The organism is Flavobacterium sp. CG_23.5 (assembly GCF_017875765.1).
Classification (GTDB): Bacteria; Bacteroidota; Bacteroidia; order Flavobacteriales; family Flavobacteriaceae; genus Flavobacterium.
The window spans coordinates 856,370-971,712 of the sequence record NZ_JAGGNA010000001.1 but is presented as its reverse complement, the minus strand read 5'-3'; the positions used below and the strand labels follow the sequence as shown (position 1 = coordinate 971,712).

At 34.0% G+C, this 115,343-nt stretch carries 98 protein-coding genes, 1 other RNA gene and 2 pseudogenes (2 of these 101 running past the window's edge); 35 read left to right on the top strand and 66 right to left on the bottom strand.

The genetic code is table 11. The features are described from left to right. Positions 1-330 carry the final stretch of a peroxide stress protein YaaA gene (gene yaaA / locus H4V97_RS04035; RefSeq protein WP_196850494.1) on the top strand. 429 nt of this gene lie to the left of the window's left edge, so the window shows 330 of its 759 coding nt (coding positions 430-759); the start codon falls outside the window, past its left edge; the stop codon is at positions 328-330. A gap of 74 nt (positions 331-404) precedes the next feature. Here yaaA and H4V97_RS04030 read toward each other — a convergent pair whose 3' ends face one another. From H4V97_RS04030 to H4V97_RS04015, 4 genes are all read right to left on the bottom strand, one after another. Beyond that, complete coding sequence (locus H4V97_RS04030; RefSeq protein WP_209549004.1) at positions 405-1,985, bottom strand: MDR family MFS transporter; 1,581 nt, start codon at positions 1,983-1,985, stop codon at positions 405-407. A 110-nt stretch (positions 1,986-2,095) separates the two neighbouring features. Beyond that, on the bottom strand, positions 2,096-3,175 hold the full coding sequence (locus H4V97_RS04025; protein WP_209549003.1) for an HlyD family secretion protein: 1,080 nt from the start codon (positions 3,173-3,175) through the stop codon (positions 2,096-2,098). A gap of 9 nt (positions 3,176-3,184) precedes the next feature. Further along, the gene (locus H4V97_RS04020) at positions 3,185-4,510 is read right to left on the bottom strand and encodes a TolC family protein (protein ID WP_209549002.1); all 1,326 of its coding nucleotides are present in this window, start codon (positions 4,508-4,510) and stop codon (positions 3,185-3,187) included. Then, on the bottom strand, positions 4,500-5,132 hold the full coding sequence (locus H4V97_RS04015) for a TetR/AcrR family transcriptional regulator (protein ID WP_209549001.1): 633 nt from the start codon (positions 5,130-5,132) through the stop codon (positions 4,500-4,502). The genes H4V97_RS04020 and H4V97_RS04015 overlap by 11 nt, the downstream gene beginning before the upstream one ends. Positions 5,133-5,478: 346 nt before the next feature. Between H4V97_RS04015 and H4V97_RS04010 the strand changes: the two genes are divergently transcribed. Further along, positions 5,479-7,500 carry a M1 family aminopeptidase gene (locus H4V97_RS04010; protein ID WP_209549000.1) on the top strand — a complete coding sequence of 674 codons (2,022 nt, stop codon included), beginning with the start codon at positions 5,479-5,481 and terminating at the stop codon, positions 7,498-7,500. 179 nt (positions 7,501-7,679) lie between these two features. Here the strand turns inward: H4V97_RS04010 and H4V97_RS04005 are convergent, their stop codons facing one another. Further along, on the bottom strand, positions 7,680-7,823 hold the full coding sequence (locus H4V97_RS04005) for a hypothetical protein (RefSeq protein ID WP_209548999.1): 144 nt from the start codon (positions 7,821-7,823) through the stop codon (positions 7,680-7,682). 79 nt (positions 7,824-7,902) lie between these two features. Here H4V97_RS04005 and H4V97_RS04000 point away from each other — a divergent pair, with 79 nt between their 5' ends. Next, positions 7,903-8,454, top strand: coding sequence for a DUF4494 domain-containing protein (locus tag H4V97_RS04000; protein WP_209548998.1), 552 nt, complete (start codon positions 7,903-7,905; stop codon positions 8,452-8,454). Positions 8,455-8,642: 188 nt separating this feature from the next. On the opposite strand, the gene H4V97_RS03995 is transcribed toward H4V97_RS04000, so the two are convergent. Together H4V97_RS03995 and H4V97_RS15810 are read right to left on the bottom strand one after the other, a co-directional pair. Then, positions 8,643-9,497, bottom strand: coding sequence for a DUF4238 domain-containing protein (locus H4V97_RS03995; RefSeq protein WP_209548997.1), 855 nt, complete (start codon positions 9,495-9,497; stop codon positions 8,643-8,645). Between the two features lie 131 nt (positions 9,498-9,628). Next, positions 9,629-9,748, bottom strand: a pseudogene (locus tag H4V97_RS15810) (tryptophan synthase subunit alpha); the annotation flags it as partial. A gap of 62 nt (positions 9,749-9,810) precedes the next feature. Here H4V97_RS15810 and H4V97_RS03990 point away from each other — a divergent pair. Further along, the gene (locus tag H4V97_RS03990; RefSeq protein WP_209548996.1) at positions 9,811-10,038 is read left to right on the top strand and encodes a UPF0175 family protein; all 228 of its coding nucleotides are present in this window, start codon (positions 9,811-9,813) and stop codon (positions 10,036-10,038) included. Then, a complete protein-coding gene (locus H4V97_RS03985; protein WP_245345186.1) occupies positions 10,019-10,489 on the top strand; it encodes a DUF3368 domain-containing protein in 471 nt (156 codons plus the stop codon). Before H4V97_RS03990 ends, H4V97_RS03985 begins: the two co-directional genes overlap by 20 nt. A gap of 95 nt (positions 10,490-10,584) precedes the next feature. On the opposite strand, the gene trpA is transcribed toward H4V97_RS03985, so the two are convergent. From trpA to H4V97_RS03915, 14 genes are all read right to left on the bottom strand, one after another. Further along, entirely contained in the window at positions 10,585-11,349 is a 765-nt protein-coding gene (gene trpA, locus H4V97_RS03980) for a tryptophan synthase subunit alpha (RefSeq protein WP_209548995.1), read from the bottom strand. A gap of 125 nt (positions 11,350-11,474) precedes the next feature. Then, positions 11,475-11,795, bottom strand: a complete 321-nt coding sequence (locus H4V97_RS03975) for a gamma-glutamylcyclotransferase family protein (protein WP_209548994.1) — start codon at positions 11,793-11,795, stop codon at positions 11,475-11,477. Between the two features lie 203 nt (positions 11,796-11,998). After that, positions 11,999-13,180: a tryptophan synthase subunit beta gene (trpB, locus tag H4V97_RS03970; RefSeq protein WP_209548993.1), complete on the bottom strand. Its 1,182-nt coding sequence runs from the start codon at positions 13,178-13,180 to the stop codon at positions 11,999-12,001. A gap of 19 nt (positions 13,181-13,199) precedes the next feature. Further along, positions 13,200-13,820, bottom strand: coding sequence for a phosphoribosylanthranilate isomerase (locus tag H4V97_RS03965; RefSeq protein WP_209548992.1), 621 nt, complete (start codon positions 13,818-13,820; stop codon positions 13,200-13,202). Between the two features lie 39 nt (positions 13,821-13,859). After that, complete coding sequence (locus H4V97_RS03960) at positions 13,860-14,474, bottom strand: hypothetical protein (RefSeq protein ID WP_209548991.1); 615 nt, start codon at positions 14,472-14,474, stop codon at positions 13,860-13,862. Positions 14,475-14,516: 42 nt separating this feature from the next. Beyond that, positions 14,517-15,299 carry an indole-3-glycerol phosphate synthase TrpC gene (gene trpC / locus H4V97_RS03955; RefSeq protein ID WP_209548990.1) on the bottom strand — a complete coding sequence of 261 codons (783 nt, stop codon included), beginning with the start codon at positions 15,297-15,299 and terminating at the stop codon, positions 14,517-14,519. Positions 15,300-15,358: 59 nt separating this feature from the next. Continuing rightward, positions 15,359-15,727 carry a four helix bundle protein gene (locus H4V97_RS03950; RefSeq protein WP_209548989.1) on the bottom strand — a complete coding sequence of 123 codons (369 nt, stop codon included), beginning with the start codon at positions 15,725-15,727 and terminating at the stop codon, positions 15,359-15,361. A gap of 13 nt (positions 15,728-15,740) precedes the next feature. Beyond that, entirely contained in the window at positions 15,741-16,733 is a 993-nt protein-coding gene (gene trpD / locus H4V97_RS03945) for an anthranilate phosphoribosyltransferase (RefSeq protein ID WP_209548988.1), read from the bottom strand. A 171-nt stretch (positions 16,734-16,904) separates the two neighbouring features. Beyond that, complete coding sequence (locus H4V97_RS03940; protein WP_209548987.1) at positions 16,905-17,471, bottom strand: anthranilate synthase component II; 567 nt, start codon at positions 17,469-17,471, stop codon at positions 16,905-16,907. 93 nt (positions 17,472-17,564) lie between these two features. Then, positions 17,565-18,965, bottom strand: a complete 1,401-nt coding sequence (locus tag H4V97_RS03935) for an anthranilate synthase component I family protein (protein ID WP_209548986.1) — start codon at positions 18,963-18,965, stop codon at positions 17,565-17,567. 269 nt (positions 18,966-19,234) lie between these two features. Further along, positions 19,235-19,801: a YceI family protein gene (locus H4V97_RS03930; RefSeq protein ID WP_209548985.1), complete on the bottom strand. Its 567-nt coding sequence runs from the start codon at positions 19,799-19,801 to the stop codon at positions 19,235-19,237. Between the two features lie 321 nt (positions 19,802-20,122). Further along, positions 20,123-20,689, bottom strand: a complete 567-nt coding sequence (locus tag H4V97_RS03925; protein ID WP_209548984.1) for a YceI family protein — start codon at positions 20,687-20,689, stop codon at positions 20,123-20,125. A gap of 33 nt (positions 20,690-20,722) precedes the next feature. Beyond that, on the bottom strand, positions 20,723-21,355 hold the full coding sequence (locus H4V97_RS03920; RefSeq protein ID WP_209548983.1) for an NAD(P)H-dependent oxidoreductase: 633 nt from the start codon (positions 21,353-21,355) through the stop codon (positions 20,723-20,725). An 8-nt stretch (positions 21,356-21,363) separates the two neighbouring features. Further along, a complete protein-coding gene (locus H4V97_RS03915) occupies positions 21,364-21,819 on the bottom strand; it encodes a MarR family winged helix-turn-helix transcriptional regulator (protein ID WP_209548982.1) in 456 nt (151 codons plus the stop codon). Positions 21,820-22,267: 448 nt separating this feature from the next. On the opposite strand from H4V97_RS03915, the gene H4V97_RS03910 reads away from it, so the two are divergent. The 5 genes from H4V97_RS03910 (at position 22,268) to H4V97_RS03890 (ending at position 34,755) form a co-directional block, all read left to right on the top strand. After that, complete coding sequence (locus H4V97_RS03910) at positions 22,268-22,987, top strand: DUF72 domain-containing protein (protein WP_209548981.1); 720 nt, start codon at positions 22,268-22,270, stop codon at positions 22,985-22,987. 26 nt (positions 22,988-23,013) lie between these two features. Then, on the top strand, positions 23,014-23,298 hold the full coding sequence (locus H4V97_RS03905; protein WP_209548980.1) for a SemiSWEET family sugar transporter: 285 nt from the start codon (positions 23,014-23,016) through the stop codon (positions 23,296-23,298). A gap of 137 nt (positions 23,299-23,435) precedes the next feature. After that, positions 23,436-25,592, top strand: coding sequence for a catalase (locus H4V97_RS03900; protein WP_209548979.1), 2,157 nt, complete (start codon positions 23,436-23,438; stop codon positions 25,590-25,592). 689 nt (positions 25,593-26,281) lie between these two features. Next, a complete protein-coding gene (locus H4V97_RS03895; protein ID WP_209548978.1) occupies positions 26,282-32,296 on the top strand; it encodes a PAS domain S-box protein in 6,015 nt (2,004 codons plus the stop codon). A 323-nt stretch (positions 32,297-32,619) separates the two neighbouring features. After that, positions 32,620-34,755, top strand: coding sequence for a PAS domain-containing hybrid sensor histidine kinase/response regulator (locus tag H4V97_RS03890; RefSeq protein ID WP_209548977.1), 2,136 nt, complete (start codon positions 32,620-32,622; stop codon positions 34,753-34,755). 94 nt (positions 34,756-34,849) lie between these two features. Here H4V97_RS03890 and H4V97_RS03885 read toward each other — a convergent pair whose 3' ends face one another. From H4V97_RS03885 to H4V97_RS03850, 8 genes are all read right to left on the bottom strand, one after another. Then, positions 34,850-35,593, bottom strand: coding sequence for a TIGR00730 family Rossman fold protein (locus H4V97_RS03885; protein WP_209548976.1), 744 nt, complete (start codon positions 35,591-35,593; stop codon positions 34,850-34,852). A 193-nt stretch (positions 35,594-35,786) separates the two neighbouring features. After that, a complete protein-coding gene (trxA, locus tag H4V97_RS03880; RefSeq protein WP_209548975.1) occupies positions 35,787-36,086 on the bottom strand; it encodes a thioredoxin in 300 nt (99 codons plus the stop codon). Positions 36,087-36,093: 7 nt separating this feature from the next. Further along, positions 36,094-36,285, bottom strand: coding sequence for a hypothetical protein (locus tag H4V97_RS03875; RefSeq protein WP_209548974.1), 192 nt, complete (start codon positions 36,283-36,285; stop codon positions 36,094-36,096). 18 nt (positions 36,286-36,303) lie between these two features. Next, positions 36,304-37,146 (bottom strand): methyltransferase domain-containing protein, encoded by an 843-nt coding sequence (locus tag H4V97_RS03870; RefSeq protein WP_209548973.1) that lies wholly within the window; start codon positions 37,144-37,146, stop codon positions 36,304-36,306. A gap of 1 nt (position 37,147) precedes the next feature. Then, a complete protein-coding gene (locus tag H4V97_RS03865) occupies positions 37,148-37,351 on the bottom strand; it encodes a DUF2892 domain-containing protein (RefSeq protein WP_209548972.1) in 204 nt (67 codons plus the stop codon). Positions 37,352-37,449: 98 nt separating this feature from the next. Continuing rightward, a complete protein-coding gene (locus H4V97_RS03860) occupies positions 37,450-38,862 on the bottom strand; it encodes an MBL fold metallo-hydrolase (protein WP_209548971.1) in 1,413 nt (470 codons plus the stop codon). Positions 38,863-38,941: 79 nt separating this feature from the next. Further along, positions 38,942-39,730 carry a sulfite exporter TauE/SafE family protein gene (locus H4V97_RS03855; RefSeq protein WP_209548970.1) on the bottom strand — a complete coding sequence of 263 codons (789 nt, stop codon included), beginning with the start codon at positions 39,728-39,730 and terminating at the stop codon, positions 38,942-38,944. 73 nt (positions 39,731-39,803) lie between these two features. Then, on the bottom strand, positions 39,804-40,436 hold the full coding sequence (locus tag H4V97_RS03850; protein ID WP_209548969.1) for a Crp/Fnr family transcriptional regulator: 633 nt from the start codon (positions 40,434-40,436) through the stop codon (positions 39,804-39,806). A 329-nt stretch (positions 40,437-40,765) separates the two neighbouring features. Between H4V97_RS03850 and H4V97_RS03845 the strand changes: the two genes are divergently transcribed. The 3 genes from H4V97_RS03845 (at position 40,766) to H4V97_RS03835 (ending at position 44,820) form a co-directional block, all read left to right on the top strand. Beyond that, complete coding sequence (locus H4V97_RS03845; RefSeq protein WP_209548968.1) at positions 40,766-41,077, top strand: rhodanese-like domain-containing protein; 312 nt, start codon at positions 40,766-40,768, stop codon at positions 41,075-41,077. A 63-nt stretch (positions 41,078-41,140) separates the two neighbouring features. Then, positions 41,141-42,721 (top strand): NADP-dependent glyceraldehyde-3-phosphate dehydrogenase, encoded by a 1,581-nt coding sequence (locus tag H4V97_RS03840; RefSeq protein WP_209548967.1) that lies wholly within the window; start codon positions 41,141-41,143, stop codon positions 42,719-42,721. A gap of 215 nt (positions 42,722-42,936) precedes the next feature. Then, positions 42,937-44,820, top strand: a complete 1,884-nt coding sequence (locus H4V97_RS03835) for a M1 family metallopeptidase (protein WP_209548966.1) — start codon at positions 42,937-42,939, stop codon at positions 44,818-44,820. 110 nt (positions 44,821-44,930) lie between these two features. Here the strand turns inward: H4V97_RS03835 and H4V97_RS03830 are convergent, their stop codons facing one another. Beyond that, positions 44,931-45,842: a DUF6268 family outer membrane beta-barrel protein gene (locus H4V97_RS03830; RefSeq protein WP_209548965.1), complete on the bottom strand. Its 912-nt coding sequence runs from the start codon at positions 45,840-45,842 to the stop codon at positions 44,931-44,933. A 280-nt stretch (positions 45,843-46,122) separates the two neighbouring features. Between H4V97_RS03830 and H4V97_RS03825 the strand changes: the two genes are divergently transcribed. Continuing rightward, complete coding sequence (locus H4V97_RS03825) at positions 46,123-46,842, top strand: hypothetical protein (protein WP_209548964.1); 720 nt, start codon at positions 46,123-46,125, stop codon at positions 46,840-46,842. A gap of 324 nt (positions 46,843-47,166) precedes the next feature. Here the strand turns inward: H4V97_RS03825 and katG are convergent, their stop codons facing one another. Beyond that, positions 47,167-49,416, bottom strand: coding sequence for a catalase/peroxidase HPI (gene katG, locus H4V97_RS03820; RefSeq protein ID WP_209548963.1), 2,250 nt, complete (start codon positions 49,414-49,416; stop codon positions 47,167-47,169). A gap of 341 nt (positions 49,417-49,757) precedes the next feature. Between katG and H4V97_RS03815 the strand changes: the two genes are divergently transcribed. Both H4V97_RS03815 and H4V97_RS03810 read left to right on the top strand, forming a co-directional pair. Beyond that, positions 49,758-50,204 carry a tellurite resistance TerB family protein gene (locus H4V97_RS03815; RefSeq protein ID WP_209548962.1) on the top strand — a complete coding sequence of 149 codons (447 nt, stop codon included), beginning with the start codon at positions 49,758-49,760 and terminating at the stop codon, positions 50,202-50,204. A 268-nt stretch (positions 50,205-50,472) separates the two neighbouring features. Continuing rightward, complete coding sequence (locus H4V97_RS03810) at positions 50,473-52,050, top strand: GMC oxidoreductase (protein WP_209548961.1); 1,578 nt, start codon at positions 50,473-50,475, stop codon at positions 52,048-52,050. A gap of 532 nt (positions 52,051-52,582) precedes the next feature. Here H4V97_RS03810 and H4V97_RS03805 read toward each other — a convergent pair. Next, entirely contained in the window at positions 52,583-55,633 is a 3,051-nt protein-coding gene (locus tag H4V97_RS03805) for a DNA polymerase III subunit alpha (protein ID WP_209548960.1), read from the bottom strand. A 181-nt stretch (positions 55,634-55,814) separates the two neighbouring features. Next, positions 55,815-56,978: a DNA polymerase IV gene (dinB, locus tag H4V97_RS03800; protein WP_209548959.1), complete on the bottom strand. Its 1,164-nt coding sequence runs from the start codon at positions 56,976-56,978 to the stop codon at positions 55,815-55,817. Positions 56,979-57,111: 133 nt separating this feature from the next. On the opposite strand from dinB, the gene H4V97_RS03795 reads away from it, so the two are divergent. Then, positions 57,112-57,879 carry an XRE family transcriptional regulator gene (locus H4V97_RS03795; RefSeq protein ID WP_209548958.1) on the top strand — a complete coding sequence of 256 codons (768 nt, stop codon included), beginning with the start codon at positions 57,112-57,114 and terminating at the stop codon, positions 57,877-57,879. Positions 57,880-58,011: 132 nt separating this feature from the next. Here the strand turns inward: H4V97_RS03795 and H4V97_RS03790 are convergent, their stop codons facing one another. The 13 genes from H4V97_RS03790 to H4V97_RS03730 form a co-directional block, all read right to left on the bottom strand. Next, entirely contained in the window at positions 58,012-59,442 is a 1,431-nt protein-coding gene (locus tag H4V97_RS03790) for an OprD family outer membrane porin (RefSeq protein ID WP_209548957.1), read from the bottom strand. Positions 59,443-59,581: 139 nt separating this feature from the next. After that, the gene (locus H4V97_RS03785) at positions 59,582-61,276 is read right to left on the bottom strand and encodes a bifunctional metallophosphatase/5'-nucleotidase (protein ID WP_196850447.1); all 1,695 of its coding nucleotides are present in this window, start codon (positions 61,274-61,276) and stop codon (positions 59,582-59,584) included. Between the two features lie 101 nt (positions 61,277-61,377). After that, the gene (locus tag H4V97_RS03780; RefSeq protein WP_196850446.1) at positions 61,378-61,803 is read right to left on the bottom strand and encodes a DsrE family protein; all 426 of its coding nucleotides are present in this window, start codon (positions 61,801-61,803) and stop codon (positions 61,378-61,380) included. A gap of 6 nt (positions 61,804-61,809) precedes the next feature. Further along, positions 61,810-62,820: a c-type cytochrome gene (locus H4V97_RS03775; protein WP_196850445.1), complete on the bottom strand. Its 1,011-nt coding sequence runs from the start codon at positions 62,818-62,820 to the stop codon at positions 61,810-61,812. Positions 62,821-62,913: 93 nt separating this feature from the next. Next, positions 62,914-63,411, bottom strand: coding sequence for a DUF6691 family protein (locus H4V97_RS03770; RefSeq protein ID WP_196850444.1), 498 nt, complete (start codon positions 63,409-63,411; stop codon positions 62,914-62,916). 10 nt (positions 63,412-63,421) lie between these two features. After that, positions 63,422-63,991 carry a YeeE/YedE thiosulfate transporter family protein gene (locus H4V97_RS03765; protein WP_231385455.1) on the bottom strand — a complete coding sequence of 190 codons (570 nt, stop codon included), beginning with the start codon at positions 63,989-63,991 and terminating at the stop codon, positions 63,422-63,424. 311 nt (positions 63,992-64,302) lie between these two features. Next, on the bottom strand, positions 64,303-64,872 hold the full coding sequence (locus tag H4V97_RS03760; protein ID WP_196850443.1) for a TlpA family protein disulfide reductase: 570 nt from the start codon (positions 64,870-64,872) through the stop codon (positions 64,303-64,305). 74 nt (positions 64,873-64,946) lie between these two features. Next, on the bottom strand, positions 64,947-66,155 hold the full coding sequence (locus tag H4V97_RS03755) for an MFS transporter (RefSeq protein WP_209548956.1): 1,209 nt from the start codon (positions 66,153-66,155) through the stop codon (positions 64,947-64,949). Between the two features lie 140 nt (positions 66,156-66,295). Further along, positions 66,296-66,565 (bottom strand): rhodanese-like domain-containing protein, encoded by a 270-nt coding sequence (locus H4V97_RS03750; protein WP_317196489.1) that lies wholly within the window; start codon positions 66,563-66,565, stop codon positions 66,296-66,298. 59 nt (positions 66,566-66,624) lie between these two features. Beyond that, positions 66,625-68,025, bottom strand: coding sequence for an MBL fold metallo-hydrolase (locus tag H4V97_RS03745; protein WP_209548954.1), 1,401 nt, complete (start codon positions 68,023-68,025; stop codon positions 66,625-66,627). A 229-nt stretch (positions 68,026-68,254) separates the two neighbouring features. Continuing rightward, positions 68,255-69,529 carry an FAD/NAD(P)-binding oxidoreductase gene (locus H4V97_RS03740; RefSeq protein ID WP_209548953.1) on the bottom strand — a complete coding sequence of 425 codons (1,275 nt, stop codon included), beginning with the start codon at positions 69,527-69,529 and terminating at the stop codon, positions 68,255-68,257. Between the two features lie 83 nt (positions 69,530-69,612). After that, positions 69,613-70,401: a sulfite exporter TauE/SafE family protein gene (locus H4V97_RS03735; RefSeq protein WP_209548952.1), complete on the bottom strand. Its 789-nt coding sequence runs from the start codon at positions 70,399-70,401 to the stop codon at positions 69,613-69,615. 435 nt (positions 70,402-70,836) lie between these two features. Further along, positions 70,837-71,682, bottom strand: coding sequence for an EamA family transporter (locus H4V97_RS03730; RefSeq protein ID WP_209548951.1), 846 nt, complete (start codon positions 71,680-71,682; stop codon positions 70,837-70,839). A 699-nt stretch (positions 71,683-72,381) separates the two neighbouring features. Here H4V97_RS03730 and H4V97_RS03725 point away from each other — a divergent pair. The 4 genes from H4V97_RS03725 to H4V97_RS03710 all read left to right on the top strand — a co-directional run bounded on the left by H4V97_RS03725 (position 72,382) and on the right by H4V97_RS03710 (position 76,444). Continuing rightward, a complete protein-coding gene (locus tag H4V97_RS03725; protein WP_209548950.1) occupies positions 72,382-72,879 on the top strand; it encodes a pyridoxamine 5'-phosphate oxidase family protein in 498 nt (165 codons plus the stop codon). A 599-nt stretch (positions 72,880-73,478) separates the two neighbouring features. After that, on the top strand, positions 73,479-74,255 hold the full coding sequence (locus H4V97_RS03720) for an XRE family transcriptional regulator (protein ID WP_209548949.1): 777 nt from the start codon (positions 73,479-73,481) through the stop codon (positions 74,253-74,255). A 101-nt stretch (positions 74,256-74,356) separates the two neighbouring features. Next, on the top strand, positions 74,357-75,727 hold the full coding sequence (locus tag H4V97_RS03715; RefSeq protein ID WP_209548948.1) for an exonuclease domain-containing protein: 1,371 nt from the start codon (positions 74,357-74,359) through the stop codon (positions 75,725-75,727). 102 nt (positions 75,728-75,829) lie between these two features. Next, positions 75,830-76,444 (top strand): SOS response-associated peptidase, encoded by a 615-nt coding sequence (locus tag H4V97_RS03710; protein WP_209548947.1) that lies wholly within the window; start codon positions 75,830-75,832, stop codon positions 76,442-76,444. 459 nt (positions 76,445-76,903) lie between these two features. On the opposite strand, the gene ssrA is transcribed toward H4V97_RS03710, so the two are convergent. Next, positions 76,904-77,299, bottom strand: a transfer-messenger RNA (tmRNA) gene (gene ssrA / locus H4V97_RS03705). A 96-nt stretch (positions 77,300-77,395) separates the two neighbouring features. Continuing rightward, a complete protein-coding gene (locus H4V97_RS03700) occupies positions 77,396-78,610 on the bottom strand; it encodes a serine hydrolase domain-containing protein (RefSeq protein WP_196851324.1) in 1,215 nt (404 codons plus the stop codon). Positions 78,611-78,849: 239 nt separating this feature from the next. Between H4V97_RS03700 and H4V97_RS03695 the strand changes: the two genes are divergently transcribed. Continuing rightward, entirely contained in the window at positions 78,850-80,052 is a 1,203-nt protein-coding gene (locus tag H4V97_RS03695) for an NAD(P)-dependent oxidoreductase (RefSeq protein WP_196851314.1), read from the top strand. A gap of 159 nt (positions 80,053-80,211) precedes the next feature. On the opposite strand, the gene fumC is transcribed toward H4V97_RS03695, so the two are convergent. Further along, complete coding sequence (fumC, locus tag H4V97_RS03690) at positions 80,212-81,609, bottom strand: class II fumarate hydratase (RefSeq protein WP_196851313.1); 1,398 nt, start codon at positions 81,607-81,609, stop codon at positions 80,212-80,214. 233 nt (positions 81,610-81,842) lie between these two features. On the opposite strand from fumC, the gene H4V97_RS03685 reads away from it, so the two are divergent. Further along, positions 81,843-82,043 carry a hypothetical protein gene (locus H4V97_RS03685; RefSeq protein ID WP_196851325.1) on the top strand — a complete coding sequence of 67 codons (201 nt, stop codon included), beginning with the start codon at positions 81,843-81,845 and terminating at the stop codon, positions 82,041-82,043. 173 nt (positions 82,044-82,216) lie between these two features. Here H4V97_RS03685 and H4V97_RS03680 read toward each other — a convergent pair whose 3' ends face one another. Further along, on the bottom strand, positions 82,217-84,679 hold the full coding sequence (locus H4V97_RS03680) for a TonB-dependent receptor domain-containing protein (protein WP_196851312.1): 2,463 nt from the start codon (positions 84,677-84,679) through the stop codon (positions 82,217-82,219). A 96-nt stretch (positions 84,680-84,775) separates the two neighbouring features. Further along, the gene (locus H4V97_RS03675; RefSeq protein WP_196851311.1) at positions 84,776-85,117 is read right to left on the bottom strand and encodes an arsenate reductase family protein; all 342 of its coding nucleotides are present in this window, start codon (positions 85,115-85,117) and stop codon (positions 84,776-84,778) included. A gap of 102 nt (positions 85,118-85,219) precedes the next feature. Here H4V97_RS03675 and H4V97_RS03670 point away from each other — a divergent pair, with 102 nt between their 5' ends. Continuing rightward, on the top strand, positions 85,220-86,134 hold the full coding sequence (locus H4V97_RS03670; RefSeq protein ID WP_196851310.1) for a CPBP family intramembrane glutamic endopeptidase: 915 nt from the start codon (positions 85,220-85,222) through the stop codon (positions 86,132-86,134). 33 nt (positions 86,135-86,167) lie between these two features. Beyond that, positions 86,168-87,214 (top strand): AMP-binding protein, encoded by a 1,047-nt coding sequence (locus tag H4V97_RS03665; protein ID WP_209548946.1) that lies wholly within the window; start codon positions 86,168-86,170, stop codon positions 87,212-87,214. A 60-nt stretch (positions 87,215-87,274) separates the two neighbouring features. On the opposite strand, the gene H4V97_RS03660 is transcribed toward H4V97_RS03665, so the two are convergent. The 7 genes from H4V97_RS03660 to lpxD form a co-directional block, all read right to left on the bottom strand. Then, entirely contained in the window at positions 87,275-87,697 is a 423-nt protein-coding gene (locus H4V97_RS03660) for a DoxX family protein (protein ID WP_209548945.1), read from the bottom strand. A gap of 139 nt (positions 87,698-87,836) precedes the next feature. Next, positions 87,837-88,448, bottom strand: a complete 612-nt coding sequence (locus H4V97_RS03655; protein WP_209548944.1) for a hypothetical protein — start codon at positions 88,446-88,448, stop codon at positions 87,837-87,839. A 359-nt stretch (positions 88,449-88,807) separates the two neighbouring features. Then, positions 88,808-90,382 carry a S41 family peptidase gene (locus H4V97_RS03650; RefSeq protein ID WP_209548943.1) on the bottom strand — a complete coding sequence of 525 codons (1,575 nt, stop codon included), beginning with the start codon at positions 90,380-90,382 and terminating at the stop codon, positions 88,808-88,810. A 76-nt stretch (positions 90,383-90,458) separates the two neighbouring features. Continuing rightward, on the bottom strand, positions 90,459-90,980 hold the full coding sequence (locus H4V97_RS03645; protein WP_209548942.1) for a GNAT family N-acetyltransferase: 522 nt from the start codon (positions 90,978-90,980) through the stop codon (positions 90,459-90,461). 97 nt (positions 90,981-91,077) lie between these two features. After that, positions 91,078-91,695 carry a hypothetical protein gene (locus H4V97_RS03640; RefSeq protein WP_196851306.1) on the bottom strand — a complete coding sequence of 206 codons (618 nt, stop codon included), beginning with the start codon at positions 91,693-91,695 and terminating at the stop codon, positions 91,078-91,080. A gap of 381 nt (positions 91,696-92,076) precedes the next feature. Next, entirely contained in the window at positions 92,077-93,705 is a 1,629-nt protein-coding gene (locus H4V97_RS03635; protein WP_209548941.1) for an acyl-CoA carboxylase subunit beta, read from the bottom strand. A 165-nt stretch (positions 93,706-93,870) separates the two neighbouring features. After that, positions 93,871-94,869: a UDP-3-O-(3-hydroxymyristoyl)glucosamine N-acyltransferase gene (lpxD, locus tag H4V97_RS03630; protein ID WP_209548940.1), complete on the bottom strand. Its 999-nt coding sequence runs from the start codon at positions 94,867-94,869 to the stop codon at positions 93,871-93,873. A 308-nt stretch (positions 94,870-95,177) separates the two neighbouring features. On the opposite strand from lpxD, the pseudogene H4V97_RS03625 reads away from it, so the two are divergent. Next, positions 95,178-95,951 (top strand): annotated as a pseudogene (locus tag H4V97_RS03625) (phospholipase A); the annotation flags it as partial. A gap of 149 nt (positions 95,952-96,100) precedes the next feature. Beyond that, positions 96,101-96,817 (top strand): L,D-transpeptidase, encoded by a 717-nt coding sequence (locus H4V97_RS03620; protein WP_209548939.1) that lies wholly within the window; start codon positions 96,101-96,103, stop codon positions 96,815-96,817. A 137-nt stretch (positions 96,818-96,954) separates the two neighbouring features. Here H4V97_RS03620 and prfB read toward each other — a convergent pair. Then, positions 96,955-98,053, bottom strand: a protein-coding gene (prfB, locus tag H4V97_RS03615; RefSeq protein WP_209548938.1) for a peptide chain release factor 2 whose coding sequence is annotated in 2 segments (ribosomal slippage) — positions 96,955-97,989 and positions 97,991-98,053 — 1,098 coding nt in all. Because the reading frame shifts where the segments join, the coding sequence is not laid out codon by codon here. 90 nt (positions 98,054-98,143) lie between these two features. On the opposite strand from prfB, the gene H4V97_RS03610 reads away from it, so the two are divergent. After that, entirely contained in the window at positions 98,144-99,169 is a 1,026-nt protein-coding gene (locus tag H4V97_RS03610) for a threonine aldolase family protein (protein WP_209548937.1), read from the top strand. A gap of 64 nt (positions 99,170-99,233) precedes the next feature. Here the strand turns inward: H4V97_RS03610 and H4V97_RS03605 are convergent, their stop codons facing one another. Continuing rightward, complete coding sequence (locus H4V97_RS03605; protein ID WP_209548936.1) at positions 99,234-99,554, bottom strand: YbaB/EbfC family nucleoid-associated protein; 321 nt, start codon at positions 99,552-99,554, stop codon at positions 99,234-99,236. 140 nt (positions 99,555-99,694) lie between these two features. Here H4V97_RS03605 and H4V97_RS03600 point away from each other — a divergent pair, with 140 nt between their 5' ends. Together H4V97_RS03600 and H4V97_RS03595 are read left to right on the top strand one after the other, a co-directional pair. Beyond that, a complete protein-coding gene (locus tag H4V97_RS03600) occupies positions 99,695-101,755 on the top strand; it encodes a S9 family peptidase (protein ID WP_209548935.1) in 2,061 nt (686 codons plus the stop codon). A 70-nt stretch (positions 101,756-101,825) separates the two neighbouring features. Further along, a complete protein-coding gene (locus H4V97_RS03595; protein WP_209548934.1) occupies positions 101,826-102,866 on the top strand; it encodes a PLP-dependent cysteine synthase family protein in 1,041 nt (346 codons plus the stop codon). 73 nt (positions 102,867-102,939) lie between these two features. Here the strand turns inward: H4V97_RS03595 and H4V97_RS03590 are convergent, their stop codons facing one another. From H4V97_RS03590 to H4V97_RS03565, 6 genes are all read right to left on the bottom strand, one after another. Further along, positions 102,940-105,012, bottom strand: a complete 2,073-nt coding sequence (locus tag H4V97_RS03590; RefSeq protein WP_209548933.1) for a hypothetical protein — start codon at positions 105,010-105,012, stop codon at positions 102,940-102,942. Between the two features lie 377 nt (positions 105,013-105,389). Then, a complete protein-coding gene (locus tag H4V97_RS03585; protein WP_209548932.1) occupies positions 105,390-106,244 on the bottom strand; it encodes an EamA/RhaT family transporter in 855 nt (284 codons plus the stop codon). 81 nt (positions 106,245-106,325) lie between these two features. Then, entirely contained in the window at positions 106,326-107,039 is a 714-nt protein-coding gene (locus tag H4V97_RS03580; RefSeq protein ID WP_196851294.1) for a YebC/PmpR family DNA-binding transcriptional regulator, read from the bottom strand. A gap of 104 nt (positions 107,040-107,143) precedes the next feature. Then, on the bottom strand, positions 107,144-109,174 hold the full coding sequence (locus H4V97_RS03575; RefSeq protein ID WP_196851293.1) for a carboxy terminal-processing peptidase: 2,031 nt from the start codon (positions 109,172-109,174) through the stop codon (positions 107,144-107,146). Between the two features lie 7 nt (positions 109,175-109,181). Further along, positions 109,182-110,264 (bottom strand): glycine cleavage system aminomethyltransferase GcvT, encoded by a 1,083-nt coding sequence (gcvT, locus tag H4V97_RS03570; RefSeq protein ID WP_209548931.1) that lies wholly within the window; start codon positions 110,262-110,264, stop codon positions 109,182-109,184. Positions 110,265-110,594: 330 nt separating this feature from the next. After that, positions 110,595-112,133: a S10 family peptidase gene (locus tag H4V97_RS03565; protein ID WP_196851291.1), complete on the bottom strand. Its 1,539-nt coding sequence runs from the start codon at positions 112,131-112,133 to the stop codon at positions 110,595-110,597. A gap of 227 nt (positions 112,134-112,360) precedes the next feature. Between H4V97_RS03565 and H4V97_RS03560 the strand changes: the two genes are divergently transcribed. The 5 genes from H4V97_RS03560 to H4V97_RS03540 all read left to right on the top strand — a co-directional run. After that, positions 112,361-113,215, top strand: a complete 855-nt coding sequence (locus tag H4V97_RS03560) for an NAD(P)H-hydrate dehydratase (protein WP_196851290.1) — start codon at positions 112,361-112,363, stop codon at positions 113,213-113,215. Between the two features lie 75 nt (positions 113,216-113,290). After that, positions 113,291-114,085, top strand: a complete 795-nt coding sequence (locus H4V97_RS03555; protein WP_196851289.1) for a HipA family kinase — start codon at positions 113,291-113,293, stop codon at positions 114,083-114,085. After that, positions 114,063-114,446 carry a DUF3037 domain-containing protein gene (locus H4V97_RS03550; RefSeq protein ID WP_209548930.1) on the top strand — a complete coding sequence of 128 codons (384 nt, stop codon included), beginning with the start codon at positions 114,063-114,065 and terminating at the stop codon, positions 114,444-114,446. The genes H4V97_RS03555 and H4V97_RS03550 overlap by 23 nt, the downstream gene beginning before the upstream one ends. A 215-nt stretch (positions 114,447-114,661) precedes the next feature. Beyond that, positions 114,662-114,862: a hypothetical protein gene (locus H4V97_RS03545; RefSeq protein WP_209548929.1), complete on the top strand. Its 201-nt coding sequence runs from the start codon at positions 114,662-114,664 to the stop codon at positions 114,860-114,862. A gap of 177 nt (positions 114,863-115,039) precedes the next feature. Then, positions 115,040-115,343, top strand: the 5' portion of a protein-coding gene (locus H4V97_RS03540; RefSeq protein ID WP_209548928.1) for a carboxymuconolactone decarboxylase family protein. The gene runs 227 nt beyond the window's last position; only the first 304 of its 531 coding nucleotides appear in the window; it begins with the start codon at positions 115,040-115,042; its stop codon lies beyond the right edge, outside the window.

Below are 115,343 nucleotides of genomic sequence, written 5' to 3'. Positions count from 1 at the left end.
TACGAATTTTGGAAAACAACCGTTACAAAAGCATTAAATAAAGAACTCAAAAAAGATGAATTGTTCATCAATCTGGCCAGTAATGAGTATTTTTCGGCAATCGATGTCAAAGCTTTGAAAGTCCCGGTAATCACCCCGGATTTTAAAGATTATAAAGATGGAAAATTAAAAATGATTAGCTTTTTTGCCAAGAAGGCAAGGGGAATGATGGTGCGTTACATTATTGATACCAATGCCAAGACTATTGATGACTTGAAAGGTTTCAATTACGACGGATATCAATTTGATGCCAATTTATCAAAAGGAAATCATTTGGTTTTCACGAGATAGTAGCATTAAACTAAAAATAAAAACGCCGAATTCAAAAAGAGTTCGGCGTTTTTTATTTTTTGAAATCAAATCCATTAATGCATGGCATCGGCAGGATTAATTTTGTTTTTTCCTTTTTTAATCAAAAATATAATAGGAATACAACATAGAAACATAATTCCCAGATAAAGGAAAATGTCCATATATGATAAAACGGTACTTTGTTTCATGATAGAATAATCAATGGCCTGATAGGCTTTTTTCAAGGCTGCATTACTGCTAAATCCTTTGGACATGAAACCTTTTTGTAATAGAGCTATACGTTGTTGCACTTCAAATTTACTTCCGTCTAAATGCGCAACTAAGTCAACGCGATGTTTTTGACTAAATCGCGTGATAAAAGTGGTGATAATTGCAATACCAAATGAACCACCTAATTGTCTCATCATTCCAGTAAAAGCAGCACCTTCCCCAATATGTTTTCCCTTTAAAGTAGAAAGCGATAAAGTTGTTATTGGTACAAAAAGTAATCCTAATCCAATTCCTCTCAAGATTAATGGCCAAAATAAATGTTCGGCACCAGTATCAGGTGTCATTCTATTGTGCATCATGAAAGTAAAGAAAAAGAAAACTAAAAATCCAACACCAACCATATAACCCTGAGGAACTCCTCTTTGAATTAATTTTCCAATAATTGGCATCATAAAAGCGGTGGTAATTGACCCTGGAATAAGTAATAAACCAGCATCAGTTGCTGTCCAGCCTAAAATGGATTGTGTATAAATTGGAATAATTAAAGTTGATCCGTAAAGACCAAATCCAAGAATAAAACACATTACGACACCAATTCTAAGATTTCCGTCTTTTAAGACACTTAAGTTTACAATAGGATGTTTGTACGTTAATTCTCGCCATATAAATAATATTAATCCAAATAATGATACGGTACTTAAGGTTACAATTGTTGTGTTGTTGAACCAATCATCTTGCTGTCCGTGTTCCAAAACAAATTGTAATGAACCAATAAAAGCTGCCAAAAGAACAATACCCCACCAATCGACTTGACTGGCTTTAAGTTTCTCACCATATTTTGGACTTCGTACAAAACTGAAAGCTAAAATAGTGGCAATAATACCAAGAGGAATATTGATATAAAAAATATAGGGCCAGGAAAAATGATCTACTAAATAACCTCCTAACGGCGGACCTAAAGTAGGGCCCACAATTACTCCCATACCATAAATTGCCTGCGCCATTCCTCGCTTAGCAAGAGGATAACTCTCGGTTATAATAGTTTGTGCAGTAACAAGTAAAGCACCACCACCAAGTCCCTGAATAAACCGAAAAACAATGAGTTCCCAAATATTATCAGAGTTCCCGCACATGAATGAGGCGACGGTAAAAATGATAATGGAAACTACAAAATAATTACGTCGGCCAAATTGTTGTGAAAGCCAACTCGTCATCGGGATAACAATTACATTTGCTATTGCATAAGCAGTAATTACCCATGCCACATCATTTAATGTTGCGCCTAGGCTTCCTCTCATATTAGTCAAAGCCACATTTACAATAGTTGTATCTACGATTTCCAGCAAAGCACAAAGTACTGCCGTTATCGTAATAATAACTCGTCTATAGCCGTATTCAACTAAATCATCTTCTGATTGTACCATTTAAAAGGATTTTAGATTTTTAATAAACGATTCTAGAATGCAGATGTAATGAAATGATTAACGATTTTCAAATCAAAAATCGTTAATCTTCAATCTGTATTCTTCAATCATTATTTTAAATGTACATCAACATCAACATTCATTCCTGGTCGCAATAATTTAATTTTTTCGACATCATTTGATGCGTTTAAGTTTATTTTTACCGGTAAGCGTTGAATAGTTTTTACAAAGTTACCTGTAGCATTATCTGGAGGTAAAATAGAGAAACGTGACCCAGTCGCTGGTGAAAATGAGGTAACCGTACCTTCAAAATTATAGTCTGGATATGCATCTACATTTACAGTTACTTTCTGACCAATAACCATTCTATTCAATTGAGTTTCCTTGAAATTGGCAATTACCCAAGCAACTTTATTATTAATAATATAGAATAATGATTGCCCCGGTTGTACCAATTGTCCGGGTTGGATATCAACTTTAGAAACCTGACCATCAATGGCTGCTGTAATTACGGTATACGTTAAATTCAATTCTGCAGCGTCAAGCATTGCTTTGGCTCTTTTTATATTAGCTCCGGCAACCTCAGTTTGCTTATTGGAAACTTTAGATTTGGCTACAACAACTGATTTTTGAAACGCACTTGCTCTTTGTTGTTGTTGTAAAATTTGGACTTGATTCTCTGCTTCTTGTTTCGCCGCTAAGGATTGCTCGTATTGTTGCTTAGTAATCGAATGATTTTTATACAAATTATTGTATCGAATGTAATCGCTGTTCGCTCTTCCCAATCTAATTTTTGCAGTTTCAATATTTCCACCTGCAGATAATACATTGGCATCTGAAACAGAAATATTAGCCAAAGCGCTTCCTATATCCGCTTTCGAAACTTCGTAGTTACCTTCGGCAGCAAGTAATCCAGCTTTTGCATCTTCAATCTTCAATTGGTAATCGCGCTGGTCAATAGTAAATAAAGTATCACCTTTCTTTACAAATTCATTATCTTTTACATACACTTTATCCACATATCCGGAAACTTTAGGGATAATAGGGTTCATGTTTTTTTCTATTTGAGCATCGTCAGTTTCTTCATGAACCAGTGAATGCATGTATTTATAAACTCCGTAAGTTCCGCCTAATACTACCAAAACCACTAGGATAATAATAAATTTTGTATTTGTTTTTTTCTTTTCCATGGGTATTGATTATATTTTTGAAAGATTGAAAGATTGAGATAATTGTCCGGTAACTGAAAGCAATTCGTAATATTTTTGAATAATATTTGCCTTAGCTAATGCTTTATTAATTTTGGAACCAAGTTGTTCTACGTCAGCTTCGAGTAAATCATTGGTATCCGAAAGACCGTTGTCATACTTGTCTTTTATGATTCTATAATTTTCTGATGATTGTTCCACCGCTTGTGCATAAACAATATTTTGTTTCAGTGCCAAATCGTAGTCTTCGATTGCATTTTGAACTTCCAGTTTGATATAATCAGTAAGTATAGCTTCAGAATTTTGTACTTCAATTGCTTTGCTTTCCGCTATTTTTACCATAGTTCCATTTTTTAGAATGGAGCTTAAATCATAAGAAACTCCCACACCAATATTCATTGCGTTTTGAACAGTTACCACATTTTTTAGGTCTAGTGCGGTATAGCCTCCAATGATTGCAATAGAGGGATAATAGGCGCTTTTTGCTATTTTAATGTTAGCCTGACTTGCTTTTTCTTGAAAACGGACCGCTTCAAGATCTTTACGATTTTGTAGTGCAGGTGCATCGCTCGTGGGAACATTATCCATCTGAAAGTTGGCAAAATCACTTTCTTTAATTTCAAGTTTTGTGTCAGCTGGTAGTTTTAGCAACGTCACTAAATAAAAGTTTACGATATTTAAATTTTTAGTTGCTTCATCAATGGACAACTGAATTTTAGATACTTGCAATTGTGACTTTAGTAAATCATTTCGGGGAATAATTCCGTTTTTTTCTAAATCACTAAAATCAGTTGCGCGCTGTTGTGCGCTTTTTTGATTTTCTTTTAGCAGCTCAACTGTTTTTTGTGCTTTGTATAATTCAGCATAATGATTGACTACTTTCATCGCTATTTCTTCCTTAGTTTGGGAAGCGGTAGCTGTTTCTGCCTGATACATATTTTCGTAAGCTTTTATGCTGTTTTGGATTTTAAATCCTGCAAAAACTGGTACGCTGGCATTTACTTGTCCTAGTATTAATTGATCTACAACAGGAGGAGGAGTTGATGTCGCACTTTTATTGATTTTCAAATCAATGGAAGCTTTTGTCAATCTTTGATACTGTCCCGAAACTTTCAAATCAGGATATTGACTGTTTTTTGTGGATTGTAATTCGTATTTTTTAGTGGCTACTTTAGCATTGGCTAAACTCACTTCATTACTGTTTTTCCAAGCCATATTGATGGCTTCGTCGAGTGTTAAACTCTTTCTTTCTTGTGCTTCTACAGCCGAAATTCCTATAAAGAAAATCCCGAAGAGCATTAATTGACTAACTTTCATATATCAGAAGTGCTTTAATAATTTGTTGGATGTGATTTGTCAAAATAGTTTTTATGTAATTGTTATATAAATCTTCAGTTTTCAAATTTAATAAATTTTCGAAAAAAGGTCTGTTCATGTGAAAATGAAAAAAAGTCCCAAGAATGGTAGGAGTTATAAGTGGAATAATAATGTCTTTCCTAAAAACGCCTTTGGCTTGACCTTCCAGAATAATGGCTTCTAATGAATTCAGATTTCCCTTTTTTAATTCAGAGAAAGCAAGAAGATCACTATCTCTTTTTTTAGCTGTAAATTCAAAGTGGATGATTCTGTAAATTCCTTTGTTACAATTGATTCGATTGATATATAAATCAATTAGTTTGTTTATTTTCTCCAGAGGTTCAAGATTTTCTTTTATAAGATTGTCCAGTTGAGATTTTAAGTCGGAAGTTCTGTATAATATTAAAGCTTCCAGCAAACGTTCTTTGGAACCAAAATAATACGAAACCATCGCAATATTTATCTTGGCTTCTTTGGCAATATTCCTGATGGAAGTCCCATCAAATCCTTTCTCGGCAAATAGCATTTCTGCTACTTCGAGAATTTGAATCTGTTTGTCGTTAAAATCAGTGTCTAATGCCATGGCTTAATAATGTGAAACAAAATTAAACAACTGTTTAATTTAAACGGTTGTTTAATATTTAATTTAACATAATTTTAACAGAAAAATAGTTGTTATGTTTAGATTTGAATACTTTTTAAACTTAAAATCGCAAGGGCGTTTAGTAATGCGCTGTAATTGTCCTTGTAAATTATTTCTGTTAAAAAGGCATAATCCAGTTATTCTGCCAAAAGGCAAGATTACTTCTATACTTCGTAATTTCAAATAGTTATTAAAATATTGAAATAAATACTTATTTCTCATTTTATTGCTAAAAAAATAAGAAGTATGTTGTTATTTTGTTAGTTTTGAGATAAAAATATAAATTATGATGAAAAATACTTTTAAAAATACAATGCTATTGCTTTTTGGTTTTATGCTTGCCACTACTACATTGTTGGGTCAAACTACGGGGACTAGTGGATCCGGTGCGAATATTGATGTAAAGCGCCATACTATTTACTGGCGGGTTAATCCTGATTCAACCAAGTATATTCGAGGGACGGTTACCACAAAATTCCTCACCAAGGTGGCCAATGTAAGTACAATTACTTTCGATTTGAACAAAACCTCTTTTAACAATACGGGTTTAGTTGTTAATTACCATGGTGTTTCGGTGGCTAAATCTTTTCCAACATCTGGAAATCAAAATTTGCTAACCATTGTTTTACCAAGTCCTTTAGCCATTAATGTATTGGACTCAGTAAGTATATCCTATAAGGGCGTTCCGCCCGCAGAAAGTGGGCAGGCTTTGGGCTACCAAAAAGCTACTTATAGAGGGAAAAGTTATATTTATACTTTGTCAGAATCTTATGAAGATCGGGATTGGTGGCCTTGTAAAGCTGATATGCAAGATAAAATTGAAGGAATGGATATTACCGTAAGTATGCCTTCGACCTATAAAGTAGCAACCCAAGGCAAGCTTTTGAAAACTGTGGTAAGTGGGGAAAACACTTTATATACCTACAGACATTCATATCCTATTGCTTCCTATCTGGTAAGTATATGCGTGGCAAAGTTTAACGAATTCAATCGTCCGGCCATAGTCGTTGGTGATACTAATGTTCCAGTTACCTATCAATTGTTTCCCCGCTCGTCTTATACTTCGATTCTAGCTGCTTTGGATTTTTCTAAACTCGAAGTACAACTTTTTAGCAGCAAGTTTGGGGATTATCCTTTTAAGAATGAAAAATATGGTATTTATGAATTTGGCTTTCCTGGTGGAATGGAACATCAGACCAATATTGGACTTGATGCAGGTAGTCTAACCAGTTGGTCCGTTATAGCGCATGAAACGGCCCACCAATGGTTTGGCGATGGAGTTACTTGCAAAACCTGGAATCATCTCTGGCTCAATGAAGGATTTGCGACCTATATGGAAGTGTTGGCGGCTGAGCAAATTCCCTCTTTAGGGAAATCAGCTTTTGCACGTATCTCCTCTATAAAAACCTCTGCTCGTAGTTGTACCGTTCCAGTTTATATTACCGATGCAAGTAATTCCAACACTGTTTGGACAGGACCCAATACAACGGCTGTCTATGACAAGGGTGGTATGATTGTGTCTATGTTGCGAACATTGGCCGGTGATACCAAGTTCTTTGAAGCTACCAAAAATTATGTCGCTGCGCTTTCCTATGCCTCTGCTGATACCGATAACCTGAGACAGCATTTCCAAACGGCCTTGGCTGGAGCTGATTTGTCTGGCTTTTTTGCGGATTGGGTAAATGGAGTAGGGACGCCATCTTATAATGTAGAATGGAATAATGTTGGTACTAAGGTTACTTTGAAGTTGACACAGACCAGAAGTAGCAATTCTAATGTTACTTATTTTAGAATGCCTGTGGTGATCAAAGTAAAAGATGCAGCAGGTACTGCTCAAAATATTGTTTTATATGATAATGGAGGTGATCTTTCGATTGCCGATAATGGAACTATTAATGCAGGAACAGGATCCAATAAAATCACAATTACTTTGCCTTTTGTACCCACTACTGTACAATTTGACCCTGACAATGTGACGATAGCGACAGGAACTGTTGAATTCAATGGAGCTTTGGCGAAAATAAGTACTCAGAAAGCAGCCATTAAGGTTGGAAGTATAAATGATTTTAAAACCTTGATTTATCCCAATCCAAGTACTAGTGCATTTACTCTCAATGTAAATTCACCGGATCAAAATAGTGCTGTTACTATGGATGTCGTAGATGTATTAGGTAGAATAATCGAACACAGTGAAAATGTGACTTTAGGTCAAAATGTTTCCTTTGGAGGTAACTTGTCGGCGGGAGTCTATATTGTGCATTTGATTCAAGGCGCAGAACAACGCTCCTCTAAGATAGTTAAGCAGTAAGTTAATTTTTATTAGATTAAAAAGAGGCAGTTTCCAATTTGGCGGTTGCCTCTTTTTTGTTTCTAAAATAACACTTGTAGTACATTTGTAATCCTTGGTTGGAAGGTCGAAAACAAACCTTTTTAACTACAATCATAACCATGATCTTTGATATCTGTGAAGTTGCAGAATAATTTGTTTCAGAATTCCTCAATCTTTGCCGTTTCATTTTCTGTCAAATCCGGTATAAAGGTTTTTCCACCAATCGCTTCTTTGAGAAAGTAGGCCACCTGATTGAGCAGTGCCACATTGATGATTCCCAAACCAAAGGATTCGCTATCCAAAATTGTGAATATCTATTTTATGAATTGTGTTATTTTTTTTCTTTAAAATCTATCTTTGACATCCTTAAAAAAAAAACAGATGAGCACAATTTGGTACGAATGCAAAGTAAAATATAGAAAAACAGATGAAACTGGCGGACAAAAGATAACAACCGAACCTTATTTGGTTGACGCTATGTCTTATACAGAAGCCGAAAGCAGAATTACCGAAGAGATGTCGGCTTATATTAGTGAAGAATTTAAAATCACGAATATAAAAATGGCGAATTATGCCGAGATTCATCCTTTTGAAAATGCGGATCGTTGGTTTAAGTCGAAAGTTTCTTTGTTGGCTTATGATGAAGAAAGCGGTAAAGAGCGCAAAACGAGCATGTATTTATTGGTGCAAGCCAATGATGTAAAAGAAGCTTTTGACAATACCACAGGCGTGATGAAAGGCACGATGGGCGACTATACCATTCCCGCTATTATGGAATCTCCTATTATGGATGTTTTTCCTTATTTTTCTGGTGAAGAAGGAGAACTGGAACAAATAGAAAAGTTTAATGCGCTCAAAGCCTCTAAACCGGAAGTCGCAGTAGAGATTGTGGATCACATGGAATTTGCTGCTGAAGAAGAAACGGTTTCCTAAGCATTATAATTAAAAAAAATTACCACAAATTCGCAAATTAAAGATTCCATTTAGGACTTTTTAATTTGCGAATTTGCGGTTTATAATTTAAAAATTAGTTTTTGAATTGCTTTTTTTATGTTGACGGGTACAAGCGAGACGTTTGAACTAGTGCGGGGAACTGTTGTATACTCGATTGGTAGCAGTATCTATTTTCTTAATTCAGTTTCTTCAGTTTCATTACAAAAAATTAAATATTCATAAAAGTTTCGAGCATTGTCAAGACTTATTTTGTTGAACTCATCAAAAGAAAGGATGTTTACTTTGTCAATGCGTAATTTTCTTAATGGATTGGCATGTAATTCTGATTCTGGATGATACATAAATAAGCAAAAATCTTTTGATAACGGTAAGTATATTTCTGCTTCAAGAGGAATAATCCATGGATTAATCCCAAGTCGCTCTACCCGTACAGGATTGTCTGTCGTAAGCCATCCAAGATTTTTATAATCTCGCATGATTACTTTTTTAAAGTGTCTAAAAACATGTACTAAATGATTCATCACTGTGCCAATAACAAGATTTAAATGATGATTTTTTTCAAAATGGTTTAAAATAAATTTATTAGCTTCAGTGTCATCTGAATAAATTGTAACTTCATCAATAAGGAAATTTCTTGATTCAGAATCGTTTAAACATTCACTAATGAAATTTCTGAAAGGTTGCGTTCTGCATAATAAATTTGCAACAAAGTGATTTAATACGTCTTTGTCTTTTGGAGTTAGTCTTTTCTGATTATGAAGATTTGAAATTACTGTTCTATAAAAATTTTCTACTTGTCCACTTAAATTTTCAAAGTGTCTTTTAATTTCAAAATCATCTATCGGCAAATCGAAAATATTTGTTTCAGCAGTAAAATCCTTGATTAGAACATTACCAGTTATTCCTGTTTCCACTTTTAGAACTGAAAGCCAATGTTTATCTTCTTTAATATGTCCGAATTGCTTTAGATATACTTGAGAAATTCTATGTTGTTTTTGATTTATAGGTTGATTTTCTTCCACAATAAAATAATTTATACAAATCTATAAATTATTTTTATCAAAGTAGAAAATGAATTTAATTTCATATACTGCATAAAAAAACGGTGTTTAAATGAACTTTAAACGCCGTTTGCTTTTATATAAAAAAGGATTTATCGAATTGCTTTTACAAAGTCTGCAATTTTTCCTGTTCCATTCTCTGTTAAATCCTGAATGAAGGCACTTCCTATAATGGCGCCTTTGGCGAATTGTGTGACTTGATTAAACGATTTACTTTAAAGAGACAAACAGAATGTAAAATTATGAGTGTCAATATTTTTTGTACATTTGGTATATGAAAACAATAACTCTTACCATACCAGACAATTTAGATATAGACAACAAAGAGCTTGTAATGCTTCTTGCATCTAAATTATATGAACAGGGGAAACTATCTTTGGGGCAAGCCGCCGAGCTAGCGGGATTAACGAAACGTACATTTGCAGAATTGCTAAATCGTTACAATGTTTCGATATTTAATTTTCCTTCAAATGATTTAACTAATGATGTCGCAAACGCATAAAATAATTATTTCAGATACCAGTTGTTTTATCATCTTATCAAAAATTGGCGAACTTGATTTACTAAAAAAAGTTTACGGTCAAATTATAACGACATCAGTTATTGCAGAAGAATTTGGAGAATTGCTTCCAGACTGGATTGTTATAAAAAATGTCACAGATAAATACAGACAGCAAATACTCGAAATGCAAATTGACAAAGGAGAGTCGAGCGCAATTGCATTGGCTCTGGAAGTTTCAAATAGTGTTTTAATTCTTGATGATTTCAAAGCAAGAAAAATAGCTAGCCATCTAGGATTGATTTTTACTGGAACTATCGGAGTTATTATTAGAGCAAAACTGAATGGTGTTATTCCGTCGATCAAGCCCTATATTGAAAAAATTAAAGAAACAAACTTTAGAATTACAGCAGAAATTGAACTTCAGGCACTAAAAGAAGCTAAGGAAATTTAAGGAAGACTATATAGTAAAATAAAAATAAAGAATCCCTCTCACATTCCTCTAAAAAGAATGTCGAAAGGGATTTTTTTATAACCTAAACCGTGTTTTTATTCCCTAATCCCGCCAACAAACTCCCCAATTTTTCCTGTTCCATTTTTGGTTAAATCTTGAATAAAAGCACTTCCTATAATCGCTCCTTTAGCGAATTGTGTGGCTTGGTCAAAGGTTTCTTTGTTGTTGATTCCAAAGCCAATTACCTGTGGGTTTTTTAAATGCATGTCGGCAATGCGTTTGAAATAGTCTTCTTGTACGCTTCCAAAACCAGTTTGTGAACCGGTAACACTCGCAGAGCTCACCATATAAATAAATCCATCAGAGACGGAATCAATAAACTGAATGCGTTCTACGGAGGTTTGTGGCGTAATCAAGAAAATATTTTTCAAGCCGTATTTTTCGAATGTTTCTTTGTATTCATCAGCATAAACATCAACCGGAAGATCTGGAATGATTAATCCATCAATACCAATCTCCGCGCATTTCTTGCAGAAATTTTCCACTCCGTATTGCAACATTGGATTGAAATATCCCATAATTACTAGCGGAATTGAAACTGTTTTCCGAATGTCCTTTAATTGGTCAAACAAAACTTGCGTTGTCATTCCGTTATGTAGGGCTTGGGTTGAACTGGCTTGAATGGTTGGTCCATCAGCCAATGGATCGCTAAACGGCAATCCGATTTCGATCATATCAACGCCGTTTTTTTCTAAATCCTGAATGATTTGTACGGTGTCATTTAAGTTGGGATATCCCGCTGAGAAATAGATAGAAAGTATCTTTTTAGTCTCTTGTAATTTTTGATTTATTCGATTCATTTTAGTTTTTTTATTTCCCTATTCAGAACTCTTCTCCTAATTTTATCGAGAGGTTAGGGGGTATTTTATAATTTTTAGTAGCTTCTGTAAGTTTTAATTCTTACAGGTTTATTTAATGTAACAACTTATATTGAAGCGCTGTAAGCCCAAGCTTTTTGTTCCGATTGCAAATGAACCTCAACACGTTTATAATGTACTCCTTCGTAAAGATCACACTGGCGAAGTTCTTGGGACGAAATGGTGTACACAATTCCGTTTATAGTGTCTTCGGGTTTATGCGTTTCCACGATGATGGGATATTGAACTAATCCAAATTCTTCTTCGATTTGAATTTGTTTTACCACATAACCAATTAACGTTTCAGGCGTTCCTTGTAGTGAGCGCCCAAAAAGGTCTTGTTGTACTTCATCATGTTGCAGACTGCCGTAAGTGAATAATTTTTCCATAGTTTCTATTTTAAAAATGTCAATCTGAATTCATTTAATGTTGTTGGGTTTGCGTTAAGGATTACAGTGAAAATCCTTTTTTATCTTGTTTTTTTAACAAGATAAAAAAGATTGTAACGGAAAGCCTGACCTTGCTGTAACGCTAGTGAAAGCAAGGGAACGCCCCGAAAATATCCCGACACTTCGGGACGAGATAAACCCAGCTATAATTTAAAATAATCGATGTAAGTATTCAAATCTTTGTCGCCACGACCGGAAAGATTGATTACTACAATATCCTCTGGTTTGAATTTCATTTCGTCGAGAACGGCAAAGGCATGCGCACTTTCGATGGCGGGAATAAGACCTTCCATTTGGGATAATTTGATTCCCCATTGCATGGCTTGCTCATCAGTTATCGAGATGAATTGTGCTCTGCCAGTGGTGAATAAATTAGCATGCATAGGACCTACACCTGGGTAATCAAGTCCTGCTGAAATGGAGTACGGTTCGGTGATTTGGCCATCCGTAGTTTGCATTAACAGCGTTTTACTGCCGTGAATGACACCCACTTTTCCTAAAGCTGATGTAGCGGCACTCTCGCCAGAATCAACACCTAAACCGGCTGCTTCTACTGCAATAATTTTCACGTCTTCGTTGTCTAGAAAATGATAATAAGTTCCTGCGGCATTGCTTCCGCCTCCTACGCAAGCGATGACATAATCCGGATTTTCTCGTCCTTCTTTTTCCAGTAATTGTTCTTTGATCTCCTTAGAAATTACACTTTGAAAACGGGCCACCATATCCGGATAAGGATGTGGTCCTACCACAGATCCAATAATGTAATAGGTATCAACTGGGTTGTTAATCCAATCGCGAATGGCTTCATTTGTGGCGTCTTTTAAGGTTTTTGAACCGGAAAGTGCGGGACGAACTTCGGCACCTAACATTTTCATTCGAGCCACATTTGGCGCTTGACGCTTGATGTCGATTTCACCCATGTACACAATACATTCCAATCCCATTAGCGCACAAACGGTGGCCGTTGCCACGCCATGTTGACCGGCACCGGTTTCGGCGATGATTCTGGTTTTGCCCAAACGTTTTGCCAAAAGGATTTGTCCAATAGTATTGTTGACTTTATGCGCACCGGTATGACACAAATCTTCTCTTTTTAAGTAGATTTTGGTGTTGTATTGTTCTGATAAGCGCTTTGCAAAATAAAGTGGAGTAGGGCGACCTACATAATCTTTTAAAAGTGCCTCAAATTCTTCTTGAAACTCAGGTTCAGCTGTAATTTTCAGATATTGCTGACGTAATTCTTCTACATTTGGATATAACATTTCAGGAATGTAGGCTCCTCCAAATTCTCCGTAATAGCCTTTTTCGTTGACGTTGTATGACATGATTTTTATTTTTTATTTTTTACAGGGATAGGTCGCGACCTGTCCGTACAAGGTTTATGTTTTTTAATCCGGGTTCTATTTCAAATTTACTGTTTACATCAATGGCGTAAAGGGGTAAATTGCTTTTTGATATTTCTTTAACTGCTTCCAATTCCTCAATTCCAATTCCACCACTTAAAAAGAATGGTTTGCTTGAAGGGTACTTTTCTAATACTTTCCAGTCGAACGTAGTTCCGTTTCCGCCGGGTAATTTTCCTTTGGTATCAAAAAGGAAATAGTCACAAACCGCTTCAAATGGTTTCAATACTTCAAAATCAAAATCATCATCGACCGAAAAAACTTTAATTATCTCGATTTTAGAATCTAATTCATTTTTTAAATTTAAACAAAATTCAACGGATTCGTGACCGTGTAATTGAATAGCTTGCAAATCATATTTTATGACTTTCGCCAAAATTACTTCGGCAGTTTCGTTTACAAAAACGCCCACTTTTTTAATTGATTTTGGTAAATCTGGAATCACTCCGTCAAAATATCGAGCTGATTTCTTCCAGAATATAAAACCCATATAATCGGGTACGAGCGAGCCTACTTCGAGAATATTATCGGGATATTTCATGCCGCAGATTTTGAGTTTCATCTTTTGAATTTTAGTATATGCATTTCTCAATAATGTTGCTTATTTCCTTTTTTTATTATTATTAATTCTGCAAATGGAAATACCACTAAAATAGTAGTATTTACCCCTTGGTAATTGTTTAATCGCTTTGGAAAAACTTTCTTTTTGGCTGATAAATCTATCCAATGTAGTTATAATATTTTGGGCTTGTTTTCTTATCTCATTAGTTTCTCTATTATCTTTTAAAATTGGATATATTTCACTGAAATAATATTCACGGTCATTTTTTTTAGTTTTAATTTTAAAGGATGTGCTTGAACCATCAAGAAAACCAATATTATTGCAATCTGTATCATCTTTACAATTTTTAATTGTTTCAATTCCGTCTTTTTCTAATTGGTACATTAAATTTTTAACTAGGTCTTCACTTAATGTATCAATAATAGATTTTTTTTTGGTTTCTATTTTCCAAAGCTTTCTCCAAGTTCTATTTAACCAATTAATATCCCAATTGCCCTTATCTAATTCCGTATTTATACTTCCTTTAAATTGGCCATTATCATTTTCTATAAGTTCAATTGATTGGGGTAAATCACCATAATTAATTTTGTAATACCTAATTTGTGAAAATGAGGTAAAACTTATAAAAAAGAGAAATAAAAATAATTTTTGCATTCTATTATTGTGTTCATTAATTAACCTGTAAATAGCTTAATTTCATACTAATTTTGAAATAAATTCGCTTGCTGCTTTACCGGCATTATCCGTTTTCATAAAGTTTTCTCCAATCAAAAATCCTTTGTAACCGCAAGGTTTTAATTCATTAATTGCTTCAATAGATGAAATTCCGCTTTCGGATACTTTTACGAAATCATTTGGGATTTGTGCTGCTAATTGCTTGCTGAAATCCAAACTCACTTCGAAAGTTTTTAGGTTTCTGTTATTTACCCCAATCATGTCTAATGTTGGCATAATCGATTTTTCCAATTCTTCCTGATTGTGGACTTCCAATAAAACTTCTAGTCCAAGACTTTTAGCAAATTCAGATAAGGTTTTGATTTCGTCTCTCGTTAAAACGGCTGCTATTAGTAGAATCAAATCGGCTCCGTGTGCTTTGGCTTCCAGTATTTGGTATTCATCAACAATAAATTCTTTTCGCAATAAAGGAATACTTACTGTGGCTCTTGCCAAAAGTAAATCGTCCAAGGAACCACCGAAATATTTTCCATCCGTTAAAACTGAAATTCCGCAAGCGCCCGCATCTTCATAGCCTTTTGTTACTTCTTCAACCGTAAAACTATAATTTATTTCCGCTTTAGAAGGCGAACGGCGTTTATGCTCGGCAATTATTCCAGAGGTACTGTTTAACAAATTATCACGCAACGAAATCGTCTTTTTTTCGAAGAAAATCGACGCTTCCAATTGTGAAACAGGAATGATTGATTTCTTGAGAATGACTTCTCTTTTTTTATCGACTATTATTTTATCTAGGATGTTCATTTATTTTAATTTAAAGATTGAAAAATTTAAAGATTGAAAAATTCCAATCTGAATAAATATTAGTCTTTGATTTTAGTGATTAAATATTTAATAAAATTGGATAAATTTTGAGATATTTCTATACTTATTTTATAGCCTTCTTCAATTTCTGTTTGAGAACAAAAGCCTAGTTCTCGAGATAAAATTAGCATACTTCTAACTTCTGCACAACTTCCTTTTGAGATTTTCAAATATCTAATGAGTTGTTTGTTATTATTATATTCAGAGCCTTCTGCTATATTGTTTGTAATTGAAATGACAGCTCTTTTTATCTGATCTTTGAAACCAAATTCTTTTTCAAATGTTTTACTATTTAATAATTCAAAAACTAATTTTGCTAATACGATCCCTTTATTATAAACATCAAACTCTTCAAACGATTTTGTCATAATTTTTAAATCTTTAAATACTTAAATCTTTCAATTTGTTCAAAGATAAAAGTCCTTTTCCGGATAATAAACTTTCTTTCGCTATTTGAAATCCTTCTAAAGGAGTGCATTTTGTGACCGTTGCGATTGCCATTCCAGCATTGGCAGAAACGACATTATTTTGTGCTTCGGTTCCTTTACCTGAAATGATATCAGTAAATAGTTGCGCCGATTCATCAATCGTTGTTCCACCTTCAATTTCGCTTTGCAGCAAAAGGCGAACTCCAAAATCTTTTGGATTTAACATTCCTTCCATGCTACTTGTAATAATCTTCGTCGGACCTGTCAATGAAACTTCATCATAACCGTCAAGCGAATGCAGAATAGTAAAATTCACATCGGTATTTTGGTATAAATACGCGTACATTCTGGCTAATTCCAAGTTGAAAACTCCCACTAATTGGTTCTTTGGAAACGATGGATTTACCATCGGACCCAACATATTGAAGAAGGTTTTAACCGCCAGTTCTTTTCTAATTGGACCTACATTTTTCATAGCGGGGTGAAATAGCGGAGCGTGTAATATCGCAATTCCTGCCTTGTCCATACATTTTTCCAAGAAATCGTTGTCATTGCTGAACTTAATTCCCAGTTTTTCCATCACATTACTGGACCCAGAAATTGATGAAACACCATAATTCCCATGCTTTGCGACTTTTATCCCAGCACCGGCAGCCACAAAAGAGGCTAAAGTAGAGATGTTAAAAGTATCTTTTCCATCGCCGCCAGTTCCACACAAATCGATCGTATTATAAGCGGATAAATCTACTCGAATACACAAGTCCAACAAGGCTTCGCGGAATCCGGAAAGTTCATCGATACTAACGCTGCGCATCATATAAACGGTAAGAAATGAAGCAATCTGACTGGTGTTGTAACTTCCATTGGAAATATTTACCAATACATTTTTTGCTTCTTCTTTCGAAAGCATTTCGTGATTGATAAGTCTGTTTAATATGTTTTTCATTTTGTTGTTATTTGCCTCGAAGGCGCTAAGACACAAAGTTTTTTTATTGTTGGATACTTTGATTGTTTTACCGAAATGGTTTTTACACACAAAGAATTACACATTGGCAATGCTTAAAATATAATTTTTGCTGCCTGATTACTACTGAACGCTGAGACTGAACACTGCAAACTATGAGTTCACCCAGTTTTCCAATATCTTTTTCCCGTTAGGTGTCAATACACTTTCCGGATGAAATTGAACGCCACGCACATCGAATGTTTTGTGTCGCAAGGACATTACTTGTCCATTTTCATCGAATGAAGTGGCTTCGAGAACATCAGGTAAATCGGCATCTACAACCCATGAATGATAACGTCCCACTTCAAATTCGTTTCCTAGACCTTCGAATAAAAGTTCATCAACGACTACCGTTTTTACCATTGTTGCTACACCATGATATACTTTGTCAAGATTTGAAAGTGTTCCTCCAAAAACTTCTCCTATCGCTTGTTGACCCAAACACACTCCAAAAATACTTTTGGTAGGCGCATATTTCCGAATCACTTCTTTTAACAATCCCGCTTCATCAGGAATTCCGGGACCTGGAGAAAGTAGTATTTTATCGAAGATTGCTATCTCGTCAATATCAAATTCATCGTTTCTATAAACGGTGACTTCACAATTCAAATCTTCCAGATAATGCACTAAATTATAAGTGAAACTATCGTAATTATCTATAACTAGTATTTTTTTCATTTTTTTTATTGAAAAATTGAAAGATTTAAAGATTGAAAAATTCTAGTGTTTCAGCAATCTTTAAATTCTTAAATTATTGAATCTTTAAATTATTTATATCGTTTCGGCTAAATCCAAAGCAGTATTCAAAGCGCGCAATTTATTATAAACTTCCTGCATTTCGCTTTCTTCATCAGAGCTGGCAACAATTCCTGCACCGGCTTGTGAGTGCAATTGATGGTTTTTGCTCAAGAAAGTCCGAATCATAATTGCATGATTAAAGTTTCCTTGGAAATCCATAAAACCAATTGCGCCGCCATAAAAATTACGGTTTGTTTTCTCGTAATCTTCAATCAATTGCATCGCTCGGTGTTTTGGCGCTCCGCTCAATGTTCCTGCGGGGAATGTATCGGCGACGACTTGCATAGTTGTGGCATTTTCATGCAAATGGCCTGTTACTTTGGAAACCAAATGAATCACATGTGAGAAAAACTGAACTTCTCTATATTTTTCTACGTTTACATTATGACCGTTTCTGCTGAGATCATTTCTGGCCAAATCAACTAGCATCACATGTTCGCTGTTTTCTTTTTTATCTTCCGATAACTGTTTCGCTAGAATGGCGTCTTTTTCGTCATCACCTGTTCGTTTAAAAGTACCTGCGATAGGATGAATTTCGGCTTTACGGTCTTTTACAATTATTTGGGCTTCGGGTGATGAACCAAATATTTTGAAATCGCCATAATCAAAAAAGAACAAATAAGGAGAAGGATTAATGCTTCGTAACGCTCTGTAAACATTAAACTCATCGCCTTTGAAACCTTGGGTAAATCTTCGGGATAAAACTAATTGAAAGACATCACCACGGAAACAATGTTTTTTGGCCAAAGCCACATTATGCTTGAATTCTTCGTCGGTTAAATTTGAAAACCCTTCTCCTTCTTTTGAGAATTTATAGGACGCAATATTTCGGGATTGCAATAATTGCTCAATTTCCGAAATATTATTTTTACCGTCTAAACTGTGACAGAAAATATACGCTTCATTTTTAAAATGATTGATAGCTATTATATTTTGGTACACCGCATAATACACATCAGGAATAGAAATGCTGTTGTCTTTTTTGGCAATAGTTACTTTCTCAAAATAGCGAACAGCATCATAGGAAATATATCCAAATAAACCATTATTTATAAATTTAAAACCGTTTTTCTCCGATTGGAATTGTCCTGAAAATTCTTGAATTACTTCCGGGATGTTGGTGTTTTTATCTATTGTACTATTTTCAAAACTTCCATCAGGATAGGTTTTGTAAATGGTTTCATTTTCTATTTTTATGGATGCTATCGGGTTGCAACAGATATAGGAAAAACTATTGTCACTGCCATGATAATCACTACTTTCCAGCAACAAACTATTAGGGAATTTATCTCTAATTTTAAAATAAACACTTACCGGAGTTATGGTATCTGCGAGTATTTGCTTGTAATTTGTATTTAGTTTAAAATGTTTCAAGTTGTAAATTTTATTATTATTTGATAATGAATAAATAAGGTATAAAAAAAGGCTTGTCGTGATGACAAGCCTTTTATTTTTATAGTTTACTAATACTATACAGGAGCTTTGTTCACGACGACTGACGTAAATTGTTCCACCACCAAGTATTGTTTAGAATTGTTTTCATTTTTATTTCTTGATTACAAATATATAAATGTATTTTGATTTTACAAAACTAAAAAAACTAAAAAAACATTATTTTTTTAGTTTTTTTGTTAAATTTTTTCTCAGAATACCAAATTGACATTCATATCAAAATCATCATAGATAGTCTTGTCTCCCAAATCATCAAAAAAACTGCCTGACCCATATTTAATGTCAAATTTAGTTCGGTCTAGGGTGAAATCCGCTTTTGCTGAATTTTTTTTAACAACAAGATCAAATTTTACAGGATTGGTTTTTCCTTTAATCGTCAAATCGGCGACAATAGAATACACATTGTCACCTTGGTTTCTAATATGTTTAAAAATTAAGTTTGCTATTGGATAATCATCTACCGCAAAAAAATCATTTGATTTTAAATGACCTTCCAATTTCATTTTCGATGTGCCTGATTGATCAGTGTTTGTTAGCGATTTCATATCTGCATTGAAATTTCCTCCAACTAATTTTTTGTTTTTGAAAATTAGATTTCCATCTTTAAATTTTACAATTCCCTCATGTTGTCCGGTTACTTTTTTACCGATCCATGTAATTTTACTTTTAGAAACGTCAATTTTGTAGGTTTGTGCTTCAGTCTGAAGAAAAGATAGCGTAACTATCAGAACAATAATAATCTTTTTTATACTTTTCATGGTCCAAAAATTTAAGTTAATTGCCAATGTTGTACTAAAATTTAAACAAGGATTATGTTTATATATTGATTATCAAAGTTACAAAAAACAAGAGTAATCAATTAGAATTAATCGATAATGTATTAATTAGTAGCCTGATAAATAGATGCATTTAGGACATTTCTTATAGTTGACAAAATATGATTTTTATTTTAAAGGAGTAAAATGGGGAACAACTTATTTTTCGTAAGAATTTCAAGTATGAATTTTTTTATTAAATTGTAATATAAAAAGAAACCCCAACAATTTCTTGTTGGGGCTTAGTATATGTTGTGAAAGAGTTTAGTATTTCAAAGCAACAGCTAATTCAAATTCATCTGAAATGGCTTTATCTCCAATACTGCTGAAGATACTTGCAGAATTATATTTGATATCGTATTTTGTTCTGTCTACCATGAATGTAGTTGCAGCAGTATTTTTTGTCGTTGCAAGATCAAAAGTGATAGGTTTGGTTATTCCTTTGATTGTTAAATCTCCAGTTACAGTATATAAATTAGGCGCTTTTAGAACTACTTTTTTGAAAACTAATGTTGAAGTTGGAAATTTTTCAGTTCCAAAGAAATCTTCTGATTTCAGGTGCCCGTTCAATTTTCCTTGGTATTCTCCAGTAAGATCTGTACATGTTAATGATGTCATGTCAACATTAAAAGCACCACCAATTAACTTTTTTCCTTTGAAAACTAATTTACCATCTTTAAGGTTTACTGTACCATTGTGTTTTCCTGTAACTTTTTTAGCAAGCCAATTGATGCTACTTTTTGAAGCATCTACTTTTTTAGTTTGTGCTGTTACTGATAAAGTAGATAAAACTACTACTAATGCTAATGCAATTGATTTTAAATTTTTCATGTGTAAAGTGTTTAATTTGATTTTGATTAATAATTATAATGTGATAAATAATTCTTCGTTTGATTTTCTAACTTTTTTGTAATGTTGCGACGCATCTTCTGCGTGTCTGTAGCCCAAAGTTGCGATAAGAGAAGCGTTAAGACCTAGTTTGTCTAATCCTAAAATTTCATTTACCTGAGCAGGAACAAAACCTTCCATCGGGGTAACGTCAATTTTTAATTCGGCAGCGGCATTCAATAAATTACCCATCGCAAGATAAGTTTGTTTTGAAGTCCAAATGTTTTTTGCGTCTTCCGTTAACGGTTTGATATATCCTTTCATATAATCACCAAAACCAGCTAAAGCATCGATTGGTAATTCTCTAACAATACTAGTATTTTTTACATAAGCATCAACTTCAGCATCACCTATGTTAATTTGGTTTGCAAAAACAAATAAATGGGATGCATCAATAACTTGCGATTGTCCCCAAGATGCTTGTTGGAGTTTTGCTCTTAATTCTAGATTTTCAACAATAATGACTTTGTAAGGTTGTAAGCCAAAAGAAGAAGTACTTAAACGAATGGCTTCTTTTAATATGTTTAAATCTTCCGTTGAAATTTTTTTTGTAGCATCAAATTTCTTTGTTGCGTATCTCCAGTTTTGGTGTTCTAAAAATGTACTCATAATGATTGTTATTTATTTCTGTATTTTTCTAATAAATGATTTAATTGTTCTAATTCTTCTGGTCTCAAATTTTTTGAAAAAAATTGTTCGTGCTCTGCTACTTTGGGATCTAATTCTTTTAGAATACCTAACCCTTTTTGAGTAATTAATACCTCAATTTTTCTTCTGTTTTCAGGACAAACATTCCTGGTGACAAGATTTTTCAATAATAATTTATCCACTAATCTTGTCGTATTGCTTGTTCGGGCTAACATGCGTTCTTGAATGACGCACATATTCGCTGGAAATCCTTTTTGACCTCTTAATATTCGTAAAACATTATATTGCTCTCCAGAAAGGTCAAAAGGCTTCAAGATTTCATTAAAATTATCTGTAATTACATTTTGAGTGTAAATTACATTCAAAACAGTTCTTGTCGAATTGTTTAATGGAGCTGTACTTTTTATAATTTCTTCAATTTTCATACCAACAAAGTTTTAATTGTTGGTACAAATGTAACACTTTTTTTATTTGTATATACAAGTGTTTCTTTTTTAACACAATAATAACTGTATCTTTTTGCCAATCCTTAACTAATAAATGCAAATGTAAAAAGAGAGTTATTTTGAGATTCAACTATAAAAAAATAAAGCGTTTGCAATTCTTACTTGATGATATATTCATAATAAAAGCACAAATAGCACGGAAATTAAAAACTTGAAACTACCTAGCACAGGACCGTTTATCAAATTTAATAAGTATTGTGCTAAGCACTAAAATCTATTTTAGATTCATAAAAAAGCAGTACTTTTAATAACGGGAATTTATCTAAAATAGGGACAAGAAAATATGGTAAAAGAAGGGAGTTAAACCTTTCAGTTTTAATAAAAAAAACATTATTTTCGAAAAAAAAAATTTTTTATAGTAGTAAAAATGGTAAATAAATATATCGGATGTTCAAGTTTTTACAATACGAAATGGAAAAGTACTTTTTATCCAGAAGATCTCCCGCAAAATAAATGGTTCGAATTTTATTGCGAGAATTTTGATACCTATGAAGTAAATGCGACTTTATATAAATTTCCTATTCTTAAAAGCTTGCAGAAATGGAATGATAGAAGTCCTGACCATTTTTTATTTTCAGTAAAAGCGCCAAAACAAATTACTCATCTCAAAAAATTCATTGACTGTAAAGCAGAGATTAATAATTTTTATTCCATTTGTAAAGAGGGATTTAAGGAGAAGTTGGCTTGCATTTTATTTCAATTGCCTACTGGCATTCCGTATAACTTACAATTACTGGAGATTATCATCAGTTCAATAAATCCAGATTTCAAAAACGAAATTGAATTCCGACATGAAAGTTGGTGGTCACAAAAAGTTTATGATCGCTTATCAGAAAATCAAATCGTTTTTTGTCGTGTAAATCATCCCACATTGCCTAGAAATATTGTCGTCAATAATACTACGGTTTATGTGAGATTGCACGGCAGTCCAACAATGTTTTATTCTAATGATAGTCATGATGACCTGAAAATCTTGTATCACAATATCGTTAAAGAACCGAGATTCAATGAAATTTATATCTATTTTAATAATACAGCAAGTGCTGCAGGAGTGATGAATGCGTTGGAATTGGCACAATTTTTCTAGTTCATTATTTTAAAAAAAATTCATTTATGGAATATATTCAAATACTCGGTTTAGCAGCAGCGGCATTTACAACAGGAGCAAATTTTCCACAGACTTATAAAATTATAAAAACTAAATCAACGAAAGATATCTCGAAAGTCACTTATGGAATGCTATTTCTGGGCGGTATTATGTGGCTGATTTATGGAATTTTGAAATCGGATGTTCCTATTATTATAGCCAATGGCATATCTTCCACGATTTGTGGAATCATTTTTATGCTAAAACTTTCTTCAAGAAAATTATTGGAAGAGTTGGATAAAAAAATATAAACCATTGTAAATCATAATGCTATAATTTTTATATTTAAGAATATTATAAATTTTTATACTATTTTTTGAAAATTTTTACCTTTAAAAATGTAAATTTATAAAACGTAAAAAGTTTTAAAAACCAAAAAGCTAATAAAATGAAAAACGAGAAAAAAAAATTCGACGATTCTGAAAACCAAAAACAGCAGGATTTAAAATTTAACAAATCTGATGCCACCAATCAGTTTATGACGACTGATCAGGGTCTTAAAATAAACGATGATAATAATTCGCTTAAGGTTGGTGAACGTGGACCTTCGTTACTGGAAGATTTTATTTTACGAGAAAAAATTACTCACTTTGACCATGAAAGAATCCCGGAAAGAATCGTGCATGCTCGAGGTTCAGCAGCACACGGCTATTTTCAGGTTTACGAATCTATGGAGAAATATACTAAAGCAGGGTTTCTGCAAGATCCAAGCATTAAAACTCCGGTTTTCACCCGTTTTTCTACGGTTGCGGGATTTAGAGGCTCTACAGATTTAGCAAGAGATATTAGAGGATTTTCGGTAAAATTTTACACAGAGCAAGGCAATTATGATTTAGTTGGAAATAACGTACCGGTATTTTTTATTCAAGATGCCATTAAGTTTCCTGATTTAATCCATGCCGTTAAACCAGAACCTAATAATGAAATGCCACAGGCTGCTTCTGCACACGATACTTTTTGGGATTTCATTTCCCTAATGCCAGAGACGATGCATACCATCATGTGGGTGATGTCAGATAGAGCAATTCCCAGAAGTTTAAGAATGATGGAAGGTTTTGGTGTTCATACTTTCCGGTTTATAAATAAAAAAAACGAATCTCATTTTGTTAAATTCCATTGGAAACCAAAATTAGGAACACATGCTGTGCTTTGGGACGAAGCCCAAAAAATATCAGGAAAAAATTCAGATTTCCATCGTCAGGACCTATGGGAATCCATCGAGAACGGACACTTTCCCGAGTGGGAACTTGGAGTTCAAATCATACCAGATGCCGATGAGCATAAATTTGATTTCGATTTATTAGATCCAACGAAACTTGTTCCCGAGGAATTAGTTCCAGTTACCCTAATTGGAAAAATGGTTCTGAATCGCAATCCTGATAATTTTTTTGCTGAGACGGAGCAAGTCGCTTTTCATCCCGGTCACATTGTCCCGGGGATAGATTTTACAAATGATCCCTTGTTACAAGGACGTTTGTTTTCTTACACGGATACACAATTATCGCGTTTAGGCAGTCCTAATTTTCATGAAATTCCAATTAATAAAACTATAGCCCCGATGCACAATAATCAGCGTGACGGACACATGCGCCAGGAAATTAATGTGGGTCGGGTTAGTTATCACCCAAATTCTCTCGGTGGAGGTTGTCCTTTTCAAGCAAAAATTGAAGAAGGTGGTTTTAGCAGTTTCAACGAAAGAATCGATGCGCAAAAAGTACGCGATCGCAGCGAAAGTTTTTCGGATCATTTCAGTCAGGCTACCTTGTTTTTTAAAAGCCAAACCCAAACAGAAAAAAATCACATTATAAATGCCTTGCGTTTTGAATTAGGTAAACTGGAAACCTTGGCGATACAAAACCGTATGTTAGGATTGTTATCTCAAATTGATGCAGATTTGGCAAATAAAGTAGCGGAAGGTTTGGGACTTAAGGTGCCAAAAAGTCCTGAAAAACCAATGAATCATGGTATAGGTGCAAATGCAGACAAACAAAAATACGAACCTAAAAAAGTTACAAATCACATGAAACCTTCGGATGCATTAAGTATGCTCAAAAACAAAACACTGTCCAAAACTATAGCGACACGACAAGTTGCTGTTATATGTTCGGAAGGGGTTGACAGGGCTGCTATTAATGCCATGAAAGCAGCGTTGGATAAAGAAGGAGCGAGTATGAAAATTGTTGCGCCACATTTAGGAACAATAAAGGCTAACGATGGAAGTGAAATCAAAGTAGATCAAAGTTTTCTCATTGCTGCTTCGGTTTTATTTGATGCGGTATATATTCCTGGAGGGAAAAACATTGGTTTCCTGAGTTCAAAGCCTGAAGTAATCGAATTTATAAATGAAGCTTATAAACACTGTAAAGTTATTGGTGCTGATGCATCTGAGATTTTTAGTGAAACGAATGTTAAAGTTCAATTTGATATCAAAGATGTTACAGATGGAATTGTTTTAAAAGCGAATGAGGCGGATAAGGCCTTCGTAAAATCCTTTATAGAAGCGATGGGTCAGCATCGTTTTTGGAATCGCGAAAAAGCACTTTAGACCATTTATATTTTTTAATATTATGCAGCTGAGTAAACAAATTCCGAAATTCTCATTTCGGAATTTGTTATTAATGAATGATTTTACACCTTAAAAAACTGAACTTTAAAATAAGAGATTTTTGGCAGAAAATTAGAATTAAGTACTAGGAACAATTTGTAACTCTATTAATTTATAGCTCCTCATATTATGATGTTATTGACCTCTTGGATGTAAGTGGCCTTTAACGATTAATTTTCGTCAGTTCGAGTGATTTTCTCCCGAAGCATCGGGAAAAAAATTGTGTCGAGAATAAGAAAATTTATCATCAAAAACGGTCCTCGATCCATTTTTTGCTTCATTTTATTTCACAAAAAAAAACACTCGATCCGACGTTTTTGATATTTAAAACCAGCGGGTTATAATTAAACAGGGTTTAATCATCTTTAGGCAATATCTGATATTTTACTACAACAATATAATTAAAAACTTATATGTCTTATAGGTTTAAAAAACGACATTATTTTATTCTCCATACTTATATTAATTAACGAAGTCTTCGACACTTTTTAAGCAAATTGCTTCAACAGAAGTGAAGCGCGGTTTGAATATTTTATTATAATGAGGAGTCGAATTTTATTTGTTGTTTTTATTTTATTATATTTAGCGGGTACAATAGATTTATTGATAATTATTTGAATTTTATGGGTATGAAAGAAGCCAAACCAACTTACGATGAATTACTCAAAAAAACGCAAGAACAAGAATCAGAAATAATTCAATTGATAAAAAGAGAAGAGTCATTAGCTAGCTTCAAGTTTTTTATTGAAGAGTCTAAGGATTTAGTATGTATTGTAGGAATTGATGCTTTTTTTAAAGAGATCAACCCCACTTTTGTCGATATTTTAGGATATTCAAAAGAAGAATTGCTTAATAATTCTTTAATCCATCTTTTGCACCCCGATGATCTTGAAAGATCGTTAACAGAGATTGAAAGTCTTGCTACAGGAAAACCTTCAATAAATTATGAGAATAGATTTTTGAAAAAAAACGGCGAATTTATCACTATTCAATGGACTGCAAAGAGCATTTCTTCTGGAAATATTTATGCAATTGGAAGAGATATTACTGAAATAAGAAAGGCTCAGGAAAATTTAATATCCAGTGAAAATTTGTTAAATGTTGCGCAAAAGATTGCTAAGATTGGAAGTTGGGAATTCGATTTGATGACAAAAAAAATGATTTGGTCTCACGAATTGTATTCGATTTATGAAATTGAAGAAAAACCAGAGCAAAATTTATTTGAGGGATATTTGAGTCGGTTTGAAAAGGAGGATGTCGCTATATTTCAAAATAAAATCAATCAATGTTTAGTTGATAAAAAACCGTTTGAATGTGAGCAATGTGCCGTTTTTACGGACCAAAGAATAAAATGGCTGCATGTAATTGTTATTCCGGTGTTAGATCCTCATGGAGAAGTTATCGCTTTAAGAGGAAACACTCAAGATATTACCTTAAAAAAGCAACACGAAGAAACTTTAAGAGCCAATGAACAGAGCGAGATCGTTCTTAATTCCAAATTAATTGAAGAAAAAAGTAATGCTAAATTTAGAAATTATATAGAAAATGCACCTGATGGCGTTTTTGTTGTAGATGAAAACGGCAATTATTTAGAAGTCAATCCTGCTGCATGTTTCATAACGGGTTATTCAAAAGAAGAATTATTATCAATGAAATTTGGTGATTTATCAACTTCAGAATCTCTTGAGAATTCTAATCAACAATTCAAAATTCTTTTGGAGACCGGCAGCTTAAAAGGAGAGCTTATAATTTTTCATAAAAATGGAGAAATCGTAACTGTTTTTGTCGATGCAGTGAAACTTTCTGAGAATCGTTTTATTGCGTTTGTAAAAGATATAACAGAAAGGAAAAAAGTAGATTTTATAATAGAACAAAACGAGAAACGTTTTCGCGCATTAGTAGAAAATAATGACAGTATAATCACCTTACTTGATGAAAATTTAAATACTGTTTTTCGCAGCCCTTCTTCTTTGAGAGTTACCGGCTATACAAGCCAAGAATTTAGAAAAATTTCAAATACGGACTATTTCCATCCAGATTATGTCGAATATATGCAGCAGATTATGCAAATAACATTGGATAATCCTGGAAAATCAAATCCAGTTTTGTTTCAGGTAAAACATAAAAATGGTAATTATATTTGGTTGGAAGGAGTATTGAATAATTTGATTGAGCACAATGGCGTGAAAGGTATAATTGCCAATTTAAGAGATGTCACTGAAAGTAAAAAAGCCAATGAAATAATAATAAAAGAAAAAGACAAATTTGCAAAAATTGCGGCTACTTCGCCAGGATTAATTTATTCTATGCGTCAAAATAAAGATGGCTCATTAACTTATCCTTATGCCAGTCATGCAGTTGAAGAAATTTACGGTTTTTCATTTGAAGATATTGAGAATAATGCAGATAAAATCTTCGAATTAATTCATCCAGATGATTTAGGAAAAGTGATTCAAAGCATAAAAGAAACCAAATCGCAGTTAGTTCCTCTTAAAGTGGAATATCGCTATTTTCATCCAATTAAAGGATTGGTTTGGCATGAAGTAAACTCTTTACCGGTACTTGAACCTGAAGGTACGGTAATTTGTCATGGAATTATTACTGATGTTACTAAGAGAATAGAAGCCGAACATAAAATTGAAAAAGCGAATCGACTTTATTTTTTCATCAGTCAAATCAACCAGATGATTGTTCGTACGACTGATGAGCAAACATTGTTCAGAGAGGCTTGCGATATTGCTGTAAACGTAGGTAAGTTTAGAATGGCATGGATTGGAATTATAGATGAAACTTCTAAAAAAGTTATTCCTGCAATGATTGCTGGTGAAGATCGAGGGTATCATTCAATCATTAAAACTATTTCTATAGCTGATGACCTCCCAGAAGGCAGAGGTCCAGGCGGTACTGCTGTAAGGGAACAAAGATATGTTGTTTGCAATGATATTGAAAACGATTTAATGATGAAGCCTTGGAAAGATGAGGCGGTAGATCGGGGCTATCTATCTTTAATGACACTTCCCATAAAAAAATTCGGGAAAGTAATTGGAATTTTTACTTTTTATGCCAGTGAGAAAAACTTTTTTGACGAAGAGGAAATTGCGTTATTAGAAGAAGCGAACGGTGATGTTGGCTTTGCAATGGAAATTTTTGAAAAAGAAGCCTTAAGAAAAAAAGCAGAACAAGGAGTTTTTGAAAGCGAACAACGATATCATACCCTTTCTGAAGTATCTCCGGTGGGTATATTCCGCACCGATGCATCAGGTAGCACCACCTATGTTAATCCTCGATGGTGCCAGATGTCGGGTCTTTCCCCTCAGGAAGCATTAGGAATTGGTTGGCTGGATGCTGTACATTTTGAGGATAAAAATAAACTTTTTGAAGGCTGGGAGAATGCTACCTCACTTCAGGAAATCTCGGAGTCAGAATATCGTTTTGTTCGCCCTGATGGTGCTATCACTTGGGTAATGGGTCAGGCTATTCCGGAGCGAAACTCTGAAAATCAAATTGTGGGTTATATTGGCACAACCACTGATATAACGGAACGCAAGATTGCTGAAGATGCAATCTTAAATGAGAAACAACTATCGGAAATAATAATCAATAACCTTCCGGGTATTTTTTATCTGTATGATGAATCTGGTAAGTTTGTAAAATGGAATAAAAATTTCGAGACCATTACGGGCTACACAACAGAAGAAATAGCTCAAATGGAACCGATTGATTTTTATGACGAAGATTTTAAAGAAAAAATAAGAACAAGAATAAAGACCATATTTGAAAAAAAATCGCAAGGAATAGAAGTAGAATTATTTACAAAAAACAAAGCTAAAATTCCATATTATATTAGTTCTCATGCTTTTGAGTATAAAGAAAATAAATGCCTCTTAGGAATGGGATTTGATCTTTCTAACATTAAAAAAGCGGAGGAAAAAATAAAAATTGCCAATGAGCGATTTGAAATGATTTCGTGCGCCACTAATGATGCGCTATATGAATACAATATATTGACAGAAGAAAGCTGGTACAATGATGCCTTTTTGAGCCTTTTTACTTTAGATAATGAAGATAAAAAATTAAAACTAGACGCAGCACTGTGGAAAGAAAAAGTTCATCCAGATGATTATGAAAGAGTAATTAATACTCTTAATGCATCTTATGAAGAAACCACTTCAACATGGTCTAATGAATTTCGTTTTCAAAAGGCGGATGGAAGTTATGGTATATTTTACGATCGGGTTTTTATAACTAGAGATGAATCTGGGAAAGTGATTCGTTTAAATGGAGCAATGACTGAAATTACCGAATTAATAAATATAAGAGAACAACTTATTAGCAGCGAAGATAAATACCGTAGTCTTATTGAACAGGCTTCAGATGCTATTTTTATTAATGATATTTCAGGTGATTTGCTCGAAGTGAATGAAAGCGCTTGTGCTATGCTTGGCTACACCAAAGAAGAACTTTGCGAAAAAAATATAACAGATCTCTTTACAAATATTGAGCTTGCCGATAGGCCAATTATGCGAGAAGAATTGCTCAATGGAGAACGAACTTCCCTTGAGCGTAATATGTTGCGCAAGGATAAATCTTTAGTAGCAGTTGAAATCAGTGCTAAAATGCTCGCTGATGGACGTGTCGTAGCAATAGTTAGAGACGTAAGTGAACGCAAAAAAGCCGAAGAAGAACTCAAGAAAACCAATAAAAAGATGGAGGCAATAATTGATGCTATTCCAGATTTAATGGTTGAAGTAGGTTTAGATGGCACTATTTACAAGTATCATTCCCATCGGAAAGATCCACTTTTGAGCCCATCAGATCGATTTATTGGCAAGAAAATATCAGAAATATTACCGGCTGATGCGGCTAATTTAGCCTTCTCAGCAATCCGAGAGGCAGCGGAAAAAGGATTTTCAACAGGACGTCAGTATGTTTTGGATAGAGAAAAGGAACTGCGTTGGTACGAACTTTCCATAGCTCCGATGAAAGAAACTGCCGAACATGATACGCATTTTATATGTCTTTCTCGTGATATCACTAAGGTTAAACTTGCAGATGATACGTTGCAGAAAAGCGAAGAAAGATATCGTGGTCTATTACAAAATCTTGATGCTGGGATTATTGTACATAAACCTGATACTTCAATTATTATGAGTAATGTGAAAGCATCAGAATTATTGGGATTAAGTGTGAATCAAATGTTAGGGAGAAATGTGATTGATCCGAAATGGCGGTTTATAAACGAAGATAATTCTGTGATGCGGATAGAAGACTATCCTGTAAATCTAATTATTAGCACTGGCAAATCAATTAAAAACATTACAGTTGGAGTCAATCGACCGTTAACTAATGATATAATTTGGCTTTTAGTCAATGGTTTTCTTGTTCAAGATAACAAAGATGAGGTTACTGAAATTGTGATTAGTTTTATTGATATCACGGAACGAAAATTGATGGAAATTGAATTATTAAAATCCAAGGAACAAGCGGAAGCCGCTAATAAAGCTAAAACAGATTTTCTTGCCAACATGAGTCACGAAATTCGAACTCCCTTAAACGGAATAATTGGGTTTACTCATTTGTTGATGAAATCAGATCTTGAAAAAAATCAGTTGGAGTATATGTCAACTGTAAATGAATCCGCCACAACATTGATGCAACTGGTTAATGATGTTTTGGATTTTTCTAAAATTGAATCAGGAAATTTAGAATTGCTTATTGAAGAAACAGACATCTTTAAATTGACACATCAGGTCATCGATTTATTTAAATACCAAGCCAATCAAAAAAAGATAGCCTTGTCACTAAATATTGACAGTAATGTTCCAAAGTGGATTTTAGCGGATTCAATTAGGTTAAAACAAATATTGGTAAACCTATTGAGTAATGCCGTAAAGTTTACAACTTTTGGCCAAATACAGTTGGATGTTAACGTAATCGATGATTCAGAGAAAAAATGGACAACCCTAAAGTTTTCTGTTAAGGATACTGGTATTGGAATTAAAACAAATAATAATAAAAAAATATTTAATTCTTTCGTGCAGGAAGACAATTCTACCAACCGAAAATATGGAGGAACAGGATTAGGTTTAGCGATTTCGAATCAGCTTTTAGCCTTAATGGACAGCAAACTGCAGTTGATTAGTAAATATGGAGATGGTAGCGATTTTTTCTTTGAGATTAAATTTAGAAAGGCCAAAGCAAAAAAACAGACTCCTTTTGAAGAAATAGTTGGAAATGCAAGTGAAACTCCAATTTCCACGGAAATTCTTACCAATAAAAAAGTTTTAATTGTTGAGGATAATAAAATTAATATGTTGTTGGCTAAAACACTGGTGAAAAAATTAATTTCAAACTGTATTATTTTTGAAGCCAAAGATGGGAATGAAGCTGTAGAAAAATATAAGACAGAGATACCGGATGTTATATTAATGGATATTCAAATGCCAAATAAAAATGGCTACGAAGCCACTCAGGAAATAAGAGAATTAGAAGATGTTGTTAAAACTCCTATTATAGCAATAACAGCGGGAATTATGATTGGCGATAAAGAAAAATGTCTAGAATCAGGAATGGATGATTATTTATCAAAACCAATAATTCAGACTGATTTAGAAAACATCTTACATAAATGGTTGGATAAATAATTTTTTTATAAGCCTATGAAACAAATTTTTACAAAAAATAAATTGATTTAACATTGGTTAATATGTTAGAAATCAGTATCTTCAATTTCCTAAAAAAAACTAATATCGTGAATGTATTTAAAATTACTTTTTGGAGTTTTTAGATTTTTAAAAATTGATTTTGAGATAGATTTTTGAGTTGGAAGGAAATTTTATATTTTGATGTAATATTGGTTTTACGGAGTTTAATTACTTCCAACGATTCATTGAATTAATTAGGTTCAAAGATAATTTTTTAAAGAATGAATTGACAATATCAGCATATTTTTTAATAGTTAGAGCGTATGAAAAATACCAAAAACAAATCGAAAATTATTGCAATTCTTCGCGAAAAAGCCGAAGAATTACAAGCAAATAAAATTCAAGAAAAAGCGGTCGGAAAACTTTCTGAAGCCATGACTTTGAAACTCATTCATGAACTGGAAGTGCATCAGATTGAACTTGAAATGCAGAACGAAGAATTGCTTTTCGCAAAAGGACAAGCTGAAATTGCTAATGAAAAATATACTGAATTATATGATTTTGCCCCTTCAGGATATTTTACCCTTTCTAATGAAGGAAAAATTATTGACGTTAATTTAGCAGGTTCTAACATGCTATTTAGAGAAAGATCCAAACTAATAAGTGGTATGTTTGGCTTTTTTATTTCTAATGACACTAAAACTATTTTCAATCTTTTTTTAGATAAAATCTTTACAAGTAAGGTTAAAGAATCTTGTGAGTTACGTTTTTTGATAAATGACACTACAGTATTTTATGGTTACCTGACTGGGGTTGTTGCAAAAGATCAAGGACAGTGTCTTGTTACATTGATTGATATAACTGAACTTAAGAAAGCTGAGGTCGCATTGTTAGATATCGAAAATAGATATCGGGATTTATTAAATAATCTGGATGTAGGTATTGTCGTTCATTCCCCGAATGGATCCATTATTATGTGTAATCCTAAAGCTTCTGAACTGCTTAGCTTAAGTGAAGATCAGATGAAAGGGAAACAAATAATTGATTCAGAATGGAAATTCTTAGATGAAAATAATGCGCCATTACGACTTGAACACTATCCGGTAAACCAAATTTTAACGAGCCAACAGCCGCTCAAAAATTTCATAGCTGGAGTTAAACGTCCCCATTCCAAAGAAATTATTTCGCTTTTGGTCAATGGTTTCTCAGAGAAAAATACACTGGGAGAATTAACTGAAATAGTAATCAGCTTTGTTGAGATTACTGAGATTAAGCTAATGCAAAAAGAACTTACAAAAGCAAAAGATCTAGCCGAGGCTGCCAATAAGGCTAAATCTAATTTTTTAACGAATATGAGTCATGAAATTAGGACTCCGTTGAATGGAATTATTGGGTTTACGGATTTGCTAATGAAAACGAACTTGGACACCAATCAATTGGAATATATAAATATTGTTAATGAGTCAGCAGTAATATTGATGGATATAATTAATGATGTTTTAGATTTTTCTAAAATTGAAGCAGGGAAATTAGAATTACATATGGAAGAAGTTGATCTTTTTTTGCTAACTCATCAAGTCGTCAGTCTTTTTAAACACCAAGCAAATTTAAAAAATATTGAGTTAATGTTGACTATTGATGAGAATGTACCTCAGTTTGTTTATGCTGACTCCATAAGACTCAAACAGATTATCGTAAACTTAATTGGTAACGCTTTAAAATTCACTTCCGAAGGGACAATAAGTTTAGATATTACTGGATTACCTTCTGTTGATGAAAATATTGCTGCTATTAATTTTTCTGTAAAAGATACCGGCATTGGAATAAAACACAACAATCAAGAAAAAATATTTCATTCTTTTGTACAAGAAGATGCTTCAACCACGCGAAAATTTGGAGGGACAGGCTTAGGACTGGCAATTTCTAATCAACTTCTGGAATTGATGAAGAGTAAGTTACAGCTTAACAGTCATTATGGAAAAGGAAGTGATTTCAATTTTTCTGTCGAATTTAAAAAATCCAAAAGCTTAAAAATACCTTTTCCTTTTCAATTAGAGGAAACAAAAGAACCAGTAAAAGAAAATCTCAATTACACCAAAGTACTTATTGTTGAGGACAATAGGATTAATATGTTACTGGCTAAAAAACTAATAAAAAAAATAATTCCCAATTGTATTATTTTTGAAGCTATAGACGGAAAAGAAGCGATAAAACTGTATAAAAAAGAAAAGCTGGATATTATTTTAATGGACATACAAATGCCTAAAAAAAATGGGTTTGAAACCACTGCTGAAATTCGGAAATTGAGCCATTCTACAAATCCTCCCATCATAGCATTGACCGCTGGAATATTTATCGAAGAGAAAGAAAAATGTTTAAAATCAGGAATGAATGATTATATTTCTAAACCCATAATTCAATCTGATTTAGAAAAAGTATTGTTGAAATGGATAGTTTAATACTATTCTTTATTTCAAAATAGATAGAAATAAATTAGAAGATGAGTTGCTTAATTGGCTAATTTGCCTTTTTTATATAGCTAAAAAAAATATTTTATTTCCTTTTTTCTCTAAACCACCATTTGGATTTATATGGTTCTTTTACTAATCCAAATTTTTTGATAGAGTGTTTTTTAATATGTGCTATTAAATCTTCAACAGAATCCGTAACAAATAACATCTTCATATCTTCCGGAGTTATACTCTCATTTTTTGACATCATTTGAATGTGTTCCCAAAGTTCCTTATGATACTTTGAATCATAAATTACAACTGGAAAACTGTTAATGATTTTATTTTGAATTAGCGTTAGTGCTTCAAATAATTCGTCCAAAGTGCCAATTCCGCCAGGCATTACAACAAAGGCATAGGAATATTTTATCAAAATCACTTTTCTGACAAAAAAGTAAGGAATATAAATCCATTTATGCAAATATGGATTTGGTTTTTGTTCAACAGGGAGAACAATATTGCATCCTACAGAATAACCGCCAATTTCATACGCCCCTTTATTTGCTGCTTCCATGATTCCGGGGCCGCCACCGGTCATGACTGTAAACCCAAGTTTAGCCAATTCGGCTCCAATTCGTTCGGCATCTTGATAATGAATTGTTTCTGGTCCAAATCGGGCAGAACCAAATACAGTCACGCAAGGGCCAATAAAATGCATCTTACGAAATGCTTTAATAAAGTTATATTGTACTTTAAAAGTAAAAATCAAGTTTTTGAATCTTGATAAAGGTTCCCTGATAAATGAAGATTCGGATTTTGAAAGCCTGAATTTTGGTCTATTTTCCATACTGATTTTAAAGATAAAAAAAGTAATCTAACTTTTTTTAAAAAACATATTAAATGTCAATCCCTCCCTTAAACTTCTTGGCAAAGTACTTTCTAAAGGTTTGTAAATTATGGAACAAGTGTTAGAAGAACAAATTTAAAGCTATAAAGGTAATACCCTGCAATAGCATTTATGACTGTTCCTTTTTTAGTAATTAATTACTTTTTTCTAATATCGTTTTAATTAGATCCTCTTTAGTCAGAACACCTGATTGTCTCCATAACTGCTTGCCGTTTTGAAACAGAATCATAGTGGGAACGCCTCGCACTTGGTATTGTGATGCTATTTGTTGGTTTTTATCCACATCAATTTTTATGATAGAAATACGATCTCCCAAACTATCTTTTACATCTTTTAAAATAGGTCCTAACATTTGGCACGGCCCGCACCATGTAGCGAAAAAGTCAACTAATACTGGCTTTTCAGATTTTATAATAGTATCGAAATTACTCATCTTTATTTTATTTTTTGTTTGGAATGGCGCAACCATTTGGTCCGCATCCTAAGTTAAAAATGACCTGAATGAAAAAAAACAAACCAAAAGCGATAAACGTCCATTCTCTAAGGATATATGCTTGCGCAAATAAAAACAAAGAAAAGGCTAAACGAACCCAACGCATTACATGCCAATTGGTAAACAGTAGTTCTTTCATTTTTTTTAATTTAGTAATCTAATGCAACTGACTAATTTTTTTAATGGTATACTTCTCATCATAAGAAATTACTTTTTGCAATTCTTCTAATGCAATTTCTTTGGTACTAACGATCAGTATTTCCGAATAATTACTACTGATACTTAGGTTTAGGATTCCGTCTATTTCAGCGATTTTTTTGGTAATGGTTTCACTGCAACCACTGCAGGTAATCCCTTCAAATTGGTATAGATTCACAATAGCACCCGCATTTTTTTTGAATTCTATAAATAATTCTGAATTAGCTCGAGGAGCTATTGAATTTTGGCACACATCCAATTTTAAAAAGTCAAAAGCCTCTTTGAATAAAAGCGAATATTCCTCTTTGCTTCCACCAAATGGTGGACTTACCTCAAAATTTCTGTTAAATAATAACCCTGCAAGCTTTCCATCATCCGCTAAAAGTTGATGCATTTTCCAAACGTATTTTTGACGCATAGTAGGAGGCAAGGCACAGAAAAAAGTTTGTTCAAGAATCAAATCATATTCCCCTTGATGGGCAAAAAAATCACCCAATACAACCTTTATGTTGCTGTTGTTTGCAAATTTTTGTTTTATGTTTTCGACTAGTGTTGGCGCAATATCAATAACGGTAATATTGATAAACCCTTTTTGTAAAAGATATTCCGCTTCATAAGTATTGCCACATCCTGGAATTAAAATACTACTGTTTTTATTTTCTAAAGTATCGACATAGTTTTTAATAGGTGGGGAAACTTCACCTAAGTCCCAACCGGTGGATTTCGCTTTGTATTGTGCATCCCAATACTCTCGATCCAATGGTTTTTCGCAAGATACTACGCAACATTTAGTTTCTTCCATTTTATACTTCTTTTCGAGTTGAAAAACCAAAAGGGAAATACAACGGGCAAAAGCTTACAAAACTTGTGATTAAAAAAATAACCGCAAAAACACCCAAAATTATAGCAAGCGTTCCGCTAATTACATTGGTAAAATACAATATTGCAATAATAGCCGCGATGCTACTTCTAATAATTTTATCAGTGAGACCCATGTTTTTTTTCATAATATTACAATTTAAATGATTAAAATCTAAAGTAAATTTAAGGTTTAATTTGCTGAAATAGAGTTGTTTTAGTAAAATATTGCACTAAAAAAAAGTTGTTATAACACTTTACTTTGGCATACAAAATCGGTTTTTGGTACAACAGTTTTTGCTATAGCGTTAAATCCACCTTCAATTTCCGTAAAATTCCTGAAACCACGAGCCTGCAAGATAGAAGCCGCGATCATACTGCGATATCCGCCCGCACAATGAAGGAAAAACGGTTCTTTAGGTTCAATATCTTTAATCCAATCATTTATGCTGGCCAAAGGCTTGCTGAAAGCCTCGTCAACATGTTCCGCGCAATATTCACTTTCTTTGCGGATATCTATTACTTTGCTTTCACCAATTTTTACTTTTTTGGCAAACTCTTCTGCGGTAATTCGGTTTATCGTATCAACTTCTTTTCCTCCGTTTTTCCAAGCCTCGAAACCACCTTCAAGATGCCCAATTAAATTGTCAAAACCCACTCGGCTTAATCGAGTAACTGACTCTTCTTCCTGACCTAGTTCTGTCACGAGAATAATCGGTTGTTTTACATCGGCAATTAAAGCGCCTACCCACGGCGCAAAATCACCATCAATACCTATATTTATTGATTGTGGAATAAATCCTTTGGCGAAAGCCCCATTTTTACGAGTGTCCAAGATTAAAGCGCCAGTCTCTTCGACAACAGATTCAAAATCATTTACTTTTATTGCTTTCATTCCGTTATGTAAAACGGTGTCAAAGCTTTCATATCCCTGTTTATTCATGGCCACATTCATACCAAAATAGGCTGGGGGAGGCAATAAACCATCTGTAACTTCTTTGATAAATTCGTCCTCAGTCATATTAGCTCTCAAAGCATAATTAGTTGCTTTTTGGTTACCAATTGTACCAACAGTTTCTTTACTCATATTTTTTCCACAAGCACTTCCGGCACCATGAGCTGGATAAACAATGACTTCATCGGGCAAAGTCATTATTTTCGTTCGTAGCGAATTATATAATATTCCCGCTAATTGTTCCTGTGTCATATGAGCCGACTTTTGAGCTAAATCAGGTCTTCCTACATCGCCGATGAACAAAGTATCGCCTGAGAAAATGGCGTATTCTTTTCCGTTTTTATCAAGCAACAAGTAAGTTGTGCTTTCCATCGTGTGCCCCGGCGTGTGCAGCGCTTTTATTTTAATATCTCCAAGCGGAAATTCTTGACCATCTGTTGCTATTATTGCTTCAAATTCTGGATTAGCGCTTGGTCCATAAACAATTGGGGCGCCAGTTTCTCTGCTTAAATCGATGTGTCCTGAAACAAAATCAGCATGGAAATGGGTTTCAAAAATATATTTAAGTTTGACATTATCACGTTTTAATCGGTCCAGATAAGGTTGTATTTCGCGAAGTGGATCTATAATGACCGCTTCGTTATTTGAAGTTATGTAGTACGCGCCTTGTGCTAAACATCCGGTATATATTTGTTCTATTTTCATGATTTTATTTTTAAAGATTCTAATACAAAGGTAATTCTTGAATTTCAATTTAACTGTGACTATTGTTACACAATGTATTTTATTTAAAGAAGATTTCCTTGGCAATAATATATATTCCCATGACTAATATAAACCAACCAAAAATGGGTTTAAGTTTAGCCCCATCAATTTTTTTTGAAAGCTGGATTCCAATTATCATTCCGACAAAAGCAATACTCGAAATCACAAGTAAAAACGAATAATTAATGGGTGTGCCAATATATAAATCGCCTGCAAAACCGATACTTGAATTTATAAATATAATTAGTAATGAGGTTCCAACTGCTTGTTTCATTGGTAAATTAGCGAAAAATAATAGTGCGGGTATGATTAGAAACCCACCACCAGCACCCAAAAATCCAGTTACAATTCCCACTATAAATCCAATTACTCCTAGTTGTGTGTAATTTGTTTTTGGAGGATTCGGGATTGATTTTCTTTTCCGTATCATCGATATCGCCGCTGCCATCATAAGTACAGAAAAAACAATCATTATCAAGAAACTTTTTGAAACTTGATAAGAAGCAATGGAGAAAAGTGTAGATGCTATTTTTGGAAAAATAACTTCCCGAATTATCAAAATAGAAAATACGGAAGGAATGGCGAAATATAGTGCTGATTTTATTTTAAGATTCCCCATTTTATAATGGCTTATACAACCAAATAAAGCAGTAATTCCCACTATAAATAAAGAATAGCTTGTGGCTAATTCGGGTTCTATTTTAAATAAATAGACTAAAATCGGTATGGTAAGAATGGATCCGCCACCTCCTATTAAACCTAGGGAAAGTCCGATAATAATTGAAGCAAAATAACCTAAATATTCCATCTTTAAATTTTTTATTGCAAAGGTCGCTTGTATCTAATTTACAAACAGTAACATATGTCACATTGAACATTTTTTAGGTCAAAAGTTCAATATTATTGCGGTATAATCGAACTAAACCTCGTTGTTCCATCTTTTTAAGCAAGCGGGAAATTACTTCTCTGGAAGTATTGAGTTCAGTGGCAATTTCTTGATGCGATAATTTTAACTCTTTACAACCACAAGCCTCAGCGTGACGTTTTAAATAAAATTCTAATCGTTCGTCCATGGCTCGAAATGCAATACTATCAACAACTTCCAAGACTTCTTCAAATCGAGTTCGATACGTAAAGATTACAAATTCATACCAACTGCGATGCGCCATCATCCACTTTTCCATCAAGGAAAGCGGGATCATAATTAGCTCAACATCCTCAACCACCTTTGCCATAATTTGGCTTGTTTGATTTTTATTCGCACAAATCATAGAAACCGCACAAGCTTGTCCCGGCTGCAAATAATACATGAAAAACTCACCTCCATTTTCTCCTTCCCGATAAATCTTAATTTGACCTTTAATAATCAAAAGTGTATTGTTTATATACTGGCCTGTGCGCATGATGATATCTCCCGCTTTATATGAGTGTCTAACAGCGTTAGTTTCAATGTCGTTAATAAGCTCGTCTGAAAACGATGGAAATATTTTTTTTAAATCGTCAGAATCATGCATTGCGAAGTGTTTTTTTAAAATATATCTAGTTAAAAAAGAACCGTTATTTTGAAAAAAATCAAGATAAGTAGTGTAAAAGTAAGCTAAAAAGTTAATAATTCAGGGGAACTATTTAATTGAAAATGTGGATGTAAAACAAAATTCAAGGTTAGATATAAATGTATTTCCTATGGATTTAATGGACTAAATGTTAATAATTTCGTAAACAAAAATATAATTTGCTGATTATTAATGTTTAACTAAAACGTTTTCTGTGAAATATAATATAATTTAGAAGGGGACCGTTTATAGTTATTTAAAAACGTTGTATTTTTACAAAAAACATCATCATGAATTTAACACAAGAAGATTGGATTTCTCAGCTCGAAGCAGATGAGAATGCAGTAATACTAGACGTAAGAACTGAGGACGAATACAATGACGGAATTATATCCAATGCGATAAATATTGATATTCATCAAGGACCCGTTTTTGTTTCCGAAATAGACGCATTAGATAAAAGTAAAAACTATTATGTTTATTGTCGTTCTGGAGCAAGAAGTGCAAAAGCCTGTGAAATTATGAATGAATTAGGCATTGAAAACGCCTATAATTTAACGGGAGGAATTTTGGCTTGGAACGGAGATATCGTTTCTCCATAAAACCGAACAAGGCAATAACTTCTTTTCGGACCTTAAAATACCAAAAAACAAAAACAACCAAAAATGAATTCAATACCAGAAGAATTTCAGATAAAGACCTTATTAAACCAAGATACTTATTTAGTAAATGGTGAATTAAAAAAATGGGAAGGGCAGACAACTCCCGTATTTTCTACGATTTCCTCCACAGAAAAATATGATCCAACCATCTTAGGGTCGATTCCTTTTATGGGAGAAGTAGAAGGAGTAGAAGCGGTTGATGCTGCGTATGCTGCCTACAATAATGGTCAAGGATTATGGCCTACCATGAAAGTCGCGGACCGTATCAAATGCATGAAACGTTTTGTTACTCAAATGGAAGCGACCCGTGAAGAAGTAGTGAAGTTCTTGATGTGGGAAATAGGAAAAACATTGCCCGATTCCCAAAAAGAGTTTGACAGGACCGTAGAATACATCTATGATACAATTGAAGATTACAAACAACTGGATCGAAACAGTGCCCGTTTTACAAAGAGCCAAGGCGTAAATGCAATGGTACGTCGCGGACCACTAGGAGTTGTGTTGTGTCTTGGACCATACAATTATCCGCTAAACGAAACCTTCGCCTTATTAATCCCTGCTCTAATTATGGGAAATACAGTAGTATTTAAACCCGCAAAACATGGAGTTTTATTAATTTCGCCTTTATTGGAAGCTTTCAGAAACAGTTTTCCAGCGGGTGTTATAAATATTGTGTACGGTAGAGGTAGAGAGGTGGCTTCGCCTATTATGAAATCAGGAAAAGTGGCTGTTTTGGCATTGATAGGAAATAGTAAATCAGCGATTGCTTTGCAGGATCAGCACCCAAATAAAAACAGATTGCGATTAATTTTAGGCTTGGAAGCCAAAAACCCTGCGATAATATTACCGGACGCCGATTTAGATTTGGCCATTCAAGAATGTATTGCCGGAACTTTATCTTTCAACGGACAGCGTTGCACCGCCCTGAAAATTTTATATGTGCACGAATCTATAGCGGAAGAATTTAATAAACGTTTCGCTGCCAAAGTTGATGCGCTAGTTTTTGGGAATCCTTGGGATAAAGCAGTTTCTTTAACGCCTTTACCGGAGAAAGAAAAACCAGCTTATATCCAAGAATTGATTGATGATGCTATTGCAAAAGGAGCGAAGGTAATCAATGAAAAAGGAGGGGAACATTCCCCAAATTATATTTTTCCAGCCGTTTTATATCCCATAAATAAGGAAATGCGGGTGTATCATGAAGAACAATTCGGACCCGTAGTGCCTGTTTTAACTTTCAAAGATATACAAGAGCCATTAAACGATATGGCAGAGTCTAATTACGGACAGCAAGTAAGTTTGTTTGGAAAAGATATCAAAACAATTGCACCGCTTATCGACACATTAGTAAATCTAGTTTGCCGTGTCAATCTTAATAGTTCTTGTCAAAGAGGCCCAGATATTTACCCTTTTACAGGTCGTAAGGACTCCGCTGTGGGAACATTGAGTATTCATGACGCTTTGCGCTCGTTCTCTATTAGAACTTTCGTAGCTTCAAAAGACAATGAATATAATAATGCAATTTTACAGGCTTTATTGAATAGTGATCAGTCAAATTTTATAACTACGGATTACATATTGTAATTGAGTTTTATTCGAAAATCAAAAACCGTCTCGTTTATTATAACGAGACGGTTTTTTTATGTTTCAAAATGCGCAGTTCCTCTAATTTTTTGGAAGCCCACAAATTTAAGATTGGAGAATAACTAAATTTTTTATTCAAGATGATTGTGTTACAAAATGGAATTTATTGCTACTAATACTTTATTACTAACATTTATATTTGAAATTCCGCGGCTATGAAAAAAAAATCCCCATTATTATTGTTGTTTGTAATCGCTTTTTGGGCGCAAAACGGTATAGCACAAGAGCTATACACACCTAGAAATATTAAGGAATCTTATCTAAAAGAAAGCCGCTCCACAACTGGAAAACCAGGTAAAAAGTACTGGCAGAATAAAGGGAATTACACAATGGAAATTTCCGTAAATCCCGATACCAAAATCGTTAGCGGTACAGAAAGTATTGTTTATGAAAACAACAGTAATGATACTTTAAAAACGATTGTCATTCGTTTCGTAAACAATTTGCATAAGCCAATGTCGCCTCGTGGCGGAGAGGTGAGTGAAGATTTTTTATCAGCAGGATTGACTTTGACTTCCGTTAAAATTAATGATGAGATTTATAACGAAAATGCTAAAAATTGGGGGACAGTAGGGAGTGTTAAACTCAAAAAACCTTTGCTTCCTCATACAAAAGCAACTTTAAATATCAATTGGAATTATCCGTTATCCAAAGAGAGCGGGAGAGAGGGACAAATAGACGATTCTACTTTTTTTGTCGCTTACAGTTATCCCCGCGTTTCCGTATATGATGATTATAATGGATGGGATCGACTTCCACACACGGATCGTCAGGAATTTTATAATGATTTCAATGACTACACTTTTTCTATAAAAGCGCCTAAAAATTATGTGGTATATGCCACGGGTGATTTGCTAAATCCTGAAGAGGTTTTGCAAGCGGAATACGCTGCGAGATTAAAAAAATCATACACGACGGATGAGGTGATGCATATTGCCAATGAACAGGAAATGAAAGATGGAAAAGTAACGTTGCAGAATGATATGAATACATGGAAATTCAAAGCAAATTCAATTTCGGATGTCTGCTTTGGTTTAAGTAATCATTATTTATGGGATGCCGGAAGCGTTATTGTAGACAATAAAACCAATCGTCGTGTGAGTACTCAGGCTGCTTATGACGTAAAAGGAACTGATTTTATCAATTCGGTAAAAAATAACAACTATGCATTAGCGTGGTTTTCTAACAATTGGCCAGGAGTACCTTACCCTTTTTCTAAAATGACTGCATTTCAAGGTTTTGCCGATATGGAATATCCTATGATGGTTAACGATTCACAAATGGGTGATCCAGTTTTTGCACAATTGGTACAAGATCATGAGATTGCGCATACTTATTTCCCGTTTTATATGGGTATAAATGAAAGCCGTTATGCGTTTATGGATGAAGGTTGGGCAACAACACTCGAATATTTAATTGGGATTGCAGAGCATGGAAAAGAAGCCGCTGATAAATTTTATAAAAACTTTAGAGTTAATAGATACATTAATGATAAATCTGCAGAAGAAGATCAGCCAATAATCTCCATGTCCTCTCAAGTATCAGGTGTTGGTTATGGAAATAATTCTTATGGAAAAGCTTCACTTTCTTATTTGGCTTTAAAAGACATGCTTGGGGATGATTTATTTAAAAAAGCACTACACAATTATATGCAAGACTGGAACGGTAAACATCCTATTCCTTGGGATTATTTTTATTCCATGAATAGCAGTGCCGGTAAAAATTTAAATTGGTTTTTCAATAATTGGTTTTTTAGCAATAATTATATTGATTTGGCAATTGTAAATTCAAGTTCCAAAGCTTCAAACAATTCTATTTCTATAAAAAATGAAGGTGGTTTTGCGATTCCTTTTGATATAAATATTGTTTATGTGGATGGAACGAAAGAAACGGTGCATAAAACACCGGCAGTTTGGGAAGCTAACCAAAAGATGGTAAAATTCACTTTTAAAGGAAACAAAAAAGTAAAATCGGTAACACTTGATGGCGGCATTTTCATGGATGCTACGCCAATAAATAATACTTGGATCAACAAATAATTGATGATATAAAGTCGATAATTGGTTTGACGTAATATGAATGATAAAAACCGCCTCGTTATAGTAAAACAAGGCGGTTTTTTTATGAATTAAGAATATAATGTATAGCGTTATTTTTTAACGTTACCCAAATCAAAACGATAGATAGCTTCCATCTTTAAAAGTATCGTGTTTGATTTGTCTTCAAACAATCGGGTGCGGTTATCACCAAATTTTAATGCCAGAATTTGTAAATCAAGTTTTTGATCCATTGGGTATACTCTAAAATCGTTTAAAGAATAGCCTAATTTTAGACGTAAGAGAATTTTTTTGTCGAGCACACTTCGTTGTACGTAAGAAGAAAAATCTATCGAGTTATTTTCGACATAATTCGAACGAATATTATCAGTGGTCAGTTTGTAACTATTTCCATGACCAAGAAAATCAACACCGATTCTTGTTTTATCAGTTAAACTATAATTGATATCAGCATCATTTGGCATAAAGGCATTTATTTCAAAACGTTTATTCGGACTGTGATAATAGAAAGTAACAATGGGAACCACGGACATACCATAAGCTTCACTGCTGCCGTAAAGTCCTAAACCGTAACCAAAATTTTCGTTTCTTTTATATTTTAATACAGCCAATCCGCCTAGATAAATATCTTCACTGCTGACATTAATATAATCAGATGCCACTTTTGGCAGGAAAAGGTATAGTCCACTCCAATGTTCGGAATGTTTTACACTCAGACCAGCTCTTAAATTTGTTGAATATAAATGATTGTTATTGGAATCGGGAAATAATTGTAAGCTATAGCTGCTGAAATTTACACCGGCAACAGCAGTATATTTTTCATTTAAAACAACTGGTAAAGTAAGATTTGTTTGAAATGTGGAGATGCTGGTATTAACAGATGAATTTTCAAATGTTTTTTCTTGTGATTTTCCATAGTTTACGGAAAATAGATCTATATATTCTTGAGCGTTACATAAAAAAGGCAGTATTAAAAATAACAATTGTAATATTTTTCGTTTCATTTTATAAATTTTGACATTATTTAATTAGCCCCAATATTCATTCTTAAATTAATAAAAGAAACCCTAATCCGCTTTAAACAAACGAGATAGTGATGACTAATCGTCCTAATTATTTGGCGAATATAATGATATTGTTCTTCTGTAAAATTGGTATTTAGTGAATTCAGTGAATTTTACAAGTAAACGGGAAATAATTTCGCGTCTAAATAAACTGTAATTCGCTCATTATCAGTATTTATAGTTATATTTACGTAATAAAAACAACTTAAAAAATAATAGTATGAAAAACATTAAAAAATTTTTAAAACCAGTTTTGATAGTATTTTTGGTCACTTCATTTTTATCTTGTAAAAACAATAAGACAGAGAAAACAGAAACTGAAGAGGCAATGCCTAAGGACACTGCTACCGCTGTTGCCGTATTTGAACCCTTTAAAGTAATGTTGATTAAGCATAAAGTAGCTGATTACGATAAATGGAGAAAAGAATACGATGCTCATGATTCGATACGGACAGCTTATACTATTTCACATTATATGGTAGGAAGAGGAACTGATGATGCCAATATGATTGTGACAGCAACTAAATTTGTTGATTTGCAAAAAGCGAAAGATTTCAGCGCACTTCCATACCTAAAAGAAGCAATGAAAAAAGCTGGAGTGATTGGTAAACCTGAATTTTCTTATCATGAGGTGATACGTAATGATGATACGCCAATTGACCAGAAAGATAGGGTAATGGTGACCCATAAAGTAAAAGATTTTGATGCTTGGCTCAAAGTGTACGATGCCGAAGGAACTGCCAAAAGAATGGAAGAAGGTTTCATTGATAGAGGATTGGCGCGTGGTATTGATGATCCTAATATGGTAACGATAGTTTTTGCTATCACAGATATGAAAAAAGCAAAAGAAAGCATTACCTCTGAGGCAAAGAAAAAATTGATGATGGATGCAGGTGTAGAAGGGGTTCCAGAAATATTCTATTATAAAATAGTGGAGTAGTTCATAGGTTTTAAAATATAAAGAAACTGTCTTGTTTATAGAAATGAGATGTTTTTTTTTATGGGTAGTTTGGGATTTCGAAATTTTTTTAATAAAAATATAAAAGGGTTTTTTAATTCATCACCACCAATGAAAGCAAAAGTTATAACTTGATATTACTAGGAGGTGCAGTAGTTTGATAAGCTCAGTTTGACAAAGATTTGATATCTTCTAAAGTATTACTAACTCAAATAGTTAAAAAGGCTAAAAACACATCAATTTAGAAAATAAAAAAGGTGGTCCATTATTAGACCACCTTTTAAGCTAAATTTAATATTCTAATAATTAAACCAAGTCGAAACGGTCAAGGTTCATCACTTTAGTCCAAGCTGCAATAAAGTCTTTTACAAATTTTTCTTGAGCATCTGCACAACCATAAACTTCGGCAATGGCTTTAAGTTCTGAGTTCGAACCAAAAATAAGGTCAACACGAGTTCCAATCCATTTCAATCCACCAGCCATACGATCACTTCCTACAAAGGCGTCATCAGATTCTGATACTGCTTTCCAAGTGGTACTCAAATCAAGTAGATTCACAAAGAAATCATTGGTAAGTGCTTCTGGATGTTTCGTGAAAACACCATTTTGCGACTGATCAAAATTGGTATTTAATACACGCATACCGCCCACAAGAACTGTCATTTCCGGTGTTGTCAATGTTAATAATTGTGCTTTGTCAACCAACATTTCTTCTGCCGAAACCGTAAATTTTGTCTTAACATAATTACGGAATGCGTCTGCTTGTGGTTCAAGAACTGCAAATGATTCTATATCTGTTTGCTCTTGTGATGCATCTGTCCGTCCTGGACTAAAAGGAACTGTTACATATTGTCCCGCATTTGCAGCAGCTTTTTCAATACCTGCACTACCACCTAAAACGATCAAGTCCGCAATTGAAACTTGCTTTCCATTAGGTTGCGCGTTGTTGAACTCATTTTTGATGCTCTGCAATTTGTTTAATACTCGCTCTAATTGAGACGGATTATTTACTTTCCAATCTTTTTGTGGTTCTAGACGAATTCGTGCTCCATTAGCGCCACCACGTTTATCTGATCCACGGAAAGTAGATGCCGATGCCCAAGCGGTACTCACTAATTCAGGTATAGATAGTCCTGAAGCGAGAATATTTGCTTTCAATAGCGCAATATCCTGTACGTCAATTAATGGATGCGAAACAGCTGGAACAGGATCTTGCCAAATTAATTCTTCAGCAGGAACTTCCGGCCCTAAATAGCGTACTTTTGGCCCCATATCTCTGTGCGTTAGCTTGAACCATGCTTTTGCAAACGCATCATTGAATTCTGTTGGATTTTCAAAAAAGTGTCTTGAAATTTTCTCGTATATAGGGTCAACTCTTAACGATAAATCAGTAGTCAGCATGAAAGGTTGGTGACTTTTTGTAGCATCGTGAGCATCTGGCACAGTACCTGCGCCTGCATTATCTTTTGGTCTCCATTGATGTGCACCGGCCGGGCTCTTAGTCAATTCCCATTCGAACCCAAACAAGTTTTCAAAGTAGTTATGACTCCATTTTATTGGTGTTGTGGTCCAAGCACCTTCAAGACCACTTGTAATTGTATCGCCTGCATTTCCAGTGCCGTAGGTGTTTTTCCAACCTTGTCCTTGGGCATCAATTAATGAACCTGCTGGTTCTGAGCCCACGTATTTATTAGGATCAGCGGCACCATGGGTTTTCCCCAATGTGTGTCCACCAGCAATAAGCGCTACAGTTTCTTCATCATTCATTGCCATACGTTTAAAAGTCTCCCGAATATCATGAGCTGCCAACAATGGATCAGGATTACCGTCAGGACCTTCAGGATTGACGTAAATAAGCCCCATTTGAACCGCAGCTAAGGGATTTTCTAAATCACGATCGCCTGAGTAACGACTATTTGGAGTGTTACTAAGTGCCAACCATTCTTTTTCAGAACCCCAGTAGATATCTTCTTGTGGTTCCCAAACATCCTCACGTCCCCCAGCATAGCCAAAGGTTTCAAAACCAGCCGATTCTAACGCGCAGTTACCAGTTAGAACCATTAAATCAGCCCAGGAGATTTTCTTCCCATATTTTTGTTTGAGTGGCCATAATAACAAACGAGCTTTGTCTAGGTTTGCATTATCTGGCCAACTGTTTAGTGGTGCAAAACGTTGCGTCCCGAAACCTGCACCACCACGGCCGTCTGCAATACGATACGTTCCGGCACTGTGCCATGCCATTCTAATGAAGAACGGGCCATAGCTACCGTAATCAGCAGGCCACCAATCCTGAGATGTGGTCATGACATCCATGATATCTTTCTTTAAAGTTGCTAAATCTAGAGACTTGAATTCTTCAGCATAATTAAATGTGTCTCCCATCGGATTGGAAAGAGGAGAGTTTTGGCGCAGAATGTTCAATTTCAATTGATTTGGCCACCAGTCGCGGTTGCTATTTCCTTTACCAGTGCTTTGTTTTGGAGCAACTACCCCAGAAAAAGGGCATTTGGTTTCTGCGTTGACGTCGTAGGATGTTGGTTTTGTGTTATTTTCCATAGTATGATTGATTTTCTTTTTTATAAATTTACCTTACGAAATTACCCAAATTTTTACTTGTCTAAATCAATTTCAATAGATAAAAACTATAGTCTTAGCTAAAATTTGTTATTTATCAACTTAAGTAAAAAGAATTAATAAATATTTAGTATTCAAAAAAGACAGTTCTTAGTGATTCAAACGCATTTTTAAATGATATCATGGTTTGAATTGTTTTTTCAAGAATAACTTGGATTTAAACTTTTCATATTTAAACTATAAATGGGAGTTGTTTTTTAAATTTAAATTTGGGCGATTCACGAATGTTTTAGTAGTAACTTTAACCAAAAAATAAAAAAAAAATGAACTCATTTGAAGATAAAAATAATAGTAAACAAAATCCTGTAACCTCAGAGTTTGAAGCTTGGGTTGGAATTTTATACTCTTGTATTTCTGCAGACAATCAAATTACGGATTCGGAAACAGCATCATTATCACGATTGTTGCATTCTAAAACGAAATTTATGGGAATCGATATTGGGCCTCTTTATGCAAAATCATTCCATTTAAGAACGGAGATGGGACAATTAAAATACATTTCGGACTGTTGTGAATGGATTAAAGACGAGGATAAAGAAACGGTATTTGCTCTCGCATTGGAAGTTTTACTTGCGGATGGAATATTGGAGAAAGAAGAAAAAAATATAATTGAAGTTTTATCAAAACTGCTGAAAATGGACCTTGGAATGGCCAGTAAAATAATTGAAGTTATATTCTTAAAAAATAAAGGGAATGTTAAAGGAATATAAACTGTCACTGCAAAAATAGTTTGTTGCTTATAACAGATTAGTTAGGAATTATTATTTTTTTAAACGAAAAGACAAACTAAAAGAGCATTTCAAACCGAAAGGCTCTTTTTTTTATAATTATTTTATACCAAAATAATTACTCAAGTCTTTTTTAATCTAGAAGCAGCGAAGTAATTTTTCAATCTAATAATAAATTTATTACGGTATTTTAGTATGCACGCATATTATTCAAATTAATTACTTATTTTCGGAATATAATTCAAAAACAATGCAATACGATTTTGACTACATTATAATAGGAAGTGGGTTTGGAGGTTCTGTCAGCGCTTTACGGCTTGCTGAAAAAGGCTATAAAGTTCTGGTGATTGAAAAAGGAAAATGGTACAAATCCGACGATTTTGCCAAAACCAATTGGAATCTTCCTAAATGGCTATGGATGCCGTCCTTACGTTTCTTTGGTATAATGAAAATGAGCATTTTCAAGCATATTGTGATTATATCGGGCACGGGTGTTGGAGGTGGATCTTTAGTTTATGCCAATACCTTGCCTGTTCCAAAATCATCATTTTACAAATCCGGAAGTTGGAGCGAATTAGAAGATTGGGAAAATGAATTAAAACCATTTTACCAAAAAGCGCTTATGATGCTTGGTGCAGCCCGAAACCCAAAATTATTTGATGGAGATATTGCGTTAAAGAAATTAGCAAAAGATATAGGACGAGAAGATCAATTTGAACATCCCGATGTCGCTGTTTTCTTTGGAAAAGCAGGAGAAAAAGTGAAAGATCCATATTTTGAGGGTGAAGGACCTGAAAGAGCTGGCTGTAATTTTTGTGGCGGATGCATGACGGGTTGCAGGTATAATGCAAAAAACACATTGGACAAAAATTATCTTTATTTAGCACAAAATTTAGGCGCAGAAATTCTAGCTGAAAATGAGGTTTATGATGTTTTTCCTATTGATGGTAAAGACGGAGCGACTGGATATAAGGTTTTTGCGAATTCAAGCACTAAATTTTTTAAGCACAAAAAAGAATTTACTGCCAAAGGAGTGATTTTTTCTGGAGGAGTTTTGGGTACCATCAAATTACTCCTAAAACTAAAAACAAAATCACTTCCGTTATTGTCAGATAAAGTGGGAGATGATATAAGAACAAATAACGAAACGCTGATAAGTGTTTCCTCTTTGGATAAAAGTAAAAACTTATCAAGAGGAGTGGCTATTGGAAGTTTACTTCACACGGATGAAAACAGTCATCTGGAAATTGTAAGATATTCTGAAGGTTCCGGCTTTTGGAAATTACTTCATTTGCCTTTATCCAATGGTAAAAATACGCCAAGTCGTTTATTAAATATGGCGCAACAAGTACTAAAATATCCAGTAAGCTATTTCAAAATTTATTTTGTGAATAGTTGGTCAAAAAGCACAACGGTTTTGTTATTCATGCAATCCATTGATAGCACTTTAAAGTTTAAAAATAATTTTTTCGGAGGAATGGCTTCAGCGGTCAGCACAGGAGTAAAACCCAGTGCCTATATCCCTGAATCTATAAAATTAACTGAAAAGTATAGTAAAATAATTAATGGAGTGCCCACCTCATTTGCCTTAGAATCTATTGCAGGAATACCATCAACTGCTCATGTTTTAGGAGGTGCGGTGATGGGAAAAGACAGCGAGCAAGGAGTAATTAACAAGGATAATGAAGTCTTTGGGTATAAAAACATGTTCGTAATAGACGGTGCTATGATTTCAGCTAATCCGGGAGTAAATCCGTCGCTTTCAATCACAGCAATTGCAGAAAGAGCAATGGCGCAAATACCATTTAATACGGATTCAAAATTATAGTCAGTACTTTTAAGTAAACCATTAAGAGTGTTTCAATACCTAAAAATATCATTTGTTTTAAGAAACAGAAGTTTTGCTAATATTAAAAAGTAGAAAATAATCGGTAAAGGATAATTTTGTATTTGTTAACTCCTTTATATTAAATTAATTGCTTAATTTAGAGTGTTTAAAGTTCAAACAAAAAAGAACAATTCAAACCCATTATAACAATTTGATTACTTTTAATTTATTGATGAGGTAGTCTTTAAAATTTTTAAATTATCAAAAAGAAAATCAAAATAGCAAAACAAAAAATTCACGAAACGCTGCATCGGGAACCTTACTTCACACACCCCAGATTAAAGTTTGTTCCAAATATTGTCATAAACTTAGTAAGTTTTATGCTCTCGTTTGCAATGGTTGCAGTACTGGTTTATTTTGTTCTAAATTTTTTGATTAAAAAGTTTTACCACTTAGATTAATAATAAATCTCTTTAAATATTTTTCTGTTTTGCTTATCGCCAATGCGCATTCGATACAATAAACCGATAAATTATTCAGACATCTTATGCCTTGGCAGATTGACTTCCTGCGGATAAGGAGCTCGATGTGTCATACTCACATCCTCTTTAATTTGTTGATGCGCTTTGTATTGCCGGTCTGTGGAGTTGGAATAACGTGGATCAGGAATAAAAGGCATTTTTGCCATTTTGGTTATGGTAATAGTAGGAAAATGATAATCCACTTCGACCGTTCCCAATAACAAATAGCAACCTCCACCCTGAAACGGATATTTTTGCAGGCTATCAGCAAAATGAGCTGTATCGAAGAATTCCCCTTCGGCATCAATCCAAGTTCCGAAATACATAGTGCCTCTTTTAGTAGGGACGTGTTTTCTCGAAATAAGATAGGCCAGCATTTTCACTGTACCCTTATGATATTTCAGTAAATCTTTGGCCAAGACGTCGCCACGGTATTTGGTTTGCAGCAAATCGAATGGGGAACAAGAGACCGGAAAACTGAGTAGTTCTATTTCGTCGAATGCATCTTCAAAAGGAGAACGTTCTAATACGGGAAGATTGTATTCCTTGACCGGTTCCTGAAGCAGCATTAGATTCCGGTTCTCGGGTTTGAAATTTACCAGTATCAATCTGGCGATTACCAGTAATTGATTTTTAGTCTGACCCGTAAAACGGAAGGCTCCAATGAAAATTAAGATCTGAATTCCCTCTATACCTATCGGAATGCGATTGATGAAATCTTCGAGCGACTGGTATTCGCCATCCCTATTGCGCTCTGCAATGATGCGATGCGCAGTTTTAGAATCGAGCCCTTCGAGTTGCATCAAACCGAGATAGACCTCAATTCCATAGATAGTTGCTTCATACTCACTTTTGTTGACACAGGGAGTGTTAATGATACCACCGGACATTTTGGCTTCATGTACATACACTTCTGTCCTGTAAAAACCGCCTTGGTTGTTGATGACGGCCACCATAAATTCAATTGGGTAATGTACTTTCAAGTACAAACTTTGATAACTTTCGACGGCATAGGAAGCAGAATGTGCCTTGCAAAAGGAGTAACCCGCAAAGGATTCTATCTGCCGGTATATTTCCTGACTGAGTGCTAAAGGATGTCCCTTTTGTTCACAACAAGCAAAAAAATTGTCCTTTACTTTTTGCAATGCTGCCATAGAACGGCCTTTACCGCTCATTGCCCGACGTAAAACATCGCCATCCGAGGCGGGGACTCCCGCAAAGTGCAGTGCAATTTTGATCACATCTTCCTGATACACCATAATACCATAAGTTTCTCCCAGATGTTCTTGGAATGTTTCGTGGAAATATTCGAATTGATCGGGGTGGTTGTGCCTGAAAATGTACTCTTTCATCATACCACTTTGCGCCACACCTGGACGAATGATGGAGGAAGCAGCGACTAATATTTTATAATTGTCACATTTGAGTCTTCGCAATAAGCCACGCATGGCGGGACTTTCGATATAAAAACAGCCAATGGTTTTTCCAGTACTTAAAAATTCATTGCATTTTGCTTCATTTTTTGACAATGCCGTGTTGCGAATATTGACTTCAATACCGCGGTTTTTTCTAAGCAGTTTTACCGTGTCATCGATATGACCAATGCCGCGCTGGCTTAAAATATCAAATTTTTCAAAACCAATCCCTTCGGCAATGTGCATGTCAAACAAAACAATGGGAAAGCCTTTTGGAGGCATTTCTAAAACGGTATAATTTGTAATAGGCTCTTCCGAAATCAAGATTCCGCAGGAATGCATGCTGCGTTGATTGGGATATTTTTCGAGCAGCATACCGTATTTTTGTACCAAGGCAACTACCGAGTTGTTATCGTGCAGCTGCATTGGATTTTTAGCCAGCGCATCCAGTTCTTCTTTGGGTAAACCAAAAACTTTACCCACTTCCCGAAATATCGAGCGGTATTTGAATTCCACATTGGTACCACAAAAAGCCACATGATCTCGACCGTACCGATTGAAAATGTATTCGAGAATTATATCCCGTTCTTTCCAACTCCAGTCAATATCAAAATCGGGTGGGCTTTTTCGGTTGAGGTTTAAAAAACGCTCAAAGTATAAATCCAGTTCAATCGGGCAAATGTCAGTAATGCCAAGACAGTAACTCACGATGCTATTGGCACCGCTACCCCGACCAATGTGCATGAATCCCATGCTGTTACTGTATTGAATGATATCCCAGGTGATTAAAAAATAACCGCTAAATTTTAACTCATCGATGACTTTCAATTCTTTTTCTACTCTGGCTTGCGCCAAAAAATCAGTGTCGCCATATATCTTTAACATTCCTTCGTGCGCAAGGCTTGTTAGCAGCTGCATGTCATTTTCGCCACTATCAGTATAATAGGTTTTATTTTTGGGTGTTTTGAATTCGAATTCAAAATTACATTGGGCAATGATGCTTTCGGTGTTTTCAATAATTTGAGGGTAATCGCTAAATTTTCCCAATAGGTCTTCCAATGGAATCATCGTTTCTGATGTCCTGCAATAATCGGCTTCGGTAAGTTTTGATAAAATGATATTGGTATCAATCGCTCGAAGGATTTTATGCAGATTGAATTCTTTCTTTGTCCTAAAAGTCACTGGCTGTAAAACCACCATTTTATCCAGTTTGCTTTTCCATACGGGATGAAATAGCAAGGGAAGTTGTTCTGGACGCATGCCCAAAAACTCAAAATCTCTAAAAATATCAGGCACATTTTCAACTGGATAGAGGATACTTACATTGTGGAATTCTGGCGCTTGAGCGGGTAGGGGTGTTTTATCAAAATTATGCTGGGTCAGAAAACGGTTCATTTCGGCAAGACCTGCTGCGTTTTTGGCTAAGCCAATGTAAAGTAGTTTGTTATGGTATCTAAATTCAATTCCGACGATGGGTTTTATATTTACAGCCTGACATTCTTTGATAAAATCATAAATACCGGTAACCGTATTTATATCAGTTAATGCCATGGCTTTTACACCGCATGCGGCGGCCATTTGCACTAATTCGGTTAACGGAATGGTGCCATAGCGCAGGCTGTGATAAGAGTGGCAGTTGAGATACATGGTTGTTTTTTTAAAATTAAATTTTGTATGAAAGACAAAAGTTCAGGTTTTATGGGATTTGCGTGAGGGATAGACGCAAGCTACCGAAGTAGCGCAGATAGCCCGACCTCAGCCCGATAAAAAGGGCGTATAATTGCAAAGTGAATTAGCCCTTTTTGTCGGGATGGGGTCACGCCCACACTCATCGTGGTAGAATCTTTGTTTTAAGATTTGCGCCGGCACAACGGGCTACCGCATCAAAACCGTAGCGTTTTTTCATTCGATCCATCGCCTGATACAGCGACAGCATTTCCTCGGTATCTTCAAACATATTGATTTGGTAGGTTCCGCGAACCAATCCGCTAAAGCGAATACCAATTAGCCGCAACCGCATGCGACGCTGATACAACTTATCGAACAATTCAGTAACGCTCCTTGTCAAAGTATGATCAGCCGAAGTGTATGGGATTCGGCATTGTTTTGTTTCGGTATCAAAATTAGAATAGCGTATTTTTATCACAACTGTTGAGGTGAGCCATTCCTCCGAACGCAACTGAAAAGCCAGTTTTTCGACCATACCAACTAATATTGATTTTAATTTTTGAATGTCGATAGTGTCTTGTCCAAAGGTGTGTTCCGTCGAAATTGATTTCCGTTCCGTATAAGGTTCCACCGGATTATTATCAATGCCGTTTGCTTTTTTCCAAATATCAATACCATTTTTACCAATCATTTGCTGCAGCACTTCTGCGGGCATTTCTGAAAGTGTTTGAATGGTTCGAATGCCAATGCGCGACAACAATTGAAAAGTGACGTCACCAACCATGGGAATTTTTTGGATCGACAATGGATTCAAAAACGTTTTCACCATGGTTTCTGGGATTTCTAATTTTCCTATTGGTTTTGATTCTCCAGTTCCAATTTTTGAAACGGTCTTGTTAACGGATAGTGCAAAACTTAGTGGCAATCCTGTTTCTTTTGTAATTGATTGTGCAAGTTCATTTGTCCATTGGTAACAGCCGTGAAATCGATCCATTCCCGTAATGTCTAGATAAAACTCATCGATACTCGCTTTTTCTACAATGGGCGCTTTTTCTTCAATAACTTGGGTAATATCATGGGATAATTTAGAATATAATTCCATATCTCCTTTCATTACTTTTGCCTGCGGACAAAGACGAAGTGCCATTTTAATGGGCATTGCAGAGCGAACACCAAATGTCCGGGCTTCATAGGAACAAGAAGCGACCACGCCTCTGTCACCACCACCAATAATCAGCGGTAAACCATTTAGTTTTGAATTGGTTAACCTTTCGCAGGACACAAAAAAAGTGTCCATATCCATGTGTACTATTGACCTTGCCATACTGATTTATTTTTCATAATTATACATTTATCCATTTCATCTTAAAATTCATCGGCAAATTTGAACTACAAAATTAGTACAGATTATAACAAAATAAAGTATATTTGCTGTTACAAATTATAACAAAATAACTATGTCTTTATTTTCCGACAACATCAGACAGCTAAGAATTAAAAAGGGTATTTCTCAGGAAAAACTGGCTCAAAATCTTTTGATAACAAGAGGAAGGTATGTCAAATATGAAGATGGCAGTTCTGAACCTCCTTACGATATTTTGAAGAAAATATCCTATTATTTTCATGTCAGTATTGATGTTTTACTTTCGATTGACGTACAAAAAATACCTATTGATGACTTACTAAAACTAGGCGATAACAGGATATTATTGCCAATAACCGTTGACCCACAAGGCGAAAATATTATAGAAATTATACCACACAAAGCGAGAGCCGGATATGCTTCAGGATATGCAGATCCAGAATTTATAGAAAATTTGCAGCATATCTCACTTCCGTTTCTGCGGAATGGAAAATTCAGGGCATTTCCGGTAGAAGGAGATTCGATGCCTCCACATAAAGAAGGTTCTTTTATTGTGGGCCAATATGTGGAACGTTTGGGCGATGTTATGGATGGAAAAACGTATATAATCGTAACTAAAAGCGAGGGAATCGTTTATAAACGGTTAAACAAAAACGGAAAGAATGCGTTGATGCTACACTCTGATAATACGGTTTATCTGCCTTATCAAGTAAAAGCTTCAGAGATTCTGGAAATTTGGGAGTACGCCTGCAGTATCGCCACTAAGGAGTTTACGCCTGATGATTTGAGTACGGAGAGTTTAAAAGATATGGTTAGGGAGTTGAGAAGAGAGATTCGAGAGGTGGGGAATAAAATTGCTTAAAGAACCAAACTACTGTAGTGGCACCTTGGTTTATATAATTTAAAAAAATAAAAGAAACCTTCTTTTTGCGGGTATAAATTAAGCTTGTGATTTGGATGTAAATGTTGATCCTACGGAATTGAATAAACAGTATTAAAAATTAAAATTGAGTATAAAGTTGAGATTACTCATGTTAGTTTTATTGAAAACATAATTCTTATTGCCGTAAGTTTTACCCACATTAAATTTCTGTACATACAATAGTTGCGCATCAAAACCTTTTAAGAATCCTTGAAATTGATATCGAATGTCAGCATTTGTCTGCACATAGGAAGGCAATCCATATTTATTTAATTCAAAGTTTTTAACATCCGGCAAATCAAAATAGCCCACTGCTAGATGAGATTTGAATGTCTTTTTAGGATTTGTATATTGTATTTTAGTCATTACCGCATGTACATCGCCAAAACCTTCATTTCGTTCTCTGGCCATAAAGGTGTAAAACGGATCACGTCCCCATTCTCGAGGCATTAAATATCTTCCTTTTGCCGTTATTCGGTTGTAGTTTAAAGTCAATTCCAGTGTGTTGTTTTTCCAGCCGAATCTTCCTCCAAAAGTTTGTGAGTTGCCATTTTTTTGAAAATAAGTTTTGCTTGGATCTTCATTTCCGCCAAAATTCAACGCATTTTGATATATCGTCTGAAATCCAAAAATCAGTTTTGAGTTTGAATTTATGGGGTATGTATAATCCATTTGGAACAATGCCGAATTGAATAAATTATCCGCATATTGGTTCCACAAAAGTGTTTTTAGATGCTGTATCGATTCGTTTTGTATGCCAATGATAAAAATTCCATTGCTATTTATATTCCCCGCATAATCAGATTTTGTTCCATCAGGATTTACTCCAGTTGGATAGATTCCTATTGATTTTCCCACTTCAAAATAGTTCAGTGTGCTTCGTGGTGAGATTCCGTAGAGGTAACCCAGATTGATTTTAGTTTTTTTTATTTCATTAAAATCCACCCAAATTCCATTCACTTCTGTAGGACGCATTCTCCCGTCCTGTAGGTTTATAAAGGAAGTATTGAGCAGTTGTTTTCCAAGGGTTATAGTCGAATTTTTATAATTGTATTTCAAATATAATTCTTCTAACCGACTTAGATTGTCTTCGTTTGATGGGTTTTGAATATCAAAAAGTGCCACTTCGTATCGATTGGGTGCATTGGTAATGGAATCTTTTTCAGTAAAATTAGAGGAACCAATATTAAAAATATAGTAGCCGCTCACACCAAATTGAAAATTATGAAATTTAGCGGTTTCAAATTTTACGCCTCCGCCAAGGGCATTCGCATAATAATCAGATAAGCCCTTTTCATTATTGGTGCCCATAAAAAAATAGCGAAAATGGCCGCTGAAATTTCCGTTTTTGAAAGCATTTAAAATCGATGTGGAATCAATTTTTTCGTTACTTTTTTCTTTCCAAACGGTTGGTTTATCTGAAATTTCCTGATGTTGCGCTCTTATATTTATAGCAAAAAGTAGGGAGGTAAGTATATAAATTATAGTGGAAAACTTTTTCATTTTTGAACGTTTAGATTTGGTACAAAAATACTCCCATCATTACAAATGGGAAGTAACTTTTATCACAGTTGCCTTAAAAAAAACAAAGCCGAATGCTTTATACATTCGACTTTATGATTTTTTAATTTACGATTGAAAACTATCTAAACGTATAATCAACACCAGTAACTTGCGTTAAAAGGGTTTCAGGAGCATCCAGAATTATGGCGTTTTTTTGCGGTGTAGGCGTAACTGGAGAATTTTGTTTTAGATATTCTCTCATTACCGTATGCAAGGTTGAGTTTGTGTTTTTGGCATCCATTACGCCTTTCATTCTGCAAAGCATATCCACAGGATCGCCATCGCGTTCACAAGCCATGATTGTATATCGTTTTTCAGAATCTATCGGAATATTTTTTACGGTAATACTTTGCACTCTTTTGTCCATTTCTGCAAAAGCATTGAAGCGAACCTCCATTCCTTTGAATTTTACGACCCAACCGCCAAAACGTTTGGAAGCGTCTTGCGCAAAAACATTATTCAGTTCTTTTTCGAGCCAGTTTTTCAATTGCTTTCCGGTTACTTTTGCGGTTCTTACGGTACTGTCAACTGGTAACATGTCGAAAATAAATCCATTTGTGATGGGAATGTTTCCGGTATTATCCGGTGTAGTTTTTGGCGGACAAAAGCGGAATCCATTAGAAAGATTAATGTCTATTTCAGGGAATTTCCAGTTTAGAGCATTCAAAATCATCGTGTCAATAGGATTTTCTACCACAAAATAACGGTACAAAGGAATCGTGCTGTATCCAATAACCTGATTGATTTTTTCTTGATAAACAGCTTCTGTGTCTTTTAATAATTTTTCAATTTTAGGATCTGGTTTTATTTTTGGAGAATCAACCTCTATTAATTCATACTTATCCTCAACCACTTTTCCGTTGAGAATAGTCAAATCTAATTTTCCAATAAACGAACCAAAAGCTCCCGGTTCCACCACTTTAGAATAGTTGCAAACAATGGGTTTACGAACTCTCTCGTGCGTGTCGCCACCCAAAATGTAGTTTACACCTTCACATTCCGGTCGGTTTGCCAATGCTATTTGCTGTGATAAACCAAGATGCGCAATTATAATTACATAACTGCATTGTTCCTGATTTCTTAGTACATCCACATAATGAGCCAGATTTTCTTCGGGATTAGTGTACAGAATTCCCTTGCTGTAATTGGGGCTTTGTCTTAAGGGTACTAAAGGATCAGTGTAACCTAAAAAACCAATTTTTGCTCCGGCGATATGCCAAATGGTATACGGCTGAAAAATAAGTTCACCTCGTTTTCCTTCGCCTAAATCGTGGTACATATTGGTGCAAATTTTTGGTGCATCAAGAGAACCCAATAGTGTTTGCATTTTTCTTTTTCCGTAAATTACTTCCCAATTTCCCGGAAGATATAAGTCGTAATTCAATGCATTTAAAATGGGAACAAAAGCTTCACCGGTAGTTTCTACGCTTAATTCGCTGCCTTGAAACATATCGCCCGTGTCGATTATATAGGTGTTTGGGTTTTTCTTTTTTAATTGTTTCAGTAGAGTTGCCATATAGGCATAGCCACCCGTCTTTCTAAAAACCATTTTACCGTTTTCCCAAAACAACTCATCATGTGGATGAATCTGACAGTGGACATCGGTGGTTTGAAGAATGGAAATCGTTTGAGGTTTTGTGCTATCGATTGCTGCATCCAAGTTTATTTCTTCAGTCTGATTTGTATTTGAAATAGCTGAAATAGGCGAAATAATCGCAGCACCCAGACCTAATGTCCCCACTGATTTCAGAAAATCTCTTCGGTTATTACTCATTTTTTTTAGGTTTGTTGGTTTAGTTTTTAGCGTTTTTGCAGGAAAACCTACAGCCAAATTAATGGTGTAGGATTGTGCAAAATATAATTTACAATTTTAATTTAGAATCCGCCCTTAATATAACTCCAACCTTGTTCTTGTTTTTCAACAATTTCAGCAATTCCGGCGGGTACATATTCTACTTCAGGGATCAGTTGTTCTTTAGTTATTTTTCGATTTTTCATGGTGTTTTCGCAAACTACAAAGCGAACTCCTTTTGCATGAAGTGCTCTAATTGCTGCGATATGCTTTGATTTTGTTGCCATAACAAATTCTAATCCCATATTGTAAACCACCACTTCATATTTTGCATTAGGCCAATGGTCTGTTAAATTTTTTAGTTGGTTTGCAAATGCTTTTTGTTGTAAAGTATCATTGGCATTGGTAAACTGAAATACTACTTTGTGCTTATTCGGTCTTTTTTGAGCAAAAGTACTAACGGTAAATAATCCAATTAGAATTAGAGTTATTAGTTTTAAATTTTTCATTTGTTTTTATGTTTTAGATTTTAATTTTACCTCTGCTTCTTCCATTTTCTTTTTTTCCTTTTTTATAGGTTTAAATGGTCCATATTTGTGTTGTATTTCGGTATATTTATCGGAATAAGGCCCAAATGGATGATCTACTGGTTTCTTGGCAATTTTTGGCCAATCCTGACTTAAATCTTTCGATGGTCTGTCCAGACTTTCTACATAAGCTGCAATATCCCAAGACTCTTCATCTGATAATTGCGGGTTTTCATAGGTTGTACCTAATGGCATGTTGTATTTTATATACCCTGCAAAACGACTAATTCTAAATAAACCGGCACCACTATTATACGAATTTTTACCCCAAAGTGGCGGATACGTATATTCCTTTTTATCTTCTGCCAAAATTCCCTGACCATTCACTTGATGACAACTGGCACATTTTGAATCATATAATGCCTTTCCTTTTACAGGATCAGCAGCTCGATTTAAATATTCTAGATCATAAATTCCAGAAGCATTTGCTTCTTTACCTTTAGGAACATTACTGCCTATATATTCTATGTAGGCAATCATGGCTTTCATTTCTTTGTCGCCTTCTTTGAGAGGCTGACCATTTAAACTTCTTTCCATGCAATCATTTACCCTTTTATAAAGGTTTTCCACTTGCCCGCTTCGCGCTCTCATTTTTGGGTACATAGAATATACAGAACCGTAATTATTTCCCCAAGGTTTTGTACCGGCATCCAGATGGCAATTGTTGCAATTCATACCGTTGGTGATTTGTTTCACACTACCATTTGGACCCAAATATTTAGCCGTATGTGCAATTAAATCTTTGCCATATTCTACTTCTTGTTTTAAGTTCGCATCTTTAATCAGACTAATATCAGCAGGTTTCCAAACTTTTGCCAATTCATTTTGTAAAAGCACCTTTTTTTCTGCTTCAATGTAAAGGGAATCGAAATCCGCATCACTATTTTGAAACCAAGAGGTAATTGATGAATTGAAAAACAAAACGATGAACAGTGCCATTACTAAGAATATAATAGTTGTAAAAAGATAGATTAATCTCTTTACTAGGGATCTAAATTGGACTAAATTTTGTTTTTCTGAATTCATATTTCTTTAATGAGGTAGTTTGTCTCTTAAATAACCATAAACCCAAGTTCCCACAATAGCAAAAAACAGGGTAACAATCATCACTGTGGCACCAGTTCCAATTTGTGCAAACAAGGGTCCTGGGCACGCTCCCGTTATGGCCCAACCCAATCCAAAGATGAGTCCGCCGTAAATTTGTCCTTTGTTGAACGTTTTGTCGTGAAATTCAATTTTTTCGCCATAAATGGTTTTAATATTGAATTTTTTTATCAGAAAAACGGATATTATCCCAACAACAACGGCACTTCCTATAACGCCATACATATGAAAGGATTGAAAACGAAACATTTCCTGAATGCGATACCAACTGATGATTTCGGCTTTAATGAAAACAATTCCAAATAATAAACCGATGACTAAGTATTTTAAATTATGGTACCAATTGTGTTCTAATTGACTGTCGTTGATACAAACCGTATCTAAGGAACGAGTTTCGAAATCTGTATTTTGATCTTTAATTTGCATATTTAATTTTTTAAAGTGAAAGGATAAAGGGTAAAATGAGATTAGCCATAGTTAATCCACCCACGAAGAAGCAACAAGTTGCAATCAGAGATGGCATTTGTAAATTAGACAAACCTGAAATAGAGTGGCCACTAGTGCAACCTCCCGCATAGCGAGAACCGAAACCTATAAAGAAGCCTCCGAGAACCATCATAAACAATCCTTTTAATGTAAATAAATTTTCCCACGAGAATAATTGTTCCGGTAACATGCCATTAATGGCTGTAATTCCATAAGTAGCTAATTCTGTTTTTAGGTTCGCATTGATAATAATTGGATTTGGATTTGATAAAAAACTGAAAGCAATCACACCACCAAATAAAATACCGAATACGAAAAACATGTTCCAGATTTCTTTTTTCCAATCGTAATTGAAAAATTTAATATTTGCAGGTAGGCACATGGCGCAAGTATGACGTAAAGAGGCACTAATACCAAACGATTTATTTCCTATAATTAATAGAGCAGGAACAGTAAGTCCAACTAATGGGCCTGCAATGTACCATGGCCAAGGTTGTCTGATTAATTCTAAAATTTCCATATTTTTTGATTTATTAATGCAAAGATTAAATTTATAAATGAGTAGTTATGTTACTTTTGTCACACAACTGAAAAAATTTTAAAAAAAAATGGTAATTATTTTTTATTATGTAGATATTTGATAATCAATAATTTAATATTCTAAAAACCATTTTATAAGTAATATTTATCCAAAAAAAAGCGTTTGATTTTTCAAACACTTCTAATAACTATCCTAAAAATTAATATTTTGCTACATTAGGTCCAACTGGCTACTGTTTTTTTTATATTTTGATTTTTCCCACCGGTTTGCGACGTGTTTTTCTTATCGGATTAATTTTTTAGTAATTCATCTAGTTTTTCTCTGAACGAATCACTATTCCAATTGGCTGTGCCAATTTTGGCTACAATCACATTTCCTGACTGATCAATAAGATAGGTTGCCGGAATAGTTGATGATTCCATTTCTACTGGAGAATTTGTAAGTGACTGATAGACTGGAAGCGTTAAGTTTTCTTTGGTTAAAAACGCATTTGCCTTTTCAAAGGAATCATTAGTGACAAATAGAAAGACAATTTTATCCTGATAATCAGTGTATAACTTTTGCATGCTTGGCATTTCAGCGATACATGGCGGACACCATGTCGCCCAGAAATTAATAAATATGATTTTTCCTTTGTATTCCTGCAAGTTCACAATCTTGCCAGTAGCATCAACCAATTTCCATTGGTAACTGGACAACATTTTTTGATCTGTTACGGCTATTGTTTTGGGAGAAAAAGCAATTAGACGGTTCAATTGTACTTTTACAAAAGTGCCTATAGGAGGGAACAGAAGTAATGCTATAATTACGATAAAAGCAATATTCTGAATAGTAGATTTTTTTGGTGTTTTCCAATTCATTTTAGATTTATTTTAGATCCATGCTACCAAGAGAGGATTTTAATTATATGTTGATTTTTTAATTTTTTGTTGTTTTATAAAGTGTCTTGTGGCATCCGGGTTTTAATGACCACGGACGACAAAATAGTAATAATTCCGATTAGCACAATGGCATAATTTACTCCAAATAAATCGGCTGTTACTCCGGAAATAATGGCTCCTATCGCATATCCTAAATCCCTCCAAAGTCTAAATGTACCAATGCTTTCCGCTCTTTGAGTTGGAGTTGTTGCCTTGGCAATAGCCGATAAAAAAGTAGGATAAACTAACGCTGTTCCCAATCCCAAAAATGCCGAAATGGTTGCCAATTGATAGAATTTTATAGCAAAAGGAATAAAAAGTATCGCTATTCCCTGTAATAACATTCCCCAAAACAGCATCTTTTTTTTCGAATAAACATCTGACATTTTTCCGGTTATCAATTGTCCAAATCCCCAAACGGTAGGATAAATGGCTGTTATAATTCCGATGTTTTGAGAATCATAATTCAAAGAAAGAAGAACAATAGGTAACAAACCCCAAATCATTCCATCATTCAGATTATTAACTAATCCTGCTTGAGTTATCGAGCTTAATGTTTTGTTTTTGAAAGTAGTTTCTAGAAAAATATTTTCTAATTTTTCGGTTTGATTGGTCGTGTTTTCTTTTGTTACAAATTTTCTCGTGTCTTTCACAAAAAACAAAGTCAATAAAAAACCAATTATGGAAATTCCAATTCCAAGGTAAAAAGGGTAGGGTGTAATTCCATATTTTTGGGCGATATAGCCTGACAGAAAAGCAACTAGACCAACGGCAAAATAACCGGCAAATTCATTGAGTCCCATCGCCAGTCCGCGATCTTTTTCTCCTACCAAATCAATTTTCATCACCACCGTACTGCTCCAAGTGAGTCCTTGACTAATTCCCAACAAAATATTGGCAAAAATCACCCAATTCCACGATTCCGCATATATCAAAATAAAAGGAATAGGAATAGCCAGAATCCAACCAAATAAAAGCAAATTTTTTCTGCCAAAACGATTCGCCAGTTTGCCCGTAAAATAGTTGGTTATTGCTTTAGTAATTCCAAAGGCAATTATGAAAGATAGAATAGCCGTTTTTGAAGCAATGCCAAATTCAATCTCAGCAAACTTTGGAATAATAGTTCTTTCCATTCCTATCATTCCGCCAACAAAGGCATTGACGATTACCAAAATAGTAAATTGTTTCCAATTTTCTTTCAGTCCGAGTTTGGTTGTATTCATTTTCAATTAAGGTTTTTATTAATTTTAAATCCTTTTCAGGGAAACAAAAATTAAATTCTGATTTTAGATAAATAATTGTGCAGTTTAAAACAAATTTATTTCTTGTTTTAAACTGCACATTATTTTAATAACATCTCTGCTTATTTGCTTATGGCTTCGTTCACATCTTGCCAAGTACCGCCATTGGTAACGTTTTTAAAACCATTTTGTTCCAAAATCATTTTGGCTTGCCCGCTGCGATTCCCGCTTCGGCAAAAAACAATAATTTGCTCTTTTCCTTTAAATTTAGCCAACTGATTTGGTACTTGATCCAAAGGAATATTGATTGATCCTTTTACGTGACCTTCAGCAAATTCTGCTGGTGTGCGAACATCTACGAGGAACGCACCTTCTTTTAGTATTTTTTCCATTTGCGTTGTATCTTTTTTTGAAAACATATTTTTAAAAATTCCGAACATAATTGAGATTTTTAGTATTCAATAGGATTGTTTTGGCTAATCCATTCATTCATTCCAGGAGAATAGTTGAATACATTTTTATAGCCATTTCTAGCTAATAAAGAATACGCAATTGCTGCTCTGTCCCCGCCTTGGCAATGGATTAATACTTTTTTATCTTTACTTATTTTGTCCAGATTGTTTATTAAAGTACCTACAAATACATTGTCAGCTCCTTTGATGTGACCTGTATTGTATTCAGCAACACCTCGAAGGTCAACGATTTGAACATCTTTTTCTTGTTTTAAAGTTTTAAATTCTTCTAATGAAATCTGATTCACTTTTTCCAAAGAACCGCCATTTACTTCCCATATTTTTGTAGAAGGAATGTAACCTTGAATGTTATCTAATCCTATTCTCATTAGTTTTCGGGTAAGGTCATCCAATTGAGATTCATCGGCAAGAATGATAAAAGGTTCTTCATAACTCAGAAACCATCCAGCCCAAGTGGCAAAAGAATTGTTCCCTTGAATGTTGATACTTCCTGGAATAAATCCTGTAGAAAATTCCGTTTTATCTCTGGCATCAATCAATTTAGTCCCATTGACTAAAGCTGCTGTCAATTCGGTGTAATCCAGTTTTTTCAATTTTGGAACAGCCGTAAGAAGCGGACGATCAACTTTATTTAGTTTTTTCATCATCGCAAAATATTTTGGTGGTTCCGGTTGGTCTTCCAATAAATATTTTACAAATCCAGTTTCATCATTTTTATGTTGAAAAGCCCAGTTTCTTATTTTTTCATATCCTACAGTGGTACTTGGTACTGCTCCTAATGCTTTTCCACATGCAGAACCTGCTCCATGACCTGGCCATACTTGAATATAATCAGGTAATGCGTCGAATTTATTAATCGATTGATACATTTGTTTGGCACCAATGTCTTGAGTTCCTATCATTCCTGCTGCTTTTTCAAGTAAATCAGGTCTTCCTATGTCACCAACAAATACAAAGTCACCGGTGAATAACATTACCGGCTCGTCGCTGGCAGGCGTATCTGTTAAAAGAAAACTGATACTTTCCGGAGTGTGTCCAGGAGTATGAACTACTTCAATTTTTAAGTTTCCTACTTTTAAAACATCACCATCTTTTATGTCAACATGAGGAAATTCATATTTCCAATCTGGTCCGCCTTCCGCTGAAAGGTACATTTCGGCTCCTGTCAAAGCCGCTAGTTCTCTTGAGCCAGCAAGAAAATCAGCATGGATGTGTGTTTCTAAAATATGAGTAATTTTCAAATTGTTCTGTTTAGCAATTTCGAGATAGGTATCTACATCCCTTTTAGGATCGATTACCGCGGCTACTCCTGCTTTTTGACAGCCAATAAAATAACTTGCTTGAGCAAGACTCTTGTCGTAAATGTGTTGAAAATACATATCGCTTATTTTTTTAAGTTTCTAATTTATTCGACAAATTTAGGGCGTACTTCTGGTAAAGTTGGTGACTAATGTTACACAGGATTTTATAACTTGATTATTTTACCAAAAATAAATTTTTGTGTTCTTAGTGTAATTGCTATGTTGTTAATTTAGCTACCATTTTAATAAAAATATCCCTTTCAAGTTTATTTGAAAGGGAAGATAATTTAAAAAATAGTAATGATTATTATGCCGTTCCTTTAAGTATTTTATTCCAATACAACCATGGTAAAATCTTAGTTTTAAGAATCCACATAGCCCAATTTGGTTTTGCCTGATTGAAAGGGAAAGTCATTTTTGGTGTATTTGAATAATCAAATTCAGCCAACATTAATTTTCCGTATTGCGTTGGAATAGGACATGCGCTATACCCATCATATTGAGCTGTTGCAACTTTATTATCCATAACAGCCAAAAGATTTTCTACCACGACTGGGGCTTGCTTTCTAATTGCTGCGCCCGTTTTACTGCAAGGAGCATTGGTGCAATCTCCAAGAGCAAATACATTTGGAAAACGAGTGTGTTGAAGCGTGTTTTTGTCAACTTCTACATATCCCAATGGGTTTTCTATATCTCTCAAAGGGCTATTTTTTATAAAATCAGGAGCGGATTGCGGGGGGACGGCGTGGCATAAATCAAAATTCAGGGTCACTTTTTTAAGTTCTTCCATTTCACTATTTTCTACGATACCATAACAGCCTGCGTTTTCAGAGGATAGTTTTTTATTTAGATTTTCATCCATTTCTTTGATTTCAAATTCCACCGTTTTGTTTTGACCCTGTATAGCTGTGACATTAGCTCCATAGTGAACGTGAATATTATATTTGGCCAGTACTTTATTTAATGTCTCTGCATATTCTTTGACACCAAATATCAAGTTTGCTCCAGAAATGTAATGAACATCACATTTATCCAAAATTCCTTGTTTACGCCAATAATCACAAGCTAAATACATAATTTTGTGAGGTGCTCCTCCGCATTTAATAGGAGTAGTTGGGTTGGTGAAAACCGCTGTACCACCTTTGAAATTTTCAATCATTTCCCAAGTATATGGAGAGTGTTGAAAAGAATAGTTACTGCTTACATTATTTATTCCTAATGTGTCCTTGAGTCCTTCTATTTTATTCCAATCCAATTGAATTCCAGGACATACCACTAAGTAATCGTAAGTATATTCATTACCAGAAAGGCATTTTACTTTGTTTTCTTTTGGCGTAAATTCAGTCACGGCTTCTTTGATCCACGTAGTATTTTTTGGAATAACTTCTTTTTCATTTCGAACGGTCTTATTTATATCAAATATGCCAGCGCCAACCAGTGTCCATGCAGGTTGATAATAATGTTTTTCAGAAGGATCAATGATTCCAATTTTTAAATCACTTCTTTTTCGAAGCAATTTTGAAGCGACAGAAAGTCCTGCATTTCCCCCACCTATGACAAGTATTTGATAATGGTTTGACATTTTTTAGATTTTTTATAATAATAAAACTATCAAGAGTACTGTTTATTTCATTCTTATCTTGTGACTTATGTCACAAAAGGTTTTTATTTTAGAAAAAGCTCTTTGGTTATTATATAAAATCCCATCACTAAAACAAACCAGCCAAATGCAGGTTTCAGTTTATTACCATCTATTTTTTTAGAAAGAAGTGTGCCTATAAAAATACCTACAGTTGCAAAAGCAGTAACAAGAATTAAAAATTCATAATCTATTGTGACGCCATTTACAACATCACCCAAAAATCCTAATAAGGAATTGAAAGAAATTATCAATATGGAGGTGCCTACTGCTTGTTTCATGGTAATACCTGTAAAAAATAGTAAGACAGGAATAATTAAAAAACCTCCACCAGCTCCTAAAAAACCAGTAGCAATTCCCACCAACGCTCCAATAAGTGCCACTTTCAAAGGATTTGTATCTGAAGTGACAAAAATTTCTTTAGAATTTTTAATCATAGAATAAGAAGCAGCGATCATTAGCACGGCAAATAATGCCATAATAAAACCATCTTTTGTAAGCAGGAACCCATTAAAAGTAAATAATGTTTCTGGAACTAATGGTAAAATGATTTTTCTAACTAGTAAAAGTGTAATTAGAGAAGGAATGGCAAATAATACTGCTGATTTTAACTTGATATTTCCCATGCGATAATGTTGGACCGCACCAATGGAAGCAGTAAAACCAACCACAAATAAGGAGTAGGTGGTCGCTAATTTTGGATTGACTTGAAACAGATAAACTAATATAGGAATTGTTAGAATACTACCACCACCGCCAATTAATCCCAAGGCAACGCCAATAAGGATTGACGCAAAATAACCGATATATTCCATAAGTTGTAAATTTTATGGTGCAAAGATTGTACGTTAAAATTCCACGTACAGTAACATTTATCACATAGGTGATTTTTTTCAAGAAATAGATTAGTAAAGAGAGAAAAAAAATGAAATCAGTACTACCTGTACATTTCGCGAATTATTTATCTATTACAAGGTCATTTTTGAGCAAAAGGGAATCGCTTTTATTTTTATAAACCATATGAAAAGATGCAACAGAAGATTATAAAGTAATGATTCGGTTTTTGTGAAAAATGAAAGGTTTAGAATACTCTAAATAAGAAAAAATCAATTTTTTTATGCACATCCGAGATTTTGTCAAGATCGGTTTTTCTTTCATGATGAAGAACAGGCTCTATATTTTATAATCTGGAGCCTTTTTAGATTAGATTTTAAAAAGATGTTTAAAGACTACTGAAAATATTAATGTTCTTATGATTTAGATGTAAGCGTTGATCCTACGGAAGCTATAACTACAAAAAAAACTGCCAAAACTTCATTGAAAGTAAGGTGTTCTTGTAAAAATAAAAAGGCACAAATAGAAGCTGCTGCTGGTTCTAAACTCATTAAAATACTAAATGTACGGGCAGGAAGTTGGCCAAGTGCTTTCATTTCTAATGTAAAAGGAATGGCACTGGACAAAAGAGCGAGGGCTATACCTAAATAAAAAAATGTTGGTGTGATACTGTTGAGTCCGTTTCCTATAATTCCAAAAGGCACAATCAATAGCGAAGCAAAGAGCATTCCTGTAGCTACGGCCTCTCCGCTTTTCATTATTCTCGAAATTTTCCCTCCCAAAACGATGTAAGCGGCCCAAAGAGCACCTGCCAATAGCGCAAACAATATACCTAAAAGGTCTATTCCGTTATTTGTCCACGGAGCAATCAAAACAATTCCTGCTGCCGCCAGAAGCACCCACAAATAATCGATGAAACGTTTTGAGCCAAAAACAGCTACTAATAAAGGACCTATAAATTCCAGTGTAACAGCCAGTCCAATAGGAATTCTCTCTATTGCAAGATAAAAAATTAAATTCATTGCCCCCAAAGACAAACCATAAGGGATTACAATTTTCCATTGCTTAAGGGTAATCTGGAATAAGTTGGGTCTGTAAACTGCTAATAATAGTATTGCTGATATACCAATTCTCATGGATGCAGTTGCAGCTGCTCCAATAACTGGAAAAAGGCTTTTTGCAATTGCTGCACCAGACTGAACACTTATTATAGCGAAAAGAACAGCGGGTATTGGTGGTATGTCAAGTAGTTTATTCTTCACTTATAATTTAGATGGAGCAGGACAAAACTACAAAATTTATACCTCAAAAAAGGTTTTGCATGCACGAGTACATTAGAATAAAATAAAAAATTTTAGACCGGCAATTATTATTACTATTACTAATATTATTATTATTATTTCAAATAGGGTTTCTATTTAACTTTAATTTTTTTTAAAGCTGGATTCAAGTTACAAATTCAACTTTTTGGTTTCCATCAAAAAAAGGAGTTACTAAAACGGCAGTTTTGTTTCTTTTTCGAAAAGTAATTTTTCGTACAAACAATAAGCGGTTTTTGTGCATAAAACACCAATTAATGCACCTCCTGCTATATCAATTATCCAATATTGGTCATTATGCGTACTGAATATACCTGTATCGGTAGGAATAATGGGACCTCAAATTACATCGTAAACGGAAACGTTCTTATATCTTTGACAATGAAATTCGGCACCTGCAAACGCTTTTACAAAATCGACAGACAGAAAGAAATTAAATTATTTTCACCTTCTATGTCCATTGTGCTTAAACCATAAAGTGAAGCTGTTAACTTATTTAATTACGGCCATTTATAAAAAAGTGTGAATGTTATAATTTATTTCCACGAATGTGTAACACCCCCTCGTTTTAAAAACAGGAACTTTACTGTATAGTTTTGGACCTATTGGTTAAAAGAACTATTAAATCTTAAAATAAATTTTATGAAACCGGAACACAATCAAAATGTAGAAAAGCTTATCGAGATGATTAAAGATGTGCGTACCTGTATGCTCATTACAAATGAAAAAAATGCCGAAAATTTATCAGGCAGGCCAATGAGTATAGCTAAAATTGATGATGATGGCACTATGTGGTTTTTTACCAAGAAATCATCCTATAAAGTTGACGAAATAGAAGAGAGTAAAAAAGTATCTCTCGCCATTACCAATGAAAGCAGCAATAACTATTTAATGATTCATGGAACTGCAAGTTTAGTTAACGATAAAGCCAAAATGGCAGCGTTGTGGAGTTCCATTATGAAAGCATGGTTTCCACTTGGTTTAGATGATCCCGACATGTTACTTATTAAAGTTACGCCTAGCGAAGTTAATTATTGGGACAGCAGTTCAAGTAAAATGGTAGTTCTTTTCAATATGCTAAAAGCTATTGTTACTGGAAAAGAATATGATGAAGGGGAACACGGAAAAATTAGTTTATAAAATCAATTCGTGATTAAAATATAAAATGAAAATTTTAAAATAGAGTAGCGATTATCAAAGACAGTGAGATGGTACTGGCTAGATAATCGCTAAATTATTTTTAATAGAAGGTGCAAAAGTAATGTAGATTGACTGTTTTGAAGACTCACTAAAAAACGGCCTTATAAGAATTAAAAAATTCGCACGTAAAATATCGCTGTGCCGAGGTTTAAAAAGAGTTGCTACGCAATACTATATAAATAAAACAGTAAAATGTTTAATAAAGTAATTTCTGTAAATAAAAAGGTGCGCACTTGGAGAATAAATTTGCATTATGCCAAATTAAGGTTGTAATAGTGCATAGCTTCTATTATAGAATTTACGTCGAAAGTCTTCGCTTCCTATTGAACAAAAGGCCACCACACAGCAGTAATCTCAATCACTAATTAACGGAAATCCTTCCAATTGAGATTTCCTCAATATACCACAAGAAAAAGAAAAGTATCCAAATCTAGATTTACAATTACAGCTGTCATTTCATTTTATTTTAAGTCTCAATTTTAGCACAAATAATAACATTTTTTAATATCTTTGCTGTTACAAATTATAACAAAAATGCTATGTCGTTATTTTCAGACAATATTAGAGCCATGCGGGTGAAGCATAAAATATCACAGGAGAAAGTTGCCGAAAGTCTAATGATCACCAGGGGACGTTATGTCAAGTACGAAGATGGAACTTCGGAGGCACCCTATGAAATCCTAAAGAAAATCGCTCAGTATTACCAAATCAGTATCGACTTATTGTTGTCAGTAGATACTCGTAAAATTGAGGTTGGTGATTTATTAAAACTTGAAAATAACCGCCTAATTCTACCCATACAAGTAGATCAAATTGGTGAAAACCGCATTGAAATTGTAACCCAAAAAGTAAAAGCTGGGTACCTGAATGGGTATGCCGATCCCGAGTACATTGAACAGTTACAACAAATATCTTTACCATTTTTAGGAGCGGGTAAATACCGTGGTTTTCCTGTTGAAGGTGATTCTATGCCACCACATCAAGATGGCGATATTATTGTGGGTCGTTATGTAGAAGGTTTGGGCGAAGTTTTAGACGGCAAAACCTATATTTTCATCACTAGAAGCGAAGGAATGGTGTATAAGCGACTTAACAAAAACAATAAAAATGCCTTGGTACTAGCATCAGATAATTATTTCTATCCGCCGTACGAAGTTAAAGCGTCCCATATTCTTGAAATTTGGGAATACCAATGTAGCATTGCCCGAAGTGACAAAAGAACAGAAGCTTTGGAAAGCGATACCATTAAAAACATGTTTGTTGAATTAAAAAGAGACATCAACGAGGTAAAAAACAGTATTGGTCTCACCAATTAATACAAATACGCAACGCTGTTGAAACCAATAAAGTATGAAAATTAGCTTAGATAGAATCTTCATTTTTAATAACACGGAATCTTTTACATATTATATAAGTAATGAAAAAGCAGGAATACGCTATAGTAGATATTGAGACCACTGGTGGTAATGCCAGTCATAGTCGCATTACTGAAATAGCAATTATAATACATGATGGAATAAAAGTAATAGATCGATGGGAAACACTTGTTAATCCTGAAAAAGACATACCGCCTGCCATTTTTGCATTGACGGGAATTACCAATGAAATGGTTAGTAATGCTCCTGTTTTTGATACTATTTCGGATAAAGTTTTTGAACTGCTCTCTGACAGAATATTTGTGGCTCATAACGTTAATTTTGATTACTCCTTTGTTCGTCACGAATTAGAAAGAGCGGGTCTTAAATGGACAGCCAAAAAATTATGTACCGTCAGAGCTTCAAGAAAAATTAGACCTGGATTGCTTTCTTATAGTTTAGGAAGGCTTTGTAACTCTTTAGATATAGATTTAGAAAACCGCCACCGCGCTGGAGGCGATGCCGATGCTACGGCCATCTTGTTTACTCGATTATTGGAATGGGACACTGAAAAGGTAATGGATGTTATGATCAAGAAAACATCACAAGATCAGCGATTACCACCAAATCTACCTCGGGAAGACTTTGAAAAATTACCAGACAAACCCGGTGTTTATTATTTTTATGATGAACATAATAAAGTAGTTTATATAGGTAAAGCGGTCAACTTAAAAAAACGAGTAGCTTCACACTTTGGAGGTCATAAAATTACGCCACAAAGACAACATTTCCTTCGTGATATATTCGCTATTACTTTTGAAGTTTGCGGTACCGAATTAATGGCATTATTGCTAGAATGTTCTGAGATAAAACAATTGTGGCCAATTCACAATAAAGCATTAAAACGCTTTGAGCCGAAATATGGATTGTTCGAATATGAAGCTAGAAATGGATACCGTTACTTGGCAATTGGTAAACTAGCCAAAAATCAAAATTGTATTGAAACTTTTGATAAAATATATAGTGGAATAAATTTGCTCAGTGAACTAGCGCAGCAATTTGAGATTGATCAAAGGTTTTGCAAATATGGAAGTATGTCAGATGATGTATTTCCGTTTCAAAATAATAGCGCAGATTTACCTGACGTTGATTCTCATAACGATAAAATTCAAGCAGCAATAGATTTTCACTTAAATAGTAGACCCAGTTTTGCTATCATTGACAAAGGAAGAACTAATGACGAACGCAGTTGTATTTGGGTTGAAAACGGACACTTTTATGGCATGGGATATATTGATTCTGATTTAGCAATTAATGACCTGTCGCAAATCAAAGAACATATTACACCTTATAAAACGAACCAGTACATCATGCAGTTAATTTTTTCTTTTGTACAGAAGTACCCTGGAAAAGTTCATACTCATGAAAAATAATTTAACCTTAAAATGTTTAGTAAGTATTTACTTTTCGAATAATAAAACCATAATTCATTATTATAAAAAATAGTAACTTTACTATACTAAAAAAGTAAAGCCATGTGTTTTCATACCATTCAAAACAAACTAGCTGTACAAATCGAAAAACGCTTCAACGCCAAAATTAAGGACATAAATGAATTTGCGCCTCATGAGCATTTCAATGGTTTTACATTTCCTAAAACACCTATTATCACAGACGAACACCCGGAAGTAATTGAACATTATAGTTGGGGCTTAATTCCACATTGGGCAAAAGACGATCAAATTAGAGCAATTACACTCAATGCTAGAATTGAAACGGTAGAAGAAAAGCCATCGTTTCGGGATGCTGTAAGCCATCGCTGCTTGGTGATAGCCAATGGTTTTTACGAATGGCAATGGCTGGATTCAAAAGGGAAAAATAAAGTTAAATACGAAATAGGTATCGGTAATGAAAAACTCTTCGCTTTCGCAGGATTATATTCTCATTGGACAGACACGCATACTGGCGAAATCAAAAATACCTACACTATTCTTACTACAGAAGCTAATGAATTAATGGCAGAAATACACAACCATAAAAAACGAATGCCTGTCGTATTACATCCCGAAGATGAACTTAGATGGTTAGACGGCGCGCCTATTAAAGAATTTTCTTTTCCCTACAATGTAAAATTAGTAGCTAGGAAATGATAAAAGAATAAATAGTAATTTTTATTTTTTTAAATTAAAATTGTAATATAATTATCGAAAACCCAGTTGAAATAATTTTAGAAAGACAAAATAGAATTGAAAAGGCTTTTGAAAAATCGAATTCTGCTACTCCAAGCAATGAAAAAGAATGAATGAATGGTCAGCAAGTTGCAAATATATTAGTTTAGCCGTTCCATCAATTTATGGTTTTGTGCACAACGAATCGATGCCGAATTTTAAAATTAGAAAATAATTGTATTTTACTAAAGCAGAATTGTTAGCTGTATAATTATATTTAGGGTGACAACTAAGAAGATAAAAGTCGTAAAGCGGATGAGTATCTTTTTAAGAATAGAATTATATAATAGGGTATCAAAAATAAAAGTATAGATTGAAATAATCCCCTAATCAAGCCCCTTTAAAACAAAACCCTTATAAACAGTGGGTTTATAAGGGTTATTGTGGAGTCGGGGAGAATCGAACTCCCGTCCAAACAAGCAACTAAAAGGCTTTCTACGCGTTTATTTTCTGATTAGATTTTCGATAGTATGCTGGGCCAGAAACAGCCACACACTACTTATCTTCTTAATTTCGAAATCCACCCGAAGCTCATGGAAATCTAGGTTTATTTTTACGGTTCTCCTTAACTGACCGCCACAAACCAAGGCTTTCAAGGAGAATCCTGCTTTCCTATCTGATAGGAACGAGGCTAATCTTACTATAATTCAGATTATGCAGCTAGAGCGTAGTTATTTTCGCCGTGTAAAATTGTAAGATCTTATATTTACGAGCAAGGTCTCAATGCTCGACGTGCTTACTTCTCAATTCGACTTGCTGTCAAAACCAGTCGACCCCTTTTTTATTTTGAAACTCAAAAATGAATTTCGGTCAGCAAATATACAATTTAAAACTTGAATTCTATCTACTAAACTAGCAACTCTGTATCAAAAATCATTCCTCTTTTTCTCCTTTTGTCAAAGGAAATGGATAGTCTCCAAATATCCTAGCCAGTTTTCTAACCTGATATGTTCTGGTTGTGAACTTATTAGACAATGCAATTATCGTTACACCTTCATTTTTTAAAGTTATATAGGACGATGTATTTCCGTGCCACCAACCGTTGTGGAAATAAAAATTTTGTCCTGTTTTCCAATTTATCATTCGTATACCAAGGCCGTAATTTTTTTCGCCTACGCGTTCATTGCTAAATCCAGTATATATCTGTGCAAGCAATTTTGGACTCAAAAAACCAGGAGCATTTCTACCTCTGTCAAATTTCAATAAATCCCTAACAGTAGAATAGATGTTCTTATCACCGTAAATTTCATCTAAAAAATCTTTACCAATTTCAACTCCATTACCTTTATAGGACGGAGCAATACTGTCTTTATCTCTTTCATAATCAAAAACATACGTGTTTTTCATTCCCAGTGGTTTGAAAATCATTTCTTGCATTGCTTTTTTGTAGGGGAGTTTCGTTGTCTTTTCAATTATCAAAGCCAACATAGCGTAATTAGTGTTACAATATCCAAAGCGTGTGTCAGTTTTATATTCTAAAGTAATACCTTTAGTAGCCATGATAGTTAATATATCTTGATTACTAAGTCGATTATGTCTGTCCCAAATTTCTTTCTTATCAGTGAAATAAGCATAGTTGCGCATTCCGCTTCTGTGGTCCAATAGCATTTTAACCGTTACTAGTGGATAAGGAAATTCTTTTAATATCGTGTTTACTTTTTGGTCTAGACCAATTCTTTTTGCATTTATTAATTTTAATACTGCCGTTGCGGTCAGTACTTTACTTACTGACGCTAAGTGTAATGGTGTAGAGCTGGTAATTAATCTCTTTTTTCTAAAATTGGCATAACCTTCATATTTTTCATAAATGATTTGACCATTTTTAGCCACAAGAAAACTACCGTTTAAACTATTGTGTGGCCAGGTTTTGTTGTAAAAATACTCTATCGATCCTTTTTTAGAATTGATATATTCAGCCGTTAGTTTGGGTTGCTCGTTTGTTAAAGGAACCATTTTAGGCAATGTGCTTTTTGGGAGTTGAGCATCGCTTAATTCTACTTTCTTTTTATCTTTTGTACAAGAACTCAAAACTAATGTAAGGACGAGTAATTGTATTATATTTGCTTTTTTTATAAAATTCATTTCCATAGTGCTAGAAACGCAAATATATAGAATCAATCTCTGTTGATTTATTTTTTTTCCAAAATCTTAACACTATTTTATTAAAGTCTTGCAATGGCAGATTTCTATCTTTGTGGACATCAGCTTTTAAAGAAATTAGCCATTTTATTTTATTAAAAAAAGAAATTAAATTTACCTTAATTTGTTATATTTGTAACAAATTAAAACTATTAAGTTATATTAAATCAAAATAAAAGTATTTAAAAATGAAATTCGGAATTATTAAAGAAAGAAAAAACCCACCAGACAGAAGAGTTGTTTTTTCACCAGATGAATTGGCAAAAATAAAGCAGCTTTACCAAGACGCTTCTATAAAAGTGGAAAGTTCTGATATTCGAATTTTTACAGATGAGCAATACAAAGAATTGGGGATTGAAATAACAAATGATCTTAGTGATTGTGATGTTTTATTTGGTGTAAAAGAAGTCCCAACAGAAGATTTAATTCCTAATAAATCTTATTTCTTTTTTTCGCATACTATAAAAAAACAGCCTTATAATAGAAAGTTACTGCAAGCCATTCTTGATAAAAACATTGATTTATACGATCATGAAACGATAGTAGATGCTAACAACCGCAGGTTAATCGGTTTTGGAAGATATGCAGGAATTGTTGGTGCTTATAATAGCATTAGAGCCTTTGGAATAAAATTCGGATTGTTTAAAATTCCAAAAGCGGAAACACTCTCGGGTAAAGAAGCATTAATTACTCATTTAAAGCGTTTGGTTTTGCCTCCATTAAAATTTGTGATTACCGGTACTGGAAAAGTAGGTAATGGAGCCAAAGAAGTTTTGGATGCCATTAAAGTAAAAGAAGTTTCAGTGGAAAATTACTTGACAAAGAATTATTCTCAACCTGTTTACACTCAAATTGACGTGTTGGATTACAACAAACGTAAAGATGGGCAAGTATTAGATTTTACTGATTTTTATCAAAATCCAACGGAATATGTTTCTGATTTTGAAAAATTCACAAAGGTAACAGAGATTTTTATTGCAGGACATTTTTATGGTAATGAAGCGCCAGTTATTCTAACTCAGGAAATGCTTCAAGCCAAAGATTGTAAAATAAAAGTCGTAGGTGATATTTCCTGTGATGTCAATGGTCCAATTGCGTGTACGCTTAGATCATCAACTATTGCAGAACCTTTGTATGGATATTTACCTAATGAAAATAAAGAAGTAGATGTATTTCATCCTGCGGCAATTGTCATAATGGCTGTTGATAATTTACCATGTGAATTGCCAAAAGATGCCAGCGAAGGTTTTGGAGAAATGTTTATGGAACATGTTATTCCAGCCTTTTTTAATGGAGATAAAGACGGAATTCTCCAAAGAGCCAAAATCACCGAAAAAGGAAAACTGACGCCAAGATTCAGTTATTTACAAGATTATGTAGATGGAAAATAGATTTGAGTTATGAGTTATGAATTGTAAATTATGAATCTCCAATGATTCTTAGGGAACAGTAAGGCTGTTTAAAATACGGACTAAACTAAAAACAAAAAACCCTGAAATGTTTACATTTCAGGGTTTTCCAATTTATAACTTATAATTTATAACTCATAATTATTTTAAGCTTCCTACCATGTCTTCCGGTTTAACCCAAGCATCAAAATCTTCTGGCGTTACGTAACCCAAACGAACGGCTTCCTCTTTTAGAGTTGTCCCGTTTTTATGCGCTGTTTGAGCAATTTCAGCCGATTTATAATATCCAATTTTAGTATTCAATGCAGTAACAAGCATTAAAGAATTATCAACTAATTCTTTGATTCGTTTGTAGTTAGGCTCGATTCCTTGTGCGCAATGTTCGTCAAAAGACATACATGCATCACCTAATAATCTGGCTGATTGCAAGAAGTTAGCCGCCATCAACGGTTTAAATACGTTCAATTCATAATGACCTTGCATTCCACCAACAGATATAGCAACATCGTTCCCCATAACTTGTGCGCAAACCATAGTTAATGCTTCACATTGAGTAGGATTTACTTTTCCTGGCATAATGGATGAACCTGGTTCGTTTTCTGGAATGATGATTTCACCAATTCCTGAACGTGGTCCAGAAGCCAACATACGAACGTCATTTGCAATTTTATTTAATGAAACTGCTAATTGTTTTAATGCGCCATGAGATTCAACAATGGCATCATGAGCCGCTAGAGCTTCAAATTTATTTTCGGCAGTTACGAATGGATGTCCAGTGAATTCAGCAATATATGCAGCTACTTTTACATCATAACCTTCAGGAGTATTTAAACCTGTTCCTACTGCAGTTCCACCCAAAGCCACTTCTGATAAGTGTGCCAATGTATTTTTAACCGCTTTTAAACCATAATTCAATTGTGCTACATATCCTGAAATTTCTTGCCCTAAGGTAAGTGGAGTGGCATCCATTAAATGGGTACGACCAATCTTAACTACAGTATTGAATTCTACCGCTTTTGCATGAAGTGTATCTCTTAATTTTTCAACACCTGGAATCGTAATTTCTACTACTGCTTTATACGCTGCAATATGCATTCCTGTTGGAAAAGTATCATTAGATGATTGGGATTTGTTGACATCATCATTGGCTTTGATAAATTGTTCGCCTTCGCCAATGTTGAATCCTTTTAATACTTGGGCACGATTAGCAACTACTTCATTTACGTTCATGTTACTTTGCGTACCTGAACCAGTTTGCCAAATTACCAATGGAAATTCGTCGTCTAATTTACCAGCTAGGATTTCGTCACAAACAGCAGCGATTGCATCTCGTTTTTCGATTGGTAAAACGCCTAAATCACAATTAGCGTAAGCAGCTGCTTTTTTTAAATAAGCAAATCCTTCAATAATTTCTTTAGGCATGGAAGCCGAAGATCCTATTTTGAAATTGTTTCGGGAACGTTCTGTTTGTGCTCCCCAATATTTGTCTGCAGGAACCTGCACTTCACCCATCGTGTCTTTTTCTATTCTGAATTTCATTTTTATGATGTTAAATTGTGTGTGTTCGCTTTTTGTTTGAAACTAGCCCCGATAGAAGTGGAAATCCTTTTATGCCGTCCCGAAACTTCGGGACGACATAAAAGATTATAACGGATAGCGGGAAATAGCTCCAAATTCTCAGCCCAAAAATACGGATAATTCCCTTTTTATAAAAATTGATTCGTAGTTTTTGTTGTTTTTTATTGGTATGAAAAGGAATTAAACTTACATTTGTGGCTACATTCAAAATTCCGGAAAACATGTTTGAATTTTCACAGTACTTAGGCTTTTTACTTTTCTTAACCGTTCTTACTATAGGATTCTGGTTGATGTTTTTTTTAGTTGGTTTCGTATCTTATTGGATAGGTGGAGCAACTTGGGAAGCGTTTAAAGAGAAAAGAGCTAAAAAGAAGCAACAACAACAATCAGTTTAATCTGATTGTGACATAAAAAAAGGACCCGTTTTTACGAGTCCTTTTTTTTGTGCTTGATTTTATAATTACAAAAAAAGGACTCATTTTCATGAATCCTTTTGTTTGAAATAATAATTAGTCCTGTAAAATGTAAAGTTCAACTTGAAGCAGCTTTTACTGATTACATTTTATATTTATCCTTGGAAGTCTCCTTCACCTTCATTCATGTTCTTCTTAGGTTGTTTTTCCTTTTCGTTTTTCTGTTTGTTGAAACGGTAGGTAAAGGATAAACTGAACTGTCTTTGTCTCCATTGCATTTCTGAATAAGAACTTACAATTCCTGGAAGATAGGTTTCCATGATTCTTTTTCTGGAATTGAATACATCGCTGATGTTGAATGACAGCGTTCCTTTGTCTTTCATGACGTCTTTGCTAAAAGCTAAGTTTGCTGCGAAAACACCTAAACTTTTTCCTTGCGCATTGTTTTGCGGACCGTTATAAGTTGCATTAGTTTGCCAATCTATTTTGTATGGCAAAGTAACTTTTGATGTTATTCTTGTAAACCAAGATGTTGCTGTGTTGTCAAAATTTTGTGTTATCAGCATATTATTGAAATCAGTGTACACGTAATTACCTTGAGTTTGGTTACGGAAGAAATTGAAATTACCGTTTAATTTCCACCATTTGTAAGGAGAATAATTTAAAGTAAATTCAAATCCTGTTCTGTATTCTGTAGCCAAGTTAATTGGGGAACTAATAATTACCGGTGTTCCATTTACAAAATCTCCTGATTCTCTTCTTGCGAATTGGAAAACATCGGTTGTCTTATTGACATATAATGAAGTATTAAAGGTCAACTTTTCCCAGCGTTTAATATATCCTAAATCGATAGCATCAGTATATGCGGGGTTTAAATCAGGATTTCCAACAAAAATATTGATGTTGCTGGACAAGTTGCTGAAAGGATTCAACATTCTTCCCATTGGTCTTTGAATTCTTCGGCTATAACTAATGGAAGCACTGCTTTTATCAGAGACTTCGTATGTAAAAAATGCACTAGGGAAAAAGCTATTGTATTTTTTATTATTGAAATCATTAGTGGCAAGCTGATTAATATCAATATTAGAATCTTCCCAACGTAAACCAAAAAGTGCTGAGAATTTATTCACTTTAAATCCATACTGAGTGTAAATTGCGTTTGTTTTCTCCTTATATTCTAATGTATTGGTGAAGTTACTATTGATTACGCCATCATTTTGGACTTGATAATCAGTAAGCAATTTTATAAAATTTCCACGATATCCTGCTTCAAACTGACTTCCTTTTCCTAGGGGTAATACGTAATCCGTTTGAATTAAATTTCGGCCTTGACTTTGATTATTAATGGTGTTATCAAATTTTATCGTGTTTGAATTTGTTGCCGAGTCACTTATTAACGCAAGGTTTGTATCATCATTTGTAGAAAATGAACCGTCAATAGTTAATTTATGACCGTCTTTTTTGAAGTTTTTAGTAAAATTTGTAGCAAACTCTACGTTTTCACTATCGCTTCCTTCATTATTTATCCGATTTCTTGTGTAAGTATAGACATTGTTTGCGTCGTAATTATTTTGGAACACATTATCAGTATTGTCTCCGGTGCTCTTTCTATAATTGAAGGTATTAGTCCACGAAGTGCTTTTGTCTAAATACCATTCCATACCAAAGTTTCCATTATAGCCTTTACTATATCGGTCGTTTTTTCTAGATTCGTTGATGTAATTTCTCGTTGTGTTATCAGAATTTAAATATCTTGAATTAGTAATTGCATTTCCGGGACTGTTTCTATAATTGTATCCTTGATTTGTAAAAAGGTTAAAATTGGTCGACTTATAGTTAAGCGTTCCACTTATTCCGTGATTATCTGGATAACCGGTTGAAGCAATAAAAGTTCCATTTAAACCAAGGTTTTTTCCTTTTTTCAAAATAATATTTAGTAAACCACCACCACCTTCAGCGTCATATCTAGCTGATGGATTGGTAATAACTTCTACTTTTTCAATAGCATCAGCGGGAATTAATCGCAAAGCTTCGGCGATATTAATAGCATTTGAAGGTTTTCCGTCAATAAGGACTTTCACATTATCGTTGCCACGAAGGCTTACATTTCCTTCAACATCTACGGAAACGGATGGAATATTGTCAAGAACATCACTTACAGTTCCTCCTTTTACCATTAAATCACTACCTACATTATAAACTTTTTTGTCTAATTTAATTTCGACCGTAGTTTTTTCCGATCTAATAACAACTTCATTTAATTGATTTGCATCTTCGTCTAAAGCTATTTGACCCAAATTTGTACTTGTCTGAAGGCTTTTTTGTTTAATTTGATTCAATTTGAAAGAGATAAACTCAATTTTTATATCATAAATTCCAGGAACGAGGTCGATATCAAACTCTCCTTTTGCATTTGTAATTCCACCTGCAACAGGCTTTGGATTATTGGGATATAGAAAAGTAACTGTAGCATATTCAAGCGGTTGTTTACTCACTTTTTCAATTACATTTCCTGTAATTTTAATTTTAGGTTTTGAATTAGGTCCTTGTTGAGCAAAATTTATTAGAGTAGAAAAAAGGAATGCAAAGGTTAAGAGTTGTTTTAATTTTGTTGGCATTATATTAATTTTAGATATTCTTTTTAGATTGTTAAAAGTGGATTTGGTTTAAAAGCCAAATCACAATAAAATGTTAATTAAATTATTGCGATACCGCTAAATGAAACCGGAGACTTTGTCCAGTTCTCTGCCTAATATTGCTTTGTTTCCTATGATGACAATTGGTCTTTCGATAAGAATAGGATAATCGACCATTGCTTGGATAATTTCATCAGGACTCATTTCTATATTTTTGAAATTTTCTATCCAAATTTTCTCTTTTTGACGAACCAATGAAATAGGTTCAAAGTGTAATTTTTTGAGAATTGCTGTTAATTCAATAAAAGTGGGACCATTTTCAAGGTAATTGATGATCTCATATTCTTTTTCAGATTCTTTAATCAGAGCTAAGCAGTTTCTTGATTTTCCACAACGTGGATTATGGTATATTTGTATCATCTAATTTTTTTAGAAAGGAAATTGTAAATTCAATTCATTCTATAAGTGTAACAAAAGTACAATTCGTTACTCTAATTTTAATAATATAAAAAACAAAAATCTATGTTTATAGAACAAGGAATAAGACCAGAAAATAATTTTTGGAAATATATTGGGGGTTCCATATTGATTATTTTCGCCTCTTTTGTCGGTCAGGTTCCTTTATTACTTGCTTTGTATTATGAAACCTATGTGAATGGGAAACCATACCCTACTTCTAATGATGCAATTATGAGTTTTTTTGAACCCAATATGACATTATTTTTAATCCTGATTTCATTCGTTTTTGCGATGCTCGGAATTTTCTTCGTGGTGCGTTATTTGCACAATCAAACGATGCTTTCTATTACAACTTCAAGATCTAAAATGGATTGGAATAGAGTACTTTATTCATTTTCAATTTGGGCAATTTTTACCATTGTAACGACTTTAGCATTCTATTTGTCTAATCCAAGTGACTTTGTAATCAATTTTAAACCCATCCCGTTTTTTATTTTAGTGGTGATAGGAACACTGTTGATTCCAATTCAAACCAGCACCGAGGAATATGTTTTTAGAGGTTATTTGATGCAAGGATTCGCTAATCTGGCAAAAAACAGATGGTTTCCTTTAATTATGACTTCTGTTATTTTTGGTGTCATGCATATTTCAAATCCAGAAGTTTCTAAAATCGGTAATATCATTTTAGTTTACTATGTAGGAACTGGATTATTTTTGGGGGTAATTACTTTAATGGATGAAGGGATGGAATTAGCTTTAGGATTTCATGCCGCTAACAATTTGGTAAGTGCTTTATTAGTAACTTCAGATTGGTCTGCATTTCAAACAAATTCCATTTTTAAAGATATTTCGCAACCTTCAGCAGGATTAGATGTTATATTCCCGGTTGTTATTATTTACCCGATACTTTTATTTATCTTTAGTAAAAAATACAAATGGGTTAATTGGAAAGAAAAATTAACTGGAAAAATAGCATAACAATAATCTATTAATGATTTAAATTTAAGTATCATGAATACAATCACATACAATAACGTAAACAATCATTTTAAACTGAATGGATTTCATTTGGGTAAAAAAGATTTATGCCGAGTAGCTTACAGTTTTATTAAAGAAGGAGATGAGTACGAGAAATCCGTTGGCGATTTTATTCTGGATTGGTTTGATAAAAAAACATATATTGACCTCAATACTTCTGGAACTACCGGAACTCCAAAAATTATTAGAATCGAAAAACAAGCAATGGTAAATTCAGCGTTAGCAACTGGTGATTTTTTCAAATTGAGCCCGGGAGATAAAGCATTACATTGCTTGCCAACTAAATATATTGCTGGAAAAATGATGTTTGTTAGAAGTTTTATTTTGGGTCTTGATATGGATTTTGTAGCGCCCAACTCGCATCCGCTGTTGTATAATGATAAAAAATATGATTTTGTTGCCATGGTTCCGTTGCAAGTTCAGAATTCTTTATCAGAATTAAAAAATGTAAAAAAAATGATTGTTGGCGGTGTTAAAATCAGTAAATCTTTAGAAAAAAGTCTTGCAAAGTTGAAAACGCAAACCTACGAAACGTATGGGATGACAGAAACAATTACGCATATTGCCGCCAAAAAAATAGGCGAAAAGGCTTTTTCTGTTTTACCTAATATTAAAATTTCTCAAGATGAACGGAATTGTTTAGTCATTGATGCGCCACAAATTGCAGAAGATACAATTGTTACTAATGATATCGTAGAATTAATAAATGACACTCAATTTTGTTATGTAGGCCGAATTGACAATGTTATAAATAGCGGTGGAATCAAATTAATTCCAGAGCAAATTGAGGATAAGCTTTCAGGGAAAATTCATTCAAGATTTTTTGTAACAGGGATTCAAGATGCGATATTAGGAGAAAAATTAGTGCTTATTATCGAAGGAGAGAAACAAACATTAGATGAAAATACTTTTGATGAATTAGATAAATACGAAAAACCAAAAGAAGTCTTTTACGTTTCAAAATTTAGCGAAACTGATAACGGGAAAATCAAAAGAAAAGAAATTATAGAAAATATTTAGATTATTTTCGAAACCTTAAAAAAAGCATCTGTTATATTCAGATGCTTTTTTTATGGGGTGCTATTTTTGCATTTTAAAATAATAATCAGCAGAATGTTTTCCACTACCATAAAACAAGAAAAAACTACAAATTGCCAAGGTTACTATTGCTAAAAATAAATTTTGGGAATGCATTTCACCCATGAAATTTATGATAATCGCTGCTATTAATATAGGTAATTGCGCTATAATTGCCCATCTAGTCAGTAAACCAAACATAATCATTATGCCGCCTACCATGTGTGCGGGAGCAATATAATGAATGAGAAACATTCCACCGCCAATCCTGTCAATTGGAGAAATTAAATCAGCCAAGTATTGAATATTTGTTATAAAGGAAATCCCTTTCATGAACAAAAATACACCAAGCGCTACTCGTAATAAATCAATTGGAAAATAAGTATGAGCATTCGCCCACTTATTCAAGTTTTTTACAGTGTCCATGATACTATGTGTTAAAAAATTACATACTAAGTTACTAATTTTTAGCGACATAGATGGTATTTTATGTCTACCAAAATGTAGTATATTTTTTCTTTTTATTGTAGGGATGGTACAATTGTGAAATTTAAAGTGATTAATTCTAATTTACGATTCCTTTATTAAAACAATAAACAAATTTTAGACCAAGCGTATTTTCAGCATGAGCATGCGATACATAATTTGTTAAATTCAACGAAACGTTCAGTTTGTTCTTTACTAAATATTTCCCGAGGTAGATGCCGGAACAAGAGCCAAAACGCGTAGGACCATTAAATTCAGATACAAAGCCTAATCCAATATGAGGGTCTTCGTCTGAAATGGCGTAACCCACACCGGATTCAGCACCAAAACACCAATGTGAATTTAAATTAAATTGAACACTCGGCTTTAGCGCAAATAGACTAAAATTCCTATACAAGGCTCTTTCTGCCACAGTACTTTCTCGCGGTATAGCAGGATGATTTTTTTTGGTAAACCTGTAATCATATTCAGCCCTAATCCCAAAATCAGTTCTGCGTGAAATCTTTTCCGCCACTCTTAAATTGACGCCAATTCCTAACCGATGTGATCGATACATTTCAATATGTACAGGTAAAGAAAGATTAATTCCGGATTCTACTATAAGTGAATTGTCACGATCTTTTTGGGCAGAAGCAAACTGCACAAGTAGAAATAGCATTATGATTGTAATATCCGTTGAAAATTTTTTCATTTTTTCTTGGAATTAAATTTAACTTTTAGTTAAGAATTTTATTTAATAAAAAAAAATGACGATAAATAATCAGCTGTAATTTGGGGTATTACGTTTATCGGCTATAAACAAAGATACAAACAACAATTAATAATTAGTTATTAATCAGGTTTTTGTAAAATATATATTGATTTTTTTTATAAAAATAAGCTGGTAAAAAGGAAATCCTGATTACTAAAATCGCAATATCCAGAAATTACTTTTTTACACAATAGGGAAGATGTTTACCATTTTTATATATGGCGCATTTTTATTTTTGACCCTCTTTTATTTATAATCGAGCACTAAATATAACCCGTGAAAAATTCTACAAGATTATTTTAAAAATTCTTGAGCTTATTGGATTTTATATCTTTTATAATCCAATCCATTTCCGGATCGTTTCCTTTTATTCGGTCTTGAAGTGTTGGCGAGATTGGTACATCAGGAAAAATCCCTCTGCCTACAATATCTGTTTTATAATGAGCAGCCATTTTCATTAATCCTATTCTAATTTTTAAATCGGAATTGGGTAGTTTTATAACAGGCATAAACCCAGCGACGGTTCCGTTATACGCTCCTCCGGTTTCTTCACCCACAAAAGTGGCTCTTTTTGAACCTTTTAGATTCGAGGAAATGATGCTAGATGCCGAAAAGCTAACGCCATTAATAAGAACATAAATTTTTCCTTTAAAGGAATTTTTATTCACTTTATGATGTTTTGTCTGCGTTGCGTAACTATTTTTTCCTTCTTTATCCTTGTGCACCGTCAAAAATAAATACGAATATAGTAAAGGAGAAAAAATAGTTTTTATCGTTTTTACAGCAAAGGAACCTCCATTAAAATAAGCTCCTTCAAACAAACTTGATTTTGAAACTACTTCAGATTTGTCCAAAAACACAAAAGTTGAGTCTGATAAATAGGAGTATAAATTAACGATTTCGCTCAAACGGCCACCTCCATTATTTCTCAAATCAAGAACAATTGTTTTAGATTTATTCTTTTCAATTTTTCTAAAACTTTCTTTGTAAAAAGTTCTAAAATCTCCGTTCTTAAAGCCTCTGATTTTGATTACCGCAACACTGCTGTCATTCTCCGCAAAGCGTATGTTCCGACTATAATTTTTTGAAACGGAGTCATAACCATTAACTCTTTTCTTCTTTTTAATTGCCTTTGATTTTGCTTTCTCTACCGCAGTTAACTTGATTGGAATTTTTTTAACCCGTTTTTTAGTTGTGTCTTCTTTAAGTCTTCTGATTGTAATTACTTTTAAGCTATCGTTAAATTTAAAACTATAGGTAAGACTATCTTTTATACCATTTTGAGTGCTAAAGAATGAAGAAAATCTCCTGCCAGAACTACGGCTTTTTAAAGTAGAATTATAGCCGTCTGAACTATAGTACAGATTGTATTCTTGAATTAAATCTGCAGGTTTTGTTCCGTTTACCGCAACAACTTCTGTTCCCGCTTTTATGGTTTTATTATAAGATTTATTTTTGATAACATACAATTTGTCATCTATAAAATCGAAATCAAATTGAGATAATGGCCCTGTTCCTTTTTTAAGAAGTGCTTTAGTTTCCTTTTTTGTCAATAATTTTTCAGGAGGATATAAAAAGGTATGTCCTTGCCTTACTGCTGAAACTAAGGGACCCAATTTTTTGTAAAAAGCAAGAGGAGTGAGGGGTACAGCAATAGTGGATTTTAGACTGTCAAATTTATAATCTAAATCTTTTTTAGATATGTACCAATATAAATTAGGGTGTAAACGCTGTAATTTTTTATAAGTAAAATCAACATCCGATTTCAGCTTATCCACGGGTATTAAAGCAGTTAACTGTTCGTTGTGTTTTTTTACAGAACTGCATTGGGCAAAAAATAAAAGGATAAAAACGTATGGAGTAATTTTTTTCATGCTTTTTGAAAAAAGTTTTTTGTCTTTTGTTATTCTAGCATGCAACCGAGCAGCTATTTTGTTTTTCAACTTAAATTTATCTTATTTCTTCTTTAGTTATTACTTTCTCGTATGCTTTTCTGCTGCTTCCTCTAAAATACACTTCGCCACAATAGGTGTACCCTAATTTTTCAAAAACTTTCATCATGGCAAAGTTATCAAAATTAGTATCTGCTTTGATGCTGAAAATGTTGTTGATTTTCGCAAATTCTTCTATGAATCCCACTAATTTTGTTGCTAAGCCTTTACCCAAATGATTTTCTGAAATCGCTATACGATGAACTACTACAAAATCATCGTTCGTTAGCCATTTCCCTTCTATTTTTTTATAAGCAGGTTCGTCATTGATTAACAGCGCACTATAGCCGATGATAGTATCTCCTTCTATCAAAACAAATCCCGCATTTTTGTCAATGTCGTTTTGTATCACTTCCGGATTTGGATAACCGTCTTGCCATTGATTACTCCCGTCTTGTTTTCTACGTGCTATTGCCTGCTGTAAAATAGCCCATATTTGAGGAAGTTCTGATGGTATGGCTTTTCTAAATTGGTAGGTCATTAGTAAGATAAGTTTTTTATTGGAGGATTGTTTTGGTTATTTTATGTTAGTGGGCATAAGTGGGACGCTCGCGCTAGCTAGCTTTGCAGGTAGTTTTTTAAATATGAGGAGTAATTCTGTTTTCGATTTTGTCATCAACTTCTTGTTGAAGTATGTTTTTGATATAAGTTATAAAATCTTCAACAGCTTGAGCATTCAAGGGATTTATTTTTATATATTCTTCTCTTTTTTCCTTTATTATTTGGGTCCATCTTCTTTGTGTATACTTAACTGCCATGTCTTTATAAAGATTTTCTTTTATTATTCTCAAAGTAGCACTTATATCCAGTGATAAAATGCAAAACATTGTTTCCATATCTTCTTCTAAATTTTCTCCATCTTCGTCAACTTCAAATATTTTTTTTAGTTTTTTATAATTATTTGTAACAGTGAAACATTTTTCAAACGTATCAATAGAGTTTATATGAGCAAATTTGTTTCTAATCTCCATGAATATTTGGAATTTTTCCCTATGTAATTTGTCAAGTTGATTCAAATCTAATAACAAGTTTGCTTTGGCATTAAAGCTTAGAGCTTGGGTCGTAATACCAAAAGATTTAGATTCTTCCGGTATTATCCCAAGTAGTTTTGCAAGTACAAGATTGATTGCTTCTTCTGTTTTTACAGATAACTCTATTACTAATCCTCTAGGAGTATGTTTGATTTCGTTTTTCATAAAATTACTTCTAACTCTTAATTATTCGTGAAAAACCTTCATATTTCTAATCTAAAATAAATTAATCTACGAAACTTTGTTTTGTTTTATTTCTCAAATATAAAGAAATAAACTACAAGAAAAAAGTAGGAATCCTATTGTTTTTTAAATGAAATTGTTGTGAAAATAGTCCGTAGTCATGTAGCCCCGATAGCAGCGGCATCTCCCGCCTTTTTGGCGGGAATACAGCGGATAGCGGGAGGGATGTTGTTATGGAAATAGGTGTTTCTGCTCCTAGAAATAAAAACGATTAACTTCGTTGAGTCTGAAGGTTTCTCGATAAATTTTTTGTTGCATTTCATTGCACAAAAAAACACTCGAATCGACGTTTTTAATAATGAATTACACCTGAATCACACCTAAATTAAATTTCTTTTCAATAGGGGAGTGATTCGCCGCTTCGATACCCATAGATATCCAAGTTCGAGTGTCCAACGGATCAATAATAGCATCGGTCCACAATCTGGAAGCGGCGTAATACGGAGAAGTTTGCTCGTCGTATCTTGCTTTGATTTTGTCAAATAGTGCTTTTTCTTTGGCCTCATCAACGATTTCTCCTTTTGCTTTAAGCGAAGAAGCTTCAATTTGTGCCAATACTTTTGCCGCTTGTGTTCCGCCCATAACGGCTAGTTCCGCGCTTGGCCAGGCGAAAATTAATCTTGGGTCATACGCTTTTCCGCACATGGCATAATTTCCGGCTCCATAAGAATTTCCAACAATTACGGTGAATTTTGGAACTACCGAGTTAGAAACCGCATTCACCATTTTGGCACCATCTTTAATGATACCGCCATGTTCTGATTTGGATCCAACCATAAAACCGGTAACGTCTTGCACAAAAACCAAAGGGATTTTCTTTTGGTTGCAATTGGCTATAAAACGGGTTGCTTTATCAGCTGAATCAGAGTAGATAACGCCCCCAAATTGCATTTCGCCGTTTTTGGTTTTCACCACTTTTCGTTGGTTGGCAACGATGCCCACGGCCCAACCATCGATTCTGGCATAACCGGTAATAATAGTTTGTCCGTAACCGTCTTTGTAAGCTTCAAACTCGGAATTATCAACCAAACGATTGATGATTTCCATCATATCATACTGTTCATTTCTAGCTTTTGGTAAAATACCATACAGGTCATTTTCGTCTAAAGCTGGTTTTGCCGCTTTTATTCGGCTGTAACCTGCTTTGTCGAAATCACCAATTTTGTCAACTATATTTTTTATTTTGTCTAATGCGTCTTTATCATCTTTCGCTTTATAATCGGTAACTCCCGAAATTTCACAGTGCGTAGTTGCTCCGCCCAATGTTTCATTATCGATGCTTTCGCCAATGGCTGCTTTGACTAAATAACTTCCTGCCAGGAAAATACTTCCTGTTTTTTCAACGATAAGCGCTTCATCGCTCATAATTGGAAGATAAGCTCCACCAGCAACGCAACTTCCCATAACTGCGGAAATTTGAGTAATTCCCATGCTGCTCATCTGCGCGTTATTTCTAAAAATCCTTCCAAAATGTTCTTTGTCTGGAAAAATTTCGTCTTGCAAAGGCAAATAGACTCCAGCACTATCCACTAAATAGATGATTGGCAGTCTATTTTCCATCGCGATTTCTTGCGCACGTAGATTTTTCTTGGCGGTAATAGGAAACCAAGCGCCTGCTTTAACCGTGGCATCATTGGCCACGACAATGCATTGTTTTCCTCTGATGTATCCTATTTTTACTACAACTCCACCGGAAGGACAGCCACCATGTTCTGCATACATTCCTTCACCAACAAAGGCTCCAATTTCTATACTTTTAGCTTTGGCGTCAAGCAAATAATCAATGCGTTCTCGGGCAGTCATTTTGCCTTCGCCATGTAATTTTTGGATGCGTTTTTCGCCACCTCCCAATTTAACGATGCTCAATTTTTGTCGTAATGCAGAAAGTAAAAGTTTATTGTGGTCCTCGTTTTTATTGAAGTTCAAATCCATGATGAAATAGTTGTTAAATAATTAGTGCTAAATTAAAAAAATTACTGAAATAAATTTCATAAAATTAGTTAGTTTAGAAAGAGAATCGAATATATTTTTGATATTAAAGCAAAAAAACAGAACCTAAATCCTGTTTTTTTATGAATTTAATAATAAACTTGATATTTATTTTTTTGAATCAGTAACCATTCTTTTTAAAATAGCCCATTGTCTTAATGCATCACGTGCTTCTACAGCCGGGTATCCTAGCATTGTTTTTCCCGCGGGAATATCTCCAGTTACCCCAGAACCAGCGCCTATCACAGCTCCATCACCAATAGTTACATGGTCTTTTATAGAAGCGCTTCCGCCAATAATAACACCATTTCCCAAAGTAACTGAACCTGCCAATCCACTATTTCCGGCCATAATACAAAATTTACCCAATTTACTGTTGTGCCCAATTTGGACTAAATTGTCAATTTTGCAGCCATCTCCTATTATTGTAGAACTGAATTTTCCTCTGTCAACACAACTGTTTGCTCCAATTTCGACACCATCACCTATAATTACATTTCCAATATGTGGAATTTTCACTAAACCTTTTTGGGCGCAAGGTCTAAATCCGAAGCCATCTGCACCAATTGTTGCATTTGGGTGAATGATACAATCATTTCCAATTTGGGAACGTTCTCTAATCACAGCTCCTGACCAAATGATAGTATTTCTTCCAATAGTACATTCGTCAAGAATAGTTGCATTTGGATATACTGTCGTGTTTTCTCCAATTTTGACCTTTGGTCCAATATAGGATCCTGCTCCAATTTTTGAGCCAACACCAATAAGCGCTGATTTATCAACTAAAGCAGTCGGATGAATTTCTACATAGAATTGAGGCATTGGACGTGCAAAAAGTTCTAATACTTGCGACATTGCTAAATCCGCATTTTTTACTTTTATGAAAGCCCTATTTTCTCCCGGTGGGATTGAAATATCTTCATTTACAATGGCGACGCAAGCTTTGGATTTTTCCCAAAATTTCTCGTATTTTTTGTTTCCAATAAATGAAATTTCCGTATCATTAGCAACTTCAAGTTGTTCAGGAGAAGTAATATTTTGGGAAGTATTCCCTACAAGAATTCCTTTTAAAACTTCATTTATTTCTTGTACAGTATAGGATTTCATGGTGTGTGTAATGAATTTGTTTTGGAATTTTCACCAAATAAAACAATTTACAGTTATAATTCCAAATCTTTCATAATTTCTTAACAAGATAAAAACGGGTCGAATTTAAGTTATGATTCTAAAATGCAATATTTTATCCCATGTTTGCCGTTTAATTTATATACGTTACTATGAGATTTCCTCGACTATAAATTTCTTTCTTTTTGGTTCTTTCTTCTTCTTTTATTGCAAATGCTCAGATTCAAGCTTTATTTAATAATAGAACCTAGCTCTGCAATATGACGGAACGCTAGGAATTAGATACAACTGCAGTCAGAGGAACTTTTTTAGTCACTCCTTATAAACCCATGTACGTTTTACCGGTTCAATGGACCAGTTCATCTAATGAAAGACCGACTTCAGGAAATGTAGATCCTGACTATGTTGCGCCTGCAGGAGTTGATTATAATAACGTTGAGACAAAATTTCAATTGAGTTTTAAGACAAAAGTATTACAAAACTTTTTTTGGGGGCATGGGGATTTTTGGGTTGCTTACACTCAAATATCCCACTGGCAGATTTATAATACTAAATTATCGCGCCCTTTTAGAGAAGTGAATTATGAACCGGAATTGATTCTAAACTTTCCTGTAAAATTTAAACTTTTTGGTTTTAATACTCGAATGATTGGTATGGCCGTAAATCATCAATCAAACGGAAAAAGTGATCCCTTTTCTCGTAGCTGGAACAGAGTTATACTTCATGCCGGATTTGAGCGTAATAATTGGAGTATATATGTTAGACCATGGTTTATATTGCCAGCCGCAAAAAACGATAATCCTGATATTGCGGAATACATTGGACGAGGAGATTTAAATATAATTTATGCTAAAAACGGAAATATATTATCATTTATTGGAACTCATAATTTGAATTTTAATTCAAAATCAAAAGGTGGTGCTTCATTTTCCTGGTCGTACCCAATTAAAAATAATTTAAAAGGTTTTTTTCAGGTTTCACATGGTTACGGGGAATCATTGATAGATTATAATCACTCTCAAACTACAGTTGGTCTTGGAGTTTCATTAATTGAATGGCTTTAGGTTTTAAAATTACTGTTTTAAAAAATCTGTGCTCAAACATTGTAATGGTGTTGCGATAAATTGGCTAGATTTGTTAATGAAAGTAAAAGTGCGTTTAAAATACTACCGTGAGTTTTTACTAGTTTTTAAATAATAAATCCATTATTAAAATGAAAGTATTAAACCGTTTTTTGTTTTTGCCCGCAGTACTGTTTTTTTGTAATAGCCTTCAGGCTCAAACAAAAAATAGTACGGTCAAAAATGCATTATTAATTGCAGAGCAAAATAAAAGTAAATTAGAAAATAGTGAACAATTATTGGTAGTGTATAATTATCAGCCAGAAAGTTATAGCGCTTTTTTTGTAGCCTTAGAGAGAAAAGAGGGCTATTGGATGGTTAAATATGATCCGGTACAAGTTGGTATTGGGAAAAATGGTTTTGCATCACCGCTTAGTAAACTTGAAGGCGACGGCAAGTCCCCAACTGGTATATTTCGTTTAGGTAAATTATTTACTTATGAAAAACAGTTCGGCACACTACTGGAAAACCAACAAACAACTAAAGACGACAAATGGATTGATGATCCAAATTCTGATGATTATAATAGATACGTAAGAGGCTCTACCGATGCAAAATCGTATGAAAACCTTTTGCTAAATAATGATGCTTACAAATATTGTATGGTTATAGAATACAATACCAACCCAGTTGTAAAAGGAAAAGGTAGCGCTATCTTTCTTCATTTGGGTGTAAAAAAACCTTATTTTACTGCTGGTTGTGTTGCAATTAATGAAGAAAATATGAAGTTGATAGTAAATTGGTTGGATCCCAAACTAAACCCAATAATAATTATGGGTAATTTTAATGATTTAAAAAATGGTCTGTAAATTTTGCGATGGCACTAGTCTAAAAAATAAGTTTTAAAAATTAAAAAAAGTCCCCTCAAACATTTCGATAAACGAAAGTTGAGGGGATTTTTATATAATTTAGTTTGTGTTTTATGACATTCACTGAAAACTGACTACTATTCCTCTTCCCGTTGTCCCATCATCATAAGATAGGCTTTAAGGAATTCATCGATTTCGCCATTCATTACGCCATCAACATTGCTGGTTTCGTAGCCTGTTCGTACGTCTTTTACCAATTTATAAGGTTGCATGACATAGTTACGAATCTGGGAACCCCATTCTATTTTCATTTTTCCGGCTTCAATATCAGCGCGTTGTGCTTGCTGTTTTTTTAATTCAATTTCGTACAACTGAGAACGTAACATCTGCATAGCACGTTGTCTGTTATCTTGCTGTGATCGGGTTTCAGAACATTGAATTTGGATTCCTGTAGGTTTATGAACTAATTGTACTTTGGTTTCCACTTTATTTACATTTTGTCCCCCCGCACCGCTGGATCGTGAAGTTGTCATTTCAATATCAGCAGGATTAATGTCAATCTCGATACTGTCATCTACAAGTGGATATACATAAACCGAAGCAAACGAGGTATGTCTTTTGGCATTACTGTCAAAAGGAGAGATACGAACTAAACGATGTACACCATTTTCTCCTTTTAAATATCCAAAAGAATAATCGCCTTCAAATTCGAGTGTAACAGTTTTTATACCAGCTGCTTCGCCTTTTTGAAAATTCAGTTCTTTTATTTTGTAACCATATTTTTCGCCCCACATCATGTACATGCGCATCAGCATTTCTGCCCAATCACAACTTTCGGTACCACCGGCACCAGCTGTAATCTGAACAACTGCACTCAAAGTATCGCCTTCATCCGAAAGCATGTTTTTGAATTCAATCGCTTCAATATGAGATTGAGTTGATACGTATTGTTCGTCTAATTCCTCCGCTGTAAGTTCTCCTTCTTTATAAAAATCATAGGCAAGCTGCAACTCGTCAGTCATTTCGACCGCTTTGTTGTAATCCTCAATCCATTTTTTTTTATTTCTAAGATTTTTTACAATGATTTCAGCATCTTTTGCGTTGTTCCAAAAGTCGGGTGCAAAAGTTTTCTCTTCTTCGTTAGAAATTTCAATTAATTTGGCATCAACGTCAAAGATACCTCCTCAACGCACCAAGGCGCTCTACAATACCTTTAATTTGTTCGGTAGTTGTCATAAATTATGTAATTTTGTGGCACAAAAATAGATAATTTTTTACGTAGGGACAAGTCGCAACTTGTCCGTATCAAAAATAATAAAAAAGAATATGGAAATAAATTTAGTTAGCGATACGATTACCAAGCCCTCATACGAAATGTTACAGTATATGTTTAAAGCCCAAGTGGGTGACGATGTCTACAAACAAGATCCTACAGTTATTGAACTTGAAGCCAAAGTTGCCGCAATGTTTGGTATGGAAGCCGGACTTTTTTTTCCATCAGGAACGATGGCGAATCAAACGGCGATAAAATTGCATACACAACCCGGAGAACAATTGATAGCCGATAAATATGCGCATGTGTATCATTACGAAGGTGGTGGTGTTTCGTTCAACAGCGGTGTTTCTTGTTGTTTGTTAGACGGAAATCGCGGAATGATTACTGCGGAGCAAGTTGCCGGAGCCATTAATGATCCTGAGTTTTATCACAGTCCTTTAACTAGTTTGGTATGTGTGGAGAATACAACTAATAAAGGGGGAGGTGCTTGTTATGAACTAGAAGATTTACAAAAAATAAAACAGGTTTGTGATGCCAATAATTTGAAGTTTCATATGGATGGAGCCCGAATTTGGAATGCATTAGTTGTGAAAAAACAAGATCCAAAACAATTTGGGAAATTGTTTGATACCATTTCTGTTTGTTTGTCCAAAGGACTTGGAGCGCCTATCGGTTCCGTTTTATTGGCTGATAAGGCAACAATTCACAGAGCTTTACGAATTAGAAAAATATTAGGAGGAGGAATGCGTCAGGTAGGATATTTGGCTGCAGCCGGAATTTACGCTTTAGATCATAATATCGAGCGTCTTGCCGAGGATCATCGAAGAGCGAAAGAAATAGCCGACGTATTGAAAAAAGTGAATTGGGTAGCATCGGTAGAGCCTGTTGAAACTAATATTTTAATTTTTTCTTTGGCAAGTAACGTTAATGATACCGTTTTGATAGAAACATTAAAACAGAAAAATATTTCCATTAGTTCTATGGGTCATGGAAAATTAAGAATCGTTACACATCTTGATTATCGAGAAGTAATGCATACGTATGTACTAGAAACTTTGGAGAAATTAACCTTCTAGTTTAAAAAAGTTTAAGGTTTAAAGTTGTGCAATAATCAACTTTAAACCTTAAACTTTATTTTTTTTATTTAAATAAATTATCCATTCCTGGAATCATTGGCATATCCATTTTTGCAACAGCATCAAGTTCAGCTTCATTTGTTTTAGTAGCTTTTTCAATTGCTTTATTCAAAGTTAAAATCAAATAATCTTCCAGTTGCTCTTTGTCTTCCAGTAAAGAATCGTCAATTGTAATTGATTTTATTTTTCTATTGGCAGTCAAAGTTACTTTCAATAAACCATCTGTACTTTGCTCGTCGATAAGAACAGTGTCTAAACGTTTTTTTGTATCCTCTATTTTTTGTTGGGTTTCTTTAAGTTTTCCCATCATTCCCATTAAATCCATTTTGATAAATTTTAAATTATTGAATTACGAAATTACTACATTCAAAGGAATAACCAATGTTAAAATAGATGAAAAACGGAGTCGTTTTGAAATGACTTTGTATTATTTTTGTAAATTCACATAAATAATAAACTCGTAAAATGTCAGAAAATATACAACCGCCTGTCGCTAAAATAATTCCTAAAATACTAGAAAATTTAGGAGATTCAAGAACTGATAATTATTTTTGGATGAACGACAGAGAAAATCCGGAAGTTATTGACTACTTGAATAAGGAGAATGCGTATTATCAAAAAAGGACTGCGCATACTAAAGATTTTCAAAAAGATTTATTTGAGGAAATGAAAGCCCGCATCAAAGAAGATGACGAATCAGTTCCTTATTTATATAATGGTTACTACTACATTTCTCGCTTTGAGAAAGGAAAAGATTACCCTATTTATTCTCGAAAAAAGGAAAGCCTTTCGGCAAAAGAAGAAATCATGTTCGACTGCAATGAAATGGCCAAGGGTCAACCTTTCTTTCAATTTGGGGGGATGAGCATTAGTATGGATAATAAATTAGCGGTTTTTAGTTTTGATATTATTGGAAGAAGAATATATACTGTTCAAGTTAAAAATTTAGAGACCAATGAAATTTTAGAAGATAAAATAGAAAAAGTGACCGGAACTGCGGTTTGGGCAAATGACAACAAAACTATTTTTTATTCCAGTCAGGATGAAGTTACTTTGCGTTCTGATAAAATTTTCAAACATAAATTGGGTACAAAAACTACGGAAGATATTTTAGTTTATTTCGAAAAAGACGATACTTACAATGTTGAAATTGCTAAATCTAAATCCAAAAAATATTTGGCAATAGAATCGGGTAGTACATTAACAACCGAATATAGAATCCTAAATGCCGACAATCCTGACGGGAAATTTGAAATTTTTCAAAAACGAATTCGCGGAGTAGAATATAGCATTAATCATTATAAAGACAGTTTCTATATTATGACCAATGCTGATGATGCGGAGAATTTCAAATTGATGAAAACGCTGGAAACAGCTACAACCAAAGAAAATTGGACAGAAGTTATTGCGCATCGAGAAGATGTTTTGTTGGAAGATATCGAAATTTTCGCCAATTATTTAGTAGTTGAAGAGCGTTCTAATGGTTTGAATAAAATCCGAATTATGCCTTGGAGTGGAGAAGGGGAGTATTATTTGCCTTTTGAAAGTGAAACTTATACGGCATATAGTACAACCAACGTTGATTTTGACACAGAAATTTTGCGTTACGGGTACCAATCTTTGGCGACACCTTCTTCGGTCATTGATTTCAACATGAGGACTAAGGAAAAAGAAATCAAAAAGGAGCAGCAAGTTCTTGGTGGTAAATTTGATAAAAATAATTACACCGAAGAACGAGTTTGGGCAACTACCGCTGATGGTACAAAAGTGCCAATCTCAATGGTGTATAGAAAAGACATCAAAAAAGACGGTAAAAATCCCTTGCTGCAATATGCTTATGGTTCTTACGGACATTCTATGGATGCCACTTTTTCTTCTACCAGGTTGTCATTATTAGATAGAGGATTTATATACGCTATTGCACATATTCGTGGAGGTGAAGATTTAGGAAGACAATGGTATGAAGACGGGAAATTATTAAAAAAGAAAAATACTTTTACTGATTTTATAGATTGTTCTAAATTTTTAATAGATCAAAAATATACCTCGCCGGAGCATTTATATGCCGAGGGTGGTTCTGCAGGAGGATTATTAATGGGGGTTGTAGTAAATATGGCACCAGAATTATACAAGGGTGTTATAGCACAAGTTGCTTTTGTGGATGTGATAACCACGATGCTTGATGATAGTATTCCGCTTACAACCGGGGAATATGATGAATGGGGAAATCCAAATAAAAAGAAATATTACAAGTATATGTTGTCTTATTCACCTTATGATAACTTGAAAAAACAAAATTATCCTAATATGTATGTTTCTACAGGTCTTCATGATTCTCAGGTGCAATACTGGGAACCGGCCAAATGGGTGGCTAAATTGCGAACTATGAAAACAAATGATACTATTTTATACCTTGATACAAACATGGATGCAGGTCACGGAGGAGCATCTGGACGATTTGAGGCGCTAAAGGAATTGGCAAAAGAATTTAGTTTTTTATTAGATTTAGAAAAAATTAAAAAGTAATTCAAAATTTTTTGTTAAATTTGCAATGTTTCGAGGTTAAATAAAAAGAATCTTGATTAACTATTTTTTTATGAAAGAAGAAATAAACGCTTATAATAATGTATTAGAATTAATAGGTAATACTCCACTTATTAAGCTAAATAGAGTCACCGAAGAGTTAGAAGGTAATTTCTACGCTAAGGTAGAAGCTTTTAATCCGGGACATTCTTCTAAAGACAGAATAGCATTATACATAATTGAAGAGGCGGAAAAAAAGGGGATTTTATCTCCTGGCGACACCATAATTGAAACGACATCCGGGAATACCGGTTTTAGTTTAGCAATGGTTAGCATTATAAAAGGCTATAATTGTATTCTTGCGGTTAGTTCAAAATCATCCAAAGATAAAATAGATATGCTTCGTAGTTTAGGAGCTAAAGTTTATGTTTGTCCTGCTCATGTTTCTGCCGATGACGAGCGTTCGTACTACAATGTTGCCAAACGTTTGCATGAAGAAACGAAAGGTTCTGTATATATCAATCAATATTTTAATCAATTGAATATTGACGCACATTATAAATCTACCGGTCCAGAAATTTGGAAACAAACAAATGGTAAAATTACGCATCTTATCGCTTGTAGCGGAACTGGTGGTACTATATCAGGAACTGCAAAGTACTTGAAAGAGCAAAATCCAAATATTAGAGTTTTAGGTGTTGATGCTTTTGGTTCAGTATTAAAAAAATACCATGAAACAGGAGAGTTTGATAATGATGAAATTTATCCTTACAGAATAGAAGGTTTAGGTAAAAACTTAATTCCATCAGCTACCGATTTTGATATGATTGATAAGTTCATCAAAGTTACCGATGAAGAAAGTGCTCATGCAGCCAGAGAGATTGTAAAAAAAGAAGGTTTATTTGTAGGATATACTTCAGGTGCGGTAATGCAGGCCATAAAACAATATGCAGAAGAAGGTGAATTTGACAAAAATAGTAATGTAATCGCTATTTTTCCGGATCATGGTTCTCGTTATATGAGTAAAGTATTTAGTGACGACTGGATGAATGAACAAGGTTTCTTTGACAGCATCAATGAAGAAGAAGCACAAAAAATAGAATTTATAAAATAAATTTAAAATTATAGATTTATAGTCCCATTTGCTGATGCAAGTGGGACTTTTTTTTGACCATTGATAACACTATTTATTTTAGTAATTCAGGATTACTAAGTATTAATTCTATCTTTTTAATAGTGATTGTGATCTGACTCATTTGCAATTCTATATTTCTAAAAAAGAGACTAATATCTCTATTGACCCAACTTTCAGAAATAACTCTTGAACCCAAACTAATTCTTAAAATAGCGCTTTCAATTTCATTAGTATATTTTACATCAACTGCTTGACCAATATGACATTTTTGGGCAGCAAGTCGGATGATTTCTAAAGAGGAATCTACAAACTGATCGGATAAATCGGAATTTAATAAAGTGTAAAGTTTTTTGACTTTTTCAACGGATAAGACTTCATTATCTTTAAAAATAAGGAAGGGAAAAATGGTGCGGATATTTCTTATTCCAAACTCTTTACTGCTGTAACACTTCGTTTTGGTTTCATCACCATAAATAGGCTGCAAAAAAGTAGCTTCTTTTATTGACTCGTCAACAAAATTGCAAAACATCTCGATACCCATATTTCGATATAAAATAGGTGTTTTGTAATACCTTTCCATTTCGACTACGGCAGCATTCCAGCGCATATAGGAACCATAATTATAACCATCAGATAATTCATTTGAACAGAACCAAGAAGTTGGCCAATCAGAATGATTGTAATATTCTATTAAACCTTTTGGCAATGTGGTTTTTACAGAATGAATTAATTTATTGACACTTTCAGGTAGGATTAATGCGCCGCAATATGGAGGACCCGTGAAGAATTTACTCCCTGTTATGGTAACAATATATCCTTTATTTAAATAATTTTGTATGTCTTTTGGATCTAATCTAAGCTGTGAACCATCTACAATTATCTGAATTGATAAATCTTTAAGTGTATTTAGTTTTTTAATAAAATCATCACTAGGAGATTGATAGCCTAATTTCGATTGATCCATTGTATGCAACACTGCGTGCCTGCCTAGATCTTTGGTTCTGGAAACGGCATTAAATACCTCTTCATCTAATTGATCAGAAGATTTTAACGCGCCATTTTCATCTCTAAAAGGGATTTTAATTAAATCAACATCTCTAAAACCTTCAATTTTATCGCCTTTTTTTATCGGATAATTTAAAGCTGTTGTGTTTTCAAAATGATATCCTTTTAAGGCTGCAGCAACACCACTACCAGTTTCATCAGACGCAACCAGAATATGTGTAATTTCTTTGTCGGAAATAATTTGCGTTATAGCTGCTATTTGAAGTGAAGAATCAGTCCCTGATGGTGAAAATATTATTTCGCATTCCTCATTTAATTTGAATATTTTTCTAAGGTTGTTTTTTAGTAATTCAGAAAACTCGATAGTAGTATTTTTAAAACCATTTTTCAAACTGTTTCTAATTAATATACTTCTAACTTTATCTGTTTTATCAAAAGCAAAATTCGAAACGCTTGACGCTGTCGACGAGGCAAAAGTGAATGCATCAGGTCTTGGAAATGGGCGGCATCCGTACTTATTTAGCAAATGAATTTCGTCGATATTTAATCTGAGATCACCTCCAGACATCAATAAGTATTCTGTAGGTTTTGCTAGATTTTCAACAATAGGTTTCCAAGATTCTTTAAGTTCATAGTTTGAATTTTTTAAACCATGAAAAGATTGTAGCTCTTCGTGTTTTAATGTATATTCTCTATTTAAATCAGTATCATTTTTAATTAAATTAATTAAAACATAATCAAGATTTTCTAATTTTTCTTTATCATCTTTAGGTAGTAAATTATAAAATATTCGAAGCACTTCAAGTGCCGCGATATCACATAATACAGTATCTTTTTTTTCGTGGTCCAAAGCTTTATACCATAGCTGCCATTCGATACCATATCTTAAATAAACTAACGCTAATATGGGCTTGTCTAAAAAAGACGAACCAATTATAATCGATTTATTGGGTACAATTTTGAAAATAGTTGGCTCACTAGTTGAGGTGATAATATTGATGTTATTTATCTTTGGTACGGTATTGAATCTTTTTAAAATGCGAACTAAATAGTTTACATTTTCTTTTTCAAATAAACTTGTTCTTTTATATTGATTTTCAATTAGAATGTTGTTTGTCATAGGTATTATAATTTAAAGCGTTCCTTAGAACGATATTCTTTATTAGCAATATTTCGTTGATTAAATAAACTAATTCAATCAACGACTATATTCTGTAGAAAAATCATCATTAAAACGTGATTTTTCACTTTTGTATTTTTTATTTTAAGCGATAATGTTCTATTTATAAAATAATGATGCTCCAAATTTTTTTTTGGTTTCGCATTTATCAAAAATTCAACAAATATACTGAACTTGCAAACCATGAAAAAAAATATTAAAAGATACTCGTTTGAAAATCTCCCCCATTTAATTTTAGTCTGTTATTTAAACTGTATTTATAAAGGTGGTAATATACCAATTAAAAATAGTATCTAATACGTATATTGATTTATTAACTAAAGGACCTGAGAAAAGGTGATAAGCACAATAGCAACTATGGCTAATAGTAATCCAAAATAATTGTAACCGCTAACTTTCTCTTTAAATACAACTATTCCTACGATGCTTCCTATAATGATTACGCCCATATTCATTGCAGCAAATACTGTAGATGGATTTTTGGCGAAAGCCTGATGTGCTTTAAGATAAAATAAAATATTTCCAAAATTAAACACTCCTACAAGTGCTCCAAAAAGAAAATTGGTCCTTTTAAATGGGGCTTTTTTGAATGCTATTTCATAAAGAACTACTGCCACAATTAAGATCAGTGAAATGCCAAAAACAATAAATAGCGAAGTTGTAAAAGGTAAGCTTGTCGCCAAAGCGATTTGTTTGAACAAGATGTCTATTGCTCCAAAACCCACTAATACGACCGCTGGATATATCCATTTGTTATTTAGATTGTCGGTTTTTTTTGAAAGTATTAATAGTAAAGCGGGTAGGGCTATCAAGAAGGCAATCAGTTTGATATTGATGAATTCTTCATTGAATAATAACCAAGCTGCAATTACAGGAATAAAGAGGGAAAGGCGTTGTGCAGCATCTGTTTTTACAATTCCCATGTGCTTGATGGAAGCAGCTAAAAATAAAAATATGGTGGGTAATAAAATTCCTAACGGAATATAAATACTCCAGGGTGCTGATGTATTAATTGCGGTTAAATCAGGGCTATAAAAGGAATAACAAAGCAATAGGGCAACTACATAATTCCACGCAACTACTTGGGTTGTATTTAAAATGTATTTTCGGCCTACTTTGAAAATCACCCCTACAGTTACGCTACAGAGAATACTTAAAATAAGAAATAACATGGGCTTACTATTAAATGCATACAATTGGAGACAAAAAACTCCAGCCGGAGCCAGAGTTTTATTTATAATTTGGAATGAAGTTTATGCCTCTTCCATTGTATGATACACGTTCATTACGTCATCATCTTCTTCTAATTTTTCAATAAGTTTTTCTACATCGGCCACTTCAGCTTCCGTTAAAGTTTTGGTGATTTGAGGAATTCTTTCAAAACCAGAAGAAAGGATTTCAAGACCTCTGCTTTCCAATTCTTTTTGAATCGTTCCAAAACTATTAAATGGAGCATAAATTAGAATACCATCTTCATCTTCAAAAACTTCTTCAGCACCAAAATCAATTAATTCTAACTCTAATTCTTCTGGATCCATTCCGTTAGCCGGAATTCGGAAGTTACAAGTATGGTCAAACATAAATTCTACTGAACCTTGAGTTCCCATTGTTCCATTACATTTGTTAAAATAACTTCTAACATTAGCAACAGTTCTGTTATTATTATCGGTAGCCGTTTCCACTAGAATCGCTATTCCATGAGGTGCGTATCCTTCAAATAAAACTTCTTTATAGTTGGCAGTATCTTTATCAGTTGCTTTTTTAATAGCGCGTTCCACATTTTCTTTAGGCATATTTGCAGCCTTTGAATTCTGAATAACTGCTCTTAATCTTGAATTAGCATCAGGATTTGGTCCACCTTCTTTAACAGCCATTACGATATCCTTCCCAATTCTGGTAAATGCTTTAGCCATCGCAGACCAACGTTTCATTTTTCTACCTTTTCTGAACTCAAACGCTCTTCCCATTTCTATTTGTTATTTTGAACTGCAAAAATACAGTTATTAGTTATTTTACCAAAATCAATTTAAATTCTTTTCATCTATTAAAGATGATTTGGTCTGTTATTTTTTTATTTTAAGGTATTAAAATCTTCAATTATAGTAATTGCTTCATTTAGATAATGATTTGTTTTCAAAGCGTCTAATTGGAATTGATTGTAGGTTTTTTCTAAAGGGTGATTAGCGAGAAGATATTGATTTAAATTGGAGTTGTACACATTCAAATCAATACTCTTTGAGTTAAACGCACTAATATCTTCCCACAAACTCGTTGCATTATTTTGTTCAGCAAAAATAGCATCAACTGTAACTACTATCGCTGTTTTTGGTTGGTTAACTAAATTATCTATTCTCGTATTGATAGTCTTAATACTATTGAAATAAGGATCGTTTGCAATCCTTTGATTACTGTTTTTTGTTATTTTTACGATTAAACTATTTTTAAAATAAGTCCTGAATTTAAGAGAGGTATCGATGCTGTCGTTTTTAAAAGCCGTTGGAAAGTTACTTTCTTTTTGAAAGATGGTTTCGTAAATTTCAGGAAGGATTACATTTGGAGATATACCCACACTTTGATGGCTTTTTCCTGTAATTCTATAAAATTTGTTGATGGTTACTTTTACAAAATTTTCCTTGTCATTTTCTTCCAATGGAATAATGGTTTGCATAGTCGCTTTTCCCAAAGTCGTACTTCCTATTAGTAGCGCTCTATTGTAATCCTGAAGAATCGATGAGAAAAATTCACTCGCTGACGCTGAATTTCCGTTTATAAGAATTACGATAGGATCTTTATAGAACATTCCTTTAAATGGATCTTCTATTACTGTTTTGGTTTTGTTTTTGTCAATTACCACTGAAATGGGACCCTTATCAACAAATATTCCAGCGAGTTTTATAGCTTCTTCCATTGAACCGCCACCATTATCTATTAAATCAATAACCAGTCCTTTGATATTATCTTTTTGTAATTTGATTATTTCCTTTACAACATCCTGAGCACAACCTTTGCTGTTATTTCCTTCGAAATCAGAATAAAAACTGGGGATTTTTATATATCCTATTTTGATATCTTTTTCAATGATAAAACTGTAAACCGTGTTTTCTTCATCTTTGATAACTTGCTTTTCTACAAGTACATCAAAGTTTTTTCCCGCTTTACGCTTTAAGGTTAACAGAATATTTTTATTTGTCTCTGATAAAATCATATTCGAAATAGATTCTAACGTAGCACAGGTAACCAGTAAAGTTTCCTTTTGGTTTGAAATCGACACAATTTGATCTCCTTTTTTTATTTTTCCGGTTAGAAATGCAGGACCATTCGGGTCTAACTCATCTATTATAATTTCACTTTTTTCATTTAGGCTTACGTTTAGCCCCAGCGATAAATGTTCTTTTGATAAGGAGGCGACAAAACTGGATTTAGTATCATCACTAAAATAAGAAGTATGTGGATCGAAATAATTGCAAAAGTCATTGTAAAGACTTTCTTCGAAATCCATGTCGTTTTGTAAAACAGTATTTATTTTACAAAGTTCGTTTTGTATAATTGTATTTTTTGCTTTGGATTCCAATGCCTTAAAATTGGATTTTATAGAATCCAGATTTTTGCTGCTATTAGAAATATCATCCAGAATTTCATATCTAATTTTTTTTCGCCAAACTTTCTCCACCTGGCTTTCCATTAAATAAATAGGAAATGCTTTTTTATAAAACCGAATCGTATCTTTCAATTCATAATCGATAGCTTCGCGATTAATTTTTTCTAAAATAACTTTATTTCTCAAAAGGTCGTTTTTGTAAACAGTCGAGATTTCCGTTAGAAAAGAACAATCGTTGCTTTTGATGAGATCATCAATGTTTAATCGGTATTTTTTAGAAAGGATATCGTATTCTGATTTCAGGAAGATGTTCCTTGAAGGATCAATTTTGTCAATAAAACTATCAAAAACAAAAACCGATAAACTGTCGTCTACCGGTTTTGGATTAACATGCTCACGCTGAATTAACGCATTTATTTTGGTAAGTTTTTCACAAGTTGCAGCATCATTTTGACCAAACAGGGAAAATGTAGCTAAGAATAGTGCGAGTGAAAAAATTCTCATTTAAATTTTATTTCTTGTAAAAAGGCAATTTTACCACTTTGGCAGATACATCATTTTTACGAATTCTTATAAAGATATCACTATCTAAAGCGCTATTTTCAACAGTTACGTATCCTAAACCAATTCCTTTATTCATTGACGGAGACATCGTTCCCGATGTCACGATTCCAATTACGTTTCCTGCAGCATTCACAATTTCATAATCATGTCTTGGCACCGCGCGTTCTTGCATTTCAAAAGCAACCAGTTTTTTAGTAACTCCGGCTTCTTTTTGTTTTTTCAAGTTTTCTGAATTGGTGAATTCTTTATTGAATTTTGTAATCCAACCCAAACCAGCTTCAAGAGGAGATGTAGTATCGTTAATGTCATTTCCGTACAAACAGAAACCCATTTCTAAACGCAACGTATCACGGGCAGCCAATCCAATTGGTTTAATACCAAATGCAGCACCCGCTTCAAAAACTTTATTCCATACTTGTTCCACTTCTGAGTTTTTGCAATAAATTTCAAATCCTCCAGAACCGGTATAACCCGTAGCCGAAATAATTACGTTCTCAATTCCTGCAAAATCACCCACTTCAAAATGATAATAAGGAATCGCTGATAAATCTTTTGATGTTAATGATTGCATTGCTTCAACGGCTTTTGGTCCTTGAATTGCCAACAAAGAATAATCATCCGAAAGGTTTTTCATTTCCACACCCAAATCATTATGAGCTGAAATCCAATTCCAATCTTTTTCAATATTCGAAGCATTTACTACTAGTAAATACTGTTCCTCTTTCATTTTATAGACAATCAAATCATCTACAATTCCGCCGTCATTGTTTGGCAAACAAGAATATTGCGCTTTTCCAATCGTCAAAGTGGAAGCATCATTCGAAGTCACTTTTTGAATCAAAGCCAATGCATTTGGACCCGTAAGCAAGAATTCTCCCATGTGTGACACGTCAAAAACACCCACGGCATTTCTAACCGTTTCATGTTCCGCATTCACCCCTTCATATAAAATTGGCATATTATATCCGGCAAACGGAAGCATTTTTGCTCCCAAACTTTCATGTATGTGCGTAAGCGCAGTATTTTTCATTGTGATTTTGTATAAAATTTGATGCCGCTAATTTATCGCTTTTATTCCGAGTGACAAAGGCGATGGCAAGCAAAGTTTAAAGTTTCAAACGTTTTCGAAAATCATAAATAACTTTTCAAGATAATTGTTTTTTGGAGCTAATTCCAGCTATCCATTTCAAGTCCTCGTCTCGCCAACAAAAGGCGTGACTGTGGGCTTTCCATTGCTATCTGGGCTAGGGCATTTGTTTTTTCAATTCAATCTTTTTTTAAGACTTAGCTTGGTTTACGAAACAAAAAAGACAAATCAAAAATAGGTTTGATTTGTCTTTTTTAGCCAAAAGTCTCGCTCTTAATACTTTGCTGATTGTCCTGCTTTTGGCAATGAATTTTTTATGAACATTCTAATATCTTCATTTGCGGTTTCCAAATCCTTTTTTCTTAAATACATCATGTGTCCGCTACGATAACCTTTCCAACTCATTCTGTCTTTTAGTTTTCCGCTGGGATCCATTTGCCATAAATTGTATTTTGCATTGAAATAATCACAAGCGCCATCATAATATCCGGATTGAACCATGACATTTAGATAAGGATTTTGCGCCATGGCCTGACGTAAATTTTCACCAGTTTCATCATTTGATTTATCCCAAGGATTTACGGAACCAAACATATTGTATTTGAAGTCGGTTTTAAAATTCAAATCATTACGAATATAGGTATTGATTGCGGGTGTAAAGGAATGCAACCACGAAGTGAGTTCAGCATTAAAATCAGGACCTTCACCGGCATCTTTACGATCAATTCCTTTATAGCGGGAATCGAGTCTTCCCACTGTAAAACCTTTATCGCGCAACAATTCTTTCCAAAAATAATTATAAGGAACGTCCAGATTATTTTGCATAACGACTTTTTCCGAAATCCCAGAATAACGCGCTATTTTCGCAGCTATTTCCTTTCTTTTCTGCTCGTCAAGTGAACCACCTTTGCTTAACGATGGAAGAAGTTCATTGATGGTAAAATCTTCGACTTCTGGGAGCATATCAGTTAAATCTTTATTCTGTAAATCGGGAGGTAACATTTTATGATACCATGCTGTAGCTGCAAAATACGGGAGTTTTAGCGCTCCATCAGCAGCTACGCCACGAGTAATTCCTAATGTTGTTGGGGACACTAAGATAACTCCGTTTAGATACATCCATTGATTGTTTTGCAATTGGAGCGCCAATCCGGAAACACGAGTTGTACCGTAGCTTTCGCCAATAAGATATTTAGGCGAAGCCCAACGGTTCGTGCGAGTTACAAATCCACCAATCCAATCAGCTAAGTATTTAATATCGGCATTTATGCCAAAAAATTTAGTTGTTGGTATCTCTTTGCTTGTGGCTCTAGAATAGGCAGTGTTAACGGGATTTACAAAAACGATATCCGCCACATCTAAAATAGAATAGGGATTTTCTTTGATTCCATAAGGTTGCAAAGGATATCCTTCCTCATCAATATTTAATAAACTGGGACCGGTGTAAGCAATTTGCATCCAAACGGAAGCAGAGCCTGGGCCACCATTGAAAGAAATCACCAATGGGCGTGAAGCGCGATCTTTAACATCGGAGCGTTCGTAATAGGTGTAAAATAATCCTGCAATTGCTTTTCCATCTTCGTCCCAAACTGGCATCGTACCCGTGGTTGCTTTGTACGGAACTCGCTGTCCTTTTATGGTCGTTGTGTGTTCTGTAACCACATTTTGATCGGGATTGAATACAAGATTAGCGGGAGAAGGTTTTTCCTCTTTGGTTACCACTTTTGTTTCTTTAGATTCAGAACCAGTTTGTTGTGCGTACGAATGATTTATAAATGCGGTGAGTAATAATAAGAATACTGTTTTTTTCATAAGATAATTTATCTGGTTTCGTTTTAGTAGTAAATTTTGAAGTTACTAATGTATTGTTTTTTAAAACAATGACAATAATGTCCTAACTATTTGTCAGAATTAATTACGATTTAAAATGTATCGTTGAAGCAAATCTGCTGTATCTTAAATGTTTTGATTCCCAAATTTTAAATTAGAATAAACGATTTTGATTTATAATGTGTAATTTTAGACAAACAAATCCTACTATGAATACCATTTATATCGACCAAAAAGAAATTCTAAAACGCTATAAACCCATTGATAAACATACGCATAAAGGTATTCAAGGTCATGCTTTATTAATTGGCGGAAGCTATGGAAAAATAGGAGCTATTTGTCTCTCTTCCAAATCAGCGCTAAAAACTGGTTGCGGTTTAGTCACTGCTTTTATTCCCAAATGCGGGTATGAAATTGTGCAAATCTCCATTCCCGAAGTGATGATTTTGACAGATGTTCAAGAAAAATTCATCTCGAATATCACTTTCGATATTGTACCGCAAGCCATCGGAATTGGACCTGGAATCGGACAGGAACTTGCTACTCAAAATGCCTTACATGATTTCCTGAATACCAATACAATCTCCTTGGTTATTGATGCCGATGCGTTGAATATTTTATCTCAAAACAAATCATGGCTTTCATTATTGGCTCCAAAAACTATTATCACGCCACACCCGAAAGAATTGGAACGATTGATAGGAAAGTGGAATTCGGAGGAAGAAAAATTTGAAAAAACGAAAGCCTTTTCAAAACAATATAATTTGATTGTAGTCATGAAAGGCGCACCAACGCATACTATTGATGGCGAAACAATTTATGAAAATTCCACTGGAAACGCAGCGCTTGCAACGGCAGGAAGCGGCGATGTTTTAACGGGAATGATTACCAGTTTATTGGCGCAATCCTATGAACCGGTGAATGCGGCAATTCTAGGTGTTTACCTTCACGGATTAACCGCTGATATTGCTTTGCCGGAAACTGGTTATCAGTCTTTTATAGCTTCCGATGTTATTGCGAATATTGGGAAAGCGTATTTGACTTTAGAAAATGCTCAGAAATAGCAATAGCGGCTATAAAGTCCATCACAGTTATTTGTAAGTTTGTATCAACGCAAAAAGCGTAATTAAAATTAGATTATGGAAAATAACCCCCATCTAAGAACTGTAAATGTTACCCGATATATTACTCCTTTGCGAGAAGGCGGTTCTTTGCCTGCATTGGCGGAAGCCGATGATGATTTTAAATACGTTTTAAAATTTAAAGGAGCTGGTCATGGTGTAAAAGCTTTAATCGCCGAATTGATTGGCGGAGAAATTGCCCGTGTTTTAAAATTAAAAATCCCCGAATTAGTGTATGCCAATCTGGATGAAGCTTTTGGACGTACTGAAGCCGATGAAGAAATTCAAGATTTGTTACAAGGCAGTCAGGGACTTAATTTGGCTTTGCATTTTCTATCTGGAGCCATTAATTATGATCCTGTGGTAACAGTCGTTCATGCAAAACAGGCTTCAGAGATTGTTTGGCTAGATTCATATATTACAAATGTGGATCGAACGTTTAGAAATACTAATATGTTGATTTGGCACAAGGAATTGTGGCTGATTGACCATGGCGCTTGTTTGTATTTTCATCATTCCTGGACCAATTGGGAAAAACATGCCCATAGCCCCTTCGCACTGATAAAAGATCACGTATTGTTGCCGCAAGCTTCAATGCTACAAGAAACCGATGTTTTATTCAAAAGCATTTTAACGCAAGAAGTTTTGCAATCTATTGTTAATCTTATTCCTGAGGAATGGCTCAATTGGGAAGATAGCGATGAAGCTCCCGAAGCGCTTCGGGAAGTCTATCTTCAGTTTTTATTAATACGATTGAACCATTCTGAAATTTTTATAAATGAAGCCCAAAATGCAAGAGAAACACTTATATGAGTACTCCGTAATCCGGGTTGTACCTAGGGTAGAACGCGAAGAATTCCTCAATGTAGGGATTATTCTTTTTTGTAAACAAGCCAGATTTATAAAGGTACTTTATACCATTAATGAAAAAAAAATGCAGCTGTTTTCAAGCGAATTAGATTTGGAACAACTGCAATTAAACCTGGAATCTTTCCAAAAAATAGGTTGTGGTGCTAAAGACGGTGGACCTATCGCACAATTTGATATTCCATCTCGTTTTCGCTGGCTAACTGCATTGCGAAGTTCTGCCATACAAACATCAAGACCACATCCGGGATTGTGTAATGATTTGGAACAAACAATCCAACGATTATTTGAAGAAATGGTTTTGTAACTCTAATAATTAGTAATTTATTCTATTGTTCGTTTGTTTGTATTCGCTTTTTTTATCAAATATCACTAAAAGTGGGTATTGCTGAATACTATTATTTAAAATACTTTTCGTCCTATAATTTTGAAGTATTGAGCTTTTTATAATTGTCAGATAATCAATAATATTGTCTCAATCAAGGAATGATAAAACAGTTAAGAAACTAATAATAGTGCAAGATGACAAATTCAGAAAAAATCAGAAAAGTAAATGAATTGCTTATTGAAGTAATCAAAGACGAAGAATATCAAATGGAGAGTTCTTTGAGCGGTTTAAAAGATGTGGTATTGAGCATAGTTGCAGATTATTGGCAAACGGTCAGAGAGCCTGAAATTTTCATGGAAATTGGTATTGTTGAAATTGATGAGTTACAACTATAGCAGGTGTCATAATAAGTCATCGCAATTTTTGTTTCGCTAATCGAGGTAAAGCAAGCAAGATTTAATTTAATCAAGAAAAATAGTCCATCAACTGGCGTTTATTGTCCATTTTATACTGTTTAGAGCTGTCGCATCTTTGCTAAGTCAATACCGACAATCAATTTAAACAAAAATAAAATGACAACATTTACAGTTCCAACAAGAGATCAAGTAGCACCGGCTAACCAAGACATTTTCGACAACTTACAAAAAGCATTGGGTTTTGTTCCAAATTTATACGCCACAATTGCTCATTCCGATAATGGTTTATCTCGATTTTTAGCGTATCAAAATGCTAAAACGTCTTTGTCTAACAAAGAAAAAGAAGCGGTAAACTTAATTGTAAGCCAAGTAAACGGTTGTGTTTATTGCCAAAGTGCGCATCTCGTTTTAGGTAAAATGAATGGTTTCTCCGAAGACCAATTATTGGACATCCGAAAAG

What these genes read in the sequence shown, in the direction of transcription:
- H4V97_RS04030 (WP_209549004.1), bottom strand. Translation starts at nt 1,985, where the DNA reads ATGGTACAATCAGAAGATGATTTAGTTGAATACGGCTATAGACGAGTT.
- H4V97_RS04025 (WP_209549003.1), bottom strand. Translation starts at nt 3,175, where the DNA reads ATGGAAAAGAAAAAAACAAATACAAAATTTATTATTATCCTAGTGGTT.
- H4V97_RS04020 (WP_209549002.1), bottom strand. Translation starts at nt 4,510, where the DNA reads ATGAAAGTTAGTCAATTAATGCTCTTCGGGATTTTCTTTATAGGAATT.
- H4V97_RS04015 (WP_209549001.1), bottom strand. Translation starts at nt 5,132, where the DNA reads ATGGCATTAGACACTGATTTTAACGACAAACAGATTCAAATTCTCGAA.
- H4V97_RS04010 (WP_209549000.1), top strand. Translation starts at nt 5,479, where the DNA reads ATGATGAAAAATACTTTTAAAAATACAATGCTATTGCTTTTTGGTTTT.
- H4V97_RS04000 (WP_209548998.1), top strand. Translation starts at nt 7,903, where the DNA reads ATGAGCACAATTTGGTACGAATGCAAAGTAAAATATAGAAAAACAGAT.
- H4V97_RS03990 (WP_209548996.1), top strand. Translation starts at nt 9,811, where the DNA reads ATGAAAACAATAACTCTTACCATACCAGACAATTTAGATATAGACAAC.
- H4V97_RS03985 (WP_245345186.1), top strand. Translation starts at nt 10,019, where the DNA reads ATGATGTCGCAAACGCATAAAATAATTATTTCAGATACCAGTTGTTTT.
- trpA (WP_209548995.1), bottom strand. Translation starts at nt 11,349, where the DNA reads ATGAATCGAATAAATCAAAAATTACAAGAGACTAAAAAGATACTTTCT.
- H4V97_RS03975 (WP_209548994.1), bottom strand. Translation starts at nt 11,795, where the DNA reads ATGGAAAAATTATTCACTTACGGCAGTCTGCAACATGATGAAGTACAA.
- trpB (WP_209548993.1), bottom strand. Translation starts at nt 13,180, where the DNA reads ATGTCATACAACGTCAACGAAAAAGGCTATTACGGAGAATTTGGAGGA.
- H4V97_RS03965 (WP_209548992.1), bottom strand. Translation starts at nt 13,820, where the DNA reads ATGAAACTCAAAATCTGCGGCATGAAATATCCCGATAATATTCTCGAA.
- H4V97_RS03960 (WP_209548991.1), bottom strand. Translation starts at nt 14,474, where the DNA reads ATGCAAAAATTATTTTTATTTCTCTTTTTTATAAGTTTTACCTCATTT.
- trpC (WP_209548990.1), bottom strand. Translation starts at nt 15,299, where the DNA reads ATGAACATCCTAGATAAAATAATAGTCGATAAAAAAAGAGAAGTCATT.
- H4V97_RS03950 (WP_209548989.1), bottom strand. Translation starts at nt 15,727, where the DNA reads ATGACAAAATCGTTTGAAGAGTTTGATGTTTATAATAAAGGGATCGTA.
- trpD (WP_209548988.1), bottom strand. Translation starts at nt 16,733, where the DNA reads ATGAAAAACATATTAAACAGACTTATCAATCACGAAATGCTTTCGAAA.
- H4V97_RS03940 (WP_209548987.1), bottom strand. Translation starts at nt 17,471, where the DNA reads ATGAAAAAAATACTAGTTATAGATAATTACGATAGTTTCACTTATAAT.
- H4V97_RS03930 (WP_209548985.1), bottom strand. Translation starts at nt 19,801, where the DNA reads ATGAAAAGTATAAAAAAGATTATTATTGTTCTGATAGTTACGCTATCT.
- H4V97_RS03925 (WP_209548984.1), bottom strand. Translation starts at nt 20,689, where the DNA reads ATGAAAAATTTAAAATCAATTGCATTAGCATTAGTAGTAGTTTTATCT.
- H4V97_RS03920 (WP_209548983.1), bottom strand. Translation starts at nt 21,355, where the DNA reads ATGAGTACATTTTTAGAACACCAAAACTGGAGATACGCAACAAAGAAA.
- H4V97_RS03915 (WP_209548982.1), bottom strand. Translation starts at nt 21,819, where the DNA reads ATGAAAATTGAAGAAATTATAAAAAGTACAGCTCCATTAAACAATTCG.
- H4V97_RS03910 (WP_209548981.1), top strand. Translation starts at nt 22,268, where the DNA reads ATGGTAAATAAATATATCGGATGTTCAAGTTTTTACAATACGAAATGG.
- H4V97_RS03905 (WP_209548980.1), top strand. Translation starts at nt 23,014, where the DNA reads ATGGAATATATTCAAATACTCGGTTTAGCAGCAGCGGCATTTACAACA.
- H4V97_RS03900 (WP_209548979.1), top strand. Translation starts at nt 23,436, where the DNA reads ATGAAAAACGAGAAAAAAAAATTCGACGATTCTGAAAACCAAAAACAG.
- H4V97_RS03895 (WP_209548978.1), top strand. Translation starts at nt 26,282, where the DNA reads ATGAAAGAAGCCAAACCAACTTACGATGAATTACTCAAAAAAACGCAA.
- H4V97_RS03890 (WP_209548977.1), top strand. Translation starts at nt 32,620, where the DNA reads ATGAAAAATACCAAAAACAAATCGAAAATTATTGCAATTCTTCGCGAA.
- H4V97_RS03885 (WP_209548976.1), bottom strand. Translation starts at nt 35,593, where the DNA reads ATGGAAAATAGACCAAAATTCAGGCTTTCAAAATCCGAATCTTCATTT.
- trxA (WP_209548975.1), bottom strand. Translation starts at nt 36,086, where the DNA reads ATGAGTAATTTCGATACTATTATAAAATCTGAAAAGCCAGTATTAGTT.
- H4V97_RS03875 (WP_209548974.1), bottom strand. Translation starts at nt 36,285, where the DNA reads ATGAAAGAACTACTGTTTACCAATTGGCATGTAATGCGTTGGGTTCGT.
- H4V97_RS03870 (WP_209548973.1), bottom strand. Translation starts at nt 37,146, where the DNA reads ATGGAAGAAACTAAATGTTGCGTAGTATCTTGCGAAAAACCATTGGAT.
- H4V97_RS03865 (WP_209548972.1), bottom strand. Translation starts at nt 37,351, where the DNA reads ATGAAAAAAAACATGGGTCTCACTGATAAAATTATTAGAAGTAGCATC.
- H4V97_RS03860 (WP_209548971.1), bottom strand. Translation starts at nt 38,862, where the DNA reads ATGAAAATAGAACAAATATATACCGGATGTTTAGCACAAGGCGCGTAC.
- H4V97_RS03855 (WP_209548970.1), bottom strand. Translation starts at nt 39,730, where the DNA reads ATGGAATATTTAGGTTATTTTGCTTCAATTATTATCGGACTTTCCCTA.
- H4V97_RS03850 (WP_209548969.1), bottom strand. Translation starts at nt 40,436, where the DNA reads ATGCATGATTCTGACGATTTAAAAAAAATATTTCCATCGTTTTCAGAC.
- H4V97_RS03845 (WP_209548968.1), top strand. Translation starts at nt 40,766, where the DNA reads ATGAATTTAACACAAGAAGATTGGATTTCTCAGCTCGAAGCAGATGAG.
- H4V97_RS03840 (WP_209548967.1), top strand. Translation starts at nt 41,141, where the DNA reads ATGAATTCAATACCAGAAGAATTTCAGATAAAGACCTTATTAAACCAA.
- H4V97_RS03835 (WP_209548966.1), top strand. Translation starts at nt 42,937, where the DNA reads ATGAAAAAAAAATCCCCATTATTATTGTTGTTTGTAATCGCTTTTTGG.
- H4V97_RS03830 (WP_209548965.1), bottom strand. Translation starts at nt 45,842, where the DNA reads ATGAAACGAAAAATATTACAATTGTTATTTTTAATACTGCCTTTTTTA.
- H4V97_RS03825 (WP_209548964.1), top strand. Translation starts at nt 46,123, where the DNA reads ATGAAAAACATTAAAAAATTTTTAAAACCAGTTTTGATAGTATTTTTG.
- katG (WP_209548963.1), bottom strand. Translation starts at nt 49,416, where the DNA reads ATGGAAAATAACACAAAACCAACATCCTACGACGTCAACGCAGAAACC.
- H4V97_RS03815 (WP_209548962.1), top strand. Translation starts at nt 49,758, where the DNA reads ATGAACTCATTTGAAGATAAAAATAATAGTAAACAAAATCCTGTAACC.
- H4V97_RS03810 (WP_209548961.1), top strand. Translation starts at nt 50,473, where the DNA reads ATGCAATACGATTTTGACTACATTATAATAGGAAGTGGGTTTGGAGGT.
- H4V97_RS03805 (WP_209548960.1), bottom strand. Translation starts at nt 55,633, where the DNA reads ATGTATCTCAACTGCCACTCTTATCACAGCCTGCGCTATGGCACCATT.
- dinB (WP_209548959.1), bottom strand. Translation starts at nt 56,978, where the DNA reads ATGGCAAGGTCAATAGTACACATGGATATGGACACTTTTTTTGTGTCC.
- H4V97_RS03795 (WP_209548958.1), top strand. Translation starts at nt 57,112, where the DNA reads ATGTCTTTATTTTCCGACAACATCAGACAGCTAAGAATTAAAAAGGGT.
- H4V97_RS03790 (WP_209548957.1), bottom strand. Translation starts at nt 59,442, where the DNA reads ATGAAAAAGTTTTCCACTATAATTTATATACTTACCTCCCTACTTTTT.
- H4V97_RS03785 (WP_196850447.1), bottom strand. Translation starts at nt 61,276, where the DNA reads ATGAGTAATAACCGAAGAGATTTTCTGAAATCAGTGGGGACATTAGGT.
- H4V97_RS03780 (WP_196850446.1), bottom strand. Translation starts at nt 61,803, where the DNA reads ATGAAAAATTTAAAACTAATAACTCTAATTCTAATTGGATTATTTACC.
- H4V97_RS03775 (WP_196850445.1), bottom strand. Translation starts at nt 62,820, where the DNA reads ATGGCACTGTTCATCGTTTTGTTTTTCAATTCATCAATTACCTCTTGG.
- H4V97_RS03770 (WP_196850444.1), bottom strand. Translation starts at nt 63,411, where the DNA reads ATGCAAATTAAAGATCAAAATACAGATTTCGAAACTCGTTCCTTAGAT.
- H4V97_RS03765 (WP_231385455.1), bottom strand. Translation starts at nt 63,991, where the DNA reads ATGGAAATTTTAGAATTAATCAGACAACCTTGGCCATGGTACATTGCA.
- H4V97_RS03760 (WP_196850443.1), bottom strand. Translation starts at nt 64,872, where the DNA reads ATGAATTGGAAAACACCAAAAAAATCTACTATTCAGAATATTGCTTTT.
- H4V97_RS03755 (WP_209548956.1), bottom strand. Translation starts at nt 66,155, where the DNA reads ATGAATACAACCAAACTCGGACTGAAAGAAAATTGGAAACAATTTACT.
- H4V97_RS03750 (WP_317196489.1), bottom strand. Translation starts at nt 66,565, where the DNA reads ATGGAAAAAATACTAAAAGAAGGTGCGTTCCTCGTAGATGTTCGCACA.
- H4V97_RS03745 (WP_209548954.1), bottom strand. Translation starts at nt 68,025, where the DNA reads ATGTATTTTCAACACATTTACGACAAGAGTCTTGCTCAAGCAAGTTAT.
- H4V97_RS03740 (WP_209548953.1), bottom strand. Translation starts at nt 69,529, where the DNA reads ATGTCAAACCATTATCAAATACTTGTCATAGGTGGGGGAAATGCAGGA.
- H4V97_RS03735 (WP_209548952.1), bottom strand. Translation starts at nt 70,401, where the DNA reads ATGGAATATATCGGTTATTTTGCGTCAATCCTTATTGGCGTTGCCTTG.
- H4V97_RS03725 (WP_209548950.1), top strand. Translation starts at nt 72,382, where the DNA reads ATGAAACCGGAACACAATCAAAATGTAGAAAAGCTTATCGAGATGATT.
- H4V97_RS03720 (WP_209548949.1), top strand. Translation starts at nt 73,479, where the DNA reads ATGTCGTTATTTTCAGACAATATTAGAGCCATGCGGGTGAAGCATAAA.
- H4V97_RS03715 (WP_209548948.1), top strand. Translation starts at nt 74,357, where the DNA reads ATGAAAAAGCAGGAATACGCTATAGTAGATATTGAGACCACTGGTGGT.
- H4V97_RS03710 (WP_209548947.1), top strand. Translation starts at nt 75,830, where the DNA reads ATGTGTTTTCATACCATTCAAAACAAACTAGCTGTACAAATCGAAAAA.
- H4V97_RS03700 (WP_196851324.1), bottom strand. Translation starts at nt 78,610, where the DNA reads ATGGAAATGAATTTTATAAAAAAAGCAAATATAATACAATTACTCGTC.
- H4V97_RS03695 (WP_196851314.1), top strand. Translation starts at nt 78,850, where the DNA reads ATGAAATTCGGAATTATTAAAGAAAGAAAAAACCCACCAGACAGAAGA.
- fumC (WP_196851313.1), bottom strand. Translation starts at nt 81,609, where the DNA reads ATGAAATTCAGAATAGAAAAAGACACGATGGGTGAAGTGCAGGTTCCT.
- H4V97_RS03680 (WP_196851312.1), bottom strand. Translation starts at nt 84,679, where the DNA reads ATGCCAACAAAATTAAAACAACTCTTAACCTTTGCATTCCTTTTTTCT.
- H4V97_RS03675 (WP_196851311.1), bottom strand. Translation starts at nt 85,117, where the DNA reads ATGATACAAATATACCATAATCCACGTTGTGGAAAATCAAGAAACTGC.
- H4V97_RS03670 (WP_196851310.1), top strand. Translation starts at nt 85,220, where the DNA reads ATGTTTATAGAACAAGGAATAAGACCAGAAAATAATTTTTGGAAATAT.
- H4V97_RS03665 (WP_209548946.1), top strand. Translation starts at nt 86,168, where the DNA reads ATGAATACAATCACATACAATAACGTAAACAATCATTTTAAACTGAAT.
- H4V97_RS03660 (WP_209548945.1), bottom strand. Translation starts at nt 87,697, where the DNA reads ATGGACACTGTAAAAAACTTGAATAAGTGGGCGAATGCTCATACTTAT.
- H4V97_RS03655 (WP_209548944.1), bottom strand. Translation starts at nt 88,448, where the DNA reads ATGAAAAAATTTTCAACGGATATTACAATCATAATGCTATTTCTACTT.
- H4V97_RS03650 (WP_209548943.1), bottom strand. Translation starts at nt 90,382, where the DNA reads ATGAAAAAAATTACTCCATACGTTTTTATCCTTTTATTTTTTGCCCAA.
- H4V97_RS03645 (WP_209548942.1), bottom strand. Translation starts at nt 90,980, where the DNA reads ATGACCTACCAATTTAGAAAAGCCATACCATCAGAACTTCCTCAAATA.
- H4V97_RS03640 (WP_196851306.1), bottom strand. Translation starts at nt 91,695, where the DNA reads ATGAAAAACGAAATCAAACATACTCCTAGAGGATTAGTAATAGAGTTA.
- H4V97_RS03635 (WP_209548941.1), bottom strand. Translation starts at nt 93,705, where the DNA reads ATGGATTTGAACTTCAATAAAAACGAGGACCACAATAAACTTTTACTT.
- lpxD (WP_209548940.1), bottom strand. Translation starts at nt 94,869, where the DNA reads ATGAAATCCTATACTGTACAAGAAATAAATGAAGTTTTAAAAGGAATT.
- H4V97_RS03620 (WP_209548939.1), top strand. Translation starts at nt 96,101, where the DNA reads ATGAAAGTATTAAACCGTTTTTTGTTTTTGCCCGCAGTACTGTTTTTT.
- H4V97_RS03610 (WP_209548937.1), top strand. Translation starts at nt 98,144, where the DNA reads ATGGAAATAAATTTAGTTAGCGATACGATTACCAAGCCCTCATACGAA.
- H4V97_RS03605 (WP_209548936.1), bottom strand. Translation starts at nt 99,554, where the DNA reads ATGGATTTAATGGGAATGATGGGAAAACTTAAAGAAACCCAACAAAAA.
- H4V97_RS03600 (WP_209548935.1), top strand. Translation starts at nt 99,695, where the DNA reads ATGTCAGAAAATATACAACCGCCTGTCGCTAAAATAATTCCTAAAATA.
- H4V97_RS03595 (WP_209548934.1), top strand. Translation starts at nt 101,826, where the DNA reads ATGAAAGAAGAAATAAACGCTTATAATAATGTATTAGAATTAATAGGT.
- H4V97_RS03590 (WP_209548933.1), bottom strand. Translation starts at nt 105,012, where the DNA reads ATGACAAACAACATTCTAATTGAAAATCAATATAAAAGAACAAGTTTA.
- H4V97_RS03585 (WP_209548932.1), bottom strand. Translation starts at nt 106,244, where the DNA reads ATGTTATTTCTTATTTTAAGTATTCTCTGTAGCGTAACTGTAGGGGTG.
- H4V97_RS03580 (WP_196851294.1), bottom strand. Translation starts at nt 107,039, where the DNA reads ATGGGAAGAGCGTTTGAGTTCAGAAAAGGTAGAAAAATGAAACGTTGG.
- H4V97_RS03575 (WP_196851293.1), bottom strand. Translation starts at nt 109,174, where the DNA reads ATGAGAATTTTTTCACTCGCACTATTCTTAGCTACATTTTCCCTGTTT.
- gcvT (WP_209548931.1), bottom strand. Translation starts at nt 110,264, where the DNA reads ATGAAAAATACTGCGCTTACGCACATACATGAAAGTTTGGGAGCAAAA.
- H4V97_RS03565 (WP_196851291.1), bottom strand. Translation starts at nt 112,133, where the DNA reads ATGAAAAAAACAGTATTCTTATTATTACTCACCGCATTTATAAATCAT.
- H4V97_RS03560 (WP_196851290.1), top strand. Translation starts at nt 112,361, where the DNA reads ATGAATACCATTTATATCGACCAAAAAGAAATTCTAAAACGCTATAAA.
- H4V97_RS03555 (WP_196851289.1), top strand. Translation starts at nt 113,291, where the DNA reads ATGGAAAATAACCCCCATCTAAGAACTGTAAATGTTACCCGATATATT.
- H4V97_RS03550 (WP_209548930.1), top strand. Translation starts at nt 114,063, where the DNA reads ATGCAAGAGAAACACTTATATGAGTACTCCGTAATCCGGGTTGTACCT.
- H4V97_RS03545 (WP_209548929.1), top strand. Translation starts at nt 114,662, where the DNA reads ATGACAAATTCAGAAAAAATCAGAAAAGTAAATGAATTGCTTATTGAA.